General features: G+C 72.2%; 96 protein-coding genes and 1 tRNA gene (2 of these 97 running past the window's edge). 34 read left to right on the top strand and 63 right to left on the bottom strand.

The window, feature by feature from the left end; all coding sequences use genetic code 11:
* From narI to A3IG_RS0109520, 6 genes are all read right to left on the bottom strand, one after another.
* Positions 1-613, bottom strand: the 5' portion of a protein-coding gene (gene narI, locus A3IG_RS0109545; RefSeq protein ID WP_018383337.1) for a respiratory nitrate reductase subunit gamma. It extends 158 nt beyond the left edge of the window; 613 of the gene's 771 nt are visible here — the first part of the coding sequence; it begins with the start codon at positions 611-613; its stop codon lies off the left edge, out of view.
* Positions 610-1,281 carry a nitrate reductase molybdenum cofactor assembly chaperone gene (narJ, locus tag A3IG_RS0109540; protein ID WP_018383336.1) on the bottom strand — a complete coding sequence of 224 codons (672 nt, stop codon included), beginning with the start codon at positions 1,279-1,281 and terminating at the stop codon, positions 610-612. The genes narI and narJ overlap by 4 nt, the downstream gene beginning before the upstream one ends.
* Complete coding sequence (narH, locus tag A3IG_RS0109535) at positions 1,278-2,984, bottom strand: nitrate reductase subunit beta (RefSeq protein ID WP_018383335.1); 1,707 nt, start codon at positions 2,982-2,984, stop codon at positions 1,278-1,280. Before narH ends, narJ begins: the two co-directional genes overlap by 4 nt.
* The gene (locus A3IG_RS0109530; RefSeq protein WP_018383334.1) at positions 2,984-6,670 is read right to left on the bottom strand and encodes a nitrate reductase subunit alpha; all 3,687 of its coding nucleotides are present in this window, start codon (positions 6,668-6,670) and stop codon (positions 2,984-2,986) included. The genes narH and A3IG_RS0109530 overlap by 1 nt, the downstream gene beginning before the upstream one ends.
* 301 nt (positions 6,671-6,971) lie before the next feature.
* On the bottom strand, positions 6,972-7,448 hold the full coding sequence (locus A3IG_RS0109525) for a hemerythrin domain-containing protein (RefSeq protein ID WP_018383333.1): 477 nt from the start codon (positions 7,446-7,448) through the stop codon (positions 6,972-6,974).
* Positions 7,449-7,496: 48 nt separating this feature from the next.
* On the bottom strand, positions 7,497-8,696 hold the full coding sequence (locus A3IG_RS0109520; protein WP_201787452.1) for an MFS transporter: 1,200 nt from the start codon (positions 8,694-8,696) through the stop codon (positions 7,497-7,499).
* 377 nt (positions 8,697-9,073) lie between these two features.
* Here A3IG_RS0109520 and A3IG_RS0109515 point away from each other — a divergent pair, with 377 nt between their 5' ends.
* The gene (locus A3IG_RS0109515) at positions 9,074-9,496 is read left to right on the top strand and encodes a pyridoxamine 5'-phosphate oxidase family protein (protein ID WP_018383331.1); all 423 of its coding nucleotides are present in this window, start codon (positions 9,074-9,076) and stop codon (positions 9,494-9,496) included.
* A gap of 72 nt (positions 9,497-9,568) precedes the next feature.
* On the opposite strand, the gene A3IG_RS29150 is transcribed toward A3IG_RS0109515, so the two are convergent.
* On the bottom strand, positions 9,569-10,597 hold the full coding sequence (locus tag A3IG_RS29150) for an Acg family FMN-binding oxidoreductase (RefSeq protein WP_040911092.1): 1,029 nt from the start codon (positions 10,595-10,597) through the stop codon (positions 9,569-9,571).
* Positions 10,598-10,880: 283 nt separating this feature from the next.
* Here A3IG_RS29150 and A3IG_RS0109505 point away from each other — a divergent pair, with 283 nt between their 5' ends.
* Both A3IG_RS0109505 and A3IG_RS0109500 read left to right on the top strand, forming a co-directional pair.
* Positions 10,881-11,573 carry a response regulator gene (locus A3IG_RS0109505; RefSeq protein ID WP_018383329.1) on the top strand — a complete coding sequence of 231 codons (693 nt, stop codon included), beginning with the start codon at positions 10,881-10,883 and terminating at the stop codon, positions 11,571-11,573.
* Between the two features lie 324 nt (positions 11,574-11,897).
* The gene (locus tag A3IG_RS0109500; RefSeq protein WP_018383327.1) at positions 11,898-12,890 is read left to right on the top strand and encodes an Acg family FMN-binding oxidoreductase; all 993 of its coding nucleotides are present in this window, start codon (positions 11,898-11,900) and stop codon (positions 12,888-12,890) included.
* A gap of 362 nt (positions 12,891-13,252) precedes the next feature.
* Here the strand turns inward: A3IG_RS0109500 and A3IG_RS29145 are convergent, their stop codons facing one another.
* Positions 13,253-14,167, bottom strand: coding sequence for an SDR family oxidoreductase (locus A3IG_RS29145; RefSeq protein WP_051087432.1), 915 nt, complete (start codon positions 14,165-14,167; stop codon positions 13,253-13,255).
* 85 nt (positions 14,168-14,252) lie between these two features.
* On the opposite strand from A3IG_RS29145, the gene A3IG_RS0109490 reads away from it, so the two are divergent.
* Positions 14,253-15,026 carry a TetR/AcrR family transcriptional regulator gene (locus tag A3IG_RS0109490; protein WP_018383325.1) on the top strand — a complete coding sequence of 258 codons (774 nt, stop codon included), beginning with the start codon at positions 14,253-14,255 and terminating at the stop codon, positions 15,024-15,026.
* Between the two features lie 375 nt (positions 15,027-15,401).
* Here A3IG_RS0109490 and A3IG_RS0109485 read toward each other — a convergent pair.
* Positions 15,402-15,489: transfer RNA gene (locus A3IG_RS0109485), tRNA-Leu, on the bottom strand.
* A 471-nt stretch (positions 15,490-15,960) separates the two neighbouring features.
* Here A3IG_RS0109485 and A3IG_RS0109480 point away from each other — a divergent pair.
* Positions 15,961-17,781 (top strand): AMP-dependent synthetase/ligase, encoded by a 1,821-nt coding sequence (locus A3IG_RS0109480; protein WP_018383324.1) that lies wholly within the window; start codon positions 15,961-15,963, stop codon positions 17,779-17,781.
* Positions 17,782-17,935: 154 nt separating this feature from the next.
* Positions 17,936-18,763, top strand: a complete 828-nt coding sequence (locus A3IG_RS0109475) for an aldo/keto reductase (RefSeq protein ID WP_018383323.1) — start codon at positions 17,936-17,938, stop codon at positions 18,761-18,763.
* A gap of 44 nt (positions 18,764-18,807) precedes the next feature.
* On the opposite strand, the gene A3IG_RS29140 is transcribed toward A3IG_RS0109475, so the two are convergent.
* Positions 18,808-20,919 (bottom strand): alkaline phosphatase family protein, encoded by a 2,112-nt coding sequence (locus tag A3IG_RS29140; RefSeq protein ID WP_018383322.1) that lies wholly within the window; start codon positions 20,917-20,919, stop codon positions 18,808-18,810.
* Positions 20,920-21,284: 365 nt separating this feature from the next.
* Here A3IG_RS29140 and A3IG_RS0109465 point away from each other — a divergent pair, with 365 nt between their 5' ends.
* Positions 21,285-22,067 carry an MBL fold metallo-hydrolase gene (locus A3IG_RS0109465; protein ID WP_040911090.1) on the top strand — a complete coding sequence of 261 codons (783 nt, stop codon included), beginning with the start codon at positions 21,285-21,287 and terminating at the stop codon, positions 22,065-22,067.
* On the top strand, positions 22,067-22,693 hold the full coding sequence (locus A3IG_RS0109460) for a DedA family protein (RefSeq protein ID WP_018383320.1): 627 nt from the start codon (positions 22,067-22,069) through the stop codon (positions 22,691-22,693). The genes A3IG_RS0109465 and A3IG_RS0109460 overlap by 1 nt, the downstream gene beginning before the upstream one ends.
* Before the next feature lie 96 nt (positions 22,694-22,789).
* On the opposite strand, the gene A3IG_RS0109455 is transcribed toward A3IG_RS0109460, so the two are convergent.
* The 5 genes from A3IG_RS0109455 to A3IG_RS0109435 form a co-directional block, all read right to left on the bottom strand.
* The gene (locus A3IG_RS0109455; RefSeq protein WP_018383319.1) at positions 22,790-23,872 is read right to left on the bottom strand and encodes an MBL fold metallo-hydrolase; all 1,083 of its coding nucleotides are present in this window, start codon (positions 23,870-23,872) and stop codon (positions 22,790-22,792) included.
* Between the two features lie 125 nt (positions 23,873-23,997).
* Positions 23,998-25,071 carry an aminotransferase class I/II-fold pyridoxal phosphate-dependent enzyme gene (locus A3IG_RS0109450; protein WP_018383318.1) on the bottom strand — a complete coding sequence of 358 codons (1,074 nt, stop codon included), beginning with the start codon at positions 25,069-25,071 and terminating at the stop codon, positions 23,998-24,000.
* 149 nt (positions 25,072-25,220) lie between these two features.
* Complete coding sequence (locus tag A3IG_RS0109445; RefSeq protein ID WP_026220072.1) at positions 25,221-26,156, bottom strand: NADP-dependent oxidoreductase; 936 nt, start codon at positions 26,154-26,156, stop codon at positions 25,221-25,223.
* Positions 26,153-28,219, bottom strand: a complete 2,067-nt coding sequence (locus A3IG_RS0109440; protein WP_026220071.1) for a DUF5107 domain-containing protein — start codon at positions 28,217-28,219, stop codon at positions 26,153-26,155. The genes A3IG_RS0109445 and A3IG_RS0109440 overlap by 4 nt, the downstream gene beginning before the upstream one ends.
* Before the next feature lie 115 nt (positions 28,220-28,334).
* Positions 28,335-29,072: a 4'-phosphopantetheinyl transferase family protein gene (locus tag A3IG_RS0109435; RefSeq protein WP_018383315.1), complete on the bottom strand. Its 738-nt coding sequence runs from the start codon at positions 29,070-29,072 to the stop codon at positions 28,335-28,337.
* A 379-nt stretch (positions 29,073-29,451) separates the two neighbouring features.
* On the opposite strand from A3IG_RS0109435, the gene A3IG_RS0109430 reads away from it, so the two are divergent.
* Entirely contained in the window at positions 29,452-30,978 is a 1,527-nt protein-coding gene (locus A3IG_RS0109430) for an MFS transporter (RefSeq protein WP_018383314.1), read from the top strand.
* A gap of 169 nt (positions 30,979-31,147) precedes the next feature.
* Here A3IG_RS0109430 and A3IG_RS29135 read toward each other — a convergent pair whose 3' ends face one another.
* Positions 31,148-32,044 (bottom strand): arylamine N-acetyltransferase family protein, encoded by an 897-nt coding sequence (locus tag A3IG_RS29135; RefSeq protein WP_018383313.1) that lies wholly within the window; start codon positions 32,042-32,044, stop codon positions 31,148-31,150.
* 116 nt (positions 32,045-32,160) lie between these two features.
* Here A3IG_RS29135 and A3IG_RS29130 point away from each other — a divergent pair, with 116 nt between their 5' ends.
* The gene (locus A3IG_RS29130; RefSeq protein WP_018383312.1) at positions 32,161-32,778 is read left to right on the top strand and encodes a TetR/AcrR family transcriptional regulator; all 618 of its coding nucleotides are present in this window, start codon (positions 32,161-32,163) and stop codon (positions 32,776-32,778) included.
* 17 nt (positions 32,779-32,795) lie between these two features.
* Here A3IG_RS29130 and A3IG_RS0109415 read toward each other — a convergent pair whose 3' ends face one another.
* The 5 genes from A3IG_RS0109415 to A3IG_RS31830 form a co-directional block, all read right to left on the bottom strand.
* On the bottom strand, positions 32,796-33,584 hold the full coding sequence (locus tag A3IG_RS0109415) for an SDR family oxidoreductase (RefSeq protein WP_018383311.1): 789 nt from the start codon (positions 33,582-33,584) through the stop codon (positions 32,796-32,798).
* Between the two features lie 151 nt (positions 33,585-33,735).
* The gene (locus A3IG_RS0109410) at positions 33,736-35,055 is read right to left on the bottom strand and encodes a M20/M25/M40 family metallo-hydrolase (RefSeq protein ID WP_018383310.1); all 1,320 of its coding nucleotides are present in this window, start codon (positions 35,053-35,055) and stop codon (positions 33,736-33,738) included.
* The gene (locus A3IG_RS0109405; RefSeq protein ID WP_018383309.1) at positions 35,048-35,881 is read right to left on the bottom strand and encodes a M55 family metallopeptidase; all 834 of its coding nucleotides are present in this window, start codon (positions 35,879-35,881) and stop codon (positions 35,048-35,050) included. Before A3IG_RS0109405 ends, A3IG_RS0109410 begins: the two co-directional genes overlap by 8 nt.
* Before the next feature lie 67 nt (positions 35,882-35,948).
* Positions 35,949-36,392: an SRPBCC family protein gene (locus A3IG_RS0109400; RefSeq protein WP_018383308.1), complete on the bottom strand. Its 444-nt coding sequence runs from the start codon at positions 36,390-36,392 to the stop codon at positions 35,949-35,951.
* Positions 36,393-36,648: 256 nt separating this feature from the next.
* Positions 36,649-38,973, bottom strand: a complete 2,325-nt coding sequence (locus A3IG_RS31830) for a WD40 repeat domain-containing serine/threonine protein kinase (protein ID WP_018383307.1) — start codon at positions 38,971-38,973, stop codon at positions 36,649-36,651.
* Between the two features lie 354 nt (positions 38,974-39,327).
* Here A3IG_RS31830 and A3IG_RS0109390 point away from each other — a divergent pair, with 354 nt between their 5' ends.
* From A3IG_RS0109390 to A3IG_RS0109345, 10 genes are all read left to right on the top strand, one after another.
* On the top strand, positions 39,328-40,353 hold the full coding sequence (locus tag A3IG_RS0109390; RefSeq protein ID WP_018383306.1) for an Rv2578c family radical SAM protein: 1,026 nt from the start codon (positions 39,328-39,330) through the stop codon (positions 40,351-40,353).
* Between the two features lie 287 nt (positions 40,354-40,640).
* Positions 40,641-42,440 (top strand): 3-hydroxyacyl-CoA dehydrogenase family protein, encoded by a 1,800-nt coding sequence (locus A3IG_RS0109385; RefSeq protein WP_018383305.1) that lies wholly within the window; start codon positions 40,641-40,643, stop codon positions 42,438-42,440.
* 199 nt (positions 42,441-42,639) lie between these two features.
* On the top strand, positions 42,640-43,440 hold the full coding sequence (locus A3IG_RS0109380) for a TetR family transcriptional regulator (RefSeq protein ID WP_040911137.1): 801 nt from the start codon (positions 42,640-42,642) through the stop codon (positions 43,438-43,440).
* Between the two features lie 278 nt (positions 43,441-43,718).
* Positions 43,719-45,140, top strand: coding sequence for a crotonyl-CoA carboxylase/reductase (gene ccrA, locus A3IG_RS0109375; RefSeq protein WP_018383303.1), 1,422 nt, complete (start codon positions 43,719-43,721; stop codon positions 45,138-45,140).
* Positions 45,140-47,230 carry a protein meaA gene (locus A3IG_RS0109370; RefSeq protein WP_018383302.1) on the top strand — a complete coding sequence of 697 codons (2,091 nt, stop codon included), beginning with the start codon at positions 45,140-45,142 and terminating at the stop codon, positions 47,228-47,230. Before ccrA ends, A3IG_RS0109370 begins: the two co-directional genes overlap by 1 nt.
* Positions 47,227-48,213: an HpcH/HpaI aldolase/citrate lyase family protein gene (locus A3IG_RS0109365; RefSeq protein WP_018383301.1), complete on the top strand. Its 987-nt coding sequence runs from the start codon at positions 47,227-47,229 to the stop codon at positions 48,211-48,213. Before A3IG_RS0109370 ends, A3IG_RS0109365 begins: the two co-directional genes overlap by 4 nt.
* 5 nt (positions 48,214-48,218) lie before the next feature.
* Positions 48,219-48,740: a MaoC family dehydratase gene (locus tag A3IG_RS0109360; RefSeq protein ID WP_018383300.1), complete on the top strand. Its 522-nt coding sequence runs from the start codon at positions 48,219-48,221 to the stop codon at positions 48,738-48,740.
* 136 nt (positions 48,741-48,876) lie between these two features.
* The gene (locus tag A3IG_RS0109355; protein ID WP_018383299.1) at positions 48,877-50,088 is read left to right on the top strand and encodes an acyl-CoA dehydrogenase family protein; all 1,212 of its coding nucleotides are present in this window, start codon (positions 48,877-48,879) and stop codon (positions 50,086-50,088) included.
* A 234-nt stretch (positions 50,089-50,322) separates the two neighbouring features.
* Complete coding sequence (locus A3IG_RS0109350; RefSeq protein ID WP_018383298.1) at positions 50,323-50,988, top strand: phosphatidylserine decarboxylase; 666 nt, start codon at positions 50,323-50,325, stop codon at positions 50,986-50,988.
* Positions 50,975-51,823 (top strand): CDP-alcohol phosphatidyltransferase family protein, encoded by an 849-nt coding sequence (locus A3IG_RS0109345; protein ID WP_026220070.1) that lies wholly within the window; start codon positions 50,975-50,977, stop codon positions 51,821-51,823. Before A3IG_RS0109350 ends, A3IG_RS0109345 begins: the two co-directional genes overlap by 14 nt.
* 103 nt (positions 51,824-51,926) lie before the next feature.
* Here the strand turns inward: A3IG_RS0109345 and A3IG_RS0109340 are convergent, their stop codons facing one another.
* From A3IG_RS0109340 to hydA, 4 genes are all read right to left on the bottom strand, one after another.
* Complete coding sequence (locus A3IG_RS0109340; RefSeq protein ID WP_051087431.1) at positions 51,927-53,069, bottom strand: glycerate kinase; 1,143 nt, start codon at positions 53,067-53,069, stop codon at positions 51,927-51,929.
* 67 nt (positions 53,070-53,136) lie between these two features.
* Complete coding sequence (locus A3IG_RS0109335; protein ID WP_018383295.1) at positions 53,137-54,621, bottom strand: phytoene desaturase family protein; 1,485 nt, start codon at positions 54,619-54,621, stop codon at positions 53,137-53,139.
* Between the two features lie 4 nt (positions 54,622-54,625).
* Positions 54,626-55,645: a TIGR03842 family LLM class F420-dependent oxidoreductase gene (locus A3IG_RS0109330; RefSeq protein WP_018383294.1), complete on the bottom strand. Its 1,020-nt coding sequence runs from the start codon at positions 55,643-55,645 to the stop codon at positions 54,626-54,628.
* Positions 55,646-55,736: 91 nt separating this feature from the next.
* Positions 55,737-57,146, bottom strand: coding sequence for a dihydropyrimidinase (gene hydA / locus A3IG_RS0109325; protein ID WP_018383293.1), 1,410 nt, complete (start codon positions 57,144-57,146; stop codon positions 55,737-55,739).
* Positions 57,147-57,354: 208 nt separating this feature from the next.
* On the opposite strand from hydA, the gene A3IG_RS0109320 reads away from it, so the two are divergent.
* Complete coding sequence (locus tag A3IG_RS0109320; RefSeq protein WP_051087430.1) at positions 57,355-57,765, top strand: YrdB family protein; 411 nt, start codon at positions 57,355-57,357, stop codon at positions 57,763-57,765.
* Positions 57,766-57,902: 137 nt separating this feature from the next.
* On the opposite strand, the gene A3IG_RS29120 is transcribed toward A3IG_RS0109320, so the two are convergent.
* From A3IG_RS29120 to A3IG_RS0109275, 9 genes are all read right to left on the bottom strand, one after another.
* Entirely contained in the window at positions 57,903-59,723 is a 1,821-nt protein-coding gene (locus A3IG_RS29120; protein WP_018383291.1) for a transglycosylase domain-containing protein, read from the bottom strand.
* 526 nt (positions 59,724-60,249) lie between these two features.
* Positions 60,250-64,020, bottom strand: a complete 3,771-nt coding sequence (locus tag A3IG_RS29115) for a S8 family peptidase (protein WP_157862226.1) — start codon at positions 64,018-64,020, stop codon at positions 60,250-60,252.
* 584 nt (positions 64,021-64,604) lie between these two features.
* Positions 64,605-65,204, bottom strand: coding sequence for a YdcF family protein (locus A3IG_RS0109305; RefSeq protein WP_026220068.1), 600 nt, complete (start codon positions 65,202-65,204; stop codon positions 64,605-64,607).
* 77 nt (positions 65,205-65,281) lie between these two features.
* Positions 65,282-66,007 (bottom strand): DNA polymerase ligase N-terminal domain-containing protein, encoded by a 726-nt coding sequence (locus tag A3IG_RS0109300; RefSeq protein ID WP_018383288.1) that lies wholly within the window; start codon positions 66,005-66,007, stop codon positions 65,282-65,284.
* A 44-nt stretch (positions 66,008-66,051) separates the two neighbouring features.
* Entirely contained in the window at positions 66,052-67,170 is a 1,119-nt protein-coding gene (locus tag A3IG_RS0109295) for a baeRF2 domain-containing protein (protein WP_104530711.1), read from the bottom strand.
* Positions 67,171-67,243: 73 nt separating this feature from the next.
* Complete coding sequence (locus A3IG_RS0109290) at positions 67,244-67,720, bottom strand: Hsp20/alpha crystallin family protein (protein ID WP_026220067.1); 477 nt, start codon at positions 67,718-67,720, stop codon at positions 67,244-67,246.
* 596 nt (positions 67,721-68,316) lie between these two features.
* Entirely contained in the window at positions 68,317-69,642 is a 1,326-nt protein-coding gene (locus tag A3IG_RS0109285; protein WP_018383285.1) for an aspartate aminotransferase family protein, read from the bottom strand.
* A gap of 88 nt (positions 69,643-69,730) precedes the next feature.
* Complete coding sequence (locus A3IG_RS0109280; protein WP_018383284.1) at positions 69,731-70,573, bottom strand: nitrilase-related carbon-nitrogen hydrolase; 843 nt, start codon at positions 70,571-70,573, stop codon at positions 69,731-69,733.
* A gap of 198 nt (positions 70,574-70,771) precedes the next feature.
* Positions 70,772-71,260, bottom strand: coding sequence for an ATP-binding protein (locus A3IG_RS0109275; RefSeq protein WP_018383283.1), 489 nt, complete (start codon positions 71,258-71,260; stop codon positions 70,772-70,774).
* Positions 71,261-71,447: 187 nt separating this feature from the next.
* On the opposite strand from A3IG_RS0109275, the gene A3IG_RS0109270 reads away from it, so the two are divergent.
* The 5 genes from A3IG_RS0109270 (at position 71,448) to A3IG_RS0109250 (ending at position 73,385) form a co-directional block, all read left to right on the top strand.
* Positions 71,448-72,302: a helix-turn-helix domain-containing protein gene (locus tag A3IG_RS0109270; RefSeq protein WP_026220065.1), complete on the top strand. Its 855-nt coding sequence runs from the start codon at positions 71,448-71,450 to the stop codon at positions 72,300-72,302.
* A gap of 12 nt (positions 72,303-72,314) precedes the next feature.
* Entirely contained in the window at positions 72,315-72,515 is a 201-nt protein-coding gene (locus A3IG_RS0109265) for a DUF397 domain-containing protein (RefSeq protein WP_018383281.1), read from the top strand.
* Positions 72,516-72,795: 280 nt separating this feature from the next.
* Positions 72,796-73,056, top strand: a complete 261-nt coding sequence (locus A3IG_RS35085) for a Scr1 family TA system antitoxin-like transcriptional regulator (protein WP_236719038.1) — start codon at positions 72,796-72,798, stop codon at positions 73,054-73,056.
* Positions 73,023-73,172: a Scr1 family TA system antitoxin-like transcriptional regulator gene (locus tag A3IG_RS35080; protein ID WP_236719031.1), complete on the top strand. Its 150-nt coding sequence runs from the start codon at positions 73,023-73,025 to the stop codon at positions 73,170-73,172. Before A3IG_RS35085 ends, A3IG_RS35080 begins: the two co-directional genes overlap by 34 nt.
* 12 nt (positions 73,173-73,184) lie before the next feature.
* Complete coding sequence (locus A3IG_RS0109250) at positions 73,185-73,385, top strand: DUF397 domain-containing protein (RefSeq protein ID WP_018383278.1); 201 nt, start codon at positions 73,185-73,187, stop codon at positions 73,383-73,385.
* 71 nt (positions 73,386-73,456) lie between these two features.
* Here the strand turns inward: A3IG_RS0109250 and A3IG_RS0109245 are convergent, their stop codons facing one another.
* The 8 genes from A3IG_RS0109245 to A3IG_RS34150 form a co-directional block, all read right to left on the bottom strand.
* Positions 73,457-74,368 carry a JmjC domain-containing protein gene (locus tag A3IG_RS0109245; RefSeq protein WP_018383277.1) on the bottom strand — a complete coding sequence of 304 codons (912 nt, stop codon included), beginning with the start codon at positions 74,366-74,368 and terminating at the stop codon, positions 73,457-73,459.
* Positions 74,298-75,638, bottom strand: coding sequence for a hypothetical protein (locus A3IG_RS0109240; protein ID WP_018383276.1), 1,341 nt, complete (start codon positions 75,636-75,638; stop codon positions 74,298-74,300). The genes A3IG_RS0109245 and A3IG_RS0109240 overlap by 71 nt, the downstream gene beginning before the upstream one ends.
* A complete protein-coding gene (locus A3IG_RS0109235; RefSeq protein WP_018383275.1) occupies positions 75,635-76,951 on the bottom strand; it encodes an MFS transporter in 1,317 nt (438 codons plus the stop codon). The genes A3IG_RS0109240 and A3IG_RS0109235 overlap by 4 nt, the downstream gene beginning before the upstream one ends.
* Positions 76,948-77,739 (bottom strand): hypothetical protein, encoded by a 792-nt coding sequence (locus A3IG_RS0109230; protein ID WP_018383274.1) that lies wholly within the window; start codon positions 77,737-77,739, stop codon positions 76,948-76,950. Before A3IG_RS0109230 ends, A3IG_RS0109235 begins: the two co-directional genes overlap by 4 nt.
* Positions 77,736-78,629, bottom strand: a complete 894-nt coding sequence (locus tag A3IG_RS0109225; RefSeq protein WP_018383273.1) for a multinuclear nonheme iron-dependent oxidase — start codon at positions 78,627-78,629, stop codon at positions 77,736-77,738. Before A3IG_RS0109225 ends, A3IG_RS0109230 begins: the two co-directional genes overlap by 4 nt.
* Positions 78,630-78,632: 3 nt before the next feature.
* The gene (locus A3IG_RS0109220) at positions 78,633-80,288 is read right to left on the bottom strand and encodes a B12-binding domain-containing radical SAM protein (protein WP_018383272.1); all 1,656 of its coding nucleotides are present in this window, start codon (positions 80,286-80,288) and stop codon (positions 78,633-78,635) included.
* Between the two features lies 1 nt (position 80,289).
* Positions 80,290-80,526: a hypothetical protein gene (locus A3IG_RS0109215; RefSeq protein WP_018383271.1), complete on the bottom strand. Its 237-nt coding sequence runs from the start codon at positions 80,524-80,526 to the stop codon at positions 80,290-80,292.
* A 77-nt stretch (positions 80,527-80,603) separates the two neighbouring features.
* Positions 80,604-80,768, bottom strand: coding sequence for a hypothetical protein (locus tag A3IG_RS34150; RefSeq protein ID WP_018383270.1), 165 nt, complete (start codon positions 80,766-80,768; stop codon positions 80,604-80,606).
* Between the two features lie 293 nt (positions 80,769-81,061).
* Between A3IG_RS34150 and A3IG_RS0109205 the strand changes: the two genes are divergently transcribed.
* Entirely contained in the window at positions 81,062-81,367 is a 306-nt protein-coding gene (locus tag A3IG_RS0109205) for a hypothetical protein (RefSeq protein WP_157862227.1), read from the top strand.
* Positions 81,368-81,852: 485 nt separating this feature from the next.
* Here the strand turns inward: A3IG_RS0109205 and A3IG_RS31825 are convergent, their stop codons facing one another.
* The gene (locus A3IG_RS31825) at positions 81,853-82,683 is read right to left on the bottom strand and encodes an ICP22 family protein (protein ID WP_158676904.1); all 831 of its coding nucleotides are present in this window, start codon (positions 82,681-82,683) and stop codon (positions 81,853-81,855) included.
* A gap of 390 nt (positions 82,684-83,073) precedes the next feature.
* Here A3IG_RS31825 and A3IG_RS0109195 point away from each other — a divergent pair, with 390 nt between their 5' ends.
* Positions 83,074-83,805, top strand: coding sequence for an SDR family oxidoreductase (locus A3IG_RS0109195; protein ID WP_018383267.1), 732 nt, complete (start codon positions 83,074-83,076; stop codon positions 83,803-83,805).
* Between the two features lie 88 nt (positions 83,806-83,893).
* Here the strand turns inward: A3IG_RS0109195 and A3IG_RS0109190 are convergent, their stop codons facing one another.
* Positions 83,894-84,628 (bottom strand): class I SAM-dependent methyltransferase, encoded by a 735-nt coding sequence (locus A3IG_RS0109190; protein WP_018383266.1) that lies wholly within the window; start codon positions 84,626-84,628, stop codon positions 83,894-83,896.
* A gap of 580 nt (positions 84,629-85,208) precedes the next feature.
* On the opposite strand from A3IG_RS0109190, the gene A3IG_RS0109185 reads away from it, so the two are divergent.
* Positions 85,209-85,829, top strand: coding sequence for a choice-of-anchor C family protein (locus A3IG_RS0109185; RefSeq protein WP_040911086.1), 621 nt, complete (start codon positions 85,209-85,211; stop codon positions 85,827-85,829).
* A gap of 121 nt (positions 85,830-85,950) precedes the next feature.
* Here A3IG_RS0109185 and A3IG_RS0109180 read toward each other — a convergent pair whose 3' ends face one another.
* The 3 genes from A3IG_RS0109180 to A3IG_RS0109170 are packed head-to-tail and all read right to left on the bottom strand — an operon-like array spanning position 85,951 to position 89,856.
* Positions 85,951-88,017, bottom strand: coding sequence for an iron ABC transporter permease (locus A3IG_RS0109180; RefSeq protein WP_026220064.1), 2,067 nt, complete (start codon positions 88,015-88,017; stop codon positions 85,951-85,953).
* Positions 88,018-88,021: 4 nt separating this feature from the next.
* Entirely contained in the window at positions 88,022-89,002 is a 981-nt protein-coding gene (locus tag A3IG_RS0109175) for an iron-siderophore ABC transporter substrate-binding protein (protein WP_026220063.1), read from the bottom strand.
* Entirely contained in the window at positions 88,999-89,856 is an 858-nt protein-coding gene (locus A3IG_RS0109170; protein WP_026220062.1) for an ABC transporter ATP-binding protein, read from the bottom strand. The genes A3IG_RS0109175 and A3IG_RS0109170 overlap by 4 nt, the downstream gene beginning before the upstream one ends.
* Positions 89,857-90,082: 226 nt before the next feature.
* On the opposite strand from A3IG_RS0109170, the gene A3IG_RS0109165 reads away from it, so the two are divergent.
* Positions 90,083-91,006, top strand: a complete 924-nt coding sequence (locus A3IG_RS0109165) for an SDR family oxidoreductase (RefSeq protein WP_018383261.1) — start codon at positions 90,083-90,085, stop codon at positions 91,004-91,006.
* A gap of 770 nt (positions 91,007-91,776) precedes the next feature.
* Here A3IG_RS0109165 and A3IG_RS0109160 read toward each other — a convergent pair.
* Positions 91,777-92,472, bottom strand: a complete 696-nt coding sequence (locus A3IG_RS0109160; RefSeq protein ID WP_078500216.1) for a nitroreductase family protein — start codon at positions 92,470-92,472, stop codon at positions 91,777-91,779.
* 264 nt (positions 92,473-92,736) lie between these two features.
* Here A3IG_RS0109160 and A3IG_RS0109155 point away from each other — a divergent pair, with 264 nt between their 5' ends.
* Complete coding sequence (locus tag A3IG_RS0109155; RefSeq protein ID WP_018383259.1) at positions 92,737-93,462, top strand: hypothetical protein; 726 nt, start codon at positions 92,737-92,739, stop codon at positions 93,460-93,462.
* A 12-nt stretch (positions 93,463-93,474) separates the two neighbouring features.
* On the opposite strand, the gene A3IG_RS0109150 is transcribed toward A3IG_RS0109155, so the two are convergent.
* A complete protein-coding gene (locus A3IG_RS0109150; protein WP_018383258.1) occupies positions 93,475-95,103 on the bottom strand; it encodes an SLC13 family permease in 1,629 nt (542 codons plus the stop codon).
* A gap of 306 nt (positions 95,104-95,409) precedes the next feature.
* Between A3IG_RS0109150 and A3IG_RS29100 the strand changes: the two genes are divergently transcribed.
* Positions 95,410-96,354 (top strand): AfsR/SARP family transcriptional regulator, encoded by a 945-nt coding sequence (locus A3IG_RS29100; protein ID WP_322887989.1) that lies wholly within the window; start codon positions 95,410-95,412, stop codon positions 96,352-96,354.
* Here the strand turns inward: A3IG_RS29100 and A3IG_RS0109140 are convergent.
* From A3IG_RS0109140 to pcaDC, 3 genes are all read right to left on the bottom strand, one after another.
* A complete protein-coding gene (locus tag A3IG_RS0109140) occupies positions 96,264-97,061 on the bottom strand; it encodes an exodeoxyribonuclease III (protein ID WP_026220059.1) in 798 nt (265 codons plus the stop codon). The two genes, A3IG_RS29100 and A3IG_RS0109140, sit on opposite strands and share 91 nt — an antisense overlap.
* 91 nt (positions 97,062-97,152) lie before the next feature.
* The gene (locus A3IG_RS0109135; protein ID WP_018383256.1) at positions 97,153-97,797 is read right to left on the bottom strand and encodes an MBL fold metallo-hydrolase; all 645 of its coding nucleotides are present in this window, start codon (positions 97,795-97,797) and stop codon (positions 97,153-97,155) included.
* Positions 97,798-97,996: 199 nt separating this feature from the next.
* Complete coding sequence (gene pcaDC / locus A3IG_RS0109130) at positions 97,997-99,412, bottom strand: bifunctional 3-oxoadipate enol-lactonase/4-carboxymuconolactone decarboxylase PcaDC (protein WP_018383255.1); 1,416 nt, start codon at positions 99,410-99,412, stop codon at positions 97,997-97,999.
* A 248-nt stretch (positions 99,413-99,660) separates the two neighbouring features.
* On the opposite strand from pcaDC, the gene A3IG_RS0109125 reads away from it, so the two are divergent.
* Positions 99,661-100,302 (top strand): YigZ family protein, encoded by a 642-nt coding sequence (locus A3IG_RS0109125; RefSeq protein ID WP_018383254.1) that lies wholly within the window; start codon positions 99,661-99,663, stop codon positions 100,300-100,302.
* A gap of 63 nt (positions 100,303-100,365) precedes the next feature.
* Here the strand turns inward: A3IG_RS0109125 and A3IG_RS33270 are convergent, their stop codons facing one another.
* From A3IG_RS33270 to mtnA, 10 genes are all read right to left on the bottom strand, one after another.
* Positions 100,366-100,884 carry a hypothetical protein gene (locus tag A3IG_RS33270; protein ID WP_018383253.1) on the bottom strand — a complete coding sequence of 173 codons (519 nt, stop codon included), beginning with the start codon at positions 100,882-100,884 and terminating at the stop codon, positions 100,366-100,368.
* The gene (locus A3IG_RS0109115) at positions 100,881-101,996 is read right to left on the bottom strand and encodes an ROK family glucokinase (protein WP_018383252.1); all 1,116 of its coding nucleotides are present in this window, start codon (positions 101,994-101,996) and stop codon (positions 100,881-100,883) included. The genes A3IG_RS33270 and A3IG_RS0109115 overlap by 4 nt, the downstream gene beginning before the upstream one ends.
* Before the next feature lie 551 nt (positions 101,997-102,547).
* Entirely contained in the window at positions 102,548-103,360 is an 813-nt protein-coding gene (locus tag A3IG_RS0109110) for an ATP-binding cassette domain-containing protein (RefSeq protein WP_018383251.1), read from the bottom strand.
* Positions 103,357-104,427: an ABC transporter permease gene (locus A3IG_RS0109105; RefSeq protein ID WP_018383250.1), complete on the bottom strand. Its 1,071-nt coding sequence runs from the start codon at positions 104,425-104,427 to the stop codon at positions 103,357-103,359. The genes A3IG_RS0109110 and A3IG_RS0109105 overlap by 4 nt, the downstream gene beginning before the upstream one ends.
* Positions 104,428-104,452: 25 nt before the next feature.
* Positions 104,453-105,454 (bottom strand): substrate-binding domain-containing protein, encoded by a 1,002-nt coding sequence (locus A3IG_RS0109100; protein WP_040911083.1) that lies wholly within the window; start codon positions 105,452-105,454, stop codon positions 104,453-104,455.
* A 326-nt stretch (positions 105,455-105,780) separates the two neighbouring features.
* Entirely contained in the window at positions 105,781-106,980 is a 1,200-nt protein-coding gene (mtnK, locus tag A3IG_RS0109095; protein ID WP_018383248.1) for an S-methyl-5-thioribose kinase, read from the bottom strand.
* Complete coding sequence (locus A3IG_RS0109090) at positions 106,973-108,103, bottom strand: ABC transporter permease (RefSeq protein WP_018383247.1); 1,131 nt, start codon at positions 108,101-108,103, stop codon at positions 106,973-106,975. The genes mtnK and A3IG_RS0109090 overlap by 8 nt, the downstream gene beginning before the upstream one ends.
* 156 nt (positions 108,104-108,259) lie before the next feature.
* A complete protein-coding gene (locus A3IG_RS29090; protein WP_018383246.1) occupies positions 108,260-109,798 on the bottom strand; it encodes a sugar ABC transporter ATP-binding protein in 1,539 nt (512 codons plus the stop codon).
* Between the two features lie 58 nt (positions 109,799-109,856).
* The gene (locus A3IG_RS0109080; RefSeq protein WP_026220057.1) at positions 109,857-110,993 is read right to left on the bottom strand and encodes a sugar ABC transporter substrate-binding protein; all 1,137 of its coding nucleotides are present in this window, start codon (positions 110,991-110,993) and stop codon (positions 109,857-109,859) included.
* Positions 110,994-111,017: 24 nt separating this feature from the next.
* Positions 111,018-112,049, bottom strand: coding sequence for an S-methyl-5-thioribose-1-phosphate isomerase (gene mtnA / locus A3IG_RS0109075; RefSeq protein ID WP_026220056.1), 1,032 nt, complete (start codon positions 112,047-112,049; stop codon positions 111,018-111,020).
* Positions 112,050-112,163: 114 nt separating this feature from the next.
* Between mtnA and A3IG_RS0109070 the strand changes: the two genes are divergently transcribed.
* Complete coding sequence (locus tag A3IG_RS0109070) at positions 112,164-112,889, top strand: GntR family transcriptional regulator (protein ID WP_201787448.1); 726 nt, start codon at positions 112,164-112,166, stop codon at positions 112,887-112,889.
* Between the two features lie 57 nt (positions 112,890-112,946).
* On the opposite strand, the gene A3IG_RS0109065 is transcribed toward A3IG_RS0109070, so the two are convergent.
* Positions 112,947-114,621: the 3' portion of a bifunctional aldolase/short-chain dehydrogenase gene (locus A3IG_RS0109065; RefSeq protein WP_018383242.1), read on the bottom strand. The gene runs 290 nt beyond the window's last position; the window shows 1,675 of its 1,965 coding nt (coding positions 291-1,965); the start codon falls outside the window, past its right edge; its stop codon occupies positions 112,947-112,949.

The following is a 114,621-nucleotide window of genomic DNA, read 5'->3' as shown; positions in this document are numbered from 1 at the left end:
CGCTGAGCGCGTGCAGTTGGAACAGCACCGGGGCACCGGTCATCAGGTCCGGGTCGGGTTGGAAGTAGAAGACCGAACGGAACCAGGGGGAGATGGTCTCGCGGTAGTCGTAGCCGCCTCCGACGGTGTTCGCTGCCACGGTCGCGGCCAGGCCGAGCGCGATAGTCAGGGTCAGGGAGACGTACATGGCCTTGTCGTTGCGGGTGGTGGCGGAGAAGACCGGGCCGACGGTACGGCGCCGGTAGATCAGGATGGTCAGCCCGCCGAGGGTGCAGACGCCCGCGATGGTGCCGAGGAACACCGCGCCGATGTGGTAGACGTGCTCGCTGATCCCGGCTGCCTCGGTCCAGCTCTTGGGGATGACCAGGCCGCCGATGTGGCCCAGGAGCACGACGAGGATGCCGAAGTGGAACAGGGGGCTGCCAATGCGCAGCAGCCGCCGTTCGTACAGTTGCGAGGAGCGGGTGGTCCAACCGAACTTGTCGTACCGGTAGCGCCAGATGTGGCCGAGGACGAAGACGGCGAGGCAGACGTAGGGCAGGACGACCCACAGCAGGAGGCCGCCGGTGCTGGTCTCCGCCGCCAGGGTGACGTGCTGCGCGGGTGCGGTCATCGGGAGCCCCTCACGACGGGGTCGGGCAGGAACACGGGGGACGCGTACGGGTCGAGACCGACCTGTTCCGCGGGCGGGCCCTGGGCGGCCAGGCGCATCACCGCTTCGCGGTCGTCGCCGGCGAGGGCGGGCAGGGTGGCGGACACGGACTCCAGGACGTGTGCCCAGGGCGAGCCGTCGTCGCCCAGGGCCAGGCGCAGGAGTTCCAGGCCGGCACGGTGTTCGGTGAGCAGACGCGCCCCGGTGGCCGGGTCGGTGGCGGCGAACTCGAGGACGACGGCGAGGTGGTCGGGCAGTTCGTCGTCGCCCAGGCGCCACCCGGCCGCGGCGTAGGTCTGCTTCAGCCGCAGCAGGCCGACGCCGCGCTTCCTGGTGTCGCCGTGCGCGTAGTACGTCAGGTAGGGACAGCAGCGCTTGCGGTGGTCGAAGGTGGTCACGTAGGCGGTGGCCAGGTCGCCGGTGGCCGTCTGCCCGGCGTGCGCGGTGAAGCGGAGCAGGGGCCGGGCGACCGGTTCCGGCAGGGTGGAGGCGACCCGGCCGGCCAGGGCCAGTCGCTGCTCGAACCGCTCGTCCGGGTAGTCGAGCAACAGGGACTGGGCCTGCCAGGCGTGGGGGTGCCAGGGCTCGGTGCGTGTGGTGCGTGTGGTCTTCCTTCTCGGCGCTCTCATGGCTTCGGCTCGTCCTTCCCGTCGCCGTTCCCGCCGGTGCCGTTCCCGCCGCCGGATGGTTCGTTCGGGAACAGGCCGGGCGGCCGGCCCTTGCCGTCCCAGTTGAAGAGGTTGACGCGGCGGGCCTTGTCGGTGGGGGTGGCCGCGGTGTCGGAGGTCTGCCGGTGGCGCAGGGCGTGGAAGTTCTCCACCGCGAGCGGGGCCGCCCCGCCGGAGGACTCGCCGAACGGGCCGGAGCCCCCCATGCCGGGGCCTCCGTCGTAGTCGAGGCTGCACACGGTGGCGAGTTCCTCGAGGCTGTGGGCCTGTTCCGCGTGGGCGGGCGGGATGACGTACCGCTCGTCGTACTTGGCCAGGGCCAGCAGCCGGTACATGTCGTACATCTGCTCCTCGCCCATCCCGACCGCTTCCGGGATGCGCGCGTCCGGCTCACGGCCGAGGTTGATGTCACGCATGTACGCGCGCATGGCGGCCAGGCGCCGCAGCACCGCGTCCACGGGGGCCGGATCGCCCGCGGTGAAGAGCTGGGCGAGGTAGTCCACGGGGATGCGCAGGGCGTCGACGGCGGCGAAGAGGTTGCGGTGGTCCTCGGCGTCCTGGCCGGTGTCGCGGACGGCGTCGACCACGGGGGACAGCGGCGGGACGTACCAGACCATGGGCATGGTGCGGTACTCCGGATGCAGCGGCAGGGCCACCTTGTAGGTGTTGATCAGCGCGTGGACCGGGGACCGCTGGGCGGCCTCGACCCAGTCCCGGGGTATACCGGCGTTCTCCGCCTCCCGCACGACCGCGGGATCGTTCGGGTCGAGGAAGACGCCGCGCTGGGCCTCGTACAGATCGGTGTCGTCGGGGGTGGAGGCCGCTTCCAGCACCCTGTCGGCGTCGTAGAGGACGAGGCCGATGTACCGCAGCCGGCCGACGCAGGTCTCGGAGCAGACGGTGGGCAGCCCGACCTCGACACGGGGGAAGCAGAATGTGCACTTCTCGGCCTTGCCGGTGCGGTGGTTGAAGTACACCTTCTTGTACGGGCAGCCGGTCACGCACATCCGCCAGCCCCGGCAGCGGTCCTGGTCGACCAGGACGATGCCGTCCTCCTCCCTCTTGTAGATGGCGCCGGAGGGGCAGGAGGCCGCGCAGGACGGGTTGAGGCAGTGCTCGCAGATCCTGGGCAGGTAGAACATGAAGGTCTGCTCGAACTCGAACTTGATCTTCTCGGAGACCTGGCTCAGCAGCACGTCCTTGTCACCGTGCTCGGGCGCGCCGCCGAGGTTGTCGTCCCAGTTGGCCGACCAGGAGATCTTCATGTCCTTGCCGGTGATCAGGGACTTGGGGCGGGCGACCGGGGTGTGGTTCTGGAGCGGGGCGTTGGTCAGGGTCTCGTAGTCGTACGTCCAGGGCTCGTAGTAGTCGTCGAGCGCCGGGAGCTTGGGGTTGGAGAAGATCTGGGCCAGCTTCTTGAACCGGCCGCCGGCCTTGAGGGCGAGCCGGCCCCGCTTGTTGAGCTCCCAACCGCCCTGCCAGGTGTCCTGGTCCTCGTAGCGGCGCGGGTAGCCCTGTCCCGGGCGGGTCTCCACGTTGTTGAACCACACGTACTCGACGCCCGTGCGGTTGGTCCACGCCTGTTTGCAGGTGACCGAGCAGGTGTGGCAGCCGATGCACTTGTCGAGGTTCATCACCATCGCCATCTGGGCCATCACGCGCATCAGTAGGTCACCTCCTGGTTGCCGCGGCGGCGGATGACGGTGACCTCGTCGCGCTGGTTGCCGGTCGGACCGAGGTAGTTGAAGGCGTACGAGAGCTGGGCGTAGCCCCCGATGAGGTGGCTGGGTTTGATCAGCAGTCGGGTCAGTGAGTTGTGGATGCCGCCGCGGCGGCCGGTGGTCTCGGTGCGCGGTACGTCGATGAGGCGGTCCTGGGCGTGGTGCATGTAGACGGTGCCCTCCGGCATGCGGTGCGAGACGATCGCGCGGGCGGCGACCACGCCGTTGCGGTTGACCGCCTCGACCCAGTCGTTGTCCCGCACGCCGACCTTGGCCGCGTCCTCCTTGCTCATCCAGATCGTCGGGCCGCCCCGGGACAGGGAGAGCATGAACAGGTTGTCCTGGTACTCGGAGTGGATCGACCACTTGTTGTGCGGGGTCAGGTAGCGGACGGTCACGCCGAGTTCTCCGGTGTCCCCGACGTGGGGCTCGTCGAAGAGCGCGGTCATGTTCAGCGGGGGCCGGTAGACGGGGAGGTGTTCGCCGAGTGCGGCGATCCAGTCGTGGTCGAGGTAGAAGTGCTGGCGACCGGTGAGGGTGTGCCAGGGCTTGAGGCGTTCGACGTTGACGGTGAACGGGGAGTAGCGGCGGCCGCCCGTCTCCGAGCCGGACCACTCGGGAGAGGTGATGACCGGCACGGGCGCGGCCTGCGTGTCGGCGAACGTGATCTGTTTCCCCCCGTGTTCCGCGGCCAGGTCCGCGAGCTGTGTGCCGGTGCGGGCCTCGAGCGTGTGGAAGCCCTGGGTGGCGAGGTGGCCGTTGGTGGTGCCGGACAGGGCGAGGATGGCCTCGCAGGCGTGCGTGTCGCGGGCGATCGAGGGCCGTCCGTCGCCCGCGCCGCCGCGGACGGTGCCGTTCTTGTGCCGCAGGTACTCCAGTTCGCGGCCGACCTCGAAGGTGACGCCCTTGGTGGTGGCACCGTGGGTGTCCAGCAGCGGGCCGAGCGCGCCCATCTTCTCCGCCACCGCGCCGTAGTCACGCTCGACGGTGATCAGCTTGGGCATCGTGCGGCCGGGCACAGGTTCGCACTCCCCCGCCTTCCAGTCCCGCACCCTCCCGTGCGGGTTGGCCATCTCGTCCGGGGTGTCGTGCAGCAGCGGGGCGGCGACCACGTCCCGGCGCACACCGAGGTGGTCGGCGGCCTGACGGCTGAACTCCTCGGCGAGGGTGTGGAAGGCGTCCCAGTCGGTGCGGGTCTGCCACGGTGGTGCGATCGCCGGGTTGAAGGCGTGGACGAAGGGGTGCATGTCCGTGCTGGACAGGTCGTGCTTCTCGTACCAGGTGGCGGCCGGCAGCACCACGTCGGAGAAGATCGTGGTGCTGGTCATGCGGAAGTCCAGGGTCAGCAGCAGGTCGAGCTTGCCCTCGGGGGCCTCCTCCCGCCACACCACGTCCCGCGGCCGGGCGTCCGGCGGCGCCTCGGCGGCACGGACGGAGGCGTCGGTGCCCAGCAGGTGCTTGAGGAAGTACTCGTTCCCCTTGGCCGAGGAGCCCAGCAGGTTGGCCCGCCATATGGTCAGCACCCGCGGGAAGTTCTCGGGAGCGTCGGGGTCCTCGCCCGCGAACCGCAGCCGTCCCGCCTTCAGTTCCTCCACCACGTGCTCGGCGACCGGGCGGCCCGCGGCCTCCGCGTCAGCGGCGAGGTCCAGCGGGTTGCGGTCGAAGGTCGGGTACGACGGCATCCAGCCCATCCGCGCCGACTGCGCGATGACGTCCGCCGTGGTCTTCCCGGCGAACGGGCCCGTGCCGGAGCCGCCCGCCGCGAGGGTGTCGGCGGAGAACGGGTCGTAGCGGAACTGGTCGGCGTGCAGGTACCAGTACGCCGTCTGGATCATCTGCCGGGCCGGACGGTTCCAGTCGGCGGCGGTCGCGATCGCCGAGTAGCCGGTGATCGGCCGGACCTTCTCCTGGCCGACGTAGTGGGCCCAGCCTCCGCCGTTGACGCCCTGGCAGCCGGTGAGCGTGGTCAGCGTCAGGAAGGCCCGGTAGATGGTGTCGGAGTGGAACCAGTGGTTGGTGCCCGCCCCCATGATGATCATCGAGCGGCCGCCGGACTCCTCGGCGTTCGCGGCGAACTCCCGGGCGATCCTGGCCGCCCGGGCCGCGTCCACGCCGGTGATCGCCGCCTGCCAGGCGGGGGTGTACGGCTCCGCCGCGTCCTCGTACGACGACGGCCACCGGCCGGGCAGGCCCTCGCGGGCCACCCCGTACTGGGCCAGCAGCAGGTCGTACACCGTGGTCACCAGCCGCCCGGCCACCCGCCGCACCGGCACCCCCCGCCGCAGCCGGGCCGCGCCGCCGTCCGGGGTGTCGAAGCGGGGCAGGGTGACGGCGACCGGGGCCTCGCCGCCGCCCTCGGCGGACAGCAGGGGGTCGGTGTCGCCGAGGTCGAGGTTCCACTTCCCGGCCCCGGAGTCGCCGTAGCGGTCGCCCAGGGTGCCGTTGGGCACGACCGGCCGCCCGGTGGCCGCGTCCAGCAGCACGGTCCGGAACTCCGCGTGCTCGGCGGTGGCGGCCTCGCCGCCGAGGTCCGCGGCGGTCAGGAACTTCCCCGGTGCGTAGGTGCCCGGGTCGCCCTCGGCCTCGTCGAGGACGACCAGGAAGGGCAGGTCCGTGTACCGCTTCACGTAGGAGGCGAAGTACTCCGTCCGCCGGTCGACGAAGAACTCCTTGAGGACCACGTGCCCCATGGCCATGGCCAGGGCGCCGTCCGTGCCCGGCTGGGCGGGCAGCCACTCGTCGGCGAACTTCACGTTGTCCGCGTAGTCCGGCGCCACCGCGACGACCTTCTGGCCGCGGTAGCGGGCCTCGGCCATCCAGTGCGCGTCCGGTGTGCGGGTCACCGGCAGGTTGGAGCCCCACATGATCAGGTAGCCGGCGTCCCACCAGTCCCCCGACTCCGGGACGTCGGTCTGGTCACCGAACACCTGGGGGGAAGCCACCGGCAGGTCCGCGTACCAGTCGTAGAACGACAGCATCGCCCCGCCGAGCAGCGAGTAGAAGCGGGCCCCGGCCGCGTGCGAGACCATCGACATCGCCGGGATCGGCGAGAAGCCGGCCAGCCGGTCAGGACCGTACTCCTTGATGGTGTGCACGTGCGCCGCGGCGACGAGCTCCACCGCCTCGTCCCAGCTCGCCCGCACCAGGCCGCCCTTGCCGCGCGCCGCCTTGTAGCGGCGGGCGCGCTCCGGGTCGGCCACGACGTCCGCCCAGGCCGCCACCGGGTCGCCGAGGCGGGCCTTGGCCTCCCGGTACATCTGGAGCAGGACGCCGCGGACGTACGGGTAGCGCACGCGGGTCGGCGAGTACGTGTACCAGGAGAACGCCGCCCCGCGGGGACAGCCGCGCGGCTCGTACTCGGGGCGGTCCGGGCCGACCGACGGGTAGTCGGTCTGCTGCGCCTCCCAGGTGATGATGCCGTCCTTGACGTACACCTTCCACGAGCACGATCCGGTGCAGTTCACCCCGTGGGTGGAGCGCACCACCTTGTCGTGTGACCAGCGGTCACGGTAGAACTCGTCCGCTTGCCGCCCGCCCTTGCGGTGCAGCGTGCGGAGGTCGTCGGAGACCTCCGCACGGGTGAAGAACCGGCGGGAGCGCACCAGGGCCTCCGCCAGCTCGCCGTCCATGCCCGCCCGTCCCGGGCTGGTCTCCGTACTCACCGTGCCACTCCGTCCCAGGCGTGCGTGCCCGTTCGAGTCGTCATCAGTTCCGGCCGCCGTGGCCCTGTGACCGCTACCCACCCGAGGGTCGCGGTCACACCACGGACACCACGCCGCTTGGTCAACGTCGCCCGCGTGCGGAGGCGGCTTCCCGGGGGTGCGGGGCCACGCCGGCGACTCCCCGCCCGCCTCCCGTGCGCGCCAGGGGTCGGGGCGCGGAACACGGCCCCTGTGCTCCCGGGGCCACGGGCCCGGCCCCGTCGCCCCGTCATGCGGCGGGACGGGGCAGGACGCTGCCCGCCTTCTCCCGCTCGGCCTCGACCGCTTCCCACTCCTCGGTGCTGAGGTTCGCCAGTGCGGCCGGGAAGACGCCGTCCTGTTCCTTGAGGATGTGGTCGCGCAGCATGGCCATCGCCTCCAACAGCCGGTCGGGCCAGGCCGGGTCCGGGGGCGTCGCGCCGTCCGCGGCCTCGGCCAGCACGGCCTCGACGGTGCGGTGTTCCGCTTCCAGGGCGGCGATCTGGTCGGGGAACTCCCCGGCCAGAGCGGGGAACAGGCCGTGCTCCTCGACCCGGGTGTGCGGGCCGAGCACGGTCGCGATCTCCCGGGCGACCTCGGCCATCCGGGCCGCCCCGCCCTCCCGGAGGGCGGGGCGGAGGTGGCTGATCAGGCGGACGACCTCGTCGTGCTCACGGGTCAGCTCGTCGATCGACGCCAGGGACTGGCAACCGCAGTACTCGCACACCTGTCTTCTCCCTGTTCTTCGTTTCCGGGTGGTCCCGTCCGTCCGCCCTCACGCGGCGGTGGTGCGGTGCTCGCGCCGCCCGCCCAGCTCGCGTTCCCTGTCCGTGGCCGCCGCGCGGACGCCGGTGAGGATGTAGGCCAGCGCCGCGGCGGCCACGACCGCGAGCAGGACGAGACCGATCGCGTACGAGCCGAACTTTCCGTACAGCGAACCCATCACCAGCGGCGGCAGGAAGCCGCCGAGGCCGCCCGCGGCGCCGACCACGCCGGTGACCGACCCGACCTGGTTGGCCGGGGTCCGCAGGGCCACCAGGGCGAAGGTCGCGCCGCTGCCCGCGCCGAGCGCCGCGGCCATGGCCAGGAAGGCGAGGGTGCCCACCGGCGCCAGGGCCGGGGTGAACGACTGCACGACCGCACCGGCCACGACCACCTCCAGGGAGCCGGCGAGCACCCGGGTCGGGCCCATGCGGTCCGACAGCCAGCCGCCGATCGGCCGCATCGCCACCGCCAGCAGGACGAACCCGGCCATCCGGTTCGCGGCGTCCGCCTGGCTCAGCCCGTAGCCGGTCTTGAGGTACGTGGGCAGGTAGACGGAGAAGGCGACGTAGCCGCCGAAGGCCACCGCGTACAGCGCGGACGCCTGCCAGGTGATGCCGAGGCGGGCGGTCGCGGCCAGGCGCCGGGCCAGCGGCTCCGTCGGCACCGTGCGGCCGGGCGCGTCGCGCAGCAGCAGCGCGGCGACGACCGCGTAGACGGCCAGGACCGCGGCGGTGATCAGGAACGGAGCGGCCGTGCCCCTCGCGTCGACCAGTCTCACCGTGGTCAGGGCACTGACCGCGGTGCCGCCCATGCCGGCGCCGAAGACGCCGATGGCGAGGCCCCGCCGCTCCGGTGGGAACCACGCGTTGACGAGCGGCACCCCGACGGCGAAGGCGGTGCCGCCGACTCCGAGGAAGAACCCCCCGACCAGCAGCGCGGCGAGGGAGGAGTGCCCGGCCAGGCCGAGGTAGAGCACCGGAACGATGGTCGCCGCGGACACGATGGGGAACACGACCCGCCCACCGAAGCGGTCGGTCAGCGCGCCGACCGGGATGCGGCCCAGGGAACCGACCACGACCGGCACCGCCACCAGCAGCGACTGCTCGAACGACGACAGGTCGAGGCCGTCCTTGAACCGCGGACCGAGCGGGCTCAGCAGCGCCCACGCCCAGAAGTTCACGGCGAAACCCATCGTGGCCAGGGCCAGCATCAGCCACGCCCGGCCGGACACCCGGACACCCGACGGCGCACCGGCGCTCTTCGACCGCAACGGCTGAACCATGTTGCCCGTCCCTTCCTCCGCGTGCTGGTACGGCGCCACCGGGGTCGCACCGCACGGCAGGTGCCCTGCCCGCTGCGCCCCGTCATCACTCTCCGCGTCCGGACTCGCCGGCGACAGGGCCATGAGTCCCTACCCGCGCGCAGACAGGCCCCAGGTTCGGACCCGGTCGTCCCCGCGCGGCCCGGACATCAGGTTGCCCGTGCGGCCCCCCGCGAAACAGCGGCTGCGGTCGGCGGCCGGTGCCGGGTCGGGGTAGGGCCGGTCGGCCCTACCCCGACCCGGCACCCGGAGGGGACGATGGACCGGTGTTCCAGGGAGACGGCTTTCGCGCACTCGACCGGCAGGAGTGCCTGCGCCTGCTGAGCACGGCACCGGTCGGCCGCGTGGTGTACACGCGGCAGGCCCTGCCCGCGGTGCTTCCCGTCAACTTCGCCCTGGACACCGACACCTCCGTCCTGCTGTCCACCTCGCCGGCCTCGGACCTCGCGCGCGCCATCGACGGTGTCGTGGTCGCCTTCGAGGCGGACGAGTTCGATGCGGCAACCCGGTCCGGCTGGAGCGTGGTCGTCACGGGGCAGGCCACCGTGGTGACCGATCCCGCCGAGCACGAGCGGCTGTCCCACGCCGGCCTCAGTTCCTGGATGCCCTTGCGGGACGCGGTGTACGTGCGGATCGAGTCCGAGATCGTCACCGGGCGTGAGCTCAGCGGAGCGTCCCGCACGCAGTGAGGCGCGGCCCGCGTCGGCCGCGGGCCCGTGACGCCTGCCGCGCGGACCGTGGCGCGCCCCGGCGGTGCGACGTCAGTCCGCCGGCCCGGTACCCCCGTGCCGGGCTCCCGGCTCCGGCCCCGTGGAGGACGGGGGTGCACAGGGCGCGGGCGCGCGGGGCGTACGAGCGCCGTCCGGGCCGTAACCGAAACGGATCAGCACCTGTGGGCAGCACCGCGGCCTCGACCCGGCCATCGCCTCCCGCAGGTCCGGCCAGTCCATCACCTGGTGCAGCATCGACGTCCGCACCCCGTGCACGGTCGCCGTGAGCAGCACCCGCTGCAGGGCCTGCCCCGCCCTCAGCCAGTCCTCCCGCCGGTCGTGGGACGTCCACAGCAGAGCCACCTGGGCATGGCGTTCGAAGCGTGACGCGGGCAGCCGCGGCGCGGACAGCGCACCGGTGAAGTCCCGCACCGGCATCCGCCCGGCAGCCCCCCGCGGACCCGGGGCCGTGCGGGGAACACCGCGGGCGGCGTCCGCTCCCGGGGCGGTGGTCCGCGTGCGCACCTCGGCCGCGCGGGCCGGTTGCGCGGCACCGCGGGCGTCGGCCACCGTGGCCAGGCGCAGCAGGCGCCGGGTCGCCACGGCGTCGGGAACGTCCAGGTGCGAGCCCTCGGCCCGGGCCGAACTGACCATCGCGGCGACGACCTGCTCGGGCACGGTCCGGCCGGTGAGGGGCGTCCGGCTCGTGTGGCGCCGCTCGACCGCCTCGTACAGGTCACGCAGGGACGGCTCCCCGGCCGCGACCGTCCCGGTGAGCCGCACGGTGGCCAGCAGGTCCGGGTCGTCCGCGGCGGGCCGCAGCCGGACGACGGGGTCCCAGCCCAGGTACTGCGCGGCCACCCTGATGTTGAAGACCGCCGCGCCCACCGACAGGTGCTGGGCGCGCGGCTGGGGATCGGCTGTCGGCGGCCACCGCCCACGGTCGGCACGGACCTGGACCGACCTGCTGTCCGGGTCCAGACCGAACCGCCAGGGCTGCGTGTCGGGGACCGATGGCGCCGCCACCGCCGCGGCGAGCAGGACGCGAACGGCTGGGGCGTCGACTTCCCGGGTCTGCATCACCGCTTCTCCGCTCGTTCCGCACCGTTCCGTCCACCTTGCGCCCCCGACCCGCTCGGGGGGAGGGTTGACCGGCCCCACCCCGCGGGCCATACGTCCCCATCGGCCGGGCGTGCCGGTCACCGCAACCCCGCGGGAGGGCCGGGCGGCGGCGCCGGTAGGGCCGACCAGCCCTGGCCGTTCGTCCCGGGACCACGCAGGATCTGCGGTAGACAGGGACGGGTACCACCGCACGGGCGACGTCCGGTGCGGTATCCAGACAGCGCGGACAAGGAGTGTTCCCATGCCGGACGGTGAGCGGCCAGGACCCGACAACCCGATCCGGGTCTTCCTGCTGGACGATCACGAGATCGTACGGCGCGGGGTGCACGACCTGCTGAACGACGAGCCGGACATCGTCGTGGTCGGTGAGGCCGCGAACGTCGAGCAGGCCCTGGTCCGCGTGCCCGCCCTGCGCCCCCAGGTCGCCGTGCTCGACGTGCGCCTGCCCGACGGCGACGGGGTGACCGTGTGCCGGGAGCTGCGCTCGCGCATGCCGGAGCTGGCCTGCCTGATGCTGACCTCGTTCGACGACGAGGAGGCCCTGCTTGACTCGATCATGGCGGGTGCCTCCGGGTACGTGCTGAAGCAGATCCAGGGCTCGGACCTGGTGTCGGCCGTGCGCACGGTGGCCGCGGGCCAGTCCCTGCTCGACCCCGACGCCACCGCCAAGGTCATGGCCCGGCTGCGTCAGGGCCAGGAGCCGAAGCCCGAGCCCGACGCCCTGCCGGGCCTGACCGAGCGGGAGCGGGAGATCCTGGCCCTCATCGGCGAGGGACTCACCAACCGGCAGATCGGCCAGCGGCTCTACCTCGCCGAGAAGACGGTGAAGAACCACATCTCCCGGCTGCTGGCCAAGCTCGGCGTGGAGCGGCGCGTCCAGGCTGCCGTCATCGCCACCCAGGCCCAGGGCCGGCCCAAACAGGACAAGCGCTGACGCAACGCGGCGAGCCCGGGGCCGAACGTCCCCCCGGCTCGCCCCCGGACGGCCCAAGCCCGACCCCGCCCCCGGCCGACAAACTGGGGAGTGGTCACAGACGGCCCGCACGCCGGTCACGGACCGTCGTGGTGCGGGTGCGCCGTCGGGACGCGCGTCGCGGTGGCGTCCGGGTTTCCGCCCCCGGGCCCGTCGGCGGACACCGGAACGGGCCCGTTGGCGCGGACCCACCGCCGTCGTGACCGTGGTGCCAGCACGCCCATCACTCGCTCATCGGGGTACACATGGGTACGGACCCGCGGCGGCGGGTGTGAGGAGGACGCCATGGCTTCACAGCAGCTTGACGAGAAGACCGTGACGGGGCTGGTGGCCGACGCCGCCGCGGCACCGTCCATGCACAACGCGCAGCCATGGCGTTTCCGCTTCGTGGCCGGCGAGCACGTCCTGCTGCTCCACGCCGATCTCGAGCGGGCCATGCCCCGCTCCGATCCCGACAACCGCGCCCTGCACATCGGCTGCGGGGCGGCGCTGTTCAACCTGCGGGTCGCCGCGGCACACGCGAACCTCCTCCGGGAGACCCGGCTGCTGCCCGATCCCCGGGACCCCCGGCTGCTCGCCGCCGTCCGTCTGGGTGACGGGGCCGCGCACCCGCGGGACGAGGACCTGGCACGGCTGCACCCGGCGATCCGCCAGCGGCACACCAGCCGCTACCCCTTCGCCGAGAAGGACGTCCCCGAGGACGTGCTGGCCACCCTGCGGGACGCCGCCGAACGGGAGGGCGCCGAGCTGCTCTTCCCGGGTCCCTGGCACACCGAGACCGTGCTCGACCTGATCCACGACGCCGAGAGCCGGGACACCCTGGACCCGGACGCGAACGAGGACCTGGTCCGCTGGACCCGGCTCGGTCCGGAGGCGGACACCGCTCTCGACGGCGTCCCCGAGTACGCGTTCGGGCCGCGCATGCGGGACGGCAAGGCACCCATCCGGGACTTCGCCGGACGCCGGCGTGTCGCTGACCGCGGAACCACCACGTTCGAGCACACCCCGCACCTGGCCCTGCTGAGCACCCCCGGCGACGGACCGGCCGACTGGCTGCGCGCGGGGCAGGCACTGGAGCGCGTCCTGCTGGAAGCGACCCTGGCCGACCTGACCGCCTCCCTGACCTCCCACGCGCTGGAGGAACGCACGCTACGGCTCCTGGCCCGCGACCCCGCCTCCGGCGCGGGCCAGGTGCAGATGGTGCTGCGCCTGGGTTACGGCCCGAGGGGCCCGTCCACACCCCGCCGCCCGGTACGGGACGTCCTGGACATCGTGTAGTTCGCCCGTCGGGCCGCAGGGGGCACGCCCGGGGAGATCGACATCGAGCTGCGGCACGACACCTACCGCGGGGTCGCGTGCCGGCAGCCCGGGCCCAGGCTGTCTTCGGCGACGACGGCCTGCGGGCGGGCCGCCGACCGACTACTTGACATACTGCGTCACCTGGCGGTTCCCCGGCCCCTTCGGCCCCTGGGGGGAGACGATCCAGTCGTCGTCTTCTGCCGTCTCTGCCAGGAGGAGACCGACGCGGCTGGGCGCGCGGGCGTCCCGCCGATCACGAGGGCGGACGGGATGCGCTCTCACTGCGCGGCGAAGAAGTCCACCACGTCAGCCCGTCGTGCGAGCCGTGCCCCCAGCGACAGTCAGTCGCTGGCGACGCGGAGTCCGTCACCACGGCTGGTCCCGGCAAGATCGCAGAAGTCCGCGGCATGGTCGCGGGCCCACTGCGCGAAGGTCCGTGCCGGTCGGCCCGTGACGACCTCCGCGGTGGGCAGCGGACCGAGCAGCGCCGGATCGAAATCCGCCGCCGCGTCCGGGTCGGCCGGATTTCCGTCGTAGTCAGTGAAACCCAGCAGGAAATCCGCGGCCTCCGCGGCGAACCCGCCCTGCGCGAGGTACACCTTCCGGGCCTCGGCCGGGCTGAGCACCTCGAAACGGATCTCCTCGCCGATCGCCGCCGCGATGGCGCGCACCTGGTCACGAAGGCTGACCACCGCCGGCCCGTTGACGTCGTAGACGTTGCCGACGTGACCGTCTTCCAGCAGTGCCGCGATCACCACGTCGGCGATGTCCTGCTCGTGCACGGGAAACCAACCCGAATCAGGATTGGCGTCCCGCACCACCCGCTCCGCTCGGATCGACGGGCCCCACAGCGACAGCTTGTTCGCCGCGAACTCGCCCGGCCGTATGTGCGTCCACTCCAGTCCTGACTCCTCGACCGCCCGCTCCACGGGCAGGTGGATCGTCGTGTCGTAGCCGGCGGTCACCGCCCCTGATGACAACACGACCACGCGCCGCACCCCTGCTCGCTCCGCCAGTGCGACCACTTCCCGTGCCGTGGAGGCTTCGGGAAAGAGATACATCCGATCGACGTCGGCCATGGCCGGTTGCAGCGTGCGCGGTTGAGTGAGGTCGCCCGCCACGACTTCGACACCGTCGGGCAGCACGGCCCTGGCCGGGTCCCGCGTCAGGGCGCGCACCTCCACCCCCGCGTCTACCAGTCCTTTTGCCACAAGTCGCCCCACATTACCGGTCGCGCCGGTCACCAGCACCCGCACCCTCTGAGCCCTTCCAGAATTTCCGTACCACCTACGGTTAAACAAAACCGTAGCATGCACGGGAAGTTGGACGCGAGGAGACGTGATGGAACGCAGCGGCGGCGGCGATCCCGGCGCAACCCTGAGGCTGCTGTGGCGTGGCGCCGCCGTGGACACCGACCGGCCCACCCGGGGCCGGCCCCCGAAGATCACCCTCAAGCAGGTCATCACCGCGGCGATCACCGTGGCTGACCGCGACCACCTCGAGGCCACGACCATGGACAAGGTTGCGCACGAACTCGGCGTCGGCACGATGTCGCTGTACACACACGTCCCCGGCAAGGCCGAACTGATCGACCTGATGGTGGACGCCACGTGGTGCGAGTTGGCCCTGCCTCACGGCGCGGACCCACGGCCGGACGGCTGGCGAGCACAGGTGGAGTTGTACGCACGCAAGGCATCGGCACTGCACGGGCGCCATCCCTGGCTCCGTGAGATCTCAACCGTGCGTCCACCACTGGGCCCTGGCCTGCTGGCCCGGCAGGAGTACCTGCTGTCCGCGCTGTCGGGGGCCGGCCTGGATCCCGTCCAGACCGCAGCCGCGACCGACGCGATCGTGATCTTCGTGGACGCCGCGGCGGGTGCGCAAGCCGAGCACACGCACGCCGAGCAGTTCAGCGGGCAGTCCGGTCCCGATTGGTGGGCGGCGCGACGGGCGTTCTGGACGGAGATCTTTGACGTCACCCGTTATCCCGCCATCGCGCGCGCCTGGACGGAGGGCGGCCTGAGCCGCAGCGCCGCTGAGGCCTCCACGCTGGCGTTCGACCTCGGCCTGCGCAGCCTGCTGGACGGGATCGAGGCGCGAGCGACATCCGGGTAAGACTCCGGCCGCCGGTGTTCAGGCATGGCTGACCGCCCACGCCGCGCGATCTTCACCGGCTACGTGGCGGTTGAGAACACGTTCGGGAGCGGAGGGCTCTGATCCTCGTGGGTCCGAAGAAGCCGACGCCTGGCCGGTATCAGCGTGACGGCTGGCCCGGATGACATGGGACGCCAACATCAGGGACCGACTGCGTCAATGGGTGGACGCCAAGCAGCCATCCGCCGAGAAGGCGGATCTGGTCACCGACGTCCGTGGCGGCGCGTGGGCCACCGCAAGCGGCCGGTCTATCAGGCGTTCGGCCTCTCGCTGACCTAGGACACGACAGAGCGGGTCGTGATGGTCACATCACAACCCGCTCATTCATGCACGTGATGGTGTCCGAGGGGGGACTTGAACCCCCACGCCCGATAAAGGGCACTAGCACCTCAAGCTAGCGCGTCTGCCATTCCGCCACCCGGACAGGGTCATCAGCCAGTGAGCGCGGCTGACGACTCCACGATACCAAGGATCGGGGGTGGGGCTCACCCGAGTTGCCGGCGGGGAGGGGGAACGCCTGGTGAGGGCCTGGACACCGACGGTGAGGCAGGGGCGTGCGCCGGCGCGCATCGGTTGGGGAGCAGGGGTGACCGCCGCGGAGAGATTTGGTGCAGGTGATCGGCGATGGAGTGGCAGGGCTGGTGGGTGAAGGGTGCACTGGGGGGCGGTCGGGGCCGGTGGCCGCGGGTGGGGCCGGTGGTGCGCGGTTCTGGGGGCGGGTGAGCCGTCACCGAGGGGTGGTGCCCGCCCCGTGACCCGCCCCGGCGAAGTGGCGTGGCGCCCGTCCCGGCGGAGTGGGGCCGGCCTGGGAGGTAGCGGGTTGGGGAAGAACAGTCAGCAGGACGGACGAGTCGGTTCGACGGCAGCGTTGGACGGCCGGAGAGGGAGCACAGCTTTGCGCGAGGTCGCGGTCCCCGCCCTGACCACAGCCCCACGGCTCGGTGGACTGGCCGATGCCGTGTTCGACAACGCCGAGGAGCGGCCGGGGCTGGTGGCGCTGCGGCGGTCGGTGGGCGGGCAGTGGCAGGACGTGACCGCCGCAAGGTTCCGGGACGAGGTGGTCGCGCTGGCCAAGGGGCTGCTGTCCCAGGGGATACGTTTCGGCGACCGGGTGGCCATCATGTCCAGGAACCGCTACGAGTGGACCCTGTTCGACTTCGCCCTGTGGACGTTGGGGGCCGAGTCCGTGCCGATCTACCCCACCTCCTCCTCGGAGCGGGTGCGCTGGATGCTCGCGGACTCCGACTGCGTGGCCTGTGTGGTGGAGGACGAGAGCCACGCCATGACGGTGGGTGCGGTGATCAACACGCTGCCCGCGATGACCGCCATCTGGCAGTTGGACGCGGACGCGGTGGGGACGCTCACCGCGCGGGGGACCGGCATCGACGACGAGGTGGTGCACCGGCACCGGCTCGCGGTCACCCCCGAGGCGGTCGCCACCGTGGTGTACACGTCCGGGACCACCGGTCGCCCCAGGGGGTGCGTGCTCACCCACGGCAACTTCATGGCCGAGTGTGACAACCTGCTCGCCCGCTGGGAGCCCGTCTTCGGCTCCAGGACCGACGAACCCGTCTCCACCCTGCTCTTCCTCCCGCTCGCGAACGTCTTCGGGCGGGTGGTGGAGGTGGCCGCGGTCCGGGGACGGGTCTGCGTCGGGCACCAGCCGGGGATGGCGCTGGCCAGCCTGTTGCCCGCCCTGGCCGAGTTCCGGCCCACCTTCGTGCTCGCGGTGCCGTACGTCTTCGAGAAGGTCTTCTCCGCGGCGCGGCACCAGGCCGAGACGGCCGGGCGGCTGGGAGCGTTCGACAAGGCGGTGGACGTCGCCGTCCGCTACGCCGAGGCCCGTGAGGCCAAGGCGTTCGGGGAGGGACCGGGGCCGAGCGCCTCGCTGCGGATGCAACACCAGTTCTACGACCGGCTGGTCTACGGCAGGCTCCGGGAGACGCTGGGCGGCCGGGTCCGGTACGGGATGTCCGGCGGTTCGGCGATGGACCGCCGGCTCGGCCTGTTCTTCGCCGGTGCCGGGTTGACGGTCTGCGAAGGGTACGGGATGACGGAGACCACGGCCGCGGTGACCGCCAATCCACCGGACCGGGTCCGGTTCGGCACCGTGGGCCCGCCGGTGCCCGGCACCTCGGTGCGGATCGCCGAGGACGGTGAGGTGTGGGTGCGCGGCGGGCAGCTCTCCGGCGGCTACCTCAACGAGAGCGGCGCCGGGCTGGCGCTCCGGGACGGGTGGCTCGCCACCGGCGACCTCGGCACCCTCGACGACGCGGGGTACCTGACCATCACCGGCAGGAAGAAGGACGTCATCGTGACCAGCAAGGGCAAGAGCGTCTCCCCGGTGCTGGTCGAGGAACGGGTGCGGGCCCATCCGCTGGTGGCGCAGTGCGTGGTCGTGGGCAACGACCGCCCCCACGTCGCGGCGCTGCTCACGCTGGACCACGAGGCGGTGCGGCACTGGCTGGCGACGCGCGGCAGGCCCGTGCTGCCACCGGAGGAGATGGTTCGCGACGAGGAGCTGGAGGCAGAGCTCAGGAGGGCCGTGGGAGCCGCCAACGCCCTGGCCTCACAGGCGGAGTCGATCCGCACGTACGTGGTGCTGCCCTCGCCGTTCACGGAGGAGGAGGGGCTGCTCACGCCTTCCCTGAAGCCTCGGCGGGACGCGATCGAGGAGGCCTTCGCCGGGGAGATCGAGGAGATGTACCGCCCCTGAGCGCACACGGGTGCGGGGGCGCTCGGGAAAACGGTTCGCCACCCGGCGGGCAGCCAGGGGCCCTCTCCCACCCGGGCGGGGCGGGTGTGCGGCCGGGAGCGGGGGGTACCGTGGGCATCCGTGGATCAAGAGTGAAGACGGGTGTGTTTGCGACGTGAGTACCGTTCCCCACATCGACCTCAACAACGGCGTGCGGATGCCCCAGCTCGGCTTCGGCGTCTGGCGCATCCCGCAGGACCGGACGACCGAGGCGGTGCGCGCCGCGCTGGACGCGGGCTACCGCAGCGTGGACACCGCCGCCGTCTACGAGAACGAGGAGGGCACCGGGCGGGCACTGGTCGGCTCCGGGCTACCCCGTGAGGAACTGTTCGTCACCACCAAGGTCTGGAACAGTGAGCAGGGGTTCGACGCGACGCTGCGCGCCTTCGACGCCTCCCTGGAGCGGCTGGGCCTCGAGTACGTGGACCTGTACCTGATCCACTGGCCGGCGCCGGCGAAGGACCTGTACGTGGAGACCTGGACGGCGCTGGAGCGGATCCACGCCGAGGGCCGCGCCAAGGCGATCGGCGTGTCCAACTTCCAGGTCCCCCACCTGCGTCGTCTGATCGGCGAGACCTCCGTGGTCCCGGCCGTCAACCAGGTGGAACTGCACCCGTGGCTACAGCAGCGGGAGCTGCGCGAGTTCCACGCCGAACACGGCATCGCCACGGAGGCGTGGGGTCCGTTGGGCCGGGGCGGGGACCTGCTGAGGGAGCCGACCCTGGTGCGGATCGCCGAGCGCCACGGCCGGAGCGTCGCCCAGGTGATGCTGCGCTGGCACCTCCAGCTCGGGAACATCGCCATCCCGAAGTCGGTGACACCGTCCCGGATACGGGAGAACATCGACGTCTTCGACTTCACACTGGACGACGAGGACCTGGCCGCCGTCGCGGAGCTGGACTCCGGACAGCGCCTGGGTCCTGACCCGGACACGATGGCCTGACCGGGGCGCCATGGCCTGACCGGGGCGCGGTCGGGGGCGGCCCGTCACGGGACGCTCTGGACCTCCTCCGGGGTGTCCGCGGCGCCCGCCCCGCCCGCGGCTCCGGCCCGGTGCCCGGCACCGGCCCCCTCCGCGGTGTCGGACACCGGGGCCGTGGGGTCGGCCACCGGGGCCGTGGGGTCGGCCACCGGGGCCGCGGGGTCGGACAGCCAGCCGCGCAGCACCTCGTGGAGCTCCTCCGCCCCGACCAGTTCGCCCGCCGGCACCGGTAGCTCCGCCGGGTGGAGCAGGAACGGCTCGCCCNGCGCGCCGCCGAGCCCGCCGTGCGAGCCGACCTGCTCCTCGAAGGCGTGCACCTCCCCGGTGCGCGGGTCGTACGACGAGTTCACCATCAGGTCCGGCACCTGGGGGAACGAGTCGGTGCGCAGCACCGCCTCGGCGGCGCCGGGGCCGAACGGGGCCAGCGGGTCCCGCCCCTCCACCTCGCCGGTGCGCAGCACCAGCGTTCCCGGGCGGCCCAGCACCAGGGGGCCGCGTTCCCGGCTGCGCACCAGCACGAAGCCGATCCCCGGGTGCCGCACCAGGGTGGGCAGCAACCTGGGGCAGCGTTCCTGGAGCTCCTCGTAGGTCATCCGGTGCGGCACGTCGGGGAAGCTGACCAGGCCGAGGTTCCCGGAGGCGAGGACCAGCGGCTCGGCGCCGGTGGCGGGTCGCTGTTCCCCCTGCTCGGGCCGGTGCAGCGCCGCCCGCACCGCCGCCCGCCCCTCGGCGCCGGTCTGTGCCCGCGCCGCCCGCCGCCGGCCCCTGCGGCTGACCTCCAGGCCGCAGCCGACACGGACCAGGTCCTCCAGGGTCAGGCCGTACCGGTTGGCGAAGGTCTCGCCCTGGCTCTGCCCGTGGTCGGACAGCACCACGAAGCGGTAGGGGCGCGGGGCGTACTCGGCGATGCCCTGGATGAGCCCCAGCGCCTTGTCCAGCCGGCGCAGCACCCGCAGGGTCTCCGGCGCCCGCACCCCGGAGTGGTGCGCCACCTCGTCGTAGGCGACCAGGTCGGCGTAGACCGCGGTCCGTCCGACCAGCATGTCGCCCATCACCGCGGCCACCACCACGTCCCGTTCGACCACCGTGGCGAAGGCCCTGACCAGCGGGTAGACGCCGCCCCTGCGCACCCGTGGCCGCTCGTCGCGCAGCCGTTGCCGCAGCGCCTGGACGATCTCCCGCACCACTTCGGCGAGGAACGCCACGAGGGTCCTGGTGGCGTTGGCGGGGTCGGAGAAGTAGGCGAAGTAGCCGGAGCGGCTGCGCCGGCCCATCCGGCCGGAGACGCTGAGCACCAGGGCGTTCTGGCTGGCGCCGCCGCTGAACAGGTTCCCCCGGCTGGCCCCGTCGGTGGCGAGCAGCCCCGGGTGGCCGCGGCGGCGGCGTTCCAGTTCCGCGGCGTCGGAGGGGCGGTTGCAGACCATCAGCCGACGGGTGTCCTTCTCGTACCAGCGGAAGGCGGGGACGCCGTGGTTGGAGCCGTGCAGGATGCCGAGCTGGCTGGCCCCGGTCTGGCTGCTCCAGTCGGTGCGCCAGGGCTGGAGCCGGTGGGTGCCTTCGGTCAGCCAGGACTGGATGGTGGGCAGGTAGCGGGCCTCGATCGCGGCCTTGAGCACGTCGTGGCCGACTCCGTCGAGCTGGAGGAAGACGGTGCCGGGGGTGGTCGTTCCCGGTTCGCCGGCCGCGGGCTCCGCACGGCGCCGCCGACCGGCGAGCCGGGCCAGGCGGCGGCGGTAGGCGTCGTCGTCGTAGACGGACAGCCAGGCGTTGGTGGACGAGGAGGCGGCGGAGAGCACGGCGGCGATGACCACCGCGGTGGTCACGTTGACCTGGGGTTTGCCCTCCGGGACCACGCGCAGGGCGAGCAGCAGCACCGAACCGTTGAGGAAGAACACCAGCAGGCCGAGCACCAGGGCGGGGACCAGCAGCAGGGCACGCACGATCAACGGCCACAGCAGCGCGCTGAGCAGCCCGAAGGTTCCTGCGGCCACGGCGGCGGTGATGCCGAGCTGGGTGAGGCTCTCCCCGTCCGAGGAGCGGAGCCTGAAGTCCGGGAGGACGGCGGCGAGGGCCACTATCGTCCCGGTGATCACCACCCAGACGGCGAGCACCCGCACCGCGGTCCGCCCGGCCGATCGCCAACGATTCACCGTGCTGCTGCCTGTCTGCCTGCGTGTCACCTTGTTGTACTGCCCTACCGTGTGTTCCTGCGCGTGTGCCTGGAGGTGCCGGGTGCGTGTCCGTGGTCTCCTCGGGGTACGGGCCGACGTGCCGTACCGGGTCGGGGTTCGGTCGGTGCGTGGCCGCTGGTGTCGTTGTCGGTCGTTGTCGGTCGTTGTCGTCGCTCGTGCTGGGTGTGGCGTTTTCCTCCTCCCAAGCGTGGACCATCGCTGACATAACCTCGTTCCGGGGCCCACCGTGCCGGGTGTGACCCGAAGTCCGGGACGAATCAGGGACGAGTGCCAAGGGGAGGCGGTGCCGGGTGGCGACCATTACCTGGTGGGGGCATGCCACAGCGACCGTGGAGGACTCGGGGGTCCGGGTGCTGACCGATCCGTTGTTCCCCCGCCGACTGGCGCACCTGCGCCGCAGGAGGGGGCCCGTCCCGCCGGCGGAGGCCGCGCGGGCCGACCTGGTGGTCGTCTCGCACCTGCACGCGGATCACCTGCACGTGCCCTCGCTCGCCCGGCTGGCGCCCGGCACCCGCGTGCTGGTGCCGCACGGGGCGCTGCGGGCGGTGCCGGGGATGCGGAAGCTGCGGCTGCGGGGGCTGGAGCTGACCGAGGTGGGTGTGGGCGACGAGGTGAGCGCGGGCCCCGTCACCGTTCGGGCGGTCCCGGCGGCGCACGACGGGCGACGGTGGCCGCTCGGCCCGCAGCAGGCGCCGGCGCTGGGGTACGTGGTGCACGGGGCGACGACGACCTACTTCGCGGGGGACACCACCCTGTACGACGGCTGGGAGGACGCGGTGGGGCCCTGTCACCTGGCGCTGCTTCCGGTGGGCGGCTGGGGCCCCAACCTGGGGCCCGGCCACCTCGACGCCAGACGGGCCGCGCAGGCCCTGGACAGGCTGGGCCCCGGGGCGGCGGTGCCGGTGCACTACGGCACGTTCTGGCCGATCGGCCTCGACGGGGTCAGGCCACACGAGTTCCACTCCCCCGGTGAGGACTTCGTCCGTCACTCGGGCCGTCTCGCCCCGCACGTCGAGGTGCACCTGCTGGGGCACGGGGAGAGCGTGCGGCTGAACGGCAGGGTCGATCGGTGATGTTCCCGTTCGCGGCGGCGGCCGAGTCCGCGTCGGAGTCGGCCGGGCAGGCCGTGGGGTTCCCCTCGCTTTTCCTGCTGGTGGCGCTGGGCTCCGTGGTGCCGGTGGTGCCGACCGGGGCGATCGTCAGTTCCGCCTCGGTGGTCGGGTTCCACCAGCAGGCCCCGTTGACGCTGCTGGTGTTCCTGGTGTCCGCGGGCGCCGCGTTCCTCGGGGACCTGGTCCTGTACTGGCTGGGGCGGCGCGGAGTGCGTTCGCGCAACGGCTCCCGTTGGCTCACGCAGTTGCAGGACCGGGCTCCTGAGCAGCGGCTGGCGACGGCGCAGCGACGGTTGGAACGCCACGGGGTGGCGGTCCTGGTGCTGTCCCGGCTGATACCCGCCGGCCGCATACCCGTGATGCTGGCCTGCCTGCTCGCCGACATGCCGCTGCGGGTCTTCCTCCGCGGTGACGTGGTGGCCTGCCTGGCCTGGGCGGCGCTGTACGGGGCGATCGGCATCCTGGGAGGCTCGCTGTTCGCGGAGCCGTGGCAGGGGGTGCTGCTCGCGGTGTGCCTCACCGTGGCGATCAGCGCCGTGCCCGCGGTGTACCGCAGGCTGCGCGGGGAGCGCTCCGCGCGGGCGTGACCACCGGGGCCGGGGCCGGTCCGGGCCTGGTCCGCAGGCCGGTCCTGGCAGGGCTCAGGGGGCAGGACTCAGGGGGTCGGGCTCAGGGGGTCGGGCTCAGGGGGTCGGGCTCGGCGGGGCGGCGGTCGGTGGCGGGCTCGGCGGGGCGGGCGGCTCCGGGGCCGGGTCCAGGGGGGCGCGCTCGTGGTCCAGGACGCGGGAGTCGCCGACCGCCAGGTCCCACAGGTCGGCACGGGGGCGACCGGCCCGCTCCCAGGCGGCGCGGACCCGGTGCAGCGGTTCCATGACGGGTTCCCTGGACAGCAGGAACGTTCCCCAGTGCATGGGGACCATCCGCCGGGCACCGAGGTCGAGGCAGGCCCGCACCGCCTCGTCGGGGTCGGTGTGCACGGCCCGCAGGAACCAGCGCGGCTCGTAGGCGCCGATCGGCAGCAGCGCCAGGTCCACGCCCGGGTAGCGGCGGCCGATCTCGGTGAACCAGGGGCCGTAGCCGGTGTCCCCGGCGAAGTACAGCCGGTGGCCCCCCGGTTCGGTCACCACCCAGCCGCCCCACAGGGAGCGGCAGGTGTCGGCGAGGCCGCGGCGGCTCCAGTGGTGGGCCGGCACGAAGTCGAACCGCACCCCCTCCAGCTCGACGCACTCCCACCAGTCGAGGTCGGTGACCCGGGTGAAGCCCCGGCGGCGGAACCACCGGCCGAGACCGGCGGGCACCAGCAGCACGGTGTCCCTGGGCAGCCGGCGCAGGGTGGGCCAGTCCATGTGGTCGTAGTGGTTGTGGCTGATCAGCACGGCGTCCACCGGCGGCAGCGCGTCCCAGGCCACCCCGACGGGGGTGACCCGCGCCGGGGTGCCCAGGATGCGCCGGGACCAGACGGGGTCGGTGAGCACGGTGAGGTCCCCGACGCGCAGGACGAAGCTGGCGTGCCCGGCCCAGGTCACCGCGGTGCGCCCGGTGCGGGCGAGCGGCACGGCTGACCGGTTCACCGGGAGGCGGCCGAGGTCCGCCAGGGCCTGTCCCCGCGGGCGGAAGCCGCCCTGGCGCATCACCCGGAGCATGTCGCGGGTGCCCGGGAGGGGGTCGGTGAGGCGGTCCGCGAAGGTTCGGGGCCAGACCCGGGCCTCACCCAGCGGGCGGGGCGCGGCGACGACACGTTCGGCACGTTCGATCTGCTCAGTCATGGCGGCTCCGTCGGGGGTCTTCCGGCCGATCGGGGAACGGCGGCGGTGGGGTGGGGGTCGTGCCGCGCGGCGGGGTGGGTGCGGTGGGGGCCCGCGCGGACACCGGGCGGGAAAACGGTAGTTCATCAGTTCGTCAGTTCGGTGAAGAGCAGGCCGAGGGCGGTCAACGCCTCGGAGACGTGCGTCAGCCGCAGCGGGTCCTCGGCGCGCAGCGCCAACCAGCGCTGTTCCGTGGAGGTGCCGTAGAGCGCGCCGGTGGTGACCCGGAACCGCAGCGCCAGCGGGTCGTCCCCGAAGCGGTGGCCGCCCGACACCGCGACGCCGAACCGGTCCAGCAGGTGGCGTTCCAGGGAGGCCGAGTCGCTGACCGACCGCCGGGCCAGGTGGTCAGCGACCGGCCCCAGGTCGGGGTAGAGCTGGTACCCGGCCTGCGCGGGGCGGCACAGGGCACCCGCGCGGCGGAGCAGCGCGCGCGTCTCGGCGACCACCGCGGCGTGCAGCCGGACGCAGGCGGCCAGGTGCGCGTCGAGCACCGCGGGTTCGGACAGCGCCCAGGCGACGGCGTCCTGCACCGGGGCGGGGGCCACCGCCTCGAGGACCGCGGCGCGGTCGAGCACGCGGCGCAGCAGGGGGTCCCCGATGGGTCCCGAGGGGAACCGGGCGACGCCGAAGCGCCAGCCGGACAGGGCCAGCGAGGCGCCGGGCCCGGTGACCACGACGGTGCGTTCCGGCAGGATCTCCGCGGGGCTGACGGCCATCGCGGTGGCGGTGGGGTGGTGCGCCAGGTCCCGCAGGGTCTCGTCGGAGACGACCAGCAGGTCCAGGTCGCGGGCGACCTCGCAGACCTCGTGCAGCAGCTCGGGCGGCGGCAGGGTGCCGGTGGGGTCGTCCGGGACGGTCAGCACCAGGATGCGCGGGTCACCGCCGTTCTCCCGGAACCTGCGCACGGACTCCAGCAGGGCGAACGGGTCGGGGACCCCGCCGCACTCGGCGGGGGTGGGGACCGACACCAGGCGCCGGCCGAGCAGCCGGGCCTGGGCGGGGTACCGGCGCCGCCCGGGCCGGGGCAGCACCAGGTCGCCTGGGGACGCGGAGAGCACGAGCAGGAGCAGCGGGCCGCCCCCGGCCGCGCACACCACCTGCTCGGGCCCGGTGGGCAGGCCGCGGCGGTGGAAGTACCCGGCTGCGGCGGTCCGCACCCCGGCGCTTCCGGGGGCCGCGCCGCGGGCGTTGCGGTGGGTGGCGGCCCCGAGCCGCGCCGCGAGCTCGGGGTGGACGGGCAGCCCCGGCTCCGCGGAGTCCAGTGGCCAGCGGACCCCGGTGGCGGCCGGCGGGGGCTGCGTGCCGTTCAGGAGACCTCCAGGACGATCTTCCCCCGGGTGTGTCCCTGTTGGCTGAGCCGCAGCGCCTCGGCGGCCTCCTCCAGGGGGAACGTCCTGGTGACGTGGACGGAGAGCTTGTGGGCGTCGGCCAGGTTCCCCAACGAGGTCAGGTCCGCGTAGCTCGGCTGGGCGAAGACGTAGCGACCGCCGACCTTCTTGACTCCGACGTCGACGATGGAGGCGATCCGGGGTTCGTCCCTCCGCGACGCGCCGACCAGGGCCACGGACGCCGCCACGGCGTCGCCCCCGACGAAGTCCACCGCCGCGTCCACGCCCTCCGGGGTGACCTCCCGTACCCGTTCCACCAGGCCCTCGCCGTAGGCGACGGGCACGGCGCCCAGGGAACGCAGGTAGTCGTGGTTGCCCGGGGAGGCGGTGCCGATGACCCGGGCGCCGTGGGCCACGGCGATCTGCACGGCGAACGAGCCGACCCCACCGGACGCGCCGTGCACCACGACGGTGTCCCCGAGGCCGACGCCCGCGGCGGCGAGGCACTGGAAGGCGGCGAGCCCGGCCAGCGGCAGACCGCCGGCCTGCGGCCAGTCCAGGGAGGCCGGCTTGTCGGCCAGGGTCCGCACCGGCGCGGCCACCAGTTCGGCGTAGGTGCCGTTCTGCACGTGGTCCTCGCGGACGTAGCCGATGACCTCGTCGCCGACGGCGTACTCCACGACGGCCGGGCCGAGCTCCTCCACCACCCCGGCCAGGTCCCAGCCGGGGACCAGCGGGAAGTGGACCCTGGCCACCTCGTCCATGCGGCCCTGGGCGATCTTCCAGTCGACCGGGTTGACCCCCGCGGTCCGCACCCGGACCAGGACGCTGTCGGGTCCCACCTTGGGACGTGGAACGTCAACCGGTCGCAGCTTCTCCGGCCCCCCGTACTCCTTCATGGCCATGGCTCTCATGGCTCAAGCGAACCAAAGGGCGCCTGGGGTCGCATGCGGAAGTCGTAGTGGTGGGGCAACGGGTACTCCGCCCGGGCTCGGGCCCTGACCTCGTCGGTGACCGGCTCCCCGGCCCCGGCGACCAGGAGTTCGGCGATGGCGTACCAGGTGTCGCCCAGCGTCTCCTCGCCCTCCGCCAGGTCGGTCACCTCGAACCCGGAGTCGAACACCTCCTTGGCCGCCTCGGCCTCGCCCGCGGCCAGCAGGGTCCTGGCCCGCAGCAGCCGGAACCTGCCCTGGCGGCGGACGGCCACCGGCAACTGGTCGAGGACCCGTCGGGCGTCCTGCCAGCGGCCCACGTCGAGCAGCGCCTCCACCGCCTCCCGGGAGAGCGCGGCCAGCGCCGCGGCGGGCTCGGTGCCGACCGGGGCGTGGTAGGTGATCCGGTCAACGAGGTCCACCGCCTCGAGCAACCGGTCCGCTCCCCGGCTGGTCTCCCCCTCCGCCAGGTCCGCCTGGGCCAGACAGCGCAGCGCCCACGGGCTGCGCCCCCGGTCCATGGAGCGTTCCCAGGCCCGCACCGCCTGCGCCCGGTCCCCGGCGTGCCAGGCGGCGACGCCCAGGTGGTACTCGGTCAGCCAGGTGGGTGCGGCGGTCTCCAGCATGTCCCGCCAGTGCCGCCCCACCAGTGAAGGACCCGGCGGGTCCTCCGTCCTGGCCTCGCGCATCCCGCCGACGGCGAGCAGGTCGTGCCAGGGCTGCTGGGCGGCGCCGATGGTGGCCGCACCGAGCTCGGCGGTGCCGAACGGGGTGCCCGGCAGGTCGTACCGGCCCCAGGCCACCTCGAGCCCGCCCCAGCCCGAGCCCACCGCCAGCACGTCCTTGGGCGGCGCGTCCGCGTGGGGCCGCCAGCTCGCGTAGGCGGCGTCCACCGCTTCGCGGGGCAGCGCGGCCTCCAGCCGTTCGGCGACCTCCTCGGTGGCCTCCCGCCAGTCCGCCGAGTGGGCCAGCCCCGGGTCCGCCCGCACCGGCCCGTAGGCCTCGAGCCAGGACACCTCGGCCCCGGCCTCCAGCGGGACGTGTTCGAGTTGGGTGCGGCTCAGTCCGGCCTGGATCTCCAGGTAGCCGCCGGTGCCCGGCTCGGTCAGCCACTCCTGCCAGCGCCGGCCGCCCGTGCCCGTCCCCCAGTGGAAGAGCTTGCGGCCCCGCAGCACGTCGGTGGAGGTCTGCACCAGGCCGTGGCCCCGGTCGTCCACGGCGGCTATCCAGCGCCGTCCCGCCTCGGGCACGTCGTAGAAGTAGTCGGCGGCGTGTTCGACGCGCGAGGGGTAGCTGCGGTCCACGCCCTCCCAGCGGGGGACCGGAATCCTCCGCAGGGAGCGCTGGTAGCCGAAGTGCCAGGCGCTGTCCGCGGGGACCAGCACCCTGGTGCCCTGGTCCTGCGGCACCGCGGTGTTGGACCACCAGTAGGTGGCGGTGTCGTGGTGGTGCGGGTTGCGGATGCGCACCCCGACGTGGAGGAAGTCCGAGTCGGCCGGCAGCCACAGGTCCACCTGGAACGGCAGGTCCCGCAGCCGCTCCCACTCCCACAGCCGCAGCATCTCCCCGCCGTCGGGGGCGGGGAGCCGGGCGGCGTGCAGCGGCGCGACGGACAGCGTGCCGTGCCCGGTGGCACCGATGTTCCACTCGACCCCGCCGGAGAACCACGCCCCGTTCAGGGCGAAGTTGGCCGGCTGCAACACGGGGTTGCGGTACAGCAGCTCACGGTCGGTCGGCTTGTGGAACAGGGAGAACAGCCGGCCGCCGAGCGTCGGCAGCACGGTCGCCCGCAGCCGGTCGTTCTCCAGGACCAGCGCGGGCAGCCGGCGCGGGACCCGGTCCCGCCGGTAGCCGTCCACGATCCGGCAGGGCAGCACGGACGTCAGGGGCGCCAGCCCGATCTGCCTGGCCATGTCCCGGGGGAGCGTTTCGTCGCTGTCCACCCGGTGGGCCTCGTGCGGTCCCCGCAGTTCGGGCAGGGGGTTCTCCGGTCCGAGTCCCACGCCGGGAACAGTGATCGTCGTGCTGCGCACGGTCGTACCCAAGGCCACCTCGCCCACCTCGCGCGGCCGTGCCGGTCAACGGCCGTCGTGGATCTATGGAACCCCCCGTTGGTGCCCGGTGACCAGACCGTCTCGCATCATGTGGACGAACGGGGCGTCAGCGCCCGGGAGGCGGTGCCGAGGACGCCACCGCCACGCACGCCGCGTAGCCGCTGTCCACGGCGAGGTCGGTCAGCGTCCAGCCGGGCGGGTCCACGGGCAGCGGCCCGATGCCGAGGTAGTGGCCGTCAAGGCCGCCGCCCACCCCGGCTCCTGTGCCCTTCAGGTGCGCCTCCTTGCGCGCCCAGACCCGGGCGAACGCCGCGGGGCGGCGGTCCTGCGGCAGCATGGCCAGCTCGGCGCGCTCCCTGGGGTGCAGGGAGCCGGCCACCTCCTCGACCGTGGAGGAACCGGGGAAACGTTCCACGTCGGCGCCGACCGGCCGGTCGGCGAAGGCGAGCACCGCCAACTCGTCGCTGTGCGAGAGGGAGAAGTGCAGCGGGGGTGTCGGCCGTCCGGCGACCGCGGGCCGGCCGTGCGGCTTGGTGCACAGCGGGCACGGTTCCCGGACGAACTCCACCTTTCCGGGGTCCTGCTCCAGGTAGGCGCCGAGCAGCCGGCGCAGCGCCGTGTGCGCGGCCACGTAGCGGTCACGGAGTTCCTGCCGGACGAAGGCGTTCGCGCGTCGGCGTTCCTCGGTGTCCAGCAGTTCGTACCCGGCGGCGAGTTCGGCGGCCGACTGGTCACGGACGTGCTGGACCCACATTTGGGGGACGCCCGCCTCGGGCCGGGGCAGGGTGTCCGGCAGCGTGCGGAGGGCGAGTGCGCGGGGAGCGAGGGAGGAGGTGGTGGTCACGACGTCCTGCCAGGGGTGGTCGGCTGAAGCGGATGGGGCCGGCGACCGCGGCGGGGTACCCGGTTGTGGCCGCCCCGCGCGGTACGTCGCCACGGCGACCTCCGTACGGTAGTCGGTTCCTGCCCGGGCCGCCGGAAGCAGCCCGGGGCGCTGGTCAACTCCTGGTCGAGCGGGCGGTCAGGGGGCGGCCGCGGGCTCCGCCGACCGGGGGACGCGGCCTGGCGGCTGCGCTCCGGGGACGCCCGCCGGGCGGATCATGGTCGCGTCCGCCCCGTCCACCCGACCGACGCTCGCCCACCGGCCGTCACCTGGCGAACGCCCCGGGCACCGCGCCCGGGACCCGGCCGGCCCACGGTCGTGATCCCCTGGAGCGCCGCGCATGGCAGAGTCCGCCCCCCGGGCACCCACCGGCGGAACCCTCACCACCGGCTCCGCGACCGGGCGAGCGGTGCTGGGCTCGGCGGTCCTCGGCTCCGGCATGGCCATGCTGGACGGCACCATCGTCACCGTGGCCCTCCCCCACATCGGGGCGGACCTCGGGGAGTCGCTGGCCAGCCTCCAGTGGACCCTCAACGCCTACATGCTCACCCTCGCCGGACTGATCCTGCTCGGCGGGGGCCTGGGCGACCGCTACGGGCGGCGCCGGGTGTTCGAGGTGGGGGTCGTGTGGTTCACGGTGGCCTCCCTGCTGTGCGGTCTCGCACCCAGTGGGCTGACGCTGATCGCGGCCCGGGCGCTCCAGGGGGTGGGCGGGGCGCTGCTCACCCCCGGTTCCCTGGCCCTGGTGCAGTCCTCGTTCCGGCAGGACCAGCGCGCCAAGGCGGTCGGCCTGTGGTCGGGCCTCAGCGGGGTGGCGACCGCGTGCGGCCCGTTCCTCGGCGGATGGCTGGTGGACGGGCCCGGATGGCGGTGGATCTTCTTCATCAACGTGCCGTTCGCGGTGGTGGTGTTGCTGTTGTCCCGGCGGGTGCCGGAGAGCCGCGACTGGTCGGCTTCCGGGCGTTTCGACGTGCCGGGCGCGGTGCTCGCGGCGCTGGCCCTGGGCGGCGTCACCTATGCGCTGATCGATGCTCCGGCGTATCCCGCGCTGGTGGGCGGGGTGCTGCTGGCGGTCGGCTTCCTGTGGCGGGAGCACCGGGCGCCCCGGCCGATGATGCCCCTGGGGATCTTCCGGTCGAAGCTGTTCAGCGCGGTGAACGTGGTGACGCTGTGCCTGTACGCGGCGATGGGCGGGGTGTTCTTCCTGCTGCCCACCCAGTTGCAGAACGGCCTCGGGTACAGCGCGCTGGCCGCCGGACTCGCGTCGATGCCGGTGACGGTCCTGATGACCGCGCTGTCCGGGCCCGCCGGGGCGCTCGCCCAGCGGATCGGCCCGCGGACGCCGATGACGGTGGGGGCGCTGGTGGCCGGCGTCGGCCTGGCCCTGTTGCACCGGGTGCACCCCGGCGGCGACTACTGGACGCACGTGTTCCCCGCCGTGGTGGTCCAGGGCCTGGGGATGAGCCTGTTCGTGGCGCCGCTGACGGCCACCGTGCTGGCCTCGGTGGAGGTGCGCAGGGCCGGGTTGGCCAGCGGGGTGAACAACGCGGCGGCCCGGGTGGCCCAGTTGGTGGCGGTGGCCGCGCTGCCGTTGCTGACCGGTCTGTCCGCCAACGAGTACCGGGTGGCCAGCGCGGTGGACGCGGCGTTCGGCCGGGCGGTGCTGATCTGCGCGGGACTGATGCTGGCGGGCGCGGCGCTGTCCTGGCTGACCGTGCCGGGCGTGCTGGAGCGCCCGGCCGGGGAGCCGACGTCCACCCCGCACTGCGCCCACCACTGCGCGGTCAGCGCCCCGCCCCTGGAGCCGGGCACCCCGGACCCGGCGCGCGCCCCGCGGGGAGGTCCTGACGGGCCGTCCCGGCCCTGAACGGGCCGCCGCACGGTGGCGTGCGGTCCGGTCCCGCTCCGGTCATGGCGGGACCGGACCGTCCCACCGCGCGGTCGGTGCCGGCGGTCCTTCCCGGTACCCGCCGACCCGACCGCGCGGTCCCCCGTGCCCGCACGCGCCCCCGTCGCGCGCGGGCCGACACGGACGTTCAGTGCGCCGGGGCCCCCAGGTCGCGCTGGCCGCGGCGGTCCTGGCCCTGCCGGGACTCCAACCGGAGCCCGGTCACCTGGTCGTCGTCGATGTCCACCCCGAACACCGTGTGCAGGACCTTCCGGTACTCCTCGACCGGAACCCTGCGGTGTTCCTCGTCGCCGTCGTGCCGAGTGGTGGTCAGGTCCTGGTCACGCAGGCAGATCCGGGCGTGCGGCCCCATCCGCTGCACGATGACCGACCCGGTGAACGGTGACATCGGGGCGGTGGCCGTGAAGTGGTTGGCGGCCACGAAGTCCACCGCGTGCTGCGGCGCGGTGGTGAACTCGTACAGGTCGAACCAGCCCTCGGGGTGACGGGTCCGGAGCCGCCAGGCGTCCTCCTGGGCCCCGGCGACCCGGACGAGCTGGTAGCTCCAGTCGCCCTGCCGGGCGGTGGCCCCGTCCCGGAACGGCAGCGGCTCCAGTGGACCCTCGCTGCCGAACCCCACGTCCGCCAGCCAGGTCCCCTCCCCGGCCCGCACCCTGAGCACGATGTGACCGCGTGGCCGTATCCGGTCCACGCCCATCCGGATGCGTCCGAGCAGCCGGTCCACCTGGAACCCGCACCGTTCGAGGACGGCGCCGAACAGCAGGTTGTGCTCGTGGCAGTACCCGCCCCTGGCCCGGTGGACCACCTTCGCCTGGAGACTGGTGACGTCCAGGGCCGGTACCTGGCGGAGCATCACGTCGATGTTCTCGAACGGGATCGACGCCACGTGGGCGCGGTGCAGCGCCCGCAGGGTCTCGGCCGTCGCCTCCGGCTCCCCCCGGAACCCCACCCGACGCAGGTACGCGTCGAGGTCCAGCAACTCGCCGCCCCACTCCGACGACTTCTCGGCCACGGCCGCGGTCATAGCTCCCCCCGCACTGAGTTTCACATACTGTGCAGGTTGTAAGTTACACAGCATGTGAACATCGCGGCAAGCCAAGGGACCGGTCCGCGGGCTTCGGGGCGGGCGGGGAGGGATTCATGGGAGAACCGACGCACGGGCCCGGCAACGCCCGCGGACGAAGGACCAGGGACGCCCTGCTGGCGGCGGCGCGGACGCTGCTGGAGGAACAGGGTTTCGAGGCGCTGACCATGGCGGCGGTGGCGGAGCGGGCCGGGATCACCCGACGCGCGGTGTACCAGCACTTCCGCTCCAGGTCCGAGCTGGTCACCGACCTGTTCACCCACGCGGTGGCCGACGAGGGCCTGGCCGAGTCGCTGCGCCCGGTGTGGGAGGCCCCCGACGCGGTGAGCACCCTGGAGGAGTTCGCCCGGCACCTGGCGCGGTTCACCCCGCGGTTGCGGACCGTGTACCACGCGGTGGACAGGGTCCGCCACCAGGACCCGGACGCGGCGGCGCACCGGGCGCTCACCGACCGTAACCAGCGGGCCGGCGCCCAGGAGGTGATCCGGCGGTTGGACACCGAGGGTCGGCTGGCCCCGCCGTGGACGGAGGAGACCGCCACCGACATGCTCTGGGCACTGATGTCGGTGGACCTGCTCGAGCGGCTGATGGTGGACCGCGGGTGGAGCCGTGAGCAGTTCGGCGAGCGCATGGCGGCGCTGTTGCGCGCCACGCTGGTGACCCCCGGGGGCTGAGGCCCGCGGGGCCGCGGTCACCGCCGGGCCCGCGCCGCCCTCCCGGCCAGGTACTGGTCGTAGGTGACCGTGCCGACCGCCCGGTCCGGGGCCAGGTTGGCCCCACGGCGGAACGCCCGGAACGCCCGGCCGGGCAGCCGGAGCGGGACCACGGGACGCCGCCAGCCCCCCGCCCGCATGGTGGTCCTGGCCAGCTCCGACGCGGTCCGCATCTCGGGGCCGCCCAGGTCCTCCACCCGGCCGGCCGGCTCGCCCCTGGCCAGCTCCGCGAGCCTGGCGGCGACCTCGGACACCTCCACCGGTTGGAACCAGAAGCCGCTGGGCGTCAACACCACCGGCAACCTGCGTTGCGCGTCGGTCATCGCGGCCACCAGGTCGTGGAACTGGGTGGCCCGCAGGATCGTCCACGGCAGGTCGCTCGAGGCGACCAGCCGCTCGGTGGCGAGTTTGGCCCGGTAGTAGGGGAACGGGTTGGTGTCGATGCCAACGATCGAGACGTAGACGAGGTGTGGTCGGCCCCCCGACCGGCGCACCGCCTCCACCAGCCGGCGGGCGTACGCCACCTCGTGCCGCATGCTGGTCGCGCAGTGCACGATCACGGCGACCCCGTCCACCGCGGCGTCCAGACCCCGGCCGGTGCCGAAGTCACAGGTCACCCAGTGGTAGGGGCGGTCGTCCGACTCCGGCCGGGGACGGCGGCTCGTCACCCGTACCTCGACGCCGTCCGCCAACAGCCGCTCGACGAGCGGGCGCCCCAGGGTTCCGGTGGCGCCGGTCACCAGGACCGGTCCTTCGTTGGTGCTCATGTCGCTCCGCGGGTCGTGTGGTGTCACGTTCACCGGCCAGGGCCGGGCGGCCCGGCACGGCTGGTGCCCGCCGGACCGTCACCGGTCGGACTCCAGCTTCCCCGGGTCCGGCCCTCCCCGCACCTCGCCGTCGCGCCGCCGCGGCGGAGGGCTACTCCACCCCGGTGAGGAAGCGGTCCAGGACCCGCACCCCGAAGCGCAGGGCCTCCACCGGGACCCGCTCGTCCACGCCGTGGTACAGCCCCTTGTAGTCGAACCCCACGGGGAGCTTCAGCGGGCTGAAGCCGTACCCGGTGATGCCCAGCCGGGAGAACTGCTTCGCGTCGGTGCCCCCGGACATGCAGTACGGGACCACGTGCCCGTCCGGGTCGAAGTGCTCCACCGCGTCCCGCATGGCCCGGAACGTCGGGGAGTCCACCGGGGCCTGCAACGGCACCTCCCGGTGGGCGAACTCCCAGTCCACCCCGGAGCCGGTCAGGCGGTCCAGGGTTGCCCGGAACTCCTCCTCGGTCCCCGGGAGCACCCGTCCGTCCACGTGCGCGGTGGCGGTGCCCGGGATGACGTTGACCTTGTAACCGGCGTTGAGCATCGTCGGGTTGGCGCTGTTGCGCACCGTGGACTCCACCAGCGACGCCGCGGAGCCCAGCTTGTGGAGCAGCGCGTCCACGTCGAAGTCGGCGGCGTCCAGGTCCACGGTGACGCCGGAGAGCTCGGCCATTTCGGTCAGCGCGGCCCGGACGGTGGTGGTCAGCCGCACCGGCCACTCGTGGGCGCCGATGCGGGCCACCGCCGAGGCCAGCCGGCTGACCGCGTTGTCCCTGTTGACCTGGGAGCCGTGTCCTGCCCTGCCGTCCGCGGTGAGCTTCAGCCAGGCGGTGCCGCGCTCCCCGGCGGCCACCGGGTACAGGCGCAGGCCGGTGTCGGTGTGGAAGGTGTAGGCACCGGACTCGCTGATGCCCTCGGTGCAGCCGTCGAACAGTTCGGGGTGCCGCTCGGCCAGGAAGCCGGAGCCGTACTCCGCGCTGTCCTCCTCGTCCGCGGTGAACGCCAGCACCACGTCCCGACGGGGCCTGCGGCCCTGCCGGGCCCACGCGCGCACGACCGCGAGCACCATCGCGTCCATGTTCTTCATGTCGATGGCGCCGCGGCCCCAGACCACGCCGTCGCGCACCTCGCCGGAGAACGGGGGTACGGTCCAGTCCGCGGCCTGCGCGGGCACGACGTCCAGGTGCCCGTGGACCAGCAGCGCGTCCCGGGACGGGTCCGAACCCTCGATCCTGGCCACCACGTTGGCCCGGCCCGGCGCCGACTCCAGCACCAGCGGCTCAAGACCCGCACCGGCCAGGGCTTCGGCCACGTACTCGGCGGCGGGCCGCTCGTTGCAGTCCCCACCACCGCGGTTGGTGGTGTCGATCCTGATCAGATCCGAGGTGAAGCGCACCACCTCCTCGTCCGCGAGGGCGTCAGCCATAGTTCTTCTCCACGGCGTTGGCGACCAGGGTGGTGACCGCCTTGAAGCAACGGATGCCGGCGTACATGTCAGCGGCGGTGTAACTCACCCTGCGCTCCCCGGTGCGGGTCACCGTGGGCACCATGGTGGCCGCACCGGTGAGTTGGGCCGCGTCGAACTCCAGCTCGACGGTGTAGGGGCCGCCAGGGCGTGGCTGCTGCCTGCCGGCCAGCGCCGCGGCCTCCTTGGCGGCGGCGCTGATCGCCGCGGCGGTGCGGGCCGGGGGCCGGCACACCGCCGCGTAACGGGAGACGTAGTCCTTGACCGCCACCCCCAGCGCGTCCGGGGCGTATCCGCGCGCGTCCAGACAGGTGCGGTCGTCACCGGTGACCAGGACCACGGGAACGCCGTACTCGGCAGCGACCAGGGCGTTGAGCCGGCCCTCGCTGGCCGGCTCCCCGTTGACCCAGACCCCGGTGATGGAGTTGGCCAGATAGGTGTGGGCGAGCACGCCCTCGGTGCCGGCACCGGTGTGGTAGCCGACGAACGCCACGCCGTCCACGTCCCCGTGCTGGACCCCCTCCACCATCGTCAGGTCCTTGTGCCGGCCGGTGAGCATCGTGGCGCGCTCGTCGAGCCGTTCGAGCAGCAGGTTGCGCATGGTCGCGTGCGCCTCGTTGACGAGCACCTCGTCGGCCCCGCCGGCGAAGAACCCCGCGATCGCCGCGTTGACGTCGGAGGTGAACATCGCCCGGCAACGCTGCCACTGTTCGGTGCCCGGCTCCACGTCGGCGGGCCAGGTGACGCCCGTCGCGCCTTCCATGTCGGCGCTGATCAGGATCTTCATGGAGTCACGGTATACGCGCGTGGAGTCCCGCACACCAGGGCGGGTCGGGAACCGAACGCCCCGGCACCTACCCCTCGACCTCGGCCGCCAGTCTGGCCAGCACCTCGTCGTAGATGCGGTTGAGTCCCTTGGGGGCGAAGGTCCTCTCGAAGAAACCCCCGATGCCGCCGGCCCCGGTCCAGGTGGTCCGCACCACGACCTTGGCCCGTCCCGCTCCGGCGGGGGTCACCGTCCAGGTGGTCACCATCGAGGAGTTGGCGTCCCGCTCCTCGAGCTGCTCCGGGGTGGGCGCCGTCACCCGCAGCAGACAGTCCCTCACCCGCTTGGAGGTGGCCTGGAGCCGCCAGTGCACGACGGTGCCGGGGCCGGTGCCACCCTCACGCACCTCGTACTCGCTGAAGTGCTCGCTCAGCAGCTTCTTGCGGGTGCCGCCGTAGTCCGCGACCGCCGCGTACACGCGCTCGGGGTCCGCGCTGACGACCCGCTGTGTCGCTGCCTCGACCTGTGCCATCGCTGTGCTCCTCCGTTGCCGGTCCTGGCCGGTCGTTCCACCGGCCGTGGCTGGGTCCGACGCACACCGGGCCCGTGGGCGGCGCTCCCGGTGAGCGCCGGTGACTGCCGGTGCCCGACGTCGGTTCGTGCGCGGACCCAGCCAACCACGCGGGGGCGTCCACGGGCGCCTCGGGGCCGTTCACCCACGGGGAAACGAGTGAACAAGCGACCGAAGGATCGGGGGGCGAGCCCGAGCCCCCCAGCCCAGCCCCTGGTCAGCGGACCTTCCAGAGAACGAGCTGGTAGTTGAGGCAGAGCAGCAGTAACGCGCCGTCGCCGCTGAAGGAGAGGGCGAACGGAAGGCTGTCCCGCTCCGTCTCCTCGACGTCCGCGTCGAACTCCCGGAGGGGGTTCCAGGTGCCGGTGGACCAGGTGCGGACCACGCCTCCCGTCTGGCCGACGGCCAGGGACCTTCCGTCCGGGGAGAACGCCAGGGAGCTGACGGGCTGGGGGAAGGTCAGGACCTGCTTGATCTCCGACCGGCTGTGGGTGTGCCACAGCCTGACCTCGTCCTCGAGGGAACCGGCGAGGACCTTGCCGTCCGGGCTGACCGCGAGGTCGGTCACGCCGCCCGGAACCACCAGGTTCGCGGTCAGCCGTCCACTGGTGACGTCCCAGTAGCGCAGCTTCCCGGTCGAGGTGCCCGCGATGAGTGTTCGGCCGTCGTGGCTGAACGCCACGTCCGCGAGCACTCCCTCCACGTCCGGCTGCGTGCGGCGCACCGGGTCCACGAGGGTGACCGTCTTCCTGCGGGACGCGACGTCCCACAGCGTGATCGTGGACTCCGCGCTGAAGGCGAGGACCGTGCCGTCCCGGCTGAACTTGAGGCGGTCCTCCCCGGACATCTTCTGGTCCGGGTCCCCCTGGAGCCTGGCCACCTCCTTGTGGGACGCGACGTCCCACAAGGTGACCACCGCTGTGTCGTCACAGGCGGCGAGGAGCGAGCCGTCCGGGCTGAACGCCAACTCGCCGACCGTGTGGTCGATTCCCGTGCCGAACCTGCGGGAGGGCGTCAGGGAGTCGAGGGGTTCCAGGGTGGGGACGTGACGCAGGACGACGTTGCCGTACAGGTCGCCGGCCGCGATCGTCCTGCCGTCCGGGCTGATCTTCGCCGTGGTCAGGAGGGTGTCCCACTCCTCGGAAACGGCGAGGGCGGGCGTCCGGCTGACGTGGGGTGAGGGGGACCGCGGGGCGCCCGAGGTGGCCGCTTCCGACGGGGCGGCGCCCGGCGGGGTGGAGGCCCCGGCAGCGTCCACGTCCGGGGCGTCGCCGCTGCCCGCCAGCAGGTCGAGTCCGAGCGGGACGGCGACGGCAGCGGCGGCCGTGGCCCCCAGCGCGCCCAACAGGAGTCGGCGCCGGGTCGGGTGCCGGCTCCCCGGCTGCCCCGGGGGTTCGGTCGTCCCCGTCCCGGCAGGGGGTGCCGACCGGTCCGCCGCTGGGGCGCCGTTGGCGAGGGCGGTCTCAGTCGGCAGGTCCGCGGTCATGCCGGGGGCACAGGACGGGGGTGCCGGGTGTGGTGCGCCGGGTGGGTGTGCCGTGCCCACGGACTCCGTCGGGGTGCCGACGGCTGGCGCGGCGCCGAACTGTCCCGCGGCCGTGCCGATGGCCGTGGCGGTGCCCAACTCCACGTGCGGGCCGCCTTCGTCGGACAGCCCGAGGACCCGGATGATCTCGGCGTGCTGCTCGTCGATGAGCGCGTGCACCGCCTCGGGCCAGGGCCGAACCGTCGGGGCGAGCTGTCCGAGGGACTGAAGGACTCCGGTCGGGGTGGGCCGTTGTGTCGGGTCCTTGGCCAGGCACCGCCCAGCGAGCTCCCCCAGCTCGTCGGGGACGCCGGTGAGGTCGGGGGCGGCGTGCACGACCTGGTAGAGCGTCTGCGGTGTGGACGAGCCGGCGAAGGGCACCCGCCCGGTGCACGCGTGGACCAGGACCGCGCCGAGCGAGAAGACGTCGCTCGCCGGAGTGAGCGGGTGCCCCTCGGCCTGCTCGGGCGACATGAACGCGGGGGAGCCGACCAGCCAGCCGGTGCGGGTGATCGCGGTTCCGCCCTCGCTGTCGGTGGCCCGTGCGATCCCGAAGTCGATGACCCGGGGCCCGTCGCCGGCGAGCAGGACGTTGGACGGTTTGAGGTCGCGGTGGACCAGCCCGGCCCGGTGGATCTCGCCCAGGGCGGCGGCGAGGCCCGCGGCCAGGCGTGTCGCCGCCTCGGCCGGCAGCGGGCCGGTCCTCCGCACGACGTCGCTCAGGGCGGGGCCCGGTACGAACACCGACGCCAGCCACGGCAGTGGCGCGTCCGCGTCCGCGCCCACCACCGCGGCCGTGTACGCGCCGGACACCTTCCGGGAGGCCTCCACCTCACGACGGAAACGCAACCGGAACCCGTCGTCCTCCACGAACTGCGGGCTCACCACCTTGACCGCGACCAGGCGCCCGTCCGGGGTGACACCGAGCAGCACCCGCCCCATGCCGCCCCGCCCCAGTTCGGTCACCAGCCGGTACGGGCCAGCCACCGGCCGGTCCCGCTCCCCCAACAACTCCACCGGCCTCTCCAGGTCGTCCGTGCCGTGTACGGCGCTTCGTCAGCCGAAGCCCGCTCGCACGTGCCGCCACGCCCGGTGGGTCGTTCACCCCTCCGGCGCGCAAGGGCAACGCGCACCGGGGCCCGTGCGGCGCTCCCGGTGAGCGCCGGTGGCTGGCCGGCGCCCGACGTCTGCGTGCGCGGACCCAGCCAACCACGCGGAGGCGTTCACGGGCGCCTCGGGGCCGTCCACCACGGGGAGACGAGCGAACGGGAGAACCCGGTCAGGCGGGCGGACGAAAGGGACGACGGAGGGAGACATGGACAGGGATACGAACAAGCGTTCTAATAGAGGTCGCGCACCCGAGGAGGCACCATGCGGTGGGAGAACCTGAGCCTGGAGGACCGGCCCGTCACGGCCGCGCCCGCCCTGTTCGGCCAGCACGCGGTGAGCCGCACCTTCGACACCCCGGAGTTCCGGGGGATCACCTTCCACGAGGTGCGGGCCCGGTCCATCGTCAACCGGGTGCCCGGGGCGTCCCGGATGCCGTTCGAGTTCACCGTCAACCCCTACCGCGGGTGCTCCCACGCCTGCGTGTACTGCTTCGCCCGCAAGAGCCACAGCTACCTGGACCTCGACACCGGCCTGGGCTTCGACTCACAGATCGTGGTCAAGGTCAACGCCCCGGAGCTGCTGCGCCGCGAGCTGTCCGCGGCCCGCTGGAACGGCGACCACATCGCCATGGGCACCAACGTGGACTGCTACCAGCGGGCGGAGGGGAGGTACGCGCTGATGCCCGGGATCATCGCGGCGCTGCGCGACCACGCGAACCCGTTCTCCATCCTCACCAAGGGCTCCCTGATCCTGCGGGACCTCGACCTGCTGCGGCAGGCCGCCGAGGTCACCGAGGTGGGCACGTGCGTCTCGGTGGGCTCGCTCGACCCCGACCTGTGGCGCACGGTGGAGCCCGGCACCCCCTCCCCGGCCAAACGGCTCGAGGTCTGCCGCACCCTCAACGACCACGGCGTTCCGTGCGCGGTGCTGATGGCTCCGGTGCTGCCGTACCTCAGCGACTCCCCCGACCAGCTACGGGCCACGGTCCGGGCGGTCGCCGGGTCCGGCGCCACCTCGGTCACCCCCCTGGTGCTGCACCTGCGTGAGGGAGGCGCCCGGGAGTGGTTCATGTCCTGGCTGGCGCGGCACCACCCGCGGCTGGTCCCCCGGTACCGGGCGCTGTACGGCGGCGGCGCCTACGCCCCGCGCTGGTACCAGCGGCGGATCACCGGCCTGGTGCACGAGCTGGCGGCCGAGTACGGCTGCGCCCCCACCCGTTCCTCCTCCGCCCGCAGGCTGCCGGCGCGACCGGCCGAACCCACGGCCACACAGCTCACCCTGGTCTGACCACCTCGTCCGGTTTTCCGGCGTCCATCCTCTGGCGCCTGTAGTTACCCACGAGTTAAAGTCGAGCGGTCAGCCGGTCCCCACCCGTCACCCGGGGGCCGAGCCGCACGGCGGTGACGGTGACGCGACCGCAGTGGACGTTCCGCGCACACGCGCTCCGGCCCCGGGACAGGGTCGGGGCCCTCCCGGGCACCGGGGTGTGCGCCCGGCGTTCCCTGCCCCGGGCCCGACGGCCCTCCCCGTCGTCGTCCCCCGCCCGCGGGGGCTCCCCACAGGAGCGTCAACTGATGGACCGACACCCCAGCACGGCGCATCCCTGTCCCACCGTCGCCATCATCGGTCTGGGCACCATGGGCACCGGCATCGCCGAGGTCATGGCCAGCAGCGGCCGAAGGGTCATCGGTGTGGACATCGACCCGCACGCCGCCACCACCGCACACCAGGCCCTGGACCGGGCCACCCGGCGGGGCGTCACCCGCGGGCGGCTCACCGAGGAACAGCGGCAGGAGACGCTCGCCCGTTTCCGCACCCACCAGGACCTGGCCGCGGTGTCCGAAGCCGACCTGGTCGTGGAGGTGGTCCCGGAGAACCTGGAGCTGAAACGGGAGGTCTTCGCCGACCTGGACCGGGTCTGCCGCCCCGACACCGTCCTGGCCACCGGCACCATCGCGCTGTCCGTCACCCGGATCTCGGCCGCCACCTCCCGGCCGGACCGGGTGCTCGGGCTGCACTTCTTCAACCCGGCGCCCGCGATGAGGCTGGTCGAGGTGGTCTCCACGGTGCTCACCTCCGAGGAGACCACCGCGAAGGCGACCGCGCTCGCCGAGGACCTGGGAAAGAGCCCGGTGGAGGTCGGCGACCGACCGGGCTTCGTCGCCGACGGGCTGCTGTTCGGCTACCTGAACCAGGCCGCGGCGATGTACGAGTCCCGCTACGCCTCCCGCGAGGACATCGACGCGGCCATGCGCCTGGGCTGCGGGCTGCCCATGGGCCCGCTCGCCCTGCTGGACCTGATCGGGGTGGACACCGCCAGGACCGTGCTGGAGGCGATCTACGAGGCGTCCCGGGACCGCCTGCACGCCCCGGCCCCGGTCCTGAAGCAGTTGAGCGCGGCGGGGCTGCTCGGCCGCAAGAGCGGGCGCGGCTTCTACACCTACGCCGGACCGGGCTCCGCCGCCGTCGTGCCGGACGCGCGGACCCCGGACCCGGCTGCCCCGGCCCCGCCCGGCAGGGTGGTGGGGTCGGTCGGCGTGGTCGGGTCGGGAACCATGGCCAGCGGCATCACCGAGGTGTTCGCCAGGGCGGGCCACCCGGTGCTGCTGGTGGGGCGCAGCGGGGAGAGGGCGGAACGGGCGCTGCGGCGGCTCGTCGGTTCCCTGGACCGATCGGTCGCCAGGGGGCGGTTGACGGCGGCGGAACGGGACCGTGCGGTGGGCCTGGTGTCGGTGAGCGGCGCACCGGACGGGCTGGCCGCCGTGGACCTGACGGTGGAGGCGGTCGCCGAGGAACTCACGGTCAAGCAGCAGGTGTTCCAGACCATGGACAAGGTGTGCCGGCCCGGCACGGTGCTGGCGACCACCACGTCGTCCCTGCCGGTGATCGCCTGCGCCCGGGCCACCGGGCGCCCCCGGGACGTCGTGGGGATGCACTTCTTCAACCCGGCGCCGGCGATGAGGCTGGTGGAGGTGGTCTCCACGGTGCTCACCTCGGAGGAGGTCACCAGCACCGTGGTGGGTCTGTGCGCCTCGTTGGGCAAGCACCCGGTGCGCTGTTCCGACCGGGCGGGGTTCATCGTGAACGCGCTGCTCTTCCCCTACCTCAACGACGCGGTGAAGATGGTGCAGTCGCACTACGCCACCGTGGACGACGTGGACACGGCGATGCGGCTGGGCGGCGGTTACCCCATGGGTCCGTTCGAGTTGCTGGACGTGGTGGGGCTGGATGTCTCGCTGGCCATCCAGCGGGTGCTGCACCAGGAGTTCCGGGAGCCGGGGCTGGCTCCGGCCCCTCTGCTCGAGCACCTGGTGGCGGCGGGCTGCCTGGGCCGCAAGACCGGGCGCGGTTTCCGCGAGCATGCCCGGCACTGACCGTCGCGGGCCGGAACGGGGAGGACGAGAACGGGTTCCGGGTGCCCGCAGCGGTGGGCACCCGGTGAACGCGCGGGGGCCCGCGGACGGGCACGTCAGGCGCCACGCGGCGGACTGGGGCGGGCTGTTGGCGCCGGGGCCGTGGCCCGCTCCTCGCCCGGAGGGGGGCGTGCGGGCCGTCCCGTGTTACGTTCCGCACATGTCTGAGCCCCGCGCCACCGCACGCAAGCCGGAACCGCACCCACCGGAGGCCGCCAACGGGCGGCGGCTCTCCGCGCAGCGCCACCGGGTGCGTCAGGACCTGGCGACCGCCGCGATGAAGCTGTTCGCGACCCGGGGCTACGAGGCGACGACCGTGGACGACATCGCCACCGCCGCGGGGGTGGCCAGGCGCACCTTCTTCCGGCACTTCAAGTCCAAGGAGGAGGCGATCTTCCCGGACCACGAGGACACCCTGGTGCGCTGCGCCGACCTGCTCGCCTCCGCTGATCCCAGGGAACACCCGCTGGACACCGTGTGCCGTGGCATCAAGGAGGTGCTGCGGATGTACGCGGAGTCCCCCACGGTCTCGGTGGAGCGGTACCGCCTCACCCGGGAGGTGCCCGCGCTGCGGGAGCGGGAGATCGCCTCGGTCGCCCGCTACCAGCGGCTGTTCACCCGGTACCTGCTGGGTCACTTCGACGACGCCGCGCACTTCGACGGGGACGACGACCCGATGCTGGCCGAGGTGGCCGCCGCGGCGGTGGTGGCCGCGCACAACCACGTGCTGCGGCGCTGGTTGCGGGCGGGCGGCAAGGGCGACGTGGAGGCCCAGCTCGACCACGCCTTCGAGGTGATCCGGACGACGTTCGGCACCGGGATCGGCGTCGGTGACCTGCACCGGGCCCCGGCGCGGGTGACCACGGGAGGGGACGTCCTGGTCACGGTGGCGCGCACGGACGCGCCGTTGCCCGAGGTCATGCGCGTGATCGAGCGGGCCCTGGAGGCCCATCGGAGCTGAGGCGGTCCAGCGGTGGCCGTGTCCCCTCGGGGGCACGGCCACTTCTGCTGTGCGCGCCGGCCGAACGCGGTTTATGGCACCGAGTGTCTTTACTCATGGCACGCCGTGCCATAACCTGGCCGTGGTCCGGTCGGGCGACGTGCAGAGCCCTCCGTACGCCGTCTGTCCCCTCCAGCGCCCGGACCGAGCCGCGTCACCGGCACCGTCACACCACCCGATCACCCGCTGACCGAGCGTTCCCTCACGCGTCTTCCCCGCGCCACGCCGGAGGCACCGAAGTGAAACAGATCATCGACGCGATCCTGGCCTCGACCGCAACCCGGGGCTCCGCGGTCGCCCCAGAGGACTTCGCGGCCCTGCCGCTGCCCGACTCCTACCGTGCGGTGACCGTCCACAGCGACGAGGTGGACATGTTCGCCGGAGTGCCCAGCCGGGAGAAGGACCCCCGCCGGTCGCTCCACGTCGAGGAGGTGCCCGTCCCCGAACTCGGCCCCGGTGAGGCCCTGGTCGCCGTGATGGCCAGCTCGGTGAACTACAACAGCGTGTGGAGCTCGATCTTCGAGCCGGTCCCGACGTTCGCGTTCCTGCGGCGGTACGGCCGGCTCTCCGCCCTCACCGCCCGCCACGACCTGCCCTACCACGTGCTGGGCTCCGACCTCGCCGGGGTGGTGCTGCGCACCGGCCCCGGGGTGAACCTGTGGCGGCCGGGCGACGAGGTGGTCGCCCACTGCCTGTCCGTGGAGCTGGAGTCGGCCGACGGCCACAACGACACCATGCTCGACCCGGAGCAGCGGATCTGGGGCTTCGAGACCAACTTCGGCGGCCTGGCGGAGATCGCCCTGGTCAAGTCCAACCAGCTCATGCCCAAGCCGGACCACCTCACCTGGGAGGAGGCCGCCTGCCCGGGGCTGGTGAACTCCACCGCCTACCGGCAGTTGGTCTCCCGCAACGGGGCCGGCATGAAGCAGGGCGACAACGTCCTGATCTGGGGCGCCTCCGGCGGGCTCGGCTCCTACGCCACCCAGTACGCCCTGGCCGGCGGCGCCACCCCGGTGTGTGTGGTCTCCTCCCCGGAGAAGGCCGAGCTCTGCCGCGCCATGGGCGCCGAGGCGGTCATCGACCGCACCGCCGAGGGCTACGCGTTCTGGAAGGACGAGCGGCGCCAGGACCCCGCGGAGTGGAAGCGCTTCGGCCAACGCATCCGCGAACTGACCGGCGGCGAGGACGTGGACATCGTCTTCGAACACCCGGGCAGGGAGACGTTCGGCGCCTCGGTCTACGTCACCCGCCGGGGCGGCACCGTGGTGACCTGCGCCTCGACGTCCGGCTACGTCCACGAGTACGACAACCGGTACCTGTGGATGAGCCTGAAGCGCATCATCGGCTCCCACTTCGCCAACTACCGCGAGGCGTGGGAGGCCAACCGACTGCTGGCCAAGGGCCGCATCCACCCCACCCTGTCCCGCACCTACCGCCTGGAGGACACCGGGCAGGCCGCCCACGACGTCCACCGCAACGTGCACCAGGGCAAGGTGGGCGTCCTGGCCCTGGCGCCCGGGGAGGGGCTGGGCGTCCGCGACCACGAGCTGCGCCAACGCCACCTGCGGTCGATCAACCTGTTCCGCCAGGACCCACCGGAGCCGACCCACGAACGGAACGGAACGGGCGGGTTGGCGGCCCGGCGGGTCGGGAGCGCCTGATGGCCCGCACCGGCAGGGACACCCCGTGGCTGATGCGCACCTACGCCGGGCACTCCTCGGCGGAGGAGTCCAACGCCCTGTACCGCCGCAACCTGGCCAAGGGCCAGACCGGGCTGTCCGTCGCCTTCGACCTGCCGACCCAGACCGGCTACGACCCGGACCACCCCCTGGCCCGCGGCGAGGTGGGCCGGGTCGGCGTGCCGGTGGCGCACCTCGGCGACATGCGCCGGTTGTTCGACGGCATCCCGCTCGACGCGATGAACACCTCGATGACCATCAACGCCACGGCCCCGTGGCTGTTGGCCCTGTACCAGGTGGTCGCCGAGGAGCGGGGCGTGGACGTGGCGTCGCTGACCGGGACCACGCAGAACGACATCGTCAAGGAGTACCTGTCCCGGGGGACCCACGTCTTCCCGCCCGGGCCCAGCCTGCGGCTGACGACCGACCTGATCACGTACACCGTCCGGCACATCCCGCGCTGGAACCCCGTCAACATCTGTAGCTACCACCTCCAGGAGGCGGGAGCGACACCGGTCCAGGAGATCGCCTACGCGATGTGCACCGCCATCGCCGTGCTGGACGCGGTGTTCGCCTCGGGACAGGTGCCCGAGGAGCAGCGGGCCCGGGTGGTGGGCCGGGTGTCGTTCTTCGTCAACGCCGGCGTCCGGTTCATCGAGGAGATGTGCAAGATGCGGGCGTTCGCACGGGTATGGGACGCCGTCGCCAGGGAACGCTACGGTGTGACCGACCCCCGGCAGCGGCGCTTCCGCTACGGGGTGCAGGTCAACTCCCTCGGCCTGACCGAAGCCCAGCCGGAGAACAACGTCCAGCGGATCGTGCTGGAGATGCTCGCGGTGACGCTCTCCAAACGGGCCCGGGCCAGGGCTGTCCAGCTCCCGGCGTGGAACGAGGCGTTGGGACTGCCCCGCCCCTGGGACCAGCAGTGGTCACTCCGGGTCCAGCAGGTGCTGGCCGAGGAGAGCGACCTGTTGGAGTACGAGGACATCTTCGACGGGTCCCCGGTGATCGAGGACAAGGTGACGGCGCTGGCCCAGGCCGCGACCGCGGAGATCGCCCGGGTGCAGGAGCTGGGCGGCACCGTCGCCGCCGTGGAGTCGGGGTACCTGAAGTCCGAACTGGTCGCCGCGCACGCCGAGCGCCGGGCCCGGATCGAGTCCGGCGCCCAGCGGGTGGTGGGCGTCAACTGCTACCGGGCCACCGAGCCCAGTCCGCTCACCGCTGACCTCGGCACCGCGGTGACCACCGTCGACCCCGGCCACGAGAAGCGCCTGGTGACCGCCCTCGAACGGTGGCGCGCGGCACGTGACCCGGCCGGGGTGGCCGCGGCGCTGCGCCGGCTGCGCCGGGACGCGGCGACCGACGCCAACCTGATGCCGGCGACCCTGGAGTGCGCCAGGGCCGGGGTCACCACCGGGGAGTGGGCCGGCGCGCTGCGGGAGGTGTTCGGGGAGTACCGGGCGCCCACCGGGGTGTCGGGGGCGCCGGTGGGCGTGGCCGCGGAAGGCCCGGGGCTGGCCGCGGTCCGGCGCGCGGTGGCGGACACCAGCGAGGCTCTGGGCCGACCGTTGCGGCTGCTGGTCGGCAAGCCGGGGCTGGACGGGCACTCCAACGGCGCCGAGCAGATCGCGGTGCGCGCCCGCGACGCCGGGTTCGAGGTGGTGTACCAGGGGATCAGGCTCACCCCGGAGCAGATCGTGGCCGCCGCCGTCGCCGAGGACGTGCACTGCGTGGGTCTGTCCGTGCTGTCCGGCTCGCACGGGGAGCTGGTGCCCGAGGTGCTGGCGGGGCTGCGCGGGGCCGGCGCGCCGGACGTCCCGGTGGTGGTGGGCGGGATCATCCCGGCCGCCGACGCCGAGGTGCTGCGCGCCGCCGGGGTGGCCGCCGTGTTCACCCCCAGGGACTTCGGCATCACCGAGATCATCGGTCGTATCGTCGAGGAGATCCGCCGGGCCCACGGCCTGGAACCCCGGGCCCGTCCGGCGGACGCGACCGGATCGACAGCCGGCCCAGGTTCCGGCCACCACCCCCCGGCCGGACCCGTTCACCGAGAGGACCCCCCGCACCGATGACCGTCAACCGCCAACGTCCCCGCCGGTCCTGCCTGGCCGTGCCGGGCAGCAACCCGCGCTTCCTGGAGAAGGCCCAGGGGCTCCCCGCGGACCAGGTCTTCCTCGACCTGGAGGACGCCTGCGCGCCGCTGGCCAAGGAAAAGGCCCGGCACCTGATCGTCGACGCCCTCAACAACGGCGACTGGACCGGGAAGACCCGGGTGGTCCGGGTCAACGACTGGACCACCCACTGGACCTACCGCGACGTGGTCACCGTGGTGGAGGGCGCGGGAGCGAACCTGGACTGCCTGATGCTGCCCAAGGTCCAGGACGCCACCCAGGTCAGGGCGCTCGACATGCTGCTCACCCAGATCGAGAAGACCGTGGGCCTCGAGGTCGGCGGGATCGGCATCGAGGCCCAGATCGAGAACGCCAGGGGCCTGGTGAACGTGGACGAGATCGCCGCCGCCTCACCGCGCCTGGAGACCATCGTCTTCGGTCCCGCGGACTTCATGGCCTCCATCAACATGAAGTCGCTGGTGGTGGGCGAGCAGCCGCCGGGCTACCCGGCCGACGCCTACCACTACATCCTGATGCGCATCCTGATGGCGGCGCGCGCCCACGACCTCCAGGCGATCGACGGGCCGTACCTCCAGATCCGCCACGTGGAGGGGTTCCGCGAGGTGGCCCGGCGCGCCGCGGCGCTCGGCTTCGACGGCAAGTGGGTGCTGCACCCGGGGCAGGTGGAGGTGTCCAACGAGGTGTTCTCCCCGTCCCAGGAGGACTACGACCACGCCGAGTTGATCCTGGACGCCTACGCCCACGCCACGTCGGAGCAGGGCGGGATGAAGGGGTCGGCGATGCTGGGCGACGAGATGATCGACGAGGCCTCCCGGAAGATGGCGCTGGTCGTCGCGGGCAAGGGCCGGGCCGCCGGGCTGAGGCGGACCACGGCGTTCACCCCGCCGCAGCAGGCGGGCGAACCGGGCGACGGGAGGGGTTGACCACGATGCGGTTCGGGCGGACCTTCGAGGAGTTCACCGTCGGTGACGTGTACCGGCACTGGCCGGGCAAGACCATCACCGAGTACGACGACCACCTGTTCTGCCTGCTCACCATGAACCACCACCCGCTGCACCTGGACGCCAACTACGCGGAGAACGGCACCGACTTCGGCCGCAACGTGGTGGTGGGGAACTACGTGTACTCGCTGCTGCTCGGCATGTCGGTGCCGGACGTGTCCGGCAAGGCCATCGCCAACCTGGAGGTGGAGTCGTTGCGGCACGTCGCCCCCACGTTCCACGGGGACACCCTCTACGGCGAGACCACGGTGCTGGCCAAGACCCCGTCGCGGTCCCGGCCGGACCGTGGGGTGGTGCAGGTGGAGACCCGCGGGTACAAGCAGGACGGCACCGTGGTGTGCGTCTTCCGGCGCAAGGTGATGGTGCCCACCGCGCTCCACGTGGCGGAGCACGGCGGTGAGCAGCCGGCCCGCCCGAGCCCCGCCGACACCGGTCCGGCCCTGGGCTGAACGTTCCACGCCCGCCACGTCCCGCCGACGCCCGCCGACGCCCGCCGTCACCGCTCCCGGCCCCGCCCGGCCCCCGAGGCCGGGCCCGGCCGGGAGGCGCCCCCACCGGTGCACCGCCTCACAAGGAGAAGCAGACATGGGCCGCCTCGCGCACACCGAAGGCCTCACCGACGTCCAGCGGGAGATCCTGGCCACGGTCCGGGACTTCGTCGACAAGGAGATCCTGCCGGTCGCCACCGAACTGGAGCACCGGGACGAGTACCCGGCGGAGATCGTGGAGGGGTTGAAGGACCTGGGGATCTTCGGGCTGATGATCCCGGAGGAGTACGGCGGGCTCGGCGAGTCGCTGCTCACCTACGCCCTGACCGTGGAGGAGATCGCCCGGGGGTGGATGAGCGTGTCCGGGATCATCAACACCCACTTCATCGTGGCCTACCTGCTCCAGCACCACGGCACCCCGGAACAGCGCGCGTACTTCCTGCCCAGGATGGCCCTCGGGGAGGTCCGCGGCGCGTTCTCCATGTCGGAGCCGGAGCTGGGCTCGGACGTGGCGGCGATCCGCACCCGCGCGGACCGCGACGGCGACGACTTCGTGATCAACGGGCAGAAGATGTGGCTGACCAACGGGGGCAGCTCGAGCCTGGTCGCGGTGTTGTGCCGCACCGACGAGGGCCACCCGCAGGGCACCCCGCCGCACCGCTCGCTGACCACGTTCCTGATCGAGAAGGACCCGGGGTTCGGGGAGAACCCGCGGGTCCCGGGGCTGACCGTCCCCGGCCGCATCCAGAAGATGGGCTACAAGGGGGTGGACACCACCGAGCTGGTCCTGGACGACGTCAGGGTTCCGGCCGACCGGGTCCTGGGGGGCGCGACCGGTCGTGGCTTCTACCAGATGATGGACGGCATCGAGGTGGGCCGGGTCAACGTGGCGGCGCGGGGGTGTGGCATGGCGTTGCGGGCCTTCGAACTGGGTGTGGTGTACGCACAGCAGCGACGGACGTTCGGCCGGCCGATCGCGCAGCACCAGGCCATCCAGTTCAGGTTGGCGGAGATGGCCACGAAGGTGGAGGCGGCGCACCAGATGATGGTCACCGCTGCCCGGAAGAAGGATTCCGGTCAACGAAACGACCTTGAGGCGGGGATGGCCAAGTACCTGGCGTCGGAATACTGCAAAGAGGTGGTGGAGGACTCGTTCCGTATCCACGGGGGTTATGGGTACTCCGCCGAGTACGAGATCGAGCGACTCTACCGGGAGGCCCCGATGCTGCTCATCGGCGAGGGCACCGCAGAGATCCAGAAAATGATCATCGGTAGAAGGCTGCTGGAAGAGTACCGAATCACGGGGTGATTGTCCGAGTTCGAGCGGGTTTTCTCGCCGTCGATAACCCGGGTGAGCTCTCTGTTTCGGCCACCGACTCACGGTCTGGCTTGCTCAGTTGGCACCGACTGCCGATACCATCGTGGAAAGCCGCCGTCCCCATTTTCTCTGCGGCATCCTCCGCCACGAAGGTCTTCCATGCCCCACAACCAGCCGTCTATGTCATCCTCTGCGACAGCCGAGGGAGCGGACTGGGGGCCCCCTGTGTCCCGCTGGTGGGCCCGGGGCTCGGGCCACGCGCCGCGCGGTCCAGGACGTGTCACCCTGGCCCGCGGGGCCTCGCCGTGGCTGGTGCCCACGGTGGCCACCGCAGCGCTCTGCCTGGCCCGCTCCCGGCGCTCCGCGCGCTGGGCAGCGGCGGCGGTGCCGGTCACCGCGCTCGCCGGGGCGATGCTCTGGTTCTTCCGTGACCCGGAGCGCCAGATCGGCACCGGCAGGGTGATCTCGCCCGCCGACGGCGTGGTGCAGAGCATCATGCCGTGGCCGGACGGACGCACCCGGGTGGCCATCTTCATGAGCCCCCTCAACGTGCACGTCAACAGGGCACCCGTAGCGGGAGCGGTCACCAGTGTCGAGCACGTGCCCGGCGGCTTCGTGCCGGCCTTCAACAAGGAGAGCGAGCACAACGAGCGGGTAGTGTGGCATTTCGCCAGCGAACTCGGCGATCTGGAGATGGTGCAGATCGCGGGCGCGGTGGCCCGACGCATCGTTCCCTATGTGGATGCTGGTGCCAAGGTGGAACAAGGAGAACGGGTCGGCCTGATCCGCTTCGGTTCGCGGGTTGACGTCTACCTCCCCGAGGGCGTCGAGCCCGCGGTCGAAGTCGGACAGACCACACAGGCTGGGGTGACACGCCTTGACCGTGATTGATCCCGATACCAAGGCAGCCTGGGTGCCGGACGGGGTGGACGAGCCGGACGAGATGCCGCTGTCCATGCGGCTGTCGATAGCGGACACCCTCACCCTGTCCAACGCCGCCTGCGGCTTCCTGGCGGTGTACTTCACCACCACCGGGGTGCTGGTCCCGCACCTGATGGGCGCGAGCGACGGCGGAATGGCCCGGCGCAGCGCGGCCACCGCGGTGATCCTGATGCTCCTCGCCTCGGTCTTCGACCTGTGCGACGGCCTGGTCGCCCGCAAGCTGCGGAGCTCCGCGATGGGCGCCGAGCTGGACAACCTGTCCGACCTGACCAGTTTCGGCCTGGCCCCGGCCTACTTCGTCCTGGTCTGGGGGATAGTGGCGGACGACGGGCACCAGCGGGTGTCCGCGGTGACCGCCATCGTGTTGCTCCTGGCCGTGGTGTTGAGGCTGGCGAGATTCTCCTGCACCACCATGCCCAACGGCGTCTTCCAGGGGATGCCCAGTCCCTTCGGGGCGTTGACGGTGATCTCCGTGGTCCTGCTGGAACTGCCCTTCGTCCCGACCGTGGCGGCGATCGTCGGTGTGGCGTGGCTGATGGTGAGCCGGGTCGAGTACCCCAAGCCGCGGGGCCGGCTGGCCCTGGCCACGCTCTGCTGGATCTTCCTGTCCATGGCCTGTCTGGCGGCCTGGACGGTGGACGCCCCGGGCAGCACCGCGCTGCTGCACATGGGCGCCTCGTTCCAGTTGGTGTCGGCCGCGCTGATCCCGCTGCTCGCCACCGCGCGCCGGATCAACACGGTCCGGGACAACCGCCGCGAGGCCCGCGCCGCACACCTGCGGTAGCCCGAACGTCCCCGTGGGGCCCGAGCGCGACGCGCTCGGGCCCCACGGCTGTTCCGGTGGACCGGTCGGTCCGTCCCGTGGGTGCCGGGGCCGCCGGGGCCGCTCAGCGCAGCGCGAAGTCGCGGGCGATCCGCTCCCCCACCCGCTCCAGCAGCGGCCCGGCCTCGGCCATGGACCTGGCCGGGTCCGGTTCGAGGGCGGACAGCGCGTAGGTCCTGGCGAACCCGGCCCCGAGCAGTTCCTCGGGTTCGAGGGCCAGCCGCCCGCACACGGCCACCACCTCCACGCCCCAGCGCCGGGCCGCGCCTGCGACCCCGACCGGGGCCTTGCCGCGCAGCGTCTGGGCGTCCAGGGAACCCTCGCCGGTGATCACCAGGTCGGCCCGGGCCAGCGCCTCGGCGAACCCGAGCACCTCGAGCAGCAACTCGATCCCGGGCCGGAAGGTCGCTCCGAGGCCGACCAGCGCGCCGTAGCCGATGCCGCCCGCCGCCCCGGCTCCCGGCGCGGAGACCGCGTCGGCCGCGGACGGACCGACGGAGTCGGCGAGGACCCGCGCGTAGTGGTCCAGCGCCGCCTCGAGGCGGGCCACCTGTCCGCTGTCGGCCCCCTTCTGGGGACCGTAGACGGCGGCGGCACCGGTCGGCCCGAGCAGCGGGTTGTCCACGTCGCTCGCCAGCACCACCTCCGTGGTGGCCAGCCGGGGGTCGAGCCCAGACAGGTCGGCGGTGGCCAGGTCGCACAGGGGGCCGCCGCCGGACGCCAGCGGCCGGCCCGCCCGGTCGAGCAGCCGGGCGCCCAGGGCGCTGAGCATGCCCGCGCCTCCGTCGGTGCTCGCGCTGCCGCCCACGCCGAGCACGATCCGCCGCGCCCCGGCGTCGAGCGCCGCGGCGATCAGTTCGCCGGTGCCCCGGGTCCCGGCCTCCAACGGTGCGAGGCGGCCCCGCGGCAGCCGGCTCAGCCCGGACGCCTCGGCCATCTCCACCACGGCCGTGCCCCCGCGCACCGCGAAGGCGGCCCGCACCGGTGTGCCGACGGGCCCGGTGACCTCCACCTCGAGGCGCTCGAACCCCGCAGCCACCGCGGCGTCCACAGTGCCGTCGCCGCCGTCAGCGACGGGCAGCACCCGCACCGCGAGGTCGGGGACGGCGCGGCGCAGCCCGAGACCGAGGTGGTGCGCCACCGCCGCCGCGGTGAGCGAGCCCTTGAACTTGTCCGGTGCGATCAGCACCCGTGGTCCTGCTGCCACCGTGCTCCCCTCGTCGGTGGGGACCCTATCCGAGCGGCCACCGACGGCCGGCGGTGGGCCGCGGCGGCTACCGGCGCCGGCCGAAGACCCGGCGCAGCGCGGTGCGCGCGGCGTACTCGCCGCAGAGCCCGTGCACCCCCGGCCCGGGTGGGGTCGCCGAGGAGCACAGGAAGACCGACGGGTTGCCGGTCGCGTACGGGACGGGGGCGAACGTGGGCCGGAACAGCGCGTTCAGCCCGGCGGTGCTCCCCACGCTGATGCCGCCGTTGACGTTGTTGGGGTTGTGCGCCTCCAGGTCGGCCGGGGTGGTCACCCTGCGCGCCAGCACCAGGTCCCGGAACCCCGGGGCGAACCGCTCGATCTGCCGTTCGATTGCCTCGGTGGCGTCGCCGTCCCACCCGTAGGGCACGTGCCCGTACGCCCAGAACACGTGCTTGCCCTCCGGGGCGCGCCCCGGGTCGGCGACCGTCGGCTGCCCGGTGAGCAGGAACGGCACCTCGGGCATCCGGCCGCGGGACGCGGTGGTCAGCGAGGCGTTGATCTCCGTGGCGGTGGGCCCGAGGTGGATCGTTCCGGCTCGCCGGGCGTCCGGTGAGGTCCACGGCATCGGGCCGTCCAGCGCGTAGTCGAGCTTGAACACCGAAAGGCCCCGCCGGTAGCGGGCCAGGCTCCGGGCAGAACGGGCGGGCAACCGGTCCCCGGCGATCTCCAGCAGCCCCTCCGGGGCGGTGTCGAACAGGTAGGCGCGGGCCCGGGGCAGCTCGGCCATCGTACGGATCCGGCGGTTGGTGTGGATCACCCCGCCCAGGGACCGCAGGTACCCGGCGAGCGCGTCGGCGATCGCCTGGGACCCGCCGCGCGCCACCGGCCAGCCCACGTCGTGCCCGGACAGCGCGAACATCATCCCGAACCCGGCGGTGAGCGGGCTGGTCAACGGGGCACTCCCGTGCCCGGCCATCCCGGCGAAGAGTCCTCGTGCCCGCTCCGCGGCGAACCTCCGCTGGAGGACCGTGGCGGGCAGCACCCCGTAGCTGCCCATCCGGGCCGACAGCACCGGGTGCCGGGGCGGCCCGGCCAGCGGCGGTCGCATCACCGCGTCCACCAACTGCGGCCAGCGCCCGGCGAACGGCGCCATCAGCCGCCGGTAGGCGGAGGCGTCCGGCCCCAGGGACTCGGCGGTCTCCGCCACGGAACGGGACAGCACGGCCGCCGAGCCGTCGGGGAACGGGTGGGCCATCGGCAGCTCCGGCTGGACCCACTCCAGTCCGTGCTTGGCCAGCGGCATCCTGGCGAACACGGGTGAGCCCGCGCCCGTCGGGTGGGCCCCGGAGCACGGGTCGTAGCGGAACCCGGGCACCAGCTCCTCGGTGCGCGCACCGCCGCCCACGGCCCCGGCGGCCTCGTACACCACCACCTCGAGCCCCGACTCGGCCAGGGCGATCGCCGCGGTCAGTCCGTTGGGGCCGGCCCCGACGACCACCGCGTCCACCGCCTGGCCCGCCGTCCGTGCCGCGCGGTCGGAACCGGCCGCGCTGGTCGAAGCACTCTCCATGGGCTCACTCTGACACAGGCCCACCCGCCGTCAGCGCCGGGATCACCTCCTGCCCGTAGGCGTCGATCGTGGCCTCCTTGGCGTCGTGCATCGCGTACACCGCGAACTGGTCAACGCCCAGTTGACGAAGCTCCTCCAGCCGGGCGATGTGCGCGGAGGGCGGGCCCAACAGGCAGAAGCGGTCCACGATCTCGTCCGGGACGAACGCGGTGTCGGGGTTGCCGGCCCTGCCGTGGTGGCGGTAGTCGTAGCCCTGTCGCTCCCGGATGTACGCGGTCAACGCCTCCGGCACGGCCCCCGAGTCCTCCCCGTACCGGCTGACCAGGTCGGCCACGTGGTTGCCGACCATGCCGCCGAACCACCGGCACTGCTCCCTGGCGTGCGCCAGGTCGTCGCCGACGTACGCGGGGGCGGCCACGCAGACGGTGACCTGGGCCGGGTCCCGGCCCGCCTTCTCCGCGGCGGTGCGCACCGCCCGGACCATCCACTCGGTGAGGTACGGGTCGGCGAGTTGGAGGATGAACCCGTCGGCCCGCTCGCCGGCCATCCGCAGGGCCTTCGGCCCGTACGCGGCCATCCACACCGGCAGCCGGCCGTCCTTGACCCAGGGCAGTCGCACCGGGGTGCCGTCCACGGTCACCTCGCGGCCCTCCGCGAGTTCCTTGATCACCTCCATGGCCTCGCCGAGCCTGGCCAGGGTGGCCGGGGGGCGGCCGGCCACCCGCATCGCGGAGTCACCGCGGCCGATCCCGCACACGGTGCGATTGCCGTACATCTCGTTGAGGGTGGCGAAGACGGACGCGGTCACCTCCCAGCTCCGGGTGCCGGGATTGGTCACCATGGGCCCCACCACCATGCGCGTGGTGTGGTCCAGGATGCGGCTGTGGATGACGAACGGTTCCTGCCACAGCACGGCGGAGTCGAAGGTCCAGCCGTGGCTGAACCCCTGGCGTTCCGCTCGTTGCATCAGCTCGACGACGGCCGAGGCCGGCGGGTCCGTCTGGAGGACGAGGCCGAAGTCCACAGGGCTCCCCCTGTCTGCGTTGTCGGTGGGTCCGCTTGGGTGCCGGTGGTGCGTTGCGGGTTCCTGGTGGGTGGGACGGCTCGGTGCCGGGCTACAGCAGGTACTGGCAGGTGCCGCGGGGCAGGAACTGGCCGTGCCCGGCCCGCCCCACGTACTCCCGGTCCTCCAGGACGAGCTCGCCCCGGGACAGGACGGTGCGCACCTGCCCGGTGACCCGCCTGCCCTCGTACGCCGAGTAGTCCACGTTCATGTGGTGGGTCTCCGCCGAGATCACCTGGGTGACGTTCGGGTCGTAGACCACGATGTCGGCGTCCGCGCCGGGCGCGATGGTGCCCTTGCGCGGGTAGAGGCCGAACATCCGGGCAGGGGTGGCGCAGGCGAGTTCGATCCACCGGCGGCGGGAGATGTGGCCGTCGAGGACCGCCTGGTGCAGCAGGTCCATGCGGTTCTCCACGCCCGGCAGCCCGTTGGGGATCCGGGAGAAGTCGCCCCTGCCGAGCTCCTTCTGACCGTTGAAGCAGAACGGGCAGTGGTCGGTGGAGACCACCGACAGGTCGTTGGTGCGCAGCCCCCGCCAGAGCGCGGCCTGGTGCTCCACCGGGCGCAGCGGGGTGGAGCAGACGTACTTGGCGCCCTCGAAGTCCGGTTCCGCCAGGTTGTCCGTGGACAGGAACAGGTACTGGGGGCAGGTCTCGGCGAACACGTTGAGTCCCAGGTCGCGGGCCTGGGCCAGTTCGGAGACGGCCTCGCTCGCGGAGACGTGGACCACGTAGAGCGGGGAGCCGGTGACCCGGGCGAGCTGGATGGCCCGGTGGGTGGCCTCGGCCTCGAGCAGCGCGTGCCGCACCTCGCCGTGGTAGCGGGGGTCGGTCCTGCCCGCCGCGAGGGCCTGTTCCACCAGGACGTCGATGGCGATGCCGTTCTCGGCGTGCATCATCGTCAGCCCGCCGTTGGCGGCGGTGCGCTGCATGGCCCGCAGGATCTGGCCGTCGTCGCTGTACAGGACGCCGGGGTACGCCATGAACAGCTTGAAGCTGGTCACGCCCTGTTCCACCAGGGCGTCCATCTCCTTGAGCGTGTGCTCGTTGACGTCGGAGAGGATCATGTGGAAGCCGTAGTCCACCGCGCACCTGCCGTCGGCCTTGGCGTGCCAGGCGTCGAGGCCCTCGCGCAGCGAGCGCCCGCGCTGCTGGACGGCGAAGTCCACGATGGTGGTGGTGCCACCCCAGGCGGCGGCCCGGGTCCCGGTCTCGAAGGTGTCCGCCGCGACGGTTCCGCCGAACGGCATCTCCATGTGCGTGTGCGCGTCCACGCCGCCGGGGATGACGTAGCACCCGGTGGCGTCGACGACCCGGTCCGCGGACTCGGCCCAGCCCTGGGACACCTGGCTGTCCTGCGTGGCGAGAGCGGCCACCCTGCCGCCCTCGACCAGGACGTCCGCGTGGACCTCGTCGGCGGCGGTGATGACGAATCCGCCTCGGATGACGGTACGGTCGGGCATCAGCGGCTCCTCGACGGGCGAATTGGTCTACGCACGTAGACCACCGTGGGAGAAGAACCTAGAAGCGCACTACCCGCCGTGGCAATACCGTCGCGCCGAATCACGGCGGACGGCCCCGCCCCACCACTCCGTGGGGGGTACCGCCCCGGAGTCAGTCACATCGCGGACCTCTGTGCAGAATGCAGTCGTCACGAGAGGATGCGCACGAATGAGACATCACCCCCCACCTCCCGACGCCCGGGTGGGTCCGAACGACGTGCTGGCGTTCCTGCTGGAGCTCGCGGCCCTGGTCGCCCTCGGCTGGTGGGGGTTCGGCGTCGGCGACAACCTGGGCGTCCACGTCCTGCTGGGCCTCGGCACGCCGTTGGCCGCTGTGGTCCTGTGGGGCCTGTTCGCCGCGCCGAAGGCCAGGTTCTCCGTGCCGCTGCCCGCGGCGCTGGCCGTCAAGGCGCTGGTCTTCGGCGGGGCGACCCTGGCCCTGTACGGGGTGGGCCGGGCCGAGGTCGCGGGTGCCTTCGCCGTCGCGGCGCTGGTCAACACCGCGCTGGCCACCGCTGACCGGCGGGATGCCACACGACGGCGTCGCCCCGGGCCGGGCGGTCCGGGGCGACGCGGGTAGGCGGGCGGCACGGAACGGTCGGCCGCCGAGAGGCGCGCAGTGCACGGTGGTGAGCAGCCGCGGCGGAGCGACGGCCTGGCCTGGGCCGGGCCGCCTCCAACTGCCTGACCCCGAACGCGCCCCCCCGGGACCCCGCGCTACGAGAACGTCTCGGGTTTCTGGAGGTGCAGGCCCGGTGACGGCGTCACCGCCTCGTGGTAAGCGTTCCAGATCAGCGGCGGGAAGGCGCTGCCCCGCTCGGAACCGGGGCCGCCCACGCCCCGCATGGGCAGCAGGTGCGGAACACCGGGCTTGGTGCGGAACATCGTCACCGAGGTGCTCAGCTTCTCGGTGACGCCGATGAACCAGGCCGACTTCATGTGATCGTTCGGACCGGTCCGGCCCGCCCAGACCGGGTAGTGGGCCGGCTTCCTGTCCCCCGGAGGGGTGACGGCTGCCAGGCCCACCTCCAGCAGCGCCTCAGAGACGAGCGAGGCGCCCTTCCGGTCCATCACACGCCGCTTCCCGGGCCGGTCGAAGCCGTCCACCTCGACGCCGTTCCGCTCGATCCTGGTCACCGAGTACGGTTCGGTCGCCTGGCCGCCGTTGACGAAGGTCGTGTAGGCGCTGGCCAGTCGGACGGCGCTGGGGGTGGAGGTGCCGATCGAGAAGGTCGGCTCCAGCTTCGCCATGCTCTCCTCCCGCAGCCCCGACGCGACCGCGAGCGCCCTGACCTTCCTCAGCCCGATCTTCTTGCCGACCTCCACGAACGGGCTGGTGTCCGAGTCGACCAGGGACCGGCCGAGGTTCAGGGGCCGCGCCGGCTCGGGATTCTCCTCGGAGACGTCTGCCGCCTCCAGAGCAGCGGCGTACACGAACGGTTTGAACGCGGACCCCGCCGGCACGCCCGAGGTGTCCGCGTTGTTGGTGAAGTGCTTGGTCGCGTCGGAGCCTCCGTAGACCGCGACGATCGCCCCGTCGCCGGGACGTACCGAGGCGGCACCCACTTCGACATGCCGGTCGGCGGCGCGCTTGCGCGGGTCCAGGCGGTCCGCGCGCACGGTTTCGACGGCCCTCGTGAGCGCGCGTACCTTGTCCTTCTCGAAGGTGGTGTGGACGCGGTAGCCGCCACCGGCGAGATCCCTGTCAGTGATCCCACTGTGGCTCTTGATGTACTTGTTGGCGATGTCGATGAGATAGCCGATCTGCCCCGCCTGGCTGGTCGGCTTGACCGGAGGCTTCGGCTCGGGGAACTCCTGGTACCTCGCGCGTTCCTCGGGGCTCATCGAGCCGGTTTCGACCTGCCGGTCCAGAATCCAGCTCCAGCGGTCCACGGCCCGACGGTGGTTGGCGGGACTGATTGACGGATCATAACTGTCCGCGCCCTTGAGGAGGCTCGCCAACAAGGCCCCCTGACTGGGATTCAGGTCTTTTGCCGGGACACCGTAGTAGGCGTACGAGGCAGCTTGGATTCCGTAAGCGCCGCGGCCGAACCACGAGGTGTTGAGGTACCCCTCGAGGATCTCCGACTTGGATCGTTGGTTGCTGACCTTCAAGGAGAGAACCAGTTCCCTCACCTTCCGGCTGACGGTCTGGTCCTGGGTCAGGTAGGTGTTCTTCACGTACTGCTGGGTGATCGTGGAACCACCCTGTGTCTCCCCGCCCTTGGCGGCGCTCAGGGCAGCTCGGGCGATGCCCTTCACCGAGACGCCCCAGTCGCTGTAGAAGTCCGCGTTCTCCGCCGCGACGACGGCCTCCTGGACGGACTCGGGCACCTGGGAGAGGTCGATGTCCTGCCGGTTCACATCGCCGACGCTCACCATCCGGCTGCCGTCCGCCCAGTAGTAGACGGTGGCCTGCCGACGCGCGGAGTCGTGCGGGTCGGGGATCTCGACCTGCGTGTAGAGGATCGCGAACAGGCCCACGAGGGCGCCGACACCGAGCAGGAACAGGCCGGAGACCAGCTTCCAGGAAGGCACCCAACGCCGCCAGCCCCGTAATCCGCTCCTGGGATAGTCAATACGTAAGCGTCGGGTCTTCCGGGCGGCGCTGGCCCCTTTCGTTCTGCGCGAGAAACGGCGTCCGCATTGCGGGCTCTCGGTCTGCCCGGGTTTCCCGGCGTGGTTCGCACTGCGCAGTTTCATGGGGAGTACGGGTCTCCTCGATCACAAATCCGGCACCTCGAGACGGTGCCGAGCTCGGCCAGGAAGAGCCCGGGGCAGCGACATCGGTTGGCGCATTCATGCGATCTCCATAGGTGTTCCAGAGTTCGTCCGAATCCGCCCCCGCCGCTCGGCTCCCCTCCCTCCTGTGCTCGCTGGTCAGCTCCGGACCGGCGGCCCGACGAGCAGCCGGATCGTCCTGTCACGGCCGCGTGCCACGGCGCGGCGACGACTGCCGCGGCAGAACGGCACCAGGGCGACCACCTGTCGTGGTCGCCCTGGTCCCCCGTGCTCCGGGGACCGGTGGGGCGGGGGTTGCCTCACCCCGCCCCACCGCGTTCGGTCACCGCAGGGCGTAGGCCCGCTCGATGGTCTGCTTGGTGTGGTTGCCGGCGGAGTCCTCCACCTCCGTCCTGAGGGTGACGAAGCCGTTGGTGGCGGTCAGCTCCGGGTGGTCGTAGGACACCCGGAAGGAGTCCTGGTCGATCCGCTCGACGTCGGCCCGCTGCCAGGTCTCGCCGTCGTCGTAGCTCACCGAGACCTCGGCGCCGGTGATCGGCGTGGTCTGCGACTTCCAGCCCTTGGCGTGCGGCGCGTTCAGGGTGAAGGCGTACTCCTGCCCGGCGGCGGCCCGGTTGTGCAGGTCCACCGGGATGTCGTACTCGGGCAGGATCATCGGCAGGGCCTCACAGGTCCTGGCCGTCGGCGCGATCTCCTGGCACCCCTCGACGTTCATGCCGGTCGGCTCGGCCGAGACGAAGTCGTAGGCCGAGGAGGACCACCGGCCGAGCAGGAGCCCGGACCGCTCCGGGAAGCTGACGTCGAACCTGAGCTGGTAGTTGGCCTTCTCCTTGACCCACCACTCGTCGACGGGCCCGATCACCTGTCCGTCGCGGGAGAAGTCCACCACCTCGAAGTTGGGGTAGCCCGTGAAGAAGTGGTCGGATTCGGAGTCACCGCCGAACGACGCCCCCAGGACCGTGACGGTGTCGGTGCGGCAGAAGGTGCAGGGCAGGGGGGCGGAGTTCGAGGGGCGCATCGCCGGGGCGTACCACCGCTCGTGCTCCACCTGACCGGGACGGTAGGTCCGTGCCGGCCCCTGCATCGCCCAGTAGTCCTTGGTGTTGACGGTGACTTCCTGCCGGTACGCCATGTCCCCGGCCGCGTAGACGTGGTCGTCGCGCTGGTGGCCACGGGTGAGCGGTTCGGGCATCCGGAACGAGGTCACCGGTGCCTGGCCGTGGCCCCACAGCTCGTACTCGCTGAGGCGGTCCGTCAGGTCGCTGTGGAACGCGTTCTTGAGCGTGGCGAAGTCCCGACGGCTCACCTCGGTGCGCAGGTCCGCGGGGACGGTGTTGTGGTACTCCCACTGGCCGCTGTAGGTGTAGCGGGCTTCCTTCAGCCCGCGCAGGGACACGGTGACCCGGCCGTCGCCCCGCTGGGCGACCAGGTCCGCGAGCCGTACGCCCTCCCGCTCGGTCACGCCGAACGAGGGCACCGTGGCGGCGCTGTCGTTCAGGTTGAGCGCGAGACCGTCCTCGGGCGCGATGACGATGGCTGACGCTCCGGCGTCCACCAGGCGCCGCACCTGCTCGGCGTTGCGGCTGGTGGGGGTGTGCAGCAGGGCCGCCCTGCCCCGCAGGTCCTTGCCCGCGAGTTCCTCGGCCGAGCCCTGGCCCACGTCCACCACGCCCAGCTTCGTCGTTCCCGGGAAGCGCTGGGAGTAGTACGAGGTCCTCACCGACAGGGGGAACCCGTCGCGGCCGACGACCTCGGCCCGCAGGACCGGTTCCCGCTTCCGCTGGAAGAAGGAGGCCCAGAGGTCACCCGCGGTCGGGGTGGGCATCGGGATGGCGCCCTGACGTTCGAAGGCGTAGGAGCGGTCGCCGAAGACGGACACCTCGGCGCCCTCGAGGCCCCTCGCGCCCTGCCTGATCCGCATCAGGTCGTAGGCGAAGGTGCTGTCCTCCAGGGGCCGCTTCTCGTCGGTGACGTCCAGTTCGAAGTCCTTCGCCCCGGTGCCGTCGATGGTGACCGTGACGGGGCCGTCCTCCAGCGTGGTCTCGGGCAGGGAGAACAGGTCCTGGGCCGACCGGGACCCGAGGGTCGGGTCCCAGGTCGTGACGGTGCCGAAGAGGGCGTACCTGCCGACGGGCAGCCGCATCGTGCCCTGGCCGTCGTAGAACCAGTAGTCGAAGAAGTCGTTGTCCAGACCCATCACCGCGACCGCGCCGCGGGCCGGCTTGCCGTCGCGTCCCCTGATCTTCCACGTCAGGTCGTAGCGCGGCTTCTCCTTGTCGAAGCCGATCGCGGTGTGCGCGGTGGCGCCGTCGGCGGTGGTCGCCGTCAGCCGGCCCGAGTAGCTGCCCGCGGTGACGCCGTTGGGGTCGAGGACCAACGGGACCTGGACGGTGCCGTTGGCCGGAACGGTGACCTCCCGCTGGGAGAGCGTCACGGCGCCCTCGGGCAGGTTCCCCCAGTCGTCGATGGCGAGCGACACGGTGGTGGCGGCGCCGGTCCGGTTGCTGACGGTGGCGCTGCGGGTCACCGTGTCGTACGGGGTCTCCTGCCAGAGGGCCCGGCCGAAGTCGACGGACCCGGCCAGGTCGAGCTCGGGGTCGAGCGAGGCGGCGACGTCCACCCGGCCGTTGCCCTGCTCGTAGACGCCGGCGTCCGAGGGGGCGGCGTGGGAGGTGAGCGCGGCCTTGATCCGCTCCCCCTCCCAGTCCGGGTGCCGCTGGGCGAGCAGCGCGGCGGCGCCCGCGACGTGCGGGGTCGCCATCGAGGTCCCGTTCGCCGCGGTGTAGTCGTCGTCGACGGGCTTGCCCATCGAGGTGCCCGTGGCTCGGGCGGCCACGATGCCCACGCCGGGCGCGGTGATGTCCGGCTTCAGGCCGCCGTCACCGGCCCGCGGGCCGCGGCTGGAGAAGTAGGCCATCGCCTCGGACTTGTCCACCGCGCCGACGGTCAGCGCCGCGTCGGCGATGCCCGGGGAACCGATGGTCTCCGCGCCGGGGCCGTCGTTGCCCGCGGCCACCACGAACAGGGCGTCACTCGCGGCGCTGAGCCGGTTCACGGCCTCGGACGAAGGGGTGCTCGCGGTGGAGGTGGGGGAACCCAGGGACATGCTGATCACGTCGGCGCCCTGGTCCACCGCCCACTCCATGCCGGCGATGACGCCGGAGGTGGGCCCGGCGCCGCCGTCCCCCAGGACCTTGCCGATGAGCAGGTCGGCGCCGGGGGCGACGCCCCGGTACTTCCCGCCGGACGCCGCGCCGCTGCCCGCGATGGTGGAGGCGACGTGGGTGCCGTGGCCGTGGCCGTCCTGCACGGACGCCGTCGGGATCACGAAGTTGGCGGACCCGACGACCCTGTCCCTGACATCCGCGTGCGTCAGGTCGACGCCGGTGTCTAGGACCGCGACCTTCACGCCCTTGCCGTCGTAGCCGGCCTTCCAGGCGGTGGGCGCGTTGATCTGCGGGACGCTGACGTCCAGGGCGGCCTTCACCGGGGCGTCGTACCAGATCTTGGCCACGTCGTCGCTGCCGGCCCGGGCCGCGGCGGTGGTCTTCCGGCCGGATTCGGCACCGACGGGCCGGGCGGAGTTCCAGAACGACCGTGCCTCGCCCTTGGTGACCCGGACGGCCGCCATGTCCATCCGGTCCATCACCACGCCCGGCTCGCTCGCCGGGAGCGCCCCGGCCCGCTCCTCGAGCGTCGCCCGGGACGGCCTGTCGGCGTAGCTGAGGATCACCGGCAGTTCGCGGGACCTGGCGTCGGTCTGGCCGTCCTCGATCAACTGCGTGACGTTGAACAGCGCGCGGTCCACGGTCCCCGCGGCGAGGACGTCGAGGGTGTCGGACGGGTAGACGTACACGTCGCCGTCGGGCGTGGTGACGGACTGGAAGGTCTTCGTGGTGCCCTTGGCCGGTTCGGCCTTCACCGTCTGCTTGCCGTCGGGCTGGGTGGTGACGGTCACCGTGTCACCGGTCACCAGCGTCACCTGGGCGGTGGTGACCGCCTCCTGCTTCGACGCCGGGTGGGTGGAACTGGCGGGGGCCGGCTCGGCCTTGGCGTCGGCCCCCGTGGCTATGACGGGGAGTGAAGCGCCCACCGCCACCGCTGTGGCGGTGGCCAGTAGGCGACTTCTCAGTCTCCGTCGAGGAGTGCGTCTCACGCGGTTGCCTCTCCTTCAGTGGTGGGGCAGCCAGCACCGAAGGACGCGTTCCGGACAGCGGGGGACGCGCAACGAGGTTGGCTGCGGCACCCCGGAGGCTATGGCTGGAAAGGAGACGCGAAAAAGGGCCAGGGATGTCGCAATCGTGACACCGTCGCAGAAGAGACAACCCCGCTCGTCGTCCTGACCCGGTCAGGGCAACGGGACACGGCCGTGCCGGGAGACCCGACGACGGCCGGCGGGAACAGGGCTGGACCAGGGCGGTACGAGGCGTTTCCGCCCTGGTCAGACGGACAGTGACGGTGGACGTGGGGAGCTTGGGGCGCTGCGCAGCCGAGCACGCCGCACCCTCGGGGGCCGCCGCCCCGGCCCCCGGTTCCCTGAGAACTCCCAACGGGTCTTCGCGGTGCTTGGATCGCTCCAGGACCGGCGATCCGGCCCCCGGACCGTCGCGGAGCTCCCAGCGATCCGCGGGCGGCGGAACCGGTGCGGACGGGCGGACCTCACGCGACAGCGGCTGTCTACAGCGAGACCTTCCGTTCGTCGGCATCGAGGCCGCGAACCGCCCAGAGTCCGTACAGAGCCAGCAGCGGTTTGGCGATCAGCCACTCGCCAGGGCGGTAGTCATCCGCACGCACCAGCCTCTCGGCGAGATCAGGGCGCTGCCGCCGCAGGTAGGCGCGGGCCTTGAGGGCGTGGGCTGGTTGGGAGACGATCTTGATGCGGTCGACGTCCTCGAGCAGTGGGATCACGTTCGTGATGTTCTCCCACGTCGTCGTACTTCGGTCCTCGAGGAGCACGGTGCCGTCGAACCCGAGCACCGACGTCGCGTAGTCAGCCATCACCTGGGCCTCCGTGACACCGCCACCGGTCGCGCCGCCGCTGAAGATCACACGGGTATCGTGCGCACCGCCGGCGGCGATGGAACGAATCCCAGCACGGACCCGCCACCGGTTGACGGCGTTCGCCGCCGCTCGGGGGTTCCGGTACCCCAACACGACCACGGCCTCGGCAGTGCCCCCACTGTTCCCCACGAGGGTCCGAGACCAACGCCAGTTCAACCACTCGCACCAGGCCAGGGTGACGGCCCCAGCTATCGCCAGCCCTGTCTTCCGCCGCATGCGACCGACTCTAGGGCACCTAGGCACGGGGCCGAAGGCACCAGCCGGGCCGCGAGCAACGCGTCCTGCCAGGGCGTCTACGAGCGGTGGCGACCCGTGCCGCCCGCGGACGGCTTCCCGTCCCCGTCGTCGGCGATCTGGCCAAGGGTGCGGCCGGTCAGCGCCGACCTGACGCGGTCGGACGGGGGGTGGCGACGGTCCGCCGCGTACCTGTCGTCCCGTTTGACCAGGAGCCACGCCTCGTCGTCGGAGCCGTCCCCGCCACCGCGGAACCGGGTCAGGGCGTACCCGCCGTGCAGCTTCTGCCCCTCCAGCCACACCGAGGCGTGGCCACGCTCCAGGGCCTCGTCCAGCGGGACCGTCTTCCCGTGGCGCTCGGAGACGTTGCGGAAGGTCCCGATGTCCCAGACCATCACGGTGCCGGCCCCGTACTGCCCCGGTCCGATCACCCCCTCGAACCCCTCGTACTCCAGGGGATGGTCCTCGGTGGGCACCGCGAGGCGCTTGTCCCTGGGGTCGTCCGACGGCCCCTTGGGCACGGCCCAGGACCGCAGCACGTCCCCCACCTGCAACCGGAAGTCGTAGTGCCGGGTACGGGCGTCGTGGAGCTGCACCACGAAGTGTCGGCCGTCCCCGTCGGGCCCTCCCCCGCCGGTGCCGGCCCGGCGCTCCCCGCCGGGCTCACCGCTCCGCTCGACGTCGCGCCTGCGGTGGTAGGTGGCGAGGCTGTCGCGGTCGGTCGCCGCGTGTCCCGTTCCACGGCCTCGGGACCCCGGCCGGCCACCGCGTGCTGACGAACCCACCGTTCCCTCACCTCGCCATCGTCCGGGGACCTCGGCGCCCCTGGTCAGGGACGCAGCACCGCGCCGACCCCGCCCCGCAGCGGCACCTCGTCCTCCGGGATCACCACGAGCTCCGCCTCCGTGGCCACCAGAGACCTGAGCAGGGCCTGCGACCCGTCCTCGGGCGAGCGGTAGCGCACGCCGTCCGACGCCAGGTCCGCCTCGTACACGGCGAGCTGGTGTGCCTCGGGTCCCACCCACAACCGGCGCACCGCCTGCGGGTGGTTGAGCAACAGCGCCTCCACGTAACCCCGGCGCAGCGCTTCCACCACCGGTTCCAGGCCCTCGATCGCGCCCCTGCCCTGGACCCGCCGGGCCAGGAACACCTCCACCAGGTTCATGTCGTGCTCGGCGATGCGCCCGCTGAACAGCTCGTCGAGCTCCTCCTCCAGCAGGGTCCGCCCCGGCCGCCCGGTCAACGGGCCAGCCACCCGTTCCACCTGGGTCCGCGTCCGGTCGGGCAGCGCCCGGGCCAGCACGTTGCTCGCCCACACGTCACCGCCGATGACCAGGCTGTCGGCGCGCAGGCGCCGGGCCCACAGATCCAGCTCCCGGCCCACCCGCACCGCGGTCTCGTGCCACTGGTCCACCAGGCAACGCCGGTGCAGCCGGGTCCGCAGCGTCACCTTGGACAGCGGCCAGGTGCCGGCCTCCGCCTCGACGGCGACCGTTCCCTCCCCCGCGTCCTCCACGCCCCCGCCGCCACCCCCGCGAACCGGCACCTCCCCGGCGGTGCGCGGCCCCGCGTAGTGCACCACCGCGGCCACGTAGGGGATCTCCGGAAGGTACTGGCTGACCAACGGCATGGCGTCGGGCAGCACGCTGAACAGCGCCGAGTCGTACCTCGGCACCCTGGGCAGCTCGCCCTCCATCACCAGCGTCCCGTGCGCACCGAAGATGGCCTGGCCGTGCAGGCCGGGGACCTCCGCGTCCGCACCCACCACCTCGCCGACCGCGGAGATCGAGTCGCGGTCCGCGCCCTGTCGGATGAGCTCCTCGCCCAGCCGGCTCCAGCGCGCCGCGATGTCGGCCTCCGGGTCCTCGCTGTCCCGCGAGGTGTCGAGGTACACCGACGTGTAGGGGCCGGGCTCGGCGTACACGGGCTCCAGGAAGGACAGCTTCACCACCGTCACCTCACTTGACGTCCGGGGTCTTGACCGCCGGGTCCCGGCCCTGCCGGGCCCGGCACGGGCCGGGTCAGCCGCCCGAGATCTCCACCTTGCGCGATATCGCCGTGGGGGCCTTGGGCGCCTTCACCGTCAGCACGCCGTCCTTCAGCGAGGCGGAGATCTCGTCCGCCTTCACCTTGCCGGGCAGCAGCGTTCGGTACTCGAACCGGCCGGTGCGCCGTCTCGTCCCGTGACGGGTGACGTCGCCGCGTTCGTTCTCCTTGAGTTCCCCGCTGATCACCAGTTCGCGCTCGGCGATCTCCACCTTGATGTCCTCGCGCTGGACCCCGGGGAGCTCCGCCTCCACGTAGTAGGCGTCGGCGCTCTCGCTGATGTCGGCCAGCGGCGCCCAGGCGTCACCCGCCGCCCTGCCGCCGACCGTGGACTCCAGCAGGTTGCCGATCCGTCCGAACAGCTCGTCGAACTCCGACAGCGGATCGCGCACCCATCCCCTGGACTGGCTCTCGGTGGGCTGGGTCATCCGGCGTCGTGCGGGTAGTGCCATGGTTCTCACCTTCGCGGTTGTGCTCGGCTTCGTCGTCCGTCCCGGGCGGCTCGGACCGCGCGCCGCCGGCCCCGGTCAGGGGCCCGGCTCCGGCTCCGGCGTGGGACTCGGTTCCGGCTCCGGCGGAGGGCTCGGCTCGGGCCCGGGGCCCGGCCCTGGACGTGGGCCGGGGCCCGGTCCGGGCTCGGGAGAGGGGCCGGGAACCGGCCTGCTCGGGAACGGGGGCACCGGGTCGGGGCCGGGGTTCGGCACCGGTGCTGGTTCCGGGGGCTGCGGTTGGGTCATCGGAAGAAACTCCGCGTCGGACCTGTTGGGCCCGGCCGTCGCGCCGCTCGTGTCACCGTTCGGTGGCGGCCACGGCCGGTCGAGAGTCGGGTACCCGGCCGGTACCCCCGTATGCGGGCGTCTTTCTCCTCCCGGCCCACCCCGAGCGGCGTCCGCGCGTCCCGCGCGTCCCGCGCCTCCCCGGGGTCGGGGGTCGGGGGTCGGGGGTCCCGCACCGTGAGCGGCCGACGCCGTACCGTGGCCGTGACCAGCGCTGGGGCCGGCCCGGACGTCCGGGTCGGCCCCAGCGGCACCGTTCCTGCTCGGGGTGCCTACCGCGTCGCCTGCTTCTCCGCCTGCCGCAGGGCGGTGTCGAGGATGTCCGCGCCCTCCTCGGCCTCGGCCACGGTCAGGCTGAGCGGCGGGGCGATGCGCAGCACGCTGCCCTGCCGGCCCCCCTTGCCGACCAGGAGCCCGTTCTCCCTGGCGGCCTCCGTCACCGCGCTGGCCAGGGAGCCGTCGGCGAGCTCGACGCCGATCATCAGCCCGCGCCCACGCACCTCGCGCACGCAGCTCAGCCCCGCGGCGACGGCCTGGAGCCGGCTCAGCAGCAGGCCGCCGACCCGTCGGGCGTTGCCCTGGAGGTCCCGTTCCAGCAGGTGGTTGAGGTTGGCGAGGGCGCCGGCCGTGGTGATCGGGCTGCCGCCGAAGGTCGAGATGGAGTTGGCGTCCAGGCAGTTCATGATCTCCGCGCGGGCCACCACACCGCCCATGGACAGGCCGTTGCCGATGCCCTTGGCGAAGGTGAGGATGTCCGGCGCCCCGTTCGCGCCGTGGGCCTGCCAGCCCCAGAAGTGGTCACCGGTGCGGCCCCAGCCGGTCTGCACCTCGTCGCTGATCCACAGGACTCCGTGCCGGTCGAGGACCTCCTTGAACGCGGCGTAGAGACCGTCCGGCGGCGAGGTGAAACCCCCCACGCCCTGGATCGGCTCGGCGATCAGCGCCGCCACTCCCCCGCGCCGCTGGGCCAGCAGGTCCTCGAGGTCCTCCACGCAGCGCGCGATGAACTCCTCGTCGGACAGCTCGGCGAACGGGCCCCGGGTGCGCACCCCTCCGTGCACGTACAGGGTCTGCAGGGGGGACAGGCTGGTGGGCGCCCAACTGGCGTTGCCGGTGATGCCCACGGCGGAGAACGAGCGGCCGTGGTAGGCGTTGCGCATCGCCAGGACCTGGTTGGAGCGGCGGAACGTGGTGGCCAGCAGCAGCGCCGTGTCGTTCGCCTCGGTGCCCGAGGTGGTGAGGAAGACCCGCGCGTCCTCGATCCCGGAGAGCGTGGCGATCCGCTCGGCGAGCTCCACGGCGTGGTGGTTGAGGTAGAGGGTGGAACTGTGCAGGATCTTCCCGGCCTGCTCCCGGATCGCCTCGGTCACCTCGGGCAGCGCGTGCGCCGTCATGGTGGTGAGGATGCCCCCGAAGAAGTCGAGGTAGCACCGCCCCTCAGCGTCCCACACCCGGCGGCCCTCACCATGGGTGATCTCGATGGGCTGCTGGTACATCAGGGCCTGCCAGTCGGGCAGCACGGCCCGGTGCCGTCGGGTCAGCTCCGCGTGCACCCCCACCCGGCCGTTCCCGGTCCCGGACATCGCCGCATCGGTCATCCTGCCTCCATCCTCCCGGTCTCCGTCCCGCTTCCCGTTCCCCCGCCCCCGGCTCCTCCCGGGCCGTCGGTGCCCGGCCCGGTTCCCGTCATGGCTGCACCAGGCCCTGGTAGGCGTCGGGGCGGCGGTCGCGGTAGAACGCCCACTGCTGCCGGACCTCGTCGATCATGTCGAAGTCCAGGTCCCGGACGACGAGTTCGTCCTCCTTGTCGGACGCCACGTCACCGACGAACTGTCCGCGCGGGTCCACGAAGTAGCTGGTGCCGTAGAAGTCGTTGTCCCCGTACTCCTCCACGCCGACCCGGTTGATCGCCGCGATGAAGTACTCGTTGGCCACCGCCGCCGCGGGCTGCTCGAGCTGCCACAGGTACGCGGACAGGCCCCGGGACGTCGCCGACGGGTTGTAGACGAGCTGGGCGCCGGCCAGGCCCAGGGCCCGCCAGCCCTCGGGGAAGTGCCGGTCGTAACAGATGTAGACCCCGATCCGGCCGACGGCGGTGTCGAAGACCGGCCACCCCAGGTTCCCCGGGCGGAAGTAGTACTTCTCCCAGAACCCCTTGACCTGCGGGATGTGGTGCTTGCGGTACTTCCCGAGGAAGCTGCCGTCGGCGTCGATCACCGCGGCGGTGTTGTAGTAGAAACCGGAGTCCTCCAGCTCGTACACCGGGACCACCAGCACCATCCCGGTCTCCCGGGCCAGCTCCTGCATCCGCCGCACCGTCGGGCCGTCGGGCACCGGCTCGGCCCACCGGTGGTGCTCGGCCTCCTGCACCTGCGGGAAGTAGGGGGCGTTGAACACCTCCTGGAACCCCAGCACCTTCGCCCCCTGCTCGGCGGCGGCGCGGGCGTACTGCTCGTGTTGCTGGATCATCGACTCGGTGTCCCCGGTCCACTTCGTCTGGACCAGGGCAGCGCGCACGATGTTGGCCATCTGGCACTCCCTCACGACAGCGGCGAACTAGCGGTGTCTACGCACGTAGAGGGAACGTAGGCCCTGCCCCTCACTGTGGCAATAGGTCCCCGCCGCTCGGCCGACCGGCGGCGCGTGTCCCCCACCCGTCGCCCGAACGGGTACCGGCACTCGGGCGCCCTCGACGTGATCGGGGGCGACGGCGAAGGGCCCGTTCGTTCAGCGGCATTTGTGGCGGGGTGGTCGTTCGGCGTCCCGGGCGGGGTCGAGTTCGAACCACAGCACCTTGCCGCCGGCCCCGCCCAGCACCCGACCACCCCAGTCGCTCGCGAACGCCCGCACCAACGACAGCCCACGCCCGCTCTCGGCCTCGTCCGGCACGGTGGGCACCGGTGCCCCGCGCGGGGCGTGGAAGCCGGGCGGCAGGCACGCGTTCGAGTCCTCAACGCTCACCCGCAGCCGACCCGACACCCGCTCCTCCACCCCCATCGAGCACGGCCCCCCGGAGTGCAGGAACGCATTGGTGACGAGCTCACTGGCGAGCAACGCGGCGACGCCGGCACACCCACCCATGCCATGCACGCGCAGCACGGCCCGCAGCGTCGCCCGCGCGATACCGGGCGCCCGGGAGTCACACGGAAGCCGAAGGGTGTAGGACCAGCCCGACGGCCCGGGGAGCACGAGGGGCGGGGATACGGTGAGGGACATGGCAGCCTCCTGTGAGGAAGCGGAGTTCGATCAGTTGCCGGGGTTACCGAACCACGGCCGATCACTCCGTGTCGGCTACACCGTACTCGGCTTCCATGGACTACTTTCTAGTTTTGGATGGCCTATAGCCCATGACCGCCCACAGGGGCGATACCCTCTTCACTAGTGCGAATGATGAGAGGAAGCCATGCCGCAGAGCGGCTCACCACCAACCGCCCGACGTCGCCGTCTTGGCGTTGAGCTACGCAGGCTTCGGGAGCGTGCCGCTCTGAGTGCCACGGAGGCGGCCACGCTCCTGGGCGTCACCCAGTCACGCATCAGCAACATCGAAGCCGGTCGGTACGGAGTCAGCGGCAACAGGGTGCGTGCGTTGGCTCGGAACTACGCTTGCTCGGATCAGGCCCTGATCGACGCCCTCGCGGGAATGACCGGGGACCGGACTCGCGGATGGTGGGAGGAATACCAGGACCTTCTCCCGACAGGGCTGCTCGAGCTCACCGAACTGGAACACCACGCAACAGCCCTGCGCACTTCCCAACTGGTGAATGTGCCTGGACTCCTCCAAACACCCGATCACGCCCGCTCCATCTTCGGGCAAGCAGTTCCACCTCTCTTGCCGCACGAGGTCGAGCACATGGTCGCCCACCGGATCAGGCGACAGGGAATCCTTCATCGCCAACGGCCCACTCCCTACACCGCCGTCCTCCATGAGGCGGCGCTGCACATGCGGTTCGGAGGAACCTACGTTGCCAAGGCACAGCTCAGGCACCTGATCGAGCTGAGTGAGCACGAGAACATCACCATTCTGGTGATTCCCTTCACCAGCGACGGCTTCCCGCCATCCGGCCACGGAATCGACTACTTCAGTGGTCCAGTCAGCCAGTTGGACACCGTGCAGCTCGACACCACTCACGGCAGTGAACTGGTCGACGCCCCGGCAAAGGTGGAGATGTACCGCTTGCTGCTGGACCGGATGGAGGAGATCGCCTTGCCCGCGGAAGAATCGCGAGACCTCATGAATCGAGCGGCTCAACGTCTGTGAAAGGGACCAGTCATGCCTGACCTCAACTGGAAAAAGTCGTCGTACAGCGAAAGGGCCTCTTCCTGCCTCTACCTCGCCGCCACCCCCGACGGAACAATCAAACTGCGGGAGAGCGACGCCCCCGAGGTCGTCCTCACCACCAGATCCGCCACCCTCGGCGCCCTCATACGCGGCATCAAGGCCGGCGAGTTCGACCACCTCCGCACGGCCTGATCCGCCGGCCCCGCACGCCGGCCCCCGCGCGGCGGCCGGCCGGCACGGACCGCTCCTGCGTGGGCCGGTCAGCGGCTGCCGCGGGCTTCCGCGGCGCGGCGCCCGAGGTCGTGGACCAGCGCGCCCCGGTCCACGCGCCCGAGCGCGGCAACTCGGCGTCGCCCAGTCCCGCATCAGCAACATCGAAGCCGGTCGGTACGGAGTCAGCGGCAACAGGGTACGTGCGTTGGCTCGGAACTACGCCTGTTCAGATCGGGCCCTGATCGACGCCCTCGCGGGAATGACCGGGGACCGGACTCGCGGATGGTGGGAGGAATACCAGGACCTACTCCAGGCAGGGCTGCTCGAGCTCACCGAACTGGAACACCACGCAACAGCCGTGCGCACCTCCCAACTGGTGAATGTGCCTGGACTCCTCCAAGCACCCGATCACGCCCGATCCGTCTTCTTCCACCTTCCGGCCACGGAATCGACTACTTCAGTGGTCCAGTCAGCCAGTTGGACACCGTGCAACTGGACACCACTCACGGCAGTGAACTAGTCGACGCCCCGGCAAAGGCGGAGATGTACCGCATGCTGCTGGACCGGATGGAGGAGATCGCCTTGCCCGCGGAAGAATCACGAGACCTCATGAATCGAGCGGCTCAACGTCTGTGAAAGGGACCAGTCATGCCTGACCTCAACTGGCAGAAGTCCTCGTTCAGTCAGCAGGCTTCCTCCTGCCTCTACCTCGCCGCCGCCCCCGACGGAACCGTCAAACTGCGGGAGAGCGACAACCCCGACGTCATCCTCACCACCGCACCCGCCACCCTCGGCGCCCTCATACGCGGCATCAAGGCCGGCGAGTTCGACCACATCCGCACAGCCTGATCGGCCGCCCCCGCACGCCGGCCGCCCCCGCGCGGCGGCCGGCCGGCGCGGACCGCTCCTGCGCGGGCCGGTCAGCGGCTGCCGCGGGCTTCCGCGGCGCGGCGCCCCAGGTCGTGGACCAGCGCGCCGCGGTCCACGCGCCCGAGCGCGGCGGCGAGACGGGTGAGCAGGTCGTCGGCGGCCTGTTCGCGCTCGGCGGCGGTCCCCGAGAGGGTGGCGTGGGCGGGGATGCTCGCGAGGCAGGCGCGTACCGCGAGTTCGGCGGTGTCCCTGAGCCCGGGTTCCCGGATGGCGACGGTGACGTGCAGCGACTCGGTGTCGAGGGTGCGGGCGTGGTGGGCGGTGCCGTCGGGGAGGTACAGCACCTGGCCGGGCCGCAGGTCGAGGACGTGGGCCCCGTCCAGGTCCTCGACGTATCCGGGCGCCCAGTCGCGTGCCTCGCGCGGAGTGTCGTACAGGTACCAGCGCTTGGTTCCGGAGATCTGCACGACGAAGAGGTGACCGTCGTCGCGGTGGACGCGCAGGCCGTTCTGTCCCGGCGGGGTCCAGAACGCCACGGCGCCGGCCTTGGCCGCGAACAGCCGTGCCGCGCGACGGCACAGCCGCTGGGCGGGGCGGTGCCATTCGTGCAGGTTCTGGACGACCACGGTGGCGCCGGCGGACAGTTGCGCGCGGACCCTGGCACCGTCCACATAGCCCGCCCGGGGGTCACCGGACACGGTCATGACCCGGGTCAGCTCCTCGGGTGGCACCGGGGTTCCGCCACGCATCGCGTTCAGGACCGGGTAGTGGAGGAGGCTACAGTCCAACCAGTCGTCCAGGTCCTGCCGGGACACGATCTGGGCGAGGTCGGGCGCGGCGTCGAACACGGCGTGCGTCCCACCCCAGGGGAGGCTGTCCGCGTCTCGCGGTTCACGGCAGAGCAGTCGCAGCCCGGCCCGTGGCCCGGTGGTGTCCGGGGCCGTGGTCTCGGTCGTCGTCATGGGCTCTCCTCATCGGGTCGGGTGCGCGCAGCGTGGCCAGGAACCCGGCGGCGGACCCGGTGCTGGCCAGCGCACGCCGCAGCAGGGCCCAGGCCGGTTCGCGGTCCTCCCAGCCGCTGCCGAAGCGGGAGGCGAGCTCGGCACGGACGGTGTCGCGCCAGGCGTAGCCCGCCAGGTAGGCACGCCAGTGCACGATGTGGGTCTGCCGCAGCAGGAGGAGTTCGGGTGCCCACCGCAGTCCGGTGCCGGCAGCGGCGGCAGCCGCGGCGTCCAGGGCCTCGGCGGAGGTGCGGCAACCCGCGAGGTCCGCTTCCAGGGTCAGGTCGGCTGCCATCAGCCCGCGGCTGAACCGCTCCTCCTCGGCGAAGAAGCGGCCGAGGACCCCGGCGGTCTCCCCGTCGATCCCCAGCCCGGTCAGGACCTCGGTCGATCCGACGAGGCCCTCGAGCAGCAGGGCCCAGCCCTCCGACCGCAGCGGGTCGAACGCCCACCGCTCGAGGAGCGGGGCGTCGCGGGGACGCAGCGCGTGCTCGGCCAGGTGGGCCAGCTCGTGCTGGACGTACTGGACCGTCACCGGGGTGACCTCGGTGGGCAGGGACAGCAGCGAGGAGCCGGGCAGCCGCACGGGCATGACCATGGACGGGGTGTTGGGACGGCGCAGCACCGTGATCCGGTGGTCGAGCGGCAGCAGACCGTGCCGGCGCGCCCCCGCGACGAGTCGGGTGATCAGCTCGTTCATCGGGGGCAGGGTGCCGCCCCGCGGGAGCGGCAGGCCCTTGCCGAGCAGCAGCCAACGCCAGTTGTGTTCCGCGGTGGCGTCCCGCAGGCCGGCCTGTCGACCCCAGGCGGCGGCGGTCTCGGAGAGGTCCCGCACCGGGGCCGTCACCTGGGCGAGCCGCGCCACCGAGTCGCGGGGCGGTGGGAGCGCCGACTCGCCGCACCACCAGGGGAGCTCCCCGGCGGCGCGGCGGCGGTCGGTGAGCCACCGCCAGACCTCGCCGGTCAGGTCGCGGGCCTCGGCGCGCCAGGTGGCGTACGAGGCGCGTCGGCCCTCCTCGTCGGCCTCCAGGTCGAGTACGGCCGTGGGCGCGGGCACGGGCGCGGTCTCGCCGAGGAGTTCGGCGACGAGGCTGGACAGGCCCAGGTCAGCGATCTCACGGGAGAGCTGCCGGGCACGCTCCTCCGGAGGCACGGGGTCGTGGCCGGGCAGCCCGGCGCGCCCGAGCGACAGGTCGGCGAGCAGGTCCTCGACGTCGGCTGCGGCGGTCATGGAGCGGGCACCTCCTGAGGTCCCTGGGTGGAGGTCCCGGCGGGGACCTCCGTGGGTGGGGCGGGAGGGGGGCGCGTGGCCAGGGAGGCCACGCACAGGCCCACGGCGCCGAAGCCCGCCGCGGCGAGCGGCCAGGCCAGTGCGGCGCTTCCCAGGTCACCGACGGCCAGTCCGGTCACGACCAGGCCGCCGCCGGTGAACACGCTGTTGAACAGCGAGGCGACGGACAGCACGGTGGCCCGGTGACCGCTGTCGATGCGTTCGTTCATGGCTGCCCGCACCCCGGGCATGCACAGGCCGAACGCGGTGGAGAAGCACACGTAGCAGACGACCGAGAGTGCCGGTTCCCGGACCACGGCGGCGCAGGCCAGCGCGGAGGCGCCGACGGCGGAGGCGGTGACGATGACGGTGCGGCGGGCTGAGGCCCGGCGTCCCTGTAGTCGCAGCGTCCAGCCGAGCAGCGGGATCTCCAGCAGGGAGCCGACGCTGCGCATGGCGCCGAGCACCAGCAGGTTGCCGCCCACGAGATCCTCGTACACGACCGTCCACTGCACGCCGGGGATGCCCCGGAACAGCCACAGCGACGCGGTGGCCAGGATCAGTGCGATCAGCACCCTGTCGCCCCGCAGGGTGAGTCGGGTGCCGGTCACCACCTCCCCGACCGAACTCCGCAGCCGTGGGGTGAGGGCTCCCCGGGTGCGGTCGGGCTCTTCCCGCCCGGTCATCAGCAGCAGGGAGAGCACGCACGCCAGGGCGCAGGCGGCGCCCGCGACGACCTGGGGCAGCGCCAGGTCGAGCATGCCCAGGGTCGCGCCGGTCAGCGTGCCGAGCACCAGGCCGGAGTTCTCCGCGATCTTGCCCTGGGCGAAGAGCCGGTCCAGGCCGCGCGGGTCCCTGGTCCCGGTCTCGTCAACCGCCCACGCCTCCAGGGCACCGGACGCGAAGGTGCCCCCGAACGCGGAGAGCAGGACGCCGGCCACCGCGACCTGCACGCTGCCGCTGAAGAACAGGGCGCCGTAGCCGATCGACCTCAGGGCGAAGCTGATCGCCACCGAGGTGCGTCGGCCGAGCAGGTCGGCCAGGACACCGGTGGGGATCTCGGAGACGCCCTCGACGATCCACACCGCGGCGATGAGGGCGAACACCGCGCCGGAGCTCATGCCCAGTGACTGCAACAGCAGCACCGACGTGACCGTGAGGAGCATGTCGGCGAAGTAGTCGATGCCGGACACCAGGAGGTATCCGCGGCGAACGCGCAGGGTGCGGGCCCGGTCGGCCGGCACCCTGTCGCGCTCCGGGCCGCGAGCGGTCACGCAGTTCCCTCGTCCACGAGGCCGGAGCTGACGGCCTTCGCGTAGGTGGCGGTCCCGGTGGCGCCCTCGGGCACCGGGGCGCTGTCGTCCCACAGCCAGCGCAGGGCGGTGACGGCGTCCCCTCTGAGGTGCACCCGGCGGATGCGACCACCGGCGGGGACGGACACGACGGCGAGCGGCGCGGGGCGGCGCTTGACGAGCAGCAACGCCTCCGGCCAGGGGTCCACGGTTCCCCGCTCGCGCAGCAGGGCGCCGTACTCGGGGACGTCGAAGGTGGCCTCAGCCGTCCAGGCGCCGGGCACCAGGCTCGGGCGGGCGGAGGCGCGCGGTCGGGCGTCGGTCAGGGAGTGGCCGAAGAGGTAGGCGTCCTCGAAGGCGAACGCCTCCCTGACCCAGTCCTCCTGTTCGGCGAGCCAGTCCACGTCGCGCAGGTAGGCCGCGAAGGCGGCCGACGAGGTGGCCGCGGGCGGGAAGACGGAGCCGGGCTGGGCGGGCCGCTCCTGCCAGAACTCGCTGTCCAGGAAGGTGTGCAGGCCCTCGGCGCCGGTCCGCCCGTAGTACGCGAAGAAGGTGACGGGGAAGCTGACGTTCAGCACGTTGCTGACCGTCTTGCGGCGACGGGCCTGCTCCATGTCGAAGCCGGGTCCGCTGGTCCCCGCTGCGACGACGGCGCGCTCGGCCGGGGGCAGCGCCCGGAGGAGTTCGGCTCGCCGCGCTGGGGTGGCGTTGAGGACGCGCCAGGTGGTGTCGGTCACCCTGGCGTAGTCGAGGGTCGCGTCACGGGTCATGGGGCGCTCCACCAGTGGTCGGCCCGGCGTGCGAAGCGCCGCACGCTTTCGGTCAGTTCGTCGGCGGTCATGCCCTCTGCCTCGGCCATCACCGACCGCAGGTGGGGTGCGCGCGGCAGCAGCGCGTCGGCGAGGTCCCACACCTCGTCGCTGACCGGCCAGTCGTGTTTGTCGTCGACGAGGCGCACGCCGCCGTCGAAGCGGCGGATGAAGGTGCCGCTCATGTGCGCCTCGACGACCCGGTCCCAGGCGATGTCGTCATCGCTGGGCAGCACGGGGTTCTGCCCGCGCTGGACGCGCAGCCCGTAGAGGTGTCCGACGTCGATGGTCATGAGGCAGTCGGCCCGCTCGGCGATGCGCGTCATGAGGGTGAGGATGTCCCGGTCGCCGACGACGAACGGGTAGGGCGCGTTCTCGATGGTCAGCGGGCGGCCGATGACGTCCTGGGCGTGTTTGATCCGGTCCACCGCCCAGTCCACGGCCTCGTCGATCAGCGGCATGGGCACCAGGGACTCCAGCAGTGTCTCGCCCTGGCGGACCCACATCGCGAGATCGATGTTGAGCCAGGGGGAGTCGAGTTCGTCAGCGCGTCGCCCGAGTTCGCGCAGCAGCCGGTCGTCGAGCGGATCGGTGCCGCACACGTCCAGGTCCAGCGGGTGGAAGAGCGCGTGCAGCCCGTGTCGGCGGCAGAACTCCGCACATTCAAGAGCGAGTTGCTGGTCATCGGCGAGGATGCCGACGCTGTACCAGGTGGCGGTGGGGCCCAGTCGGGTCGCCGTCTCCTCGGCGACGTCCATGTCTTTGATCGAGTCACAGCTGAAGCAGATCCCGCGGACCCCGGGCGGGCCCAGTTCGGGGATCGCTGAGCCGGTGGTGACTGCTGTGGGCATTGGCTAGTCCCTCCCATGCGGTCCGACGACGCCCGGGGCCTGGGCGAAGCCTGCCTTCCGCGCCGTCGCCCCGGTTCGCTCGATCAGGTCGTGCAGGTGCGTGTGGTCGTGGCCGAGTCGGGGGAGCAACGCCGCGAGTCCGCCCTCGTCGAGCCGGGGGAACCCGGCTTCGGCGTCCTCCAGGAGCCGTTCGACCAGGAGGTTGGGCGCGTGCCGCAGCGACACCACGTCGAGTTGCAGCCGGGCGTGTGACACTCGGGACAGGTCCGGGGTCTCCCCGATGGAGGCGAGCGCGAGTTCGCCCTGGGCGAGGGCGCCGTCGATCCGGCCCTGCCACAGCTTGCGGAACTCCCGGAGCGTGTCGCTGAACCGCTGCACCTCGGGCCGCTCGAACAGCGTGAAGGGACTGGGCAGGTCGTCCGGGTCGAACACGACACCGAACCGCCGGGCGTAGAAGTCGCGGATCGGCGTGCCCTCGTAGAGCACGAGCGCGGTGTAGAGGTGGTCGTGCGGCACGTAGTCGTAGAAGCCGGCGTCCCGGAGGAACTCGAGGTTGGCGCGGATGTCGGCCAGCGTGGTGGCCGGGTCCAGCATGATGAAGTCGAGGGAGATCTCGATGCCGAGCCGCCGCAACAGGCGCACGGCCGCCACGTTGACCTCGGGCTTCACGTGCTTGGCGAGCCGTTCCAGCACCGGTTCCGAGGCGGACTCGATGCCGAGTTCGATGAACCGCAGCCCGCAGTCCTTGAGCCGGGGAAGGACCTCGGCGGCCTTGAGGACCTGGTTGACCCGCGTGCCGAAGCTGAAGGTGATCTGCGGATCGGCCTCGTGCAGCGCTTCGGCGACCTCCAGGGCCCGGGTCGGTGAGACGAAGAAGTTGGCGTCGCTGAAGTAGACGTGCTCGTAGTTGACGCCGTGGCGCTCGCGGAAGTGGAGCAGTTCGGCGACGACCCGTTCCGCCTCGCGTGACCGGTACTTGCGGCCGATGGTGAGCACACCGCAGAAGGAGCAGTTGTACGGGCAGCTCCGGCTGCTGCAGATCGTCAACGCGGCCTTCAGCCGGCCCTGCACCTCGTCGAAGTAGGTGAGGTCCGGGTAGCCGGAGTGCGAGACGAACTCCGCGTCGGGAAAGGGAATCTGGTCGAGGTCGGGGACGAAGGCCCGGTCGTCGTTGACGAGGAGCCCGTCGCCGTCGGGCGAGCGCCAGGTGGTGCCCCCGGTCCCGGTCAGTCGGGCGCGGTCGCCCAGGCCGCGGACGATGTCGAGCATCGCCTCCTCGCCCTCGCGCCGGACGACGACGTCCACGCAGGGGTAGCGGCCCAGGATGTGCTCGTGCACGGCGGTGGCGTGCGGACCTCCGAAGACGACCAGGCACTGCGGGCGGCGGCTCTTGATCCACGCGGCCATGGCGACCGCCGCGCGGAACGACTCGTTGTACACCGAGAAGCCGACGACGTCGAAGCGATCGAGGCCGTAGTGTTCGGCGAGCTCGACGGCGTCGTCCTCGGAGTCCCCGAAGTCGAAACCGGAGCTGGGGAATCCGTGCTTCTCCAGGTAGGCCATGATGTAGGCCAGGCCGATCGGTTTGGCCTTGCGGCGGTCGGAGAAGCCGACGGAGGGGTTGACGAAGGCGACGGCCGGCCGTGTCAGCGTGTCCATCTCACCCTCCCTCGGATACGGGTGCGGTCCGTAGGACGCCACGCGAGGTGAGGTCCAGCAGGAAGTCCCGGTCCGCCTCGGGCAGGGCGTCGAGGTCCACGGGGTCGCGCAGGGCGTCGCGCCAGATCTGGGACGCGCGGCGGTTGAGCTTCAGGCAGGACTGCGCCGGTCCGGCGAGCGGCACGTAGACGTGGCCTGCCTGGTCCAGGTAGGGCAGTTCCGGGGTGATGCGCAGCATCGACTGGCTCTCCGAGGTCCGGCCTGATGGTTCTCGGTGCCCCGGCGCCACAGGACGCCAGGGCACCGAAGGACCGATCAGGAGTAGATCTTGCCGAGCATCTTGGTGTAGCTGGCCCCGCCGAGGCTGACGATGTCCGCCTCGGGGGTCTCGACCTCGTCGAAACCAGCGATCTCCAGTTCGTCCTGGGTGCGTTCGGTCAGCGACTTGCGGGTCTTCTGGCTCTCCGTGCTACGGGCCATCGGTCTTCTTCCTCTCGTTCGGCCCCTGGGCAGCCCGGGGCTCATCGGGAGTCACCCTGAAGATCAGGGAAACCGTGTGCCTTGGAAGTGTGTGCGAGAAACGGCGACAAAATCCTGTCGTAATCCGGCCAGTGTTACGGCGGTGGCGACTGAGGTTGGTGAAACGATTCTTTTGGCTGTGCCGCCCACCCCGAATCAGGAGGCACGCCTTGGCCCGGCTCCTGCCGTCGGCCGAGCCGTCCGCGCCCGACGCGACGTGGCCGACACCAGCGATCCGTGTCAACCTGTGGCTCATGACAGACGACCTCGGCGACACCTGGGACGACCCGGACGAGCCAACGCCCGGCGAGGCCGCAGCCGCCCAGGAGCGCTCCTTCTGGGAGGCGCGCCGGCAGTACCAGGAGCTGGACCACGACGACGAAACGGGACGGCGCGAGCGACGTCGCCTCAGCAAGCGCTCACGCCGGATGAACCTCCGGGTGCGGACGCACCGCCAGGCCCGCAGGACCGACGACGGCCCGGTGCCGCGGGACCTGAGCCTGCCGCCGCTTCCGGACCGCGAGGACTTCTCCGCCCCGGGCGACGGGGAGTGGGACTGAGGGTGGCCCATCTGCCGCGTGGACTGGGCGGGGAGCCCTGGCGCACCACCGAGGGCGTTCGCGAGCGGGCTCGACGCTCCGGCGAATTCCTCCTGTGGCCTGAAATCACCGACGGAACCAGAAAGTCCGTAATACCGGCCGGTACACCCTCCCGTAAATGGCATGCTCTCGCCATTTTGCGCCACCGGAATTCCAGCGCGCCCAGAGGTCAGGGAGAAGCGCCGATCCGTTCAGCGGCATTTGCGGTGGGCTGGTCGTGCGGTGTCCCGGGCGGAATCGCGTTCGCACCACAGCGCCTTGCCGCCGGAGGCCCTGCCACGCACCCGCAGCACGGCCCGCGGCGTCGCCCGCGCGACACCGGGCCCCGGGAGTCACACGGAAGCCGAAGGTCGTAGGACCAGCCCGACGGCCCGGGCAGCACCGCGGGCACGTCGCGACCGGCGCGCTCCTCACACCCGACCCGGCGGCCTCGCCATCGCCGACCGTCAGCCGCCCTGAAAGAACGTCGCGCAGAGCAGCGTCCTGCCGTCGTCCACCAACCAGGCGAGGTACTGCCTCTGGTCGTAGGCCCCCTCCACGCAGTTACCGGCGTTGGCGCCCGGCGGGGCCTGGTAGACACCGAGGATGTGGACAATCCGGTTGTACGGGGCGGGAACCTGCCGCGCCTCACAGTCCACGGCCGTCATCGATCCCAGCCGGGTCGTGTCACCAACCTGCTCGCCGAGCATGCAGTAGTACTTACGGTAAACGCGGGTGACACAGAGCGTCGTGGTCTCACCCGAGACGGCAGACGTGTACGCCCAGGACGCCTTCCCCGGACCGCTGGGACAGGTGTCGTCAGCGGTGCTGGTGACGCGCAGGAGGCCCTCCCCGCTGTCACAGGGCACGGGACTCGGCGGAACGTCGGCGCTCCACTCGATCCTGGTGCCCCCGGAGCCGGTGTCGTAGACCCCCAGGCAGTCTCCGACCGAGACGGCCTTGAATGCCACTTCGGCGGGATCCTCTTCGGCGGGATCCTCCGGAGTGGGCGACGGTCCGGAGTCGGGGGACTCCTCCCGTCTGTCGCCGCGGTCGACGCCCGAACCCGGACCGCCGGTGTCCGCTTCTTCGGTCTCGGGCTCATCGGAGCCGTGGGGGGCCTCGTAGGACTCATGCGGCGCGGGCGCGGAAACGGATGGGGACGAATCGTCCAACAGCGCCTCCAGCTCCTGCGGATTGCTCACACCGAACCAGCCCAGGATCGCTATCACGGATGCGATTCCACCGAGCCAGATCCATAGCTTGCCGTGGGAATCGCCCCCAGACGCCCCCGCCATGATCCACTCCCCCGTCAACGCCCGTATGCTGTCGACCTGTACGAATCAGCCCAAAAGCCCTTGCGCTCCACTCACGAGCCGGCCCCGTGACGAGCGTGGCCGCCCGACGGCTCCGTCCGGCAATCGGTGGTAGCTGTAGGTCACCCGCGCCAGGCCGAGGCGTACTTGAGGTCAACGCTGAGGATAATGCCCGCAATGAAGGGTTCTCGGGAATCGCGCGGAACGTATTCCACTTCACTTTCGCGAGCAGTGGTCAGGAGTTGTGGGTGGTTCGGCCACCTCCGCGTCCAGTGACCACTGGTCGCCGAACGCGACGACCGATTGCCGCCGGCACGCCTCCCACCTCCCGGCTGTACTTGAATGCGCAACTACTGATGCGCAGGAGGAACGATGAACGGCAAGGTGGCACTGGTGACCGGCGGCTCCCGCGGGATCGGCGCGGCGACGGCGCTGCGGCTGGCCGCCGCGGGCGCCGACGTGGCCATCACCTACGTCCAGCGCAAGGACGAGGCCGAGGACGTGGTGCGGCGGATCGAGGCGCTGGGGCGGCGGGGGCTCGCCCTGCGCGCGGACTCCGCGGACCCGCGGGAGGCGGTGGGCGCGGTGGCGCAGGTGGCCGACGCGTTCGGCCGGCTCGACGTGCTGGTGAACAACGCGGGGGTCGGGGTGCTCGGCCCGCTGGAGAGCCTGTCGTTCGCGGACGTGGACCGGGTGCTCAACGTGAACGTCCGCGGTGTCTTCCTCGTCACGCAGGCCGCGGCGGCACGCATGGCGCGGGGCGGCAGGATCGTCACGATCGGCACCTGCATGACACAGCGCGTGCCGGGCCCCGGCGGAACGCTCTACGCGACGAGCAAGGCCGCGCTGACCGGTCTCAACCGGGCGCTGGCCCGTGAGTTGGGGGCCCGCGGGATCACCGCGAACATCGTCCACCCGGGTCCCACGGACACGGAGATGAACCCGGCCGACGGCCCGTACGCCTCCCCGCAGGCCGAGATGACGGCGCTCGGACGGTTCGGCACCCCGGACGAGGTGGCGTCGATGGTCGCCTACCTCGCGGGCGACGAGGCCGGCTACGTCACCGGCGCGGAGTTCTCGGTGGACGGCGGCCACGCGGCCTGAGGGCCCTGAGGCCTTCAGGCCGGTTGGGCGACGCTGACCGCCCCGGCCCCCGGGGACGGGATGCCCCCGGGGGTCGTGGCGCCCCGGGTCAGGCCGTGGGACGTCGGAACAGGGCCGTCCACAGGAAGTCCTCCCCGAAGCGCGGGGAGCGAGGGGGTTCGTCACGCATGCGGCGCACCTCGACCTCATCCAGGTCGGAGAAGATCCAGCGCAGCGATTCCGGGGTGTAGGCGAGGCCCCCGTGGAGGCGGGCCTGTCGGTAGAAGTCCACGTCGGAGAGGTCTGAGCCCATGCGCCCCGCCGCGAAGCAGGTGAGGGCGAGGTGACCGCCGGGGGCCAGGGTCCGTTCGATCAGGGAGAGGTAGCTGACGCGGCGGTGCGGGGGCAGGTGGTGGAAGCACCCGGAGTCGTAGACGAGGTCGTACGGGCCGCCGAGGTGCTCGGCGGTGAGGGCGAAGGCGTCGCCGCAGTGGAACCGGACGTCGAGCCCGCCCTCGCGGGTCCGCTCCTCGGCCCAGGCGACGGCTGCCGGTGAGAGATCCACGGCGTCCACCTCGAAGCCTCGGGACGCGAGGTGGAGGGCGTTCCGGCCCGGGCCGCACCCGAGGTCGAGGGCTCGTCCCGGGGTGATGAGGCCGCGGTCGAGGTACGAGACCAGGTTCTCGTCGGGCTTCGCCACGAAGAACGGCACGTCCCTGGCGCGGTCCGCGTAGAAGCCGTCCCACCAGGAGGCGGCGTCGGCCGTCCAACGGTCGGCTCCGGGCGCGAACAAGCCGTCCAGCAATTCCAACACGTCATCCACGCTGCGGATGTTGCGGTCCATCCTGTTCCTCCTTCTCCGGACGGAGAAACTATGCGTAAAGCTCCAGAAGAACCAGATCGTGCTGCGTAAGGGAACGACGCTCGTGGGCGTCAGAAGAACTCAGAAGGAGTCGAATGACGAACACCTCATGACCGGTATCGAAACAGCCGTCAGGCTGCCGCGCAGCCCCTCAGAAGGGGTACCCACAGCTCCTCCCCCATGCCTTTCTCGCCGAAGTTCCGCGAGGGCTCGCCGAAGTTCCGCAGGGGGCGGCCTCTGGGGCTCCCTCCCCGCTCGCTCCCCCGAGCGGGCCTGGTCACAGGGGTCCCGGGGGCACGGTGGTGAGCTCCGCCCCTGCCGGGCTCGGCGACACGGGGGCGATGTGCGCTATACCTCGACGATCTCGTGGTTGCGCCATGAACACGGATATCAGTGAGACGTAGGTCGATGCTCGGGTTGTGGTCCTCCCATTGAGGTGTGCGCCCGCGTAGGGACGTTCGGTGCGCATCCCCCAGACACTCGTGTGGGTGATGCGGGCCTATGTATAGCTCTTTACCTTGGCAAGAGCGCACTACGTCCACACCGTTGTTCGGGAGGGGTCATGTCAGTTTCACGCACCTGCCTCACCGCCGCCCTCGCCGTCGGTCTTCTGGCTGGCGGCGGTACCGCGGCAGCAGTTCCCTCGCACAGCACGCAGGCCGACCGACCATTGCTGAGTCGGTTCGACGACGGCGGCTTCGAGAACCCCACCGTGCGGGCGCACTCGTTCAAGACCTTCCGTTCGGGGCAGGCGATCGGGCCCTGGCGGGTCACCCGCGGCTCGGTGGACCTGATCGGGGACGGGTACTGGCAGGCCGCCGAGGGTGACCAGTCCCTCGACCTGAACGGCGCCACCACCGGGACGGTCGCCCAGACCTTCACCACGATCCCGGGCACCACGTACTCGGTCACCTACTCCCTGGCCTCGAACACCGGCGGCGGGCCACGGGTGAAGACCGGCAAGGCGCTCATCGACGGGCAGGACTTCCAGGACTTCTCCTTCGACAGCAGGGGCAGGTCGCGGACGAACATGGGCTACGTCACGCGGCAGTTCACCTTCGTCGCCACCCGCTCCTCCACCACTCTGGCGTTCGCCAGCACCACGCCCAACAGCGCCCACGGGCCGGTCATCGACAACGTCCAGGTGCGCACGAGCTGTTGCTCCTGCTCCAAGCGCGGCTGATCGGACCGGAGCCGCACGGCCGCACGGCAGAGCGGCAGAGCGGTTCCACCGTCGCGCGGTTCGGACCCGGGGCCTGCTGCGGGTGCCTCGGGTCCGACGGCGGTGGGTGGCCGTGCCCGTTCTAACGGCGGCCCCGTACGAGCAGAAGGAGGAAGTACGGCGTGCCGATCACGGCGGTCATCAGGCCCGCGCCGAGCTGGGCCGGCGCGATCACGGTTCGGCCCAGGAGGTCCCCGGTGCTCACGAGCACGGCGCCGAGGAGCACCGCGACCGGGATCACCCGGAGGTGCTGCCGGCCCACGAGGGCCCGTGCCGCGTGTGGGGCCACGAGGCCCACGAAACCGATCGTGCCCGCGGCGGCCACGGCGGCGGCGCTGAGCACGACGGCCAGCACGAGGAAGCCGAGGCGCCCCCGTGCCAGATCGAGCCCCAGCAGCCTGGGGGTGTCCTCGTCGAGCGACACCAGGTCGAGCTCGGTGTGCCGCAGGACGGCGACGACCAGGCCGACGGCGAGCACCGCGGCGAGGGGCGCCACGTCGGGCAGTGTCCGCCCGTAGGTGGAGCCAGAGAGCCAGGTCAGCGCCTTCGTCGCGTTGAACGGGTCGGTGAGGACGATGAGCAGGCTGATCAGTGCGGTGGTGCCGGTGGCGACGCCGATCCCGACGAGCACCAGCCGGTTCTGTGGGAACCCGCTCCGCGCGGCCAGCCCGAAGACCACCGTGGAGCTCAGCGCGGCCCCCGCGAACGCCGCACCGGCCACGCTCCACGGTCCGGCCAGGGGCACCGTGGTCACCATGAGCACCGCGCCGAGCGCGGCCCCGCCGGAGACCCCCAGGACACCGGGCTCCGCGAGCGGATTGCGGGTCACGGCCTGGACCAGCGTCCCGGCCAGGGCCAGTGCCGCACCCGCGAGGAGCGCCGCGAGGACCCGGGGCACCCGGGTGGACAGGACGAAGGCGACGGTCCGGCCCGACCTGCCCTGTGCCCAGTTCACCACGTCACCCAGCAGCAGCTTGGTGTCGCCCAGCAACACGGCGGCGACCGTCACCCCGACGACCACCACCGCGAGGACCGCTGTGGTGGTCAGGAAGACGGCCCGGCTCCTGATGCGCACCCGCTCCGACGCGGCTGCCCCGGCGCTGTCCCGGACCCGTGTGGCCATCACGACCAGGAACACGGCGCCGACGAGGCTGGTGACGACGCCCGTGGGCACCGCGACCGCGAGGTCCGCCGGGACGGCGGCGCGCATGAGCACGTCCGAGCCGAGCACCAGCGCCGCGCCGGTCAGGCCCGCGACCGGAACGTGCACGCGCGCCTTGGAGAACGCGCGGAACCTGCGGGCGACGGGACGGACGAGGGCCGGGGCGCACAGACCGACGAAGCCGATCGGTCCGGCGAGCGTCACGGCCGCCGCGGAGAGCAGCGCCGCGAGCACGACCACCGTGACCCTGGTGGAACGGACCGGCACTCCGAGGCCCCGGGCAGCGTCGTCCCCGAGGGACAGGGCGTCAACCCGGCGGGCGAGGAGCAGCAACCCGGCGAGGCCGGCCAGGCCGATCGGTGCCATCCGGACCACGGCGTCGAACCCGTTCTGGGAGATGCTGCCCTGGTTCCACTGGTAGAGGCCTTCCGTCTGTTCGGGGAACAGCAGCAGCAGGCCCTCGGTGACGGCGGTGAGGCCGAGGGTGAGGGCACTGCCGGCGAGAACGAGCCGGACGGTGCCCGTGCCGAGGCCGGAAAGCCCGAGCACGACCGCCCCCGCCCCGAGGCCGCCGGCGAACGCGACACCGGAGGAGGCGAGCAGCGGGAGCGACGTGCCGGTGACGGCGGCCAACCCGAGGGCCAGGTAGGAGCCCGCGTTCACCGCGAGGGTGTCGGGTGAGGCGAGCACGTTGCGGCTGACCGCCTGCAGGGCGGTCCCCGCCATCCCGAGCAGGGCCCCGACGAGCAGCCCCGCGGTCATCCTCGGCAACCGGGAGGCGACGACGACCGACGCGTCGGCCGGATCGGCCTGGCCGGTGAGCGCCTTGAGGACCTCCGGCGCACCGACGGCGGCCGTGCCCTGGGTGATGTCGATGATCGCGAGGCCCGCGACGAGGAGGAGCAGCGCGGCCGTCACCGCGGCCACGCCCGTCCTGGACGTGGCCGCCGGTGACCTCGTGGCGGTGGTGGATGGGGTGGCGGTCACGGTGTTACGTCGTCAGCGCCTCGACGACGGCGTCGATGTACGCCCCCATCGACTCGGGTCCACCGAACAGCCAGATGCCGTCGGGCAGCCGGTGGGTGTTGTCCTTCTTCACGAACGGCAGCGACGTCCACACGGAGTTCTTGGCCAGGGCGCCGTCGAAGGGCGTGCTGTTCTTGTCCCCGTCGTTGCCGATGTAGGCGAACTGCACGTCGCCGAGCTTGGTGAGCCCTTCGACGTCGGTGGCGGCGAGCCCGTAGTTCTCGTCCCCCTCGAGGGTCCAGGCGTTCTCGAGGCCGAGCCGCTCGTTGACGGCGCCGATGAGCGAGCCGCTGGTGAACGGCCTGATCGAGACCTGGTTGGAGGTGAGGTACCCGTCGGCGAAGGCGAACTTCGCGCCCGCGAGACCGGCCTGGGCAAGAGCCTCCTTGCCCTCGGCGACCTTCGCGTCGAACTGCTTCCTGAGCGTGTCGGCCCGCTTGGTGGTGCCGGTGGCCCGTGCGATGAGGTCGAGGTTCTCGTTCATCTGCCCGATCGGGTCGGAGGCGTCAGCGGACCGGACCTCGAGGACGGGGGCGACCTCGCGGAGTTGCTTCACGGCGGCCGGCGGCAGGTCGGTGGTGGCGACGATGAGGTCCGGTGACAGGGAGGCGATGGTGTCCACGCTCGGTTCGCCCCGGGTCCCGATGTCCCTGGGCTCGTTCTTCAGTGGGACCGCGGTGTCCCAGGTCCTGTAGCCCTTGACGTCGGCGACTCCGACGGGGTCGATGCCCAGGGAGACCAGGTTCTCGACGACGTTCCACTCGGTTGCCACGACCTTCCTGGCGGGCCCGGCGAGCCGCACCTTCGTGCCGGAGGCGTCGGTGAGGGTGACGCGGTCGGCGGTCGGCTTCTTCGCGTCGTCGGCGGAGGGCTCGGTCGTCCCGCAGGCGGTCAGGGTGAGCGCCGCCGCGGTCGCTGCCGCGGCGGTCATCAGGAGGCGTCTCATGGGGTGGTGCTGGGCCTTTCACTTCGCGTGTGGTGCCGGCCGATCGCGCGGGTGCGCAGCCGGCCCGTCAGGGGGTCGGTGTCGACTTCGATGCGGATGCCGTAGGTGTCGGTCAGGCGCCGTGACGTCAGTACGTCCTCGGGGGCGCCGTCGGCGGTGACCCGGCCGTCGTGGAGCAGCACGACCCTGTTGGCGACGGCCGCGGCCTGGTCGAGGTCGTGCAGGACGGCGCCGACCGCGATCCCGTGGTCGTCCGCCAGGTCGCGGATCAGGTCCAGGAGTTCGACCTGGTACCGCAGGTCGAGGTAGGTGGTGGGCTCGTCGAGGAGCAGCACGCCGGTCTCCTGGGCGAGACAGCTCGCGAGCCAGACACGCTGGAGCTGCCCGCCGGAGAGGTGTTCGACGCCGCGGTCGGCGAGTTCGGCAACGCCGGTCAGGGCGAGGGCGCGGCGCACCGCGGCCGGACCGTCGGGGTCCGCCCCGCCCCAGCGGCCCCGGTACGGGTAGCGGCCGAACTCGACGACGTCCCGCACGGTCAGTCCGCTGGGCGTGGGGCGCCCCTGGGTCAGCAGGGCCACGTGCCGCGAGAACTCCCGCGGGCTCAGGGCGAGGCCGTCCGTGTCGGTGTCGATGGCCAGCGTCGCGGTCCTTGGCCGTTGCAGCCGCGCGATGGTGCGCAGGAGCGTGGACTTGCCGCTGCCGTTCGGCCCCACCAGGACGGTCACCGCGCCGGGCCGCAGCGTCACTGACGCGTCGTGCACGACGTCGACACCGTCGTACGCCACGGTGACGCCCGTCGCGGACAGTTGGTGGCCGCGGGGCACGGCCTCGGGGGTCTTCACACCTGCTCTCACGTGACTAAGGTTAGCCTACCCTTATCTTGGGGGGAGGGGGAGTCCGGACGAAGAGGCACGCACCGCCCTCCCCCGGACACGGGACGCGGACGGACTCCCCGGCCGGTCCGCCGACACGCGCGTTCACTGCGGGTCGGTCGTCGGCGGCGCGTGGAAGGATGCCCAGGATCGGCCCGACGCCGGGCGTCGCGCCGCTTGTTGGTGTTCACGGGGGAAGAGGCATGTCATGACGGCGAAGAAGGTGACACTCGACGGCAAGGTGGCCCTGGTCGCGGGGGCGACGAGGGGGGCCGGGCGGGGCATCGCGGTGGAGCTGGGTGCGGCGGGGGCGACCGTGTACGTCACCGGGCGCACGACCCGGGAGAACCGCTCGGACGACGACCGACCGGAAACCGTGGAGGAGACCGCCGAGCTGGTGACCGCCGCCGGGGGGCGCGGCATCGCGGTGCCGACGGACCACCTGGTGCCGGACCAGGTCCGGGAGCTGGTGGCGCGGATCGATGCGGAGCAGGGGCGGTTGGACGTCCTGGTGAACGACATCTGGGGCAGGGAGCCCCTGTTCGAGTGGAAGCGACCGGTCTGGGAGCACGACCTCGACAGGGGGTTGCGGCTGCTCCGGCTGGCCGTGGAGACCCACGCGATCACCAGCCACCTCGCCCTGCCGCTGTTGGTGCGCCACCCAGGCGGCCTCGCGGTGGAGATGACCGACGGGACCGCAGAGTACAACCGGGACAACTACCGGGTGTCGTTCTTCCACGACCTGGCCAAGTCCTGTGTGCTGCGGATGGGTTTCAGCCTCGGGGAGGAGCTGGGATCACGCGGCGCCACCGCGGTGGCGCTGACACCGGGGTGGGTGCGCTCGGAGGGCGTGTTGGACACCTTCGGGGTGACCGAGGAGAACTGGCGGAACGCGCTGGAGGCCGTGCCCCACTTCGCGATCTCGGAGACGCCGCGCTATGTGGGCCGGGCGGTGGCGGAGTTGGCCGCGGACCCGCGGGTCGCCCGGTGGAACGGCCAGTCGCTGTCCAGCGGGCAGCTCGCCAGGGAGTACGGGTTCACCGACCTCGACGGAAGCCAGCCGGACGCCTGGCGGTACCTGGCGGAAGTGCAGGACGCCGGAAAGCCCGCCGACGTCACCGGATACCGCTGACGGCGCCGCGCCCCCGCCCCGGGCACGACCACCCGGTCCGCGGGAGCCGGAACCACCGGCCGCCGCAGAACCGGCACCGGACGCGGTCCCCGGGCCTGTCTGACACGTCAGACAGGCCCGGGCGGACCAGGCGAGCGGTCCGGTGCCGTCCACACGTAGCCGCGCGGGCGCGGTTCCACGGGGGTGGTCCCCGCCCGCGCGGGCGGGCCGCCGGGAGGCGACGGAAACGCTGTGCCCGGGCGGTGGGCACCGGATGCGGCGCCGGTGGTGCGGCGCTGGTGGTGCCGCGTCAGCAGCTTCCGCCACCTCCGCCGCCGCCGTCGCAGCCACCGCCTCCGCCACCGTCCCAACCACCGCCGAGCCAGGTGTGGCTGTTGCTGGAGGTGTGGTTCCTCCCGCTGGACCTGTGTCCTGCGCGGGTGCGGGAACCGGCTGCGCCCCTGCTCGAACTACCCGATCGACTCTCGTCCCTGTCCTGGTCGGCCCGCATGAAACCCATGCAGAGCACCACCAGGAGCAGGACACCGACGATCGCGATGATCATTCCTGCTGCGCCCATGGAACATCCCCCGTCCGAAAGGCCGAGATCGGCCGGGGCCCGTACACCAGGCGGCGCCGGGCACCCCGGTCTCTCGCTCTCCTGATGGTAGGCACGGCAGGCTGGGAGTGGTCCCGCGAAGTGACAGGATTGGTACAAACTTCGCCCCGAGTGATGGGCTCAGGGGCGCTCGGATCGGCGCGCGTCCGCGGTACCCGCCCCGGACCCGGCGTCAGATCTCGACCAGCACCTGGTCCAGTGACTTGCGGACGAGGTCGGGCACCTCGCAGTCGTCCGCGGGGTAGCCGACGGGGATGACGGCGAACGCCTTCTCGTTGCGGGGCCGGCCCAACACCTCGGAGAGGAAGCGCATGGGACTGGGGGTGTGGGTGAGGGCGGCGAGACCTGACAGGTGCAGCGCGGTGAGCAACATGCCCACGGCGATGCCGACCGACTCGTCCACGTAGTAGTGCTTGCGGGTGGTGCCGTCCCCGGCGAGGAGGTAGCGCTGCTGGAACACCACGATCAGGAACGGCGCGTCGGTGAGGTGCGCCTTGACGGCGTCGGTGCCCAGCGGGCGCAGGGCCTCCAGCCACTCCTCGCCGAGCCGGCCGGCGTAGGAGACCCGTTCCTCGTGTTCCGCGGCCTCCCTGATGCGCCTTCGCACGTCGGGGTCCTTGACCAGGACGAACGTCCAGGGCTGTTGGTGTGCACCGGAGGGAGCGGTGGCCGCCACGGCGATGGCGTCGCGGACGACCTGCTCGGGGACCGGATCGCTGGAGAACTGACGGACGGTGCGTCGCTCGTTCATCCGCGCTCTGAGGTCCCGGGCGGCGGCCAGGGATGCCTCCTGGTCCATCCGGGAGGGCCGGTACGGCACACCCCGGTACTCCTGCCCGTGGACGGGGAGCCATCGTTGTGTCGGCATGAGGGAGCTCCTCACCGGTGACGCCGCAAAGGTCCGTACCAGATTACGCCGTCCGTGCTCGTGCGGACGCCGGCGCACGGTCCAACGCGGCTTCGGAGCACCGACGTTGGGTCCTTCGACACGCCTCCGGCGGTCGGCCGTCCCGCGGGGGGCTGGCGGTGCCCACTTCCCTGTCCCGCGGTCCCCACTCCCCCACCGGCTGACCCGCCATACGAACACATGACCTGTTGATCACTGCCGTTGCCCCACTACCATCCCGGTGCCATGGATGAGACCGTGGTGCAGATCGTGCTCGGAGTGGCGGCGAGTGTGGTGAGCGCCGCCCTGGGCTGGTGCGCCCGACGCGTGGTCGCCGGACGCCGACTCCAGCGCACCCAGCGGTTCTTCGGCCTGTCACGTGGCGCGGAGTGCCTCTTGGTGATCAACCAGCACGCCGGGGCGGGAGCGCAGCACGACTACGTGGCCCGGTACGACGTCTTCGCCCTGCTCGAACTGTCCGCTCTGATCAAGGAGTGTCAGGCGAACGCGGAGTTGGTCGGCCACGACGTGGCGCAGCCGGGTTTCGGCGGGCGTACCGAGTTCTGCATCGGGGGCCCGGTCTCCAACCGCCGGTCCGCGGCCCACATCTCCTCGCTGCTTCCCGGGGTGACCGTGGACACGAGCCCGGAACCCGGGCCGCTGCGGGGCGCGTTCGCCATCGGCGGGGAGACCTACGCCATGCGCCCGGGCGAGGTGGAGTACGTGCTGCTGGCCAGGGTCACCGTCGGCTCTTCCGCCCGTCCGGTGTTCCTCGCCAGCGGGCAGCGGGCGATCACCAACCAGGCGGCCGTGCGCTACCTGGTCCGCCACCACCGTTCGCTGGCCCGCAGGCACGGCGCGAACGGCACGTTCTGCCTGCTGCTGAAGGTGATCAATTCCGAGGCCTACGGGCCCGACGTGGTGGAGCTGGTCGCCGACGTGACCCGGGAGGCGCGCACGCCGGCGACCTGACCTGGTCGGACGTCAGCCCAGACCCACGGCGGCGGCCATCGGGGGCAGCACGAGCAGGATCAGCACGGCACCGATCAGGTCGAAGCCGGCGCCGGAGCGGATCATCGTGGTGATGGAGACCGCACCCGAGCCGTAGGCGATGGCGTTCTGCGGGGTGGACACCGGGAGCATGAACCCGAACGAGGCCGCGAACGTCGCGGCCATCGCCGGCACCGTCGGATTGACCCCGGCGGCCACGGCGACGGGGATCACGATCGGCACCACCACCGCGGCCGACGCGGTGTTGCTCGTGGTCTCGGAGACGACCACGGCGAGCACGATGGCGAACGCCGTGATCGTCAGCGAGCTGGACAGGCCGAGCGCGTCGGAGGAGGAGTCACCGATGGTCTTGGCGAGGCCGGTGTCCTCGAGCAGCGACCCGAAGATGATGCCGGTGCCGAAGAGCAGGATGGTGCCCCAGTCGATGCGGGCCGCGTCGCTCCAGTTCAGGGTGTACTCGCGCTTGCGCCAGTCGGTGGGGAGCAGGAAGAGCAGCGAGGCGCCGAGGACCGCCACCACGCCCTCGTTGAGCCGGTTGGTGACCGTCTCGTACGCCGAGGAGTCCGTTCCCGACACCACCGCCACCACGCCGGGGACCATCCACAGGACCACCGTCACCCCGAAGGCGACCAGGGTGTTCCACTCCGCGCGGGAGAGCCGGCCCAGTTTGGCGCGTTCGGCGGCGACGTACTCCTCCACACCCTCGATCCGCCGGATCTCGGGTCGGTTGAGCAACAGCAGGATGACCGCGAGCGCCACGAACATCACCGCGCAGATCGGCAGGGCCATCGCCGTCCACTGGGCGAACGAGATCCGCTCACCGGTGGCCTCCTCGATCATGCCGCGGCCGATCAGGTTGGGCGGGGTGCCCACCGGGGTGAGCAGTCCGCCCACGCCGGCGCCGTAGGCGAGCATCAGCATCAGCGCCGCGCCGACCCGCAACCGGAGCGGGTCGAAGTCCGGGGCGACCAGGCCGCGTTCCTGGAGCATCTTGGCGATGACGGACAGGATGCCCAGCGCGGTCGGGAGCAGCATCGCCACGGTGGCGGTGTTGGACACGAACGCCGACAGCACACAGGTGATCCCGCCGAACGCGACGATGACCCCGAAGGTGGAACTGCCGACGCGCGGCAGGGACAGCACCCGGAACGCGAACCTGCGGGCCAGTCCGGTGGTGAGCATGGCCTGGGCGAGGATGAACGCCCCGATGAAGGTGAAGATCGTCGAGGAGCCGAACGGCGCCAGGACCTCCGCCGCCGGGGCCACCCCGAACAGCACCACACAGCCCACACCGATCAGACCGCCGATCGGGATGGGCACCGGCTCGGTGACCCACAGCACGATGACGCCGAGCAGGATGGCCGCGAGCGACTGCTGGGTCGCGCCCAGGTCCAGCGGCAGGGCCAGGAACACCACGGTCACCAGGGGCGCCAGCCACAGACCTGTGGTGCGGCGGGCGCGCTCGAACCTCTCCTCCCGGGGGGAGAGCCGCTGTTCGCCGAGGCCGCGGTAGGTGGCGTGGCCCAACAGGGCCTTGTCCACGTCGGTTCTGTTGCCCGTGCTGCCGGACGGGGCTGTCGTCTTCTGCCTGGGGGTGGACATCGGCGGCTCCTTCGGGGCCAGTTCCCGCCGCGGGGACGCGGGCGGTTGCCTCCGTCTGATCTACCGTGCGTCACCTCGAAGGCCGTTAGATCGTGGAGGGAGCCGTTCCACCCGAAAGGGGCCGGTCAGGATGCCTCATCCCCGACGATCGCGGAAGTGGCCAATGTCGGCCCTGCATCAAGCTGTCACGACAGGGGAGCCGCCGAGATCGCGCCCGACCGGGATGATTGAACAAGCAACGGATTTGGGGCACCACACATCGGTACGGGGGCGATCCGCCCCGACGGGGGACATCACATGTGTGCTTTGGCCAGTCGATCGCTGCCCGGAACCGCCACCACGGCGCCGCCGGGCCAAGGAGAACTACGGTTCACGGTGCTCGGTCCGGTGCGGGCCCACCGCGGCGACGAACAACTGACGATCGGTGCTTCCCAGCAGCGCGTGGTCCTCAGCGCGCTGTTACTGCGCGCCGGCGAGACGGTGACGCCCGGAACCCTGATGAACGCCGTGTGGGGCCAGCACCCACCCCAGCGGGCGGTGCAGGGGCTGCGCACCTACGTGCTGCGGCTGTGCCAGGTGGTCGGCCCGGGGGTGCTGGTGCCGGAGAGCGGAGGGTACGCCCTGCGGCTGCCGCCGGGGAGGGTGGACCTCCAGGTGTGCGAGCGGCTGGCCGCCGACGCCGCCCGGGCCCGCGCGGCCGGCGAGCCGGCGCTGGCCCGGCGCCTGCTCACCTCGGCGCTCGACCTGTGGGACGGGGAGGCCCTGCTCGGGGTGCCGGGGCGGTACGCCCAGGCCCAGCGGGCCCGGCTCTCCGAATGGCGGCTGACCCTGCTGGAACAGCGGCTGGAGCTGGACCTGGCCCTTGGCGGGCACCGCGAGGCGGTCGCCGAGATCACCGCGTTGACGGCGCGCTTCCCGCTCCGGCAACGACTGCGGGGGCTGCTGATGCTGGCCCTGTACCGCGGTGGGCGCCGGACCGACGCCCTGGCGGTCTTCGCCGTCACCGAGCGACTGCTCAGGGAGGAACTCGGCGTGCCGCCGTCACCGGAGCTCACCCACCTGCACCAGCGCATCCTGGCCGCGGACCCCGCGCCGCCCCGGCGCCCCCGCCACGCCGGACCGGACGGCGGCCCGGCAGGCCGCCGCCCCGGCGCCGCGGCTCACTCGTGGGGCAGGTCCAGGTCGAGGTCCACCACCACCGGAGCGTGGTCGGAGGCGCCCTTGCCCCTGCGCTCCTCGCGGTCCACGTAGGCGTCCTTGACGGCCTTCTGGAACGGGGCGTTGGCGTAGACCAGGTCGATCCGCATGCCGCGGTTCTTCGGGAAGCCCAGCTCCCGGTAGTCCCAGTAGGTGAAGGGGTGGTCGTACTTCAGCGGGCGCGGCACCACGTCCTCGAGGCCGGTCTCGCGCAGGGCGGCCAGGGCGGCCCGCTCGGCCTCGGTGACGTGCGTCATGCCGTCGAACACGGAACGGTCCCAGACGTCGGCGTCGGCCGGGGCGATGTTGAAGTCGCCGAGCACCGCGAACGGGAGCAGGCCCTGCGCGTCCTCGGTGACGGCGTCGCGCAGCGCGGTGAGCCAGCGCAGCTTGTAGGCGTAGTGCGCGTGGTCCACCTCGCGCCCGTTGGGCACGTACACCGACCACACCCGGGCCGGGCCGCAGGTCGCCGAGACGGCCCGGGGCTCCTGCTCGTCCTGCGGGTAGCCCGGGCCACCGGGCAGCCCGAGGACCACGTCCTCGAGGCCCACCCGGGAGACCAGGGCCACGCCGTTCCACCGGCCCGTGGCGACCACGGCGGACTCGTACCCCAGCTCCCGCAGGGGCTCGGTGGGGAACGCCTCCGGGGCGCACTTCAGCTCCTGGAGGCAGAGCACATCGGTGCCCGAGCTCTCCAGCCAGGAGAGCAGCCGGGGCAGCCGGGCGGTGACCGAGTTGACGTTCCAGGTGGCGATGCGCAGGGACATGCATCGAATCTACCTCCCGGCACCGACAGACCCGAAGGGCCAGCGGCTCCGGGGCCCGCCGACGGGGCGGACCCCGGCCGGCCGGTCAGCCCAGCTCGGTGCTCTCCCCCGGGAGCAGCCGCCGGTGGACCACGTCCGGGACCGGGCCGCCCGCGCCGAGCAACCGGTCGTAGACGGTGAAGCCGTTCTCCGACAGCAGTCCGTCGTGGAGGGAGAACGTGCGCGCCGGCGCCACCTCGCGCACGTAGTCCAGCACCTCCTGGATCTTGGACCAGGGCGCGTGGATCGGGAGCATCAGCGACTCCACCGGCCGCCCCGGGACGGTGAACGCGTCACCGGGGTGGAACAGCCGCCCCTCCACGACGTACCCCACGTTGGTGATCCTGGGGATGTCGGGGTGGATCACCGCGTGCAGCTCCCCGTGCACCTCCACCTCGAACCCGGCGGCGGTGAAGGTGTCCCCGTCGCCCACGGTGTGGACGCGGCCGGGGAACGCCGTGGAGATCCGGTCGGCGACGCTGCGCAGCGTCCAGACCTCGGCGGCGGGGTTCGCCTCCAGGGCCGCGCGCAGCCTGCCCTCGTCGAAGTGGTCCGGGTGCTCGTGGGTGACCAACAGCGCGTCCGCGCCCACCGCCGCGTCCGGCTCGGTGAACCCGCCCGGGTCGATGACGAGCGCACGACCGTGCCGCTCGACGCGGACACAGGCGTGGCCCTGCTTGGTCAGCTTCATGGGTCCCCTTCTTCCCGGTGACGCGTACCGGCCGTGGCCCGGCGCCCGGCCGGGCGCGGACGGCCCCCGGTGATCCTGCCACCGGCGCCCGCGGTCGCGCGGCGGCTCCACGGGGCGTGTCGCGGCCCCGAGCGGCGCGGGGCGGGGCGGGAACGCCGACCCGTGGTCCCGGCCCGTCGCGCCCGAGCGCCCCGCCGGGTCAGTCGTCGAGGACGAACACCCGCTGCGCCACCGCGAACGCCGCACGGGCCGCCGGCACGCCGCAGTAGACCGCGGTCTGCATCAGCACCTCCCGGATCTCCTCGATGGTGAGGCCGCTGCGCAGTCCGGCACGCACGTGCGCCTCGAGCTCGTCCAGGTGCCCCCCGGCGACCAGCGCGGTGATGCTCACCGCGGCCCGGACCCGGCGTTCCAGGCCCGGGCGGGCCCAGATCTCGCCCCAGGCGTAGCGGGTGACGAAGTCCTCGAAGTCCTCAGTGAGGTCGGTGGCCCGGTTCAGGGCGCTGTCCACCTCGAGGTCGCCGAGCACCTCGCGGCGCACCTTCAGGCCGTCCACCGACACGGCGCCCCCGGTGTCGGACACACGGGGCGCGGCGGCCGGTGCCGGGCTCCGGTCGGTCCTGTCCCGGGCGGCCTCCTCCCGGGCGGCGCCGTCCTCGTCGCTCTCGTCCCATTCCACGCCGTCCCAGTCCACCGCCTGCCGGGAGGACTCGTCACGCACCGGCTCGTCACGCACCGGCCGCTGCCGCACCGGCTCGTTCCCGGCCGCGTCGTCCGGGGCCCTGGAGGCCGCGGGCTCGGGTGACGGGGAAGCCTGGAGCTCCGGGGGCCGGGGGGCCTCCCGCAGGGTGGCGGCGAAGTGCCGCAGCAGGAGCTGGGTGACCGGTCCCGGCTGTTCCAGGTTGGCCAGGTGCGCCGCGTTGGGCACCACCGCGAGGCGGGAGTCGGGGATCAGCGCGGTCAGCTCGCGGGCCGCGCCCGGAGGCACGACCGCGTCCTCCGCCCCGGCGATGACCAGGGTCGGGGCGGCCACCGCCGCCAGGGCCCCGCGCAGGTCGTGGTCGGCCATGGCGTCGCAGCACGCGGCATAGCAGGACTTGTCCACGGTGCGCACCATCTGGGCGCAGGGTTCGGCGAGGGCGGGCTCCTCGGCGAGCGAGGCGGCGGTGAACCAGCGGGTGGCCGCGGTGCGGGCCTCCTGCTCCACGCCGGTGGCCCGGATCACCGCGGCGTGCTCCCGCCAGACGGACGCCGAGCCGGGCCCGGCGGAGGTGCCGACCAGGGCGAGGGAGACGATGCGGTGCGGGTGGCTGAGCGCCAGCAGGGCACCCACCGACCCGCCGAGGCCGACCCCGGCGTAGCCGAACCGGTGGACCCCCAGGGCCTCCAGCAGTTCGAGGAGCAGCACGGCGATCTCCTCCACGGTCTGCGTGGGCACCGGCACGGAGCCCCCGTGCCCGGGCAGGTCGTAGCGGATGACGCGCCAGTACCTGGACAGGTCGGGTATCTGCTCGTGCCAGATCTGGAACGTGGTGCCGAGGGCGGGTCCCAGGACCAGCGCGGGCGCGTCCTGCGGTCCGTCCTGCCGGTACCTGAGCAGCGGGGCGTCGGTCATCGGGAGTCCTCGTCGTGGTGGGTGCTGTCGTGGTGGTGAGCCGCCCCGGACAGCCGGGGTGGGCGGTGGGGTCTCGGGGGCGGGAGGGGCTGGAGGGGCGGCAGGGCGCGGCCGGGTGGTCGGGGCGGGTGGTTGGGGCGGGTCGGGAACCTGGGGGGAACGGCGGTCGGTCGAGGACGGGAGTGCTGACCGATGAGCGTAAGGTGTGGGAACGAAGATCCGACAAGCACCCTGGAGCCCTGAGCGTCATGTCGGAGCGGAACGGCTCGGTCAGGATCGTCGCGGGGCGCGGGGAGCACGAGATCGAGGTCCGCAAGTCGCGGTTCGTCTGCGCGCTGGCCAGGGCGTCGGACGAGGGGCAGGCGCAGGCGTTCGTCCGCGAGGTGCGCAAGCGGCACTGGAACGCCACCCACAACTGCTCCGCCTACGTGGTGGGGACCTCCGGTCAGGTCCAGCGGTCCAACGACGACGGGGAGCCGGGCGGCACCGCGGGCGTGCCGATGCTCGAGGTGCTGCTGCGCCGCGGGCTCACCGACACCGTGGCGGTGGTCACCCGGTACTTCGGCGGGGTCAAGCTGGGTGCCGGCGGCCTGATCCGGGCGTACGGATCGGCGGTGTCGGCCGCGCTGGACGCCGTCGGCGTGCGGGAGCGGCGCCCCCACCTGTTGGTCACCGCGCTGGCGGACTACCCGGTGGCGGGGCGGCTGGAGAACGAGCTGAGGGCGGCCGGGCGCACCGTCCACGAGGTCCGCTACACCGACGCGGTGGAGATCGACGTGGCCGTGCCCGAGGCCGAGGTGGAGGCGTACCTCGCCTGGGTGGCGCAGGTCTCCGGGGGCGCCGCCGTGGTCACGGTGGGTGCGCGCCTGCTGGTCGAGGTCCCGGTCTGACCCCCTGCGGCACCGCCGGGCCCGGGCGGGGCCGCCCCTGGCCCGGGTCAGGCGTCGTGCGGGTCAGAAGGTGATGGTGGAGACGATGTAGACCGCGGGGTGCTCCGGATCTGCCAGGTTGACCAGCACCTCGCGTGCGGGCTGGCCCTTCTTCTCCGCCGGCAGGCTCACCCCGTAGAAGTGCTGGTCCGCCGCCCACTCGCCGTGGAAGTCCCAGCCCACCACCTGTTGCCGCTCCCGGCTGATCGGGATCTTCCCCTCGACGAGTTCGTCCCGGCTGGTGCCGATCTGCTTCAGGAACCAGTCGAGGCCGCGGGGGATGGTGGTGAACCTGGCGTACAGCGAGCTGCTCTTCCAGGAGTTGGTCTCGAAGAACTTCTTGCCGGTGGCCTTGTAGTTCATCGGGACGCCGTAGATGTTGCGGGTGGCCCGGTCGGGGCGTTCGTGGACCATGGTGGTCGCGGCCGCGACGCGCTCCTTCATGTCACTGCCGTTGAGGCTCTGCACCGCCGCGACGACCAGGTAGGCCGCCGGAGCGGTGACCATCAACGCCACCACGACGGCCCGGGTGAAGCGGTTCATCGATCAAACACCCCTGCGTAACGTTCCACCCGCCGCCGCTTGGCCCGTCGGAACCGCCGGGCCACCAGCCGGGCGAGGTCGGCGGCGCCGACGAGACCGGCTTCGTTGCCGAGCTGCGCACGGACCACACGGGCCTCCGGTCGGAAGCCACGCCCCGTGAGGGTACGCCGGTAGGCCTCGCGGGCGGGAGCGATCAGCAGGTCGTCGGCCGCGCTGACCCCTCCGCCGATGACGAAGCAGCTCGGGTCGAGCGCCGCCGCCAGGTTGGCGATGCCGATGCCCAGCCACTGGCCCACGTCCTGGAGCAGCTCGATGGCCATCGCGTCCCCGGCCCTGGCCGCCTCGGTGATCAGCGGGCCGGTGATGTCCCGCACCTCGCCCCCGACCCGGTCCAGGATGGCGTGCGCCACCGGCGAGTCCGCCACGGCCAGCTCCCGTGCCTCGCGGACCAGCGCGTTGCCCGAGGAGTACTGCTCCCAGCAGCCGCGGTTCCCGCACGGGCAGCGGTGCCCCCCGGGCACCACCTGCATGTGTCCGAACTCGCCGGCCACCCCGTACTTGCCCCGCCGCAACTGGCCGTCCTGGAGGATGGCGCCGCCGATGCCGGTGCCGAGCGTGATCATCACCAGGTGGTCCTCGCCGCGTCCCGCGCCGAAACGCCACTCCGCCCAGGCCGCGGCGTTGGCGTCGTTGTCCACGATCACGGGGAGCAGCAGCCGTTCGGTCAGCGCCTGGCGCAGCGGCTCGTCCCGCCAGGACAGGTGGGGGGCGAACAGCACCCGGGCGCGCTCGGCGTCCACGAAGCCTGCGGCACCGATCCCCACGGCGTGCACGTCGTGCCGGTCGGCGAGGTCGAGGACCAGTTCGACGATCGTGTCCTCGACGACCTTGGGGCTCTTGGACTTGTCCGGGGTCTCGGTGCGCAGCCGCTCCAGCACGTTCCCGTCGGCGTCCACCACCCCGGCGGCGACCTTGGTGCCGCCGATGTCGATGCCCACGGTGGGGACCCTGGGCGCGGTGAGGTGGGACCTGCGCTCCCGACGGCTCACCGTCCGCATCATCGTGGCCCGGGCGACGGAGTCGCGGTGCGGCCGGTCACGGTGGGTGCTCACTGGTTCGCCCCTTCCCTCACGCGGGTGCCGGCTCGCCCGGCGCGACCGCGGGAGGCACGCTCCCACCGGGTCCCGGGCGGTCTCGCCGCCCCGCCGCTGAGTCGGGGGGCTGGGGTGCCCCCGGGGTGCGTCGGAAGGGCGGTGAGGCGGCTGGCGGGCGCTGGCAACGGAAGCGGTTCCCTGGGTCTCGTCGGCGGGGCTTGTGCCCCCTGGCACGGGCTCGGAAGCCCGGGTGAACATCATGCGGCGGTTCGGGTGCCCGGGCCCCGGCGGGGTCAGTCTTCCGGGTGGTCGCCCGGGTGCGGTCGGCGCCTGGTGGCCCGGTGGTTCGGTACCTGTGGGGCGGGTCGTCGGGTGCGGGTGCTGTGGCTCGGGGGTGGAACCGGTGGGTGCGGGCGGGCCACGGTCGCCGTCCGCCTCACGGGTGAGGCGCATGGGGTCCGAGCGACGAAGTCGCCCGGAGTGTGATTGTGCCCCAGGGACCACCGCCCGTGCACGGGCGGGAGGGCACCGCGGACGCCCTCGGCCCGCCCGCCGTCCCGGACGTCCGGCTATGTCCGCTGCTGCCCCGGTGCCTCCTCCGGCGCCTGCGACCGGGCCGCGGCCAGCTCGTGGCTGAGCTCGTCCAGCTCCGAGCCACCCGCCATCTGCCGGGTGAGCTCCTCCAGGGTGATCCCCGACCGCTCGTGGCTGCCCGCCATGGTGCCTCGCTTGAGCAGCACGAAGCGGTCGCCGACCAGGTAGGCGTGGTGCGGGTTGTGGGTGATCAGCACGACCGCGAGGCCGGCGTCCCGGGCCGCGGCCACGTACTTGAGCACCACCCCGGACTGCTTGACCCCGAGCGCGGCGGTGGGCTCGTCCAGGATCAGCACCCTGGCTCCGAAGTACACCGCCCGGGCGATGGCGACGCACTGCCGCTCCCCTCCGGAGAGGGTGCCGATCGGCTGGTCCACGTCCCTCAGGTCGATGCCCATCCGCAGCAGCTCGGCGCGGGTGGTCCGGCGCATCAACGGCACGTCGAGGCGGCGCAGGGGGCCGCGGCCGGTGGTCGGTTCTGAGCCGAGGAAGAAGTTCCGCCACACCGGCATCAGGGGCACCACGGCCAGGTCCTGGTAGACGGTGGCGATGCCGCGGTCCAGGGCCTCGCGGGGCGAGTTCAGCCTGACCTGCTCGCCGTCGATCTCGTACGTTCCCCCGTCGTGCTGGTGCAGTCCCGCGATGATCTTGATCAGGGTGGACTTGCCGGCCCCGTTGTCCCCCAGGACGCAGGTGATCTGCCCGGACTCGACCTCGAGGGAGACGTCCTTCAGGGCGCGGATGTTCCCGTAGAGCTTGCTCACCCCGGTGAGCCGGACCGCGGTCATGCGCTCGCCTCCGCGCGTCGCCGTACCCAGGCGTTGACAAGTGTGGCGAGCAGGAGCATCCCGCCGAGGAAGAACTTGAACCAGTCGGGGTTCCACTGGGCGTAGACGATGCCCTTGCTGGTCATCCCGAAGATGAAGGCCCCCACGGCGGAGCCGATCGCCGAGCCGTAACCGCCGGTCATCAGGCAGCCGCCGATCACCGCGGCGATGATGTACAGGAACTCGTTGCCGACGCCCTCCCCGGACTGCACGACGTCGAAGTTGAACAGCAGGTGCTGCCCGGAGATCCAGGCGCACAGGGCGACGCCCATGTACAGGCCGATCTTGGTCCGGGCCACCGGGACGCCGACCGCGCGGGCCGCGTCCGCTCCCCCGCCCACCGCGAAGATCCAGTTGCCCGCACGGGTGCGCAGCAGGACCCAGGTGGCCAGGGTCACGAGGCCGAGCCACCACAGCACGGTCACCTGGATCTTGACCGAGCCGATCTCGAACTGCGAGGCGAACAGGTCGTGCGCGGAGGAGAAGCCGTCCATGTCGGCGATCGACTTGGTGCTGACCGAGTCGCTGATCAGGCGGGTGAAGCCCAGGTTCAGTCCGGTGAGCATCAGGAAGGTACCGAGGGTGATGATGAAGCTGGGCAGCCCGGTGCGGGTGAGCATGAACCCGTTGAAGAAGCCCAACGCCAGGGTGACCAGCAGCGAGACGGTGATCCCCAGCCAGACGTTCGCCGTCATCTGGTACGAGAACATGGAGGTGACCAGGGCCGCGCTGGTCACCATCACGCCCGCGGACAGGTCGAACTCCCCGCCGATCATCAGCAGCGCCACCGGCACCGCCATGATCCCGATGGTCGACGAGGCGTTGAGCACCGTGCTCATGCTGGACGTCTGCAGGAAGCTGTCCGCCACCACGCTGAAGAAGACGAAGACGGCCAGTGCACCGACGATCGCGCCGAACTCCGGGCGGGCCAGCGACCTGCGGGCCAGCGAGCGGTGCACCAGGCGTTCGTCCCCGGTGACCGGCGGGGTCTTCCCCGGTCCCACGGGCGCGGCGCTGGCGCTGGTCACCGGCTCTCCCAGGGGCGGGCCGCGGTCACCGGGTGCCCTTGGCCGTGTACTTCTCCAGCGCCGGCACGTCCTTGTCGGTGACGATCGCCGGGCCGGTCAGCACGGTCTTGCCACCACCCAGGACGTTGCCGTTGGTGGCGTTGAGCCAGAGCGCGTCCACCGCCAGGTAGCCCTGGAGGTAGGGCTGCTGGTCCACGGCGAAGCCGATCTCCTTCGCCTTGAGCTGTTTGACCACCTCGGCGTTGAGGTCGAACGTGTCGATCTCCACGTCGCTGCCCACGTCCTTGGCCGCCTTGGCGGCGGTGGCCGCGAACGGCGCACCGAGGGTGACCACCGCGTCCAGGGACTTGTCCGACTGGAGCTTGGAGGTCAGGGAGGCCAGCACGTCGGGCATGTTGGTGCCCTCCACGTACAGCTTGTCCATCCTGCCGTCGAACGTCTTCTTGGCGCCGTCGCAGCGCTCCTCGAGCGAGACGTTGCCCTGCTCGTGCAGGACGCACAGCGCCTTCTTCTTGCCCCGCTTGGTCAGCTCCGTGCCGATCGCCTCACCGGCCACCGCCTCGTCCTGCCCGAAGTGCGACATCGCCCCGTACTCCGCGGAGAACTGGGCACCGGAGTTGATGGTGACCACCGGGATGCCGGCGCTGCGGGCCTCCGCCAGCACGTCCTTCATCGCCTCGGGCTTGGCCAGGGTGACGATCAGCCCGTCCACCTTCTGGTCGATGGCGGCCTGCACGAGCTGCGCCTGTCCCTTGGCCTCCTTGTCGTTGGAGTACAGGAACTTGACGTTGTCCTTGGCGGCGGCCTGCTGGGCGCCCTTCTGCACGATGTCCCAGAAGGTGTCGCCCTGTCCGGAGTGGGTGACCATGGCGATGGTCATCCGGGGGGTGTTGACGGCCTTGGTCCCCTTGTTCCCCTCCGGCTTCTCCTCCGCGTCCTTGCCGCCCGAGTCGCTGCACCCCGCGACGGCGAGGGCGAGGGCCGCGGCGAGAGCCGCGGCGTGGACCAAAGCGCGTCTGCGGGCCATGCTGGTCTGCCTTCCGTCCGACGGTGCCTGGCAGTGAGTCGGGTGAGTTGTATGCCCCACGGCACCATCGAGTCAATAGTTTTGTCTAGACATTATGACGAATGGTCAGCGGCGGGAACAGGGTCTTCCCGCGCTCCAACTCGCCCGGAACCCAGGCCCCGTCGGACCGTAACCAGGTCGCCTCGAGGGCCGGGGCACCCCACCTCGCACCCCACCGGCGGCGGTGCGGGGACGACGTACGGCCCTCGGCCCGGAACACCTCCGGGGCCGGTCGGGGTGACCGGCGCGGACGTCTCCGGGACCTCGGGCCGTACGTCTGGTGTGACTCAGTCGCCGTCCCCCAGGGCGGCCAGCCCGGCCTCGACGACCCGGTCCAGGGTCAGGGTCTCCCGCTCGACGAGCAGGACCCGGCTCAGCCGCAGGCACGCGGTGGCGGCGACCGCGTAGGCGTCGTCGTCCAACGACTCCACGTCGCTCACCTTCGCCAGGCCGATGATCCGCCGGGCCGCCTCACAGCCGGCGAAGCCGAAGCTGTCCCGCAGGACCGCCGGCAACCAGTCCTCGAGGAAGGAGTCCGGCAGACCGCCCGGTGCCGCACGGTCCGGCCACCGCTGGCGCAGTCGCTCCTCGAACACCGCCCAGCTCGACGAGACGGTGCGGAACAGGCCCTCGGCGCGCGCCAGGTCACCGAGCGCGCCGGCGCGCGCAGCGGCGAAGAGCATGCTCGCCCACATCATCCCGAGGTCGAAGCCGACCGGTCCGTAGCAGGCGAACTCGGGGTCGAAGGCCTTGACCGACAGGTCCGCCCCGTCGCCCCGGACGAAGACGCTCCCGCTGTGCAGGTCGCCGTGGAGCAGCATCTCCTGCACGGTGAGGAACGACCTCTTCATCGCCAGGGCTCCGGCGATCCACTCCTGGTCCGCCTGGAGCCGCGCCACCACCGGCTCGAGCACCGGGCGGACCGAGTTCCGGTCGGCACCGAGGTAGGGCTCGGTGAAGACCAGGTCCTCGGTCAGCTCGCACAGCTCGGGGTTGATCGCGGCGGCGGCACGGCGGCGGAACTCCTGGGTGGGCAGGCCCAGGAACGAGGTGCCGAAGGCCACCTCGGCCAGGTACGCCGCCAGCCGCTCCGCCACCCCCTCGTACGGGCCGCCGGCGTTCAGCCGGGTGCGGAACACCTCGTGGTCCGACAGGTCCTCGAGGGCGAGCACGTGCCGCTCCTCGTCGAAGTCCACGAGCTGGCACACGTCCGGGGAGAGCGCACCGTGCACCCGCATGGCGGCGGCCTCACGGGCCGCCCGGGCCTCGGTCATCGGCCAGTCCGGACCGACCAGACGCACGTAGGGGAGGGCCTGCTTGAGCACCAGGCGGCGCCCCTGCTGGTCCGCGCACACGAAGACCAGGTTCAGGTTGCCGTCCCCGATCTCCGACACGCTGAGCGTCTCGACGTCGACCAGGTCGCGCAGGGCCTTCCGGTCGGCGATGTACCCCGGCACCGTGTCGATGGTGAGCACCTGGTCAGCCATGCCTCTCTCCAACGGATGCGCGCGCCGGCACCGGCTCACCGCCCGCCGGCTTCCCGGGGAGGGGACCCGACGGCATCTTCTTGGCCTGGCCGAGGCGCTTCTTGCGGTTCTTGTGCAGGGAGAAGGACATCAGCAGGGCGAAGATCAGCACAAGCCCCTTGATGAGGTCCTGGGTGTAGTACGGCATGCCGCGCTGGGTGAGGCCCTGGAGGATGAGCCCGATGAACAGGGCTCCCACGAAGGTGCCCAGGGTGTTGGGCTTGCGGGCGCCGAGGACCGCGTAGCCGACCAGCGTCATCGCGACCGCGTCCAGCAGGGCGGAGTCGCCGGCCGTCACGTCTCCCTGGCGGAGCCGCGAGGCCAGGACGATGCCGGCCACCGCGGCGAGCATGCCGGAGACCACGTACGCGCCGAACTTGTAGCGCCACACCCGGGTGCCGGCGAGCCGCGCCGCCTCGGGGTTGCCACCGACCGCGTGGAAGACCCGGCCGTAGCGCGTCCGCTCCAGGAAGACCCACATCAGCAGGGTGATCAGCAGGAGCAGGTACACCGAGAGCGGGATACCGATGATCTCCTTGCTGTCGATCGCGGTGAAGTCGTCGGTGAAGTTGCCCTTGACCACGGTGCCGTCGCTCAGGGTCATGCCGGTGGTCAGGGTCTGCCCGTCCACGAGCCACCGCTTGAGGCCCTGGATGGCGAACATCATGCCCAGGGTGGCCAGCAGGGGCGGAACCTTAAGCAGGACGATCAGGGTGCCGTTGAGGGCGCCCACCACCATGCCCGCGATCAGGCAGGCGAGGATGGCGACCGGCCCGGTGAACTCGTACTGGATCATCATCATCGCGGCCACGGTGACCGAGAGCCCGATGACCGCTCCGACGGACAGGTCTAGGTCGCCGACGATCGCGGTGAGCATCATGCCCAGCGCCCCGATGGCGGCCACCGTCTGGATCTGGAGGATCGACACCGCCGAGTCCCAGGTGGCGAAACCCGAGGTGGTGAGGGAGAACAGGATGCAGAGGGTGATGCCTAGGAGGATGACCCCGTAGCGTACGACGAATTCGGTGAGGTTGACGGCGGGTCGTCCCCTGGCCGGGGTCGGGACCGAAGCCTGATGGCTCACGAGTCCTCCTCCTTTCGTGCTGAGGTGGTTGTCTCGGTCATGGGGCCCACGGCGGGCGGGGACCCCGGGGTCGACGCCCCGGGGATGACCGTCTGGCGGCCGGGGGCCACGGCGGGCGGCGGGGCGGCGGATGGGAGGTTCGGGGGTGTCATCCGCTCACCCCGCCTGGTCGAGGAGGTGGGACGGCCGCGCGCTCATCGCGTCGATGAGACGGTCCCGCGACGCCTCGCCGAGCGACATGTCGGCGGTGATCCGTCCCCGGTTGAGCACCACGATGCGGTCGCCCACCTCGAGGGCCTCGTCCAGGTCCGAGGTCGCCACCAGCACCGCCGCCGAGGAGGCCAGCTTGCGCACCGTGCTGCCGATGTCGTGGCGGGCGTTGATGTCCACGCCGCGGAACGGCTCGTCGAGCAGGAGCACCCGCGGGTCGCCGAGCAGCCAGCGGCCGATGACCACCTTCTGCTGGTTGCCGCCGGAGAGGGTCTCGATCGGCGCCGAGGGTCCCGACGCCACCACTCCGATGTCCCGCATCACGGCCTCGGCCGCCCGCCGCTCCCGGCCGGCCTGCATCAGCCCGCCGGAGGTGTACGCGCCGGCGAAGGGCAGCGTCATCTGCGAGGAGATGGACCACCCGGGGATGATCGCCTGTTCGTGCCGGGACTCGGGCAGGAGGTAGACCCCACGTTTGATCGCGTCCGCCGGGTGTGACGGGGCGAAGGCGCGCCCGTCGAGCGTCCGGTTCCCGGCGATCACGGACTCCGCTCCGAACAGCCACTCCAGCAGTTCGGTCTTGCCGCTGCCGAGCAGGCCCAGGACCACCGTGACCTGTCCCTGCCGCACGTCGAGGCCGAACGGCGGGGTGTCGTCGAAGAGCTGGACGCCGTCGGCGCTCAGCACCACGTTCCCGCCGGGCAACCCCTCGCGCTGCATCTCCGCCGGGGTCCGGTCGAACAGCACGGTCAGGACGGCGGACCAGTCGAAGCCCTTGCCCGGCTCGGGGGTGAACTCGTCGAGCATCACCCCGTCCCGCAGCACCCCGACCCGGTCGCAGAGCTGGTCGATCTCGGCCAGCTTGTGGGTGACGAAGAGCACGGTCACCCCGTCCGCGGCCAACGCCCTGACCATGTCGAACAGGCGCGCGGCCTCCTCCCGGGAGAGAGCCGAGGTCGGCTCGTCCAGGATGAGGATGTCGGGCTTGCGGGAGAGGGCGCGAGCCAGGACCAGGAGCTGCCGCTCCGAGACCCCGAGCTCGCGCACCGGCGAGCGCAGCATGCGGCGGTCGGGCCGCATGCCCAGCGTTTCGGCCACCTTCACGGCCTGCGCCTCGACGCGCTTGCGGTTGAAGCCGAGCGGCGAGTGGGTGTCGCTCAGCCAGTCGAGGGCGAGGTTCTCCGCGACGGTCATGTCAAGGATCACGCCGTCGTTCGGGTTCTGGTGCACCGTGCCCACGCCCATGCGCTGGGCGGCGAGCGGGTCCGGGAAGACCACGACCTCACCACCGCGCCGTATCTCCCCGCTGTCGGGCGCCTCAGCGCCCGACAGCACCTTGATGAGCGTGGACTTTCCGGCCCCGTTGGCGCCCATCAGCCCGTAGATGGTGCCCTTCTCGACGCCGAAGCTGACTCCGCGCAGAACCTGGTTGGGACCGTAGCTCTTCGAGATGTCCCGAACCTGAAGAACCGTTTCTTCCCCCAATGTTCTCAGCGTGTCGGGCGTTGCCGACGTACCGGATTTTCTTGACATATCGTCCTCGCTACTGGCCCGGCGTGATCTCGGGGATCCAGGGAGCGCCGAGGTAGTCGGGGGTGGACAGCTCAGGGAGGGCCTTGCGCAGGTCGTCCATGTTCTCGACGTTCTTGTCGACGAGCTGGTCCTGGGTGATCAGGGTCGCCGGGATCGTCATCTTGTCCGGCAGGTCGGCACCGGCGGCCTTGCCGATCGCGGCCCGCGCGACGACGGCGCCCACGTTCGCCGGGTCGGTCGCGGCGGTGGCGCGCCACGGGCTCCCAGACTTGATCATGAGCTGGATGTCGGCGGTGGAGATGTCCACGCCGTAGACCTTGACCTTGTCGCTCAGGCCCTGCTGGCGCAGCGCGATGAGGGTGCCCTTGGCCAGCTCGTCGTAGGCGGCGAACGCGATCGTGGTGTCCTTCGCGGCGGACAGGGCCGCGGCGCCCTCGGTCGCGGTGTCCGCGGCCACCGACTCGGTGTACTTGCCGAAGTGGGCGACCTGCTTGAACTCCGGGTTGCCCTTCAGGAACTCCTGGTAGACCTTGTTCCGGCTGTCCAGCGGCGCGATGCCGGAGACGTTGACGTAGGCGATCTTGCCTCCGTCCGGGTTCTCCTTCTTCAGGTACCCGAGGATCTCCTCGGCGATCGACTCGTCGTTCTGCGAGATGTACGTCGCGTCACAGTTGGCGATGTCCACGTCGTAGACGACGACCGGGATGCCCTTGTCGATGGCCTCGTCGATCTTGGGGTTCACGGAGTCGGCAAGACCGTGGTCAACGATGATCACGTCCGGCTTGGAGCTGATCGCCTGGCCGAACTGGCTGACCTGGGTGGAGTTGTTGCCGCGGGCGTCGTAGACCTTGACCTTCCCGCCGGCCGCCTCGATCTGCTTGGTGGCGCCGTTGCCCCACTGCTCGAAGTAGTCACCGACCCCGGACTGCCGGACCAGGGCCACCGTGAAGCCCTTCTTGAACTCGGCCGGCTTCGCCTGCGGCAGCATGTAGTCGTTGTTCAGGATGCGGTCGCAGGACTGGCTCTTCTTCTCGGAGCCCTTCTTGGCCGTGTCCGAGTCGTTATCCGTGTCCTGCGAGCAGGCACCCAGCGCCGTGGCGGCGATGAGGACCGTGCTGATCGCGAACATGGACTTCTTTGGCTTCATGGTGATCTCCAGGTAACGCTGCGGCTACGCCGCCTCTGTTGGGTGGGCAGGGACCTGGCTGGCGCCAAGATCGATGACCCGTGTGTCGGTGACGATAGCCGTAATGAGCCCGGCCGGTGTCACATCGAAGGCCGGGTTCAGGGCGGCGGTGCCCTCGGGGGTGGTACGCACGCCCGCGAAGGAACAGACCTCCTCACTGCCCCGGTCCTCGATCTCGATGGCCCCCCCATCCGCGGTGTCCGGGTCAATGGTGGACTCCGGAGCAACCACGAGGAACGGCACCCCCGCGTGAGCCGCGGCCAGTGCCAGGGCGAAGGTTCCGATCTTGTTGGCGGTGTCCCCGTTGGCGGCGATCCGGTCGGCTCCGACCATGACCACGTCCGCACCGCCCCTGGCCAGGACGGAGGCCGCGGCCGAGTCCACGATGACGCGGTAGTCGGCGCCCATCCGCTTCAGTTCCCAGGCGGTCAGCCGGGCCCCCTGGAGCAGCGGCCTGGTCTCGCAGGCCACCGCGAGCGCCAGCCTCCCGTCGTGGTGCAGCTTCTCCACCACGCCCAGGGCGGTGCCGTGCTCGATGGCGGCGAGCGCGCCGGTGTTGCAGATGGTCATCACGTTCAGCCGGGGCCGGTCGGGGAGCAGCCGGGACAGCAGCTCGGTGCCCCGCTCGGCCATCGCCTCGCAGGCCGCGATGTCATCGTCGCGCACCTTCAGCGCCGCCACCAGGGCCGCTTCCGGACCCCCCTCGTCGAACGCCGCCAGGGCCGCGTCCACGCCCCAGGCCAGGTTCACCGCGGTCGGCCGGGCGGCCCGCAGCTTCGCTATGACCTCCCGCGCCGAGTCAGCAGACAAATTCTGCGCGGCGAGCGCGACACCGAGGGCACCGGCCACACCGAGGGCGGGAGCACCGCGGACCGACAAGTCCTGGATGGCGTCGATGAGTTGCTCGACCGAGTGGACATCGACCTCTGAGAGGGTCCCAGGCAGGAGTTTTTGGTCCACAAGTCGGATATGTCCCGGGCTCTGCCCCTCCGCGGGCACCCAGTCGATCGTGCGCATCTGCCGCCTCTTCCACCACTGCGTTACGGCGGTCCGCGTCGGCGCGTGACCACCCGTATGGTCAAGTTTTCGCAGACGTTGTCAGACAACTAGGGGTCTGTCAAGATGTTCGCCATGGCGAAGCAGGCTGGGCGGCGACTGGCGGACGACATCGTAATGACCCTGAAGAAGGAGGTTGCCGACGGGCACTACCCGGCGGGCTCCCGCCTTCCGACGGAAGCCGCCCTGTGCGAGCGCTTCGGCGTCTCCCGCGCCACCGTGCGCAGCGCCCTGAAGGAGCTCCACGTCCTCGGTCTCGTGCGCACCCAACAGGGCGCGGGAACGTTCGTCACCCCGCGCCCGACCGTGCACGACGGCCTGGAGCGCATGGGCTCGATCACGGACTCGATCCGGTCGAGCGGCAAGGAGCCGGGCCACGAGTACGGGCGCCGCACCCTGCGCCAGGTGCTGCCGGACGAGGCGGAGCGCATGGAGGCGCCCACCGACACCGAGGTCATAGAGCTGCGCCGGCGCATCACGGCGGACGGCGACGTCGTCGCCTACTCCTACGACCTGATCCCGCTCAGCCTCTTCCCCCCGCGGTTCGACCCCGACGAGCTGAGCGGTTCGATCTTCGCCTACTTCGAGAACGCCCTCGGCCTGCGCCCGACGCTCGGCCTCGCCAAGGTGCACGCGGTGACGTCGTCACACATCGCCTGGGGGCCGGACGCCGCCAAGCACCGGCTGTTCATACTGCTCGACCAGCTCCACTACGACCAGACGCACCGGTTGCTGGCGTACTCCAAGACCTACTTCGTCGAGGGTGCCTACGAGTTCGAGCTGGTCCGCACCAGCAAGTGACGGCGCGGGCGGCGCGCCCCCGGACGGGGGCGCGCCGCCGCGGTGTTCGCACCGGGATCAGATCACCCGGTCACTGCCCCCGTCCACCGGGATCTGCGCACCGGTGGTCGCCGCGAACTCCGGGGAGCACAGACGGGCCACCACCGCGCCCACGGTGGCGCTGCTGACCTCGGTGTGCAGCAGGTTGCGGCGCTTGTACGCGTCCACGTCCATCCCGTAGCTGGCCGCCCGCTGAGCGATGATCTCCGGCGTCCACAGGCCGGTGTCGAACACCGCGTCCGGGTGGACCACGTTGACCCTGATCCCGTCCTGCGCCCACTCCAGCGCGGCCACCCGGGAGAGTTGGGTGACGGCGGCCTTGGACGCCGAGTAGGCGGCGGCGCCCGGCCCCGGAGCGGGGACGTTCTTCGACGCGATCAGCACCACCCGGCCGCCGCGCGGGGAGGCGGCGAGCAGCGGGTGCGCCAGCCGGTACAGGGTGGCCACCGAGTCGGCGTTGATCGCCATGGACTGCCGCCAGGCCGCGGGGTCGAGCTCGGCGACCGGCATGCCGGACCGGAACACCCCGGCGCACGGCACCACCATGTCCAGGCCGCCGAACCGCTCCACGACCGCGTCCAGGGCGGCGCTGACCGCGTCCTCGTCGGTGACGTCGAGGCGCTGACCGAGGTACTCGGGGCCGGAGAAGGCGTCGGTGACCGCGTCGGCCACGTCCCAGCCCACGACGCTGGCCCCGGCGTCCAGCAGCGCCTTGACGCAGGCCCTGCCGATGCCCGAGGCGGCACCGGTGACCAGGGCGACCTCACCGGCGAACGGCGGGGGCGAGCCGGCCCGGCGCAGCTTCGCCTGTTCCAGGTCCCAGTACTCGAGGTCGAATATGTGCTCCTCGGACGCGGGCTGGTAGCCGCCGAGCTGCTCCGCCGCCGCGATGACCTGCATCGTGTGCTGGTAGATGTCGCGGGCGATGTCGGCGTCCTTGGCCCGGCGCCCGACCGTCAGCATGCCCAGGCGCGGGTCGAGCACCACCCGGGGGGCCGGGTCGAGCTGGGTGAGCTCGGTGCCCCGCCGCTGGTGGTGCCGGCCGAAGTACTCCCGGTACGCGTCCGCGTACCCGGCCACGTCGCTGCCGACCATCGGGGCCAGCTTGGTGCGGATGACGTGGTCGGGCGTGAGCGGGCCACGGGTGCTGACCTCGGCGAGGTCGGGGCGGGAGACGAAGGCGGCGGTGGCCGCGTCGGTCTGCCGGCTGACGATCACGGGCGCGCCCGCGGCCTCGCTGATCCGGCGCCGCAGCTCGGCGAGTTCGGTGCGCGGCACCGGCGGCAGCGCGGGTGCCGCCGAGGTGTCCACCGGGGTGACCCGCGCCTCGAGGTAGCGCTCGGCGCGGGTGATCAGGTCGATGTGCCGGGCGTAGGCCTCACGGGTGTCCGCGCCGAAGCTGAACAGGCCGTGGTTGAGCAGCACCAGGCCGAGGGTGTCGGGCCGGCCCTGCTCCGCCCAGAGCCGGGCGCCGAGCGCGGCGAGGTCGAAGCCCGGCATGACGTAGGGGAACACCACGACGTCGTCGCCGAACACCTCGCGGACGACGTCCTCGCCGTTGGGCAGGTTGGTCAGGGACAGGATCGCGTCGGCGTGGCTGTGCTGCACCGCGGGGTGCGGCAGCACGGCGTGCAGCAGGGTCTCCACCGAGGGGTCGGGGGCGGAGGCGTCGAGCAGCGCGCACCGCAGCTCG

This window comes from Wenjunlia vitaminophila DSM 41686, assembly GCF_000380165.1.
Lineage (GTDB): Bacteria > Actinomycetota > Actinomycetes > Streptomycetales > Streptomycetaceae > Wenjunlia > Wenjunlia vitaminophila.
Note: the sequence above shows the minus strand (reverse complement) of the source record. Positions and strands in the feature narration are given on the sequence as shown.

Bases quoted from the DNA above. Each gene is read 5' to 3' on its own strand.
- narJ (WP_018383336.1), bottom strand. From the start codon at position 1,281: ATGAGAGCGCCGAGAAGGAAGACCACACGCACCACACGCACCGAGCCC.
- narH (WP_018383335.1), bottom strand. From the start codon at position 2,984: ATGCGCGTGATGGCCCAGATGGCGATGGTGATGAACCTCGACAAGTGC.
- A3IG_RS0109530 (WP_018383334.1), bottom strand. From the start codon at position 6,670: ATGGACGGCGAGCTGGCGGAGGCCCTGGTGCGCTCCCGCCGGTTCTTC.
- A3IG_RS0109520 (WP_201787452.1), bottom strand. From the start codon at position 8,696: ATGCTGGCCCTGGCCACGATGGGTTTCGCCGTGAACTTCTGGGCGTGG.
- A3IG_RS29150 (WP_040911092.1), bottom strand. From the start codon at position 10,597: ATGCAGACCCGGGAAGTCGACGCCCCAGCCGTTCGCGTCCTGCTCGCC.
- A3IG_RS0109505 (WP_018383329.1), top strand. From the start codon at position 10,881: ATGCCGGACGGTGAGCGGCCAGGACCCGACAACCCGATCCGGGTCTTC.
- A3IG_RS0109500 (WP_018383327.1), top strand. From the start codon at position 11,898: ATGGCTTCACAGCAGCTTGACGAGAAGACCGTGACGGGGCTGGTGGCC.
- A3IG_RS0109490 (WP_018383325.1), top strand. From the start codon at position 14,253: ATGGAACGCAGCGGCGGCGGCGATCCCGGCGCAACCCTGAGGCTGCTG.
- A3IG_RS0109460 (WP_018383320.1), top strand. From the start codon at position 22,067: ATGTTCCCGTTCGCGGCGGCGGCCGAGTCCGCGTCGGAGTCGGCCGGG.
- A3IG_RS0109455 (WP_018383319.1), bottom strand. From the start codon at position 23,872: ATGACTGAGCAGATCGAACGTGCCGAACGTGTCGTCGCCGCGCCCCGC.
- A3IG_RS0109445 (WP_026220072.1), bottom strand. From the start codon at position 26,156: ATGAGAGCCATGGCCATGAAGGAGTACGGGGGGCCGGAGAAGCTGCGA.
- A3IG_RS0109430 (WP_018383314.1), top strand. From the start codon at position 29,452: ATGGCAGAGTCCGCCCCCCGGGCACCCACCGGCGGAACCCTCACCACC.
- A3IG_RS29135 (WP_018383313.1), bottom strand. From the start codon at position 32,044: ATGACCGCGGCCGTGGCCGAGAAGTCGTCGGAGTGGGGCGGCGAGTTG.
- A3IG_RS29130 (WP_018383312.1), top strand. From the start codon at position 32,161: ATGGGAGAACCGACGCACGGGCCCGGCAACGCCCGCGGACGAAGGACC.
- A3IG_RS0109415 (WP_018383311.1), bottom strand. From the start codon at position 33,584: ATGAGCACCAACGAAGGACCGGTCCTGGTGACCGGCGCCACCGGAACC.
- A3IG_RS0109410 (WP_018383310.1), bottom strand. From the start codon at position 35,055: ATGGCTGACGCCCTCGCGGACGAGGAGGTGGTGCGCTTCACCTCGGAT.
- A3IG_RS0109405 (WP_018383309.1), bottom strand. From the start codon at position 35,881: ATGAAGATCCTGATCAGCGCCGACATGGAAGGCGCGACGGGCGTCACC.
- A3IG_RS0109400 (WP_018383308.1), bottom strand. From the start codon at position 36,392: ATGGCACAGGTCGAGGCAGCGACACAGCGGGTCGTCAGCGCGGACCCC.
- A3IG_RS0109390 (WP_018383306.1), top strand. From the start codon at position 39,328: ATGCGGTGGGAGAACCTGAGCCTGGAGGACCGGCCCGTCACGGCCGCG.
- A3IG_RS0109385 (WP_018383305.1), top strand. From the start codon at position 40,641: ATGGACCGACACCCCAGCACGGCGCATCCCTGTCCCACCGTCGCCATC.
- A3IG_RS0109380 (WP_040911137.1), top strand. From the start codon at position 42,640: ATGTCTGAGCCCCGCGCCACCGCACGCAAGCCGGAACCGCACCCACCG.
- A3IG_RS0109370 (WP_018383302.1), top strand. From the start codon at position 45,140: ATGGCCCGCACCGGCAGGGACACCCCGTGGCTGATGCGCACCTACGCC.
- A3IG_RS0109365 (WP_018383301.1), top strand. From the start codon at position 47,227: ATGACCGTCAACCGCCAACGTCCCCGCCGGTCCTGCCTGGCCGTGCCG.
- A3IG_RS0109360 (WP_018383300.1), top strand. From the start codon at position 48,219: ATGCGGTTCGGGCGGACCTTCGAGGAGTTCACCGTCGGTGACGTGTAC.
- A3IG_RS0109355 (WP_018383299.1), top strand. From the start codon at position 48,877: ATGGGCCGCCTCGCGCACACCGAAGGCCTCACCGACGTCCAGCGGGAG.
- A3IG_RS0109335 (WP_018383295.1), bottom strand. From the start codon at position 54,621: ATGGAGAGTGCTTCGACCAGCGCGGCCGGTTCCGACCGCGCGGCACGG.
- hydA (WP_018383293.1), bottom strand. From the start codon at position 57,146: ATGCCCGACCGTACCGTCATCCGAGGCGGATTCGTCATCACCGCCGCC.
- A3IG_RS0109320 (WP_051087430.1), top strand. From the start codon at position 57,355: ATGAGACATCACCCCCCACCTCCCGACGCCCGGGTGGGTCCGAACGAC.
- A3IG_RS0109305 (WP_026220068.1), bottom strand. From the start codon at position 65,204: ATGCGGCGGAAGACAGGGCTGGCGATAGCTGGGGCCGTCACCCTGGCC.
- A3IG_RS0109290 (WP_026220067.1), bottom strand. From the start codon at position 67,720: ATGGCACTACCCGCACGACGCCGGATGACCCAGCCCACCGAGAGCCAG.
- A3IG_RS0109285 (WP_018383285.1), bottom strand. From the start codon at position 69,642: ATGACCGATGCGGCGATGTCCGGGACCGGGAACGGCCGGGTGGGGGTG.
- A3IG_RS0109280 (WP_018383284.1), bottom strand. From the start codon at position 70,573: ATGGCCAACATCGTGCGCGCTGCCCTGGTCCAGACGAAGTGGACCGGG.
- A3IG_RS0109275 (WP_018383283.1), bottom strand. From the start codon at position 71,260: ATGTCCCTCACCGTATCCCCGCCCCTCGTGCTCCCCGGGCCGTCGGGC.
- A3IG_RS0109270 (WP_026220065.1), top strand. From the start codon at position 71,448: ATGCCGCAGAGCGGCTCACCACCAACCGCCCGACGTCGCCGTCTTGGC.
- A3IG_RS0109265 (WP_018383281.1), top strand. From the start codon at position 72,315: ATGCCTGACCTCAACTGGAAAAAGTCGTCGTACAGCGAAAGGGCCTCT.
- A3IG_RS35085 (WP_236719038.1), top strand. From the start codon at position 72,796: ATGACCGGGGACCGGACTCGCGGATGGTGGGAGGAATACCAGGACCTA.
- A3IG_RS0109250 (WP_018383278.1), top strand. From the start codon at position 73,185: ATGCCTGACCTCAACTGGCAGAAGTCCTCGTTCAGTCAGCAGGCTTCC.
- A3IG_RS0109245 (WP_018383277.1), bottom strand. From the start codon at position 74,368: ATGACGACGACCGAGACCACGGCCCCGGACACCACCGGGCCACGGGCC.
- A3IG_RS0109240 (WP_018383276.1), bottom strand. From the start codon at position 75,638: ATGACCGCCGCAGCCGACGTCGAGGACCTGCTCGCCGACCTGTCGCTC.
- A3IG_RS0109230 (WP_018383274.1), bottom strand. From the start codon at position 77,739: ATGACCCGTGACGCGACCCTCGACTACGCCAGGGTGACCGACACCACC.
- A3IG_RS0109225 (WP_018383273.1), bottom strand. From the start codon at position 78,629: ATGCCCACAGCAGTCACCACCGGCTCAGCGATCCCCGAACTGGGCCCG.
- A3IG_RS0109220 (WP_018383272.1), bottom strand. From the start codon at position 80,288: ATGGACACGCTGACACGGCCGGCCGTCGCCTTCGTCAACCCCTCCGTC.
- A3IG_RS0109215 (WP_018383271.1), bottom strand. From the start codon at position 80,526: ATGCTGCGCATCACCCCGGAACTGCCCTACCTGGACCAGGCAGGCCAC.
- A3IG_RS34150 (WP_018383270.1), bottom strand. From the start codon at position 80,768: ATGGCCCGTAGCACGGAGAGCCAGAAGACCCGCAAGTCGCTGACCGAA.
- A3IG_RS0109205 (WP_157862227.1), top strand. From the start codon at position 81,062: ATGACAGACGACCTCGGCGACACCTGGGACGACCCGGACGAGCCAACG.
- A3IG_RS31825 (WP_158676904.1), bottom strand. From the start codon at position 82,683: ATGGCGGGGGCGTCTGGGGGCGATTCCCACGGCAAGCTATGGATCTGG.
- A3IG_RS0109195 (WP_018383267.1), top strand. From the start codon at position 83,074: ATGAACGGCAAGGTGGCACTGGTGACCGGCGGCTCCCGCGGGATCGGC.
- A3IG_RS0109190 (WP_018383266.1), bottom strand. From the start codon at position 84,628: ATGGACCGCAACATCCGCAGCGTGGATGACGTGTTGGAATTGCTGGAC.
- A3IG_RS0109185 (WP_040911086.1), top strand. From the start codon at position 85,209: ATGTCAGTTTCACGCACCTGCCTCACCGCCGCCCTCGCCGTCGGTCTT.
- A3IG_RS0109175 (WP_026220063.1), bottom strand. From the start codon at position 89,002: ATGAGACGCCTCCTGATGACCGCCGCGGCAGCGACCGCGGCGGCGCTC.
- A3IG_RS0109165 (WP_018383261.1), top strand. From the start codon at position 90,083: ATGACGGCGAAGAAGGTGACACTCGACGGCAAGGTGGCCCTGGTCGCG.
- A3IG_RS0109160 (WP_078500216.1), bottom strand. From the start codon at position 92,472: ATGCCGACACAACGATGGCTCCCCGTCCACGGGCAGGAGTACCGGGGT.
- A3IG_RS0109155 (WP_018383259.1), top strand. From the start codon at position 92,737: ATGGATGAGACCGTGGTGCAGATCGTGCTCGGAGTGGCGGCGAGTGTG.
- A3IG_RS0109150 (WP_018383258.1), bottom strand. From the start codon at position 95,103: ATGTCCACCCCCAGGCAGAAGACGACAGCCCCGTCCGGCAGCACGGGC.
- A3IG_RS0109135 (WP_018383256.1), bottom strand. From the start codon at position 97,797: ATGAAGCTGACCAAGCAGGGCCACGCCTGTGTCCGCGTCGAGCGGCAC.
- pcaDC (WP_018383255.1), bottom strand. From the start codon at position 99,412: ATGACCGACGCCCCGCTGCTCAGGTACCGGCAGGACGGACCGCAGGAC.
- A3IG_RS0109125 (WP_018383254.1), top strand. From the start codon at position 99,661: ATGTCGGAGCGGAACGGCTCGGTCAGGATCGTCGCGGGGCGCGGGGAG.
- A3IG_RS33270 (WP_018383253.1), bottom strand. From the start codon at position 100,884: ATGAACCGCTTCACCCGGGCCGTCGTGGTGGCGTTGATGGTCACCGCT.
- A3IG_RS0109110 (WP_018383251.1), bottom strand. From the start codon at position 103,360: ATGACCGCGGTCCGGCTCACCGGGGTGAGCAAGCTCTACGGGAACATC.
- A3IG_RS0109100 (WP_040911083.1), bottom strand. From the start codon at position 105,454: ATGGCCCGCAGACGCGCTTTGGTCCACGCCGCGGCTCTCGCCGCGGCC.
- mtnK (WP_018383248.1), bottom strand. From the start codon at position 106,980: ATGGCTGACCAGGTGCTCACCATCGACACGGTGCCGGGGTACATCGCC.
- A3IG_RS0109080 (WP_026220057.1), bottom strand. From the start codon at position 110,993: ATGAAGCCAAAGAAGTCCATGTTCGCGATCAGCACGGTCCTCATCGCC.
- mtnA (WP_026220056.1), bottom strand. From the start codon at position 112,049: ATGCGCACGATCGACTGGGTGCCCGCGGAGGGGCAGAGCCCGGGACAT.
- A3IG_RS0109070 (WP_201787448.1), top strand. From the start codon at position 112,164: ATGGCGAAGCAGGCTGGGCGGCGACTGGCGGACGACATCGTAATGACC.